The sequence below is a fragment of the Alcaligenes sp. SMD-FA genome, from assembly GCF_025960365.1.
In the GTDB taxonomy this organism is placed as follows: Bacteria; Pseudomonadota; Gammaproteobacteria; order Burkholderiales; family Burkholderiaceae_B; genus Alcaligenes; species Alcaligenes aquatilis.
Window position 1 is genome coordinate 1,765,674 of record NZ_CP110108.1, and the last position, 113,641, is coordinate 1,879,314.

Here is a 113,641-nt window from a genome sequence, read left to right on the forward strand (position 1 = left end):
CCAAGGTCATCCAGCGTTGTTCTTGCACATCCCATTGGTTGACGGCGTCGTTTTGTTCGCCCGAGGCGAAAAAGCTGAGCTTGCCTTCCTTGTCACTTAACAGGCTGGCCGGATAGTCGGCACGGCTAGTGTAGTAACTGCGCTGTACCCATTCGGCGGCGGGGCCGGCGGGTTCCTGACACACAGCGGGGCCTTTGCAGGCGTGTTGGTCGTGCCTGGCGTAGCGTCGGAAAATCTCGGTTTTACTGTGGATTTCATTCAAGGTCAGATTGCGAGCCTGTTCTTGAATGGGATAGTCCACATAGCCAATTTGTGCGTAATTGCCGGGGGCCGCCAGCATGGCCTCCCGAACCAGACGGGCGCTGGCGATATGGTCCGGGTGTCCGTGTCCGGTACAACGCCAGCACAGCTGGGTGTAAGGCACGGGGTTGGTGTCATCCAGATAGCGAACACTGGTGGGCTGATACAGCCGTATCAAGGCGGCCAGTGTTTGGACCAACTGCTCGCGGTTCAGTGTCTGTTGCGGGCTATCCAGTGTTTGTACGGTTTGGCCAGGTACCGATTCTGCGCGGCTCAACGGGGTCAGACTCCCCCAGCCTGGGCCCAGCCAGGGATCTTGCAGACGTAAATGGCTTAGCTGAATACCCGGTCTGGACCGCAAGGTAAATTGCGTGATCGAGGCACTGCCGACCATCAAGCGGGTTTGCTGCCATTCGTTGACCAGCCCGGCCATAAAGGCATAGGCGGCGCGTACACCTTGTTCGCGGCGGTACATATACTCCAGCCCACCTTTGCGTTCACTGGCGGTCAGGTACAGAACCTGCATGCAGGCACCGGCCTGGATACTGCTGGACAGGTCTGGGTTCATGAATAGCAGGTCGTCATCCATATGGCCAACAACGACCAGGTCCCGACTGCCATGACAGGCATCCGTGGCTTGGGTAGAAAGCGGCCAGAGCAAAGCACACAGTCCGCCAAGCAGAATGCGTTTCAAGAAGGGGCCAGCCAGACAGGCAAGAGACATGGGATGAGTGCGCGGAATAAACAAGGATCAGAACGATCCGTCCCGCGTTGCTTGCAGAGGATGCAAACAACGTGCCTGCTTAGTATAAGCAGGCACTGTCAGGCAGAAAATAAAGATACATGGCGCCAGGGGCTTTGTTTTTTAAAGTGTGGCGCCGATGCTGCGCTCAGTTCAGTCTGGGGCGAATCAACATGGGAGCAAACTGATGCAGGTAATTGAGCATGGCCAAAATCCAGCACAGACCAGAGACATGCAGCAAAGGCAGGCTCCAACTGCTGGGGATCAGGGCCAACAAACGCAAGACGCAGGCAGCAATCAGAAAACCGTAACCCAGCACGACTTTGGGCGTGGCACGCAAGGGGCGACCCAAATGACCTAGAGCGGTACGGGTCAGCATGCCGATAATCATGATGCTGAAACCGGCCAAGCCCACAATATGTACCGGCCAGGCAGCGCGTAGAATCCAGCCTGCTTCATAGGCAGCAGCACTTAACAAGCCGATAGCCAGACCGGCATAGCCCAGGTACAAAATCCACAACAGGGGGGTGTGACGGCTGGCCCACGGTTTCCAGCGTACCCACTGAAAGCAGGCAATCAAGCCCAACGCAGCCAGAACCATAGCCAAAGCCAAGCGCCAGGGGCTCAGTGACAAAGCAATGGCGATGGCGCTCAACCCCATTTGCCAATGACCGCTACGAGTTTGAGCAGGTAGGCTCAAACCCGGCAAGGCACGCATGGCAAAGAAGGGAATGATGCGGCGAGCAATCAGCAAGGTGATCAAACCCATGGTCCAGAAACCGCTGTAGAAGTAGGGCATGGGATCTTGCCCTTGCAGCAGGCTGTACATGAACAGGGCATGGCTCAGGCCCAAGGCCAGCATGGCAAGGGGGATGCCGTAATTGCGTTTGTTGCGAGCGATCAGAATCACACGGGCCAGTTCAGCGGCGGCAACAGCAAAGAACAAGGCATCCAGCAGCAAGGCGGCGATCAAGCCGTTGGGAAGCAACAGGCTCAAACGTGCCAGAATCCAGATCAAACACAAGGCCCCCAAAGAGGAGCCGCGCAGGGTGGGCTGTCCTGTCCAGGTGGCACTGGCTGTCAACAAAAATCCCACGGCAATGGTGCCGATAAAGGCCCAGAGCATTTCATGAGCATGCCAGTACAGGGAGGGGATGGCTGCATTGGCCAGCCAGCCGGGCGCATAGAGCCAGAGCGCAATGCTGGCCGCGCCCCAAAGCGTGGCTAAAAGATAGAGGGGTCGAAACCCCAGTTCCAGGAATGCGCGCCATTGTGGGCGAGTAGAGACGGGGGAGGCTGTTAAAGGAGTCATGGCAGATCAGTTAAAAGATGTATTTTAAATATATCTTAAAGGCCGAATAAAACATAGTCTCTTCAAGTGATGTTTGGCCTTATTCCTTGTCGCTCATATCCAGCGTGCTATCGATCATTTTGCGCAGCAGATAGACGATGGCCACGCGTTCTGCAGGGTTCAGATTGCCCATGGTCAGTTCGCTGATGGTATGGGCGCGCGGGATGACGCGATCGAGCAGTTCCTGCCCTTGTTGGGTCAGCTCCACAATCACCTTGCGTCTGTCATCTTTGTCCGGTGCCAGTTCGATCAGATTGCGCGACTTCAGGCGCTGAATAATGCCCCGTATGGTGGCCTGGTCTACCGCCGTGGCTTCGACCAGCTCGGTTTGCGAGCTGGGGCCGTGATCGCGCAGGGCGCATAAAGTCACGAACTGAATAGCGGTTAGCTGGGTGTCGCCCACGTAATGCTGAAAGATGGCCGTGTGCCGTTGGCCAGCCTTGCGCAGCAGGTGGCCGATTTGTTCGGTGACATCGTAGGACAAGGTTTGAGGCTCAGAAACGGGGGAGGTAGGCTGCATAGTCTTTCTGTCTTGTTGTGGAGTGGGCAGGCCAGTTGCGTAACAACTGGGCAAAGTATACCTGTCCAAGGAGCCGTTCACGCCTGATTCAGATCAGTTGCTATGCATATAAAGTATTTTCTATTTCAGGGTGTGCACCGCAATAAACAAGTCTACACACTGTTAAATTCATAAATTAAATAAATTGTATGCTTCGATGGTCAAGGCTTGCCTTTGTTTTAAATTTTTGTTTTAAGCTGTTGATTTTAATCTGGTAATTGGTTTTAAAACTAAGGTTATAAGCAGTTTTGCGATAGCTGATGGTAGGTATAAACCCTAGCTCAATCACCTGTTTTCATGCTTAAACTTAGTGTGTACACTACTAAAAAACATGTAGTGAGCACTTTTAATTTGTGCCGTGATTTGGAGCTAACGATGGAAAAAACAGTCAAGATTGCGATTGTAGGGGCCGGTCTTGGCGGAGCCGCTGCGGCGACTCTGTTGCAGCAAGCTGGCTTTGAGGTAGAAGTATTTGAACAGGCGCCAGAATTCTCGCGTTTGGGTGCCGGTATCCACGTGGGCCCCAACGTGATGAAGATTTTCCGCCGTATGGGTTTGGAAAAAGCGCTGGACGATATGGGTTCGCACCCGGACTTCTGGTTCAGCCGTGATGGTGAAACGGGCGACTACCTGTCCCGTATTCCGTTGGGCGAGTTTGCCAAGAAAGAATACGGTGCGTCGTACATCACCGTGCATCGTGGTGATATGCATGCTTTGCAAATTGACAGCATCAAGCCCGGCACCGTGCACTTTGGCAAGCGTTTGCAAAACCTGGTGGATCGGGGTGACGACGTGCTGCTGGAGTTTGCCGATGGCACCAGCGTGACAGCTGACATTGTGATTGGGGCTGATGGTATTCACTCCAAGATCCGCGAAACCCTGCTGGGTGTCGAAGATCCGATTTACAGCGGCTGGGTGGCCCACCGTGCCCTGATCCGTGGTGAGAATCTGGCCCGTTTTGCCGATGAGTTCGAGGACTGTGTGAAATGGTGGACCGATGACCGTCACATGATGGTGTACTACACCACTGGCAAGCGCGATGAGTACTATTTTGTGACTGGCGTGCCACATCCGGCCTGGGATTTTCAGGGGGCGTACGTAGACAGCTCGCAAGAAGAGATGCTGGCCGCATTTGAAGGCTATCATTCCACGGTTCAGAACCTGATCAAATCGACCGAAAGCATTACCAAGTGGCCATTGCGCAACCGCAATCCGCTGCCTTTGTGGAGCCGTGGTCGTCTGGTCATGTTGGGTGATGCATGTCATCCCATGAAGCCACATATGGCCCAAGGTGCTTGCATGGCGATTGAAGATGCCGCCATGTTGACTCGCTGCTTGCAAGAGACCGGTTTGTCGGATTTCCGCACAGCCTTCGATCTGTACGAGCTCAACCGCAAAGAGCGCGCGACGCGTGTTCAGTCCGTGTCCAACGCCAATACCTTCTTGCGCACGCAAGAAGATCCGGCCTGGGTTTACGGCTACGACCTGTACGGCCAGGACCTGAAGTCCAGCTAAGCCGTGCGCTGCGCTGAACCCGGGAGCGATCCGGGTGCAGCGCATCAATCTGATCGGGTCCCGCTGTGCATGGCCTCTCTATAGGGATAGAGCTGGGCATGTGCAGTCGGGAGTCACTGTTGATACATCATTTCTCATCCGTAAACAGTCTGCAGCCCAATGGGGGGAGTGCGGACGTGTTCAGGGTCCTGCTGTGTTCTGTCAGGCGCTGTTTTTAGGCAGTTTTCTGGTTCACCAGGCATACCAATAATTATCTGGAGATATACAAGGTGCATTCATCCATCCAAAGTCCCACGGCGGTGCCTGCAGGCCGGGACGGAAACGGGGATCTCTACAAAAAGATCGTCTGGCGTCTGATCCCATTCCTGTGCTTTTGTTATTTGGCAGCGTATCTGGACCGCATCAACGTCGGTTTTGCCAAGCTGCAAATGCTCGATCATTTGCAATGGAGTGAGACAGCGTACGGCCTGGGGGCCGGGCTGTTCTTTCTGGGTTACATCCTGTTCGAGGTGCCCAGCAATTTGATTTTGGAACGTGTCGGTGCCAAGCTGTGGATTGCCCGCATCATGATTACTTGGGGCATCTTGTCTGGCCTGACCATGTTTGTCACCACACCTACGCAGTTCTACATTCTGCGTTTTGTGCTGGGTGCGGCAGAAGCGGGTTTCTTGCCAGGTGTGCTGTACTACCTGACCCTGTGGTTCCCTACCTACCGACGCGGCAAGATCATTGCCTTGTTCATGATCGGTTTGCCCCTGTCCAGCGTGATTGGTGGTCCTTTGTCCGGTTGGATTATCGGTCACTTTGATCACATGAACGGCTGGCGTGGTTGGCAGTGGTTGTTTCTTTTGGAAGCGATTCCCAGCGTGCTGCTTGGTATTCTGACTTTCTGGGCCTTGCCGAACAACTATCAGTCTGCGCAGTGGCTTAGCAAGGAAGAGAAGTCTCGGCTGGCTGCTGATCTGGCTGCCGACGATGCCGAAGGCAAGGGCGTCAAGCACAGCTTTAAAGATGGTTTCTTCAACCTGAAAGTGTGGATGCTGGGCGGGATTGACTTCTCCATTCTGCTAGGCACGTACTCCATCAGTTTCTGGATGCCGTCCTTTATTCGTGCTGCCGGTGTGCAAGACCCCTTCCAGATTGGTTTGATGACGGCGATTCCCTCGCTGGCCGGTGTAGCAGGCATGTTGATGATTGGTGCCAGCTCGGACCGTTGCCGTGAACGTCGCTGGCACTTGATCGTGCCGCTGACCATCGGTGCGATTGCCTTGGTTGCCAGTACTTTTGTGGCTCATCACGCCTGGTTGACTGTTCTGGCCTTTACGGTGGCCTCGGCTGTGATTATGGGTGCTGTGCCTGTGTTTTTCAGCTTGCCGGCTACCTTCTTGAAAGGTACTGCAGCAGCAACGGGTTTTGCGCTGGCATGTTCCTTGGCCAATATTGCCGGTCTGGTCAGTAACTCCTTGATTGGTTGGGTTACCGACCTGACCGGTTCGGGCAGCGCCGCTTTGTGGCTGTTTGCCGGTAGTTTGATGGTGAGCTGCTTGTTGGCATACGCCTTGCCTGCCAAGCAGGTGAACCGCTAAGTTGCTGTTTGTTCCTGCAGGCTGAAACACAAAAACCATACCCGGCTCTTGGCCGGGTATGGTTTTTTATGGTTGCGGCGTCTTGAGAACGCCGCTTTGACGAACCGCAGCGACGGGTTTGTGGCCGACCACTGATCAGGATCAGGCAGAAACCTTGCTGCCTTGCTGCAACCAGGCTTGCAAATCAGCGGTTTCGTATAGAACCTGTGCGCTCAGAACGCGCAAGCCGTGCGGGCCGCTATCCAAAATACGGTGCTCGCCTTTGGCTTGTTGCAGTTCCAGCTCGCTGTCAGGCAGCGTCATCAGGTGGCGGGCCACGGCAATCAGTTGTTCGGGCGGGCAGCAGGGGCTGGATTCAAAATGTCCGACTTCTTTACCGTTTTGGCGCAGGATCAGGCGTAATGGATTCATGATGTTGTAGCCGTATCGGAGACGGGCCAGTAAAAGTTGTTGGGCGTGGCGCGTGCACCAAAAATGGCTTGTCCAACGCGCACAATGGTGGAGCCTTCGGAAATGGCGACTTCATAGTCACCCGACATACCCATGGATAGTTCACGAATGTTTTCAGCGTGGGCAATGTCGTTGCGCAGTTGATCACGCAAATTGCGCAGCAGGGCAAAGCAGGGCCGTACCCGCTCCGGATCGGCGTCCATCAAAGCCAAGGTCATCAGACCTTTGACTTTCAAGGCAGAAAATTGTGGCAATTCGCGCACGAAAGCGTGTACTTCTTCGGGTGGCAAACCGAACTTGCTGTCTTCGCTGGAGGTGTTTACTTGCACGAAGACGTCCAGGCTGCGGCCTTCAATTTGTAGACGGCGGTCCAGCGCTTCAGCGGTCTTGAGCTTGTCCAACGCATGAAATTCAGAGGCAAAGCGCGCAACGGACTTGGCTTTATTGCTTTGCAGGTGTCCAATAACAGCCCATTCCAAATCTGGCAGTTCTTCGCGTAGCGCTTCGTACTTGCCTTCGGCTTCCTGCACCTTGTTCTCGCCCAATAAGCGACAACCAGCCTGGTAGGCCAGGCGGATGCGGTCAATCCCGAAGGTTTTGCTGACAGTAAGTAAACGGACATCGCCAGCAGCACGCCCATAGCGTACGCAGGCAGCATCAATTCTTTGTTGTACCAGGGCAATGCGTTCCCGAAATGCCTCTACACTGGTGGAGGTGGGATAATGCTCGGTGTGAAGTAGATCAGGGGCGGATTCGGACATGGCGCACCAGTAAGGAAGAAAAAAAAGATAAACTCGACCCTGCGGGTCGCGCATAAACTATTATGTCATAGGTCAAAATGAATATCCAGGGAAGCAACGCGAAGGAACTTTTCGATGATATCCGACAGCAAGTGGCACTGGGGCGAATTGCTCCGGGCCAGATTTTGCCGCCGGTACGCGAGCTGGCTCAAACACTGGGATTGAACCGGAATACGGTAGCCCTGGCATACAAGCGCCTGGTCTCGGCCGGGGTGGCCGATGCACAAGGACGTCGTGGCACACGGATCCGTGAGGCGATCCGGGAGCTGGCACGCGAAGGGCATGGCGCCAGCTCGGCCTTGCAGGATTTGGCCAGCGGCAATCCGGCGCTGGGCTATTTGCCTGCGCCCACCCAATTGACGGCTGGGGTACGCGGTCAAACCCAGGCTCTATACGGTGCGGACCCTCTGGTGCCTGAGTTGCGTGCCGTGTGCCAGCAGGTGTTTCATAAAGACACACCGCCAGACACCGATTATCACGTCAGCTACGGTGCGGTCGATGCAATCGAGCGTTTGCTGCAAGCCTTTTTGCTGGCGGGCGATAAAGTCGGGATTGAAGATCCTGGCTATCTGAACAGCATCAACTCGGTGCATACGCTGGGCTACAAGCCAGTGGGTATTGAGGTTGATAGCGAGGGGATTGTGCCGGCCTCGCTGCAAGCCGCTTTGGAGGATGGCCTGCGCGCTTTGATCTTGACACCACGTGCGCACAACCCCACGGGATGCTCACTGAGCCGTGCTCGTGCCAAGCAGATTGAGCAAATTCTGAAGCAGTATCCCGAATTGCTGTTGATGATTGACGACCACTTCTGGATGCTGGCCAGCAGCCCTTACCGAAACGTGATTCCTGCCGATCATTTGCGCTGGGCCTTGATTCGTTCAGTGTCCAAGGGTCTGGGGCCGGATTTGCGCGTAGCTCTGGTGGCGTCGGATCTGCAAACCAGCGAACGCTTGTCGCAACGTTTGGCTTCGGGGGCGCAATGGGTCAGCCATCTTTTACAGCAAATGGTGGTTCATGGGCTGACGGATGCCGAGATCAAGGCGCAGACTCGTGTTGCGCAAGCTGCCTATGTGCAGGCTCGCGCCGACTTGATGCACGCCTTGAAAAAGCAGAGCATTCCTTTTTGGGATAGCGAGGAAGGCTTCAATCTGTGGATTCCGCTGGATCGGGAAGCCGAGCCGGTATTGGCAGGATTGGCTGCACGTGGCTGGCTGGTGCGATCCGGGCAAGTCTTTGGTGTGAGCAGTCCTGCTCAAGGCTTGCGTGTCAGTTTTGCGAATCTGAATGCCAAAGACGCCCAGCGCTTTGCGACAGATTTAGCCCAAGTCCTGCAAGAACGCTATTAGTCACTATCTTGCTGCTTCTAACGGAGTAGCAAGATAGTGAACTCTCTTACGCGCCCATCCAGATCGTTAAAAGGGGCGCTATTTTTATGGGCGCAAGATATTTATTTGGCCGGGCGATTGCTGATCCACTGTACTGCCAGCACACTGCCCATCACCAAAATAATACCCAGCATACTGGAGCCGGTCATGGCCTGACCTAAAATCAGCCAACCCAGAATCACGGCGGTCAAAGGGCTAAGTAGGCCGAGCGAGGACACGGCCACAGAGGGTAAAACGGCAATTCCACGGAACCACAGGGTATAGGCCAGTAGTGCACCGATCAGGCACAGGTAGAGATAACCGCCGATTTGTACGCCGCTCAAGGAGCTGTCCAGTGGTGGGTCTAGCCATAAGGCCAGAGGGGCAAGCATCAAACCGCCCAACATCAATTGCCAGGCCGTGAAAGCCAGAATCGGCATGCCACTACGCCAGCGATGCGACAAGTAGGTGCCCATGGCCATGCACAAGGCCCCGACAATGGCCGCGACCATGCCCCAGGTATCCCATTGGCTCTCTGGCGAAAGTAGCAAAATACCCATGCCGATGATGCCGATCACACAAGCGACCAAGGCCAGGGTGACAGGGCGTTTACCTTCTAGCGCCCAGGCCAGGGCGATCACCACCAAGGGTTGAGCTGCTCCTACGACGGCGGCCAAACCACCCGGCAAGCGGTAAGCCGCAACGAATAACAGTGCCTGAAATGCGCCGATATTCAAGGCTGCCAGAACCAGGGTGCGGCCCCAGTCGCCTCGAGCAGGCATGCGTCGGCTCCACAAGAGCAGCATCACGCCAGCGGGAAAGCAACGTAAAAAGGCCGCGATAAAAGGGCGGTCGGGCGGCAGAATTTCTGTGGTCACAATATAGGTTGAACCCCAGATGGCGGGGCCTAATGCGGTCAAGGCCGTCACCAGCCAGAGAGAAAGTCGGTTCATGATAAAAGTATCTTGATGTCGAGATAAATGTCAGTGTAGGGATGATTTATCTTAATATCAAGATAAATATCGAAATCGAGAAATCATGAGCGAAGAACACGACGCGGTAGACCTGATCATCAATCAGTGGCGCGAACAGCGGCCAGACTTGCAGAACCTGGACGCCATGGCCTTGTTGGGCCGCATGACGCGCTGCTTCCAACTGGTCCAAAAACAGATGAGCGACAACTTCAGACGTCACGGCCTGCAGTTGGGCGAGTTTGATGTGCTGGCCAGCCTGCGCCGCTCCGGCCCGCCGTACACTTTGGCTCCCACCGCCTTGTTTTCCACCTTGATGGTCAGCTCCGGCACTATGACGCATCGTTTGCAGGGCCTGGAAAAGCAAGGCTTGATCGAACGCATTGCCGACCCGGAAGATGCCCGCCGTATTCTGGTGCGTTTGAGCCCGGCGGGTCTGGCCTGTGTGGATGCGGTTGTGGTGGACCATTTGGCCAATGAAGAAAATTTGCTGGAAGGTCTGGATGCCACGCAGCGGCAAAGTCTGGATACCTTGTTGCGCGACTGGATGCGCTTGTTGGAGTCGCGCCAGGCTTGAAGGAATGCTAAAGTAGCTGGATATATACACAGCCTGCTTATGACCCCGCCCGAGCTTCCTCCTTTTTACTATCTGCATAATTTCCATCAGGTTTTGCAGTGGGTACAACACACCAGTTCCGACCTGCTGGAGCCTGAACACGTCCAGTGCGGCCATCGTTTTGTGCATGCTTCCCAGCCTGCACAAGCCCTGTTGGTGCGCTTGCTGATGCGTAAAGGCCCGGTGTTTCGTATCGACAAGTTGCGTTATGCCGAGATCGAAAACCTGGATGCGGCAGTGCAAGAGCTGGCGGCTTGCGAGCTAATAGAAACCGATCCTGAGCTGGATCTGGAAACCTTGTTTGCCGTCCATACAGTGCCTGAGCTGCGCCGTTTGTTCAGTGATCTGCCAGCCGCCGGGCGCAAATCGGACTATCTGGAATGGATTGGGCAGGCTCACGGCGAACAGGCTCGGCCTTTTATGCAGTGGTGTGCCGATCCAGTCCTGCAAGCTCCCACACTGCGCCTATCACCGCAAGTCATGCATTGGGCACAGCGTTTGCAGTTGCTGTTCTTTGGCAACCATTATCAGGACTGGTCCGAGTTTGTGCTGAGCGATCTGGGCCTGTATCGCTACGAAACCGTGGTTCTGGATCAGGCCAGTCGGGCGTTTCGCCACAATGAGGACGTGCGCTTGTATGAAACCTTGTCCGAGCTGCGAGACGCACAGGATGAGGCCGACCCCGATCTTTGGATACAGCGCTTTGCCGCCGTTCAAGCAGTTGAGACTGACAGCGACTGGCTGCAACGACGTAAGGCAAAAACCCTGTTCCAGCTAGGCCAGCAAGCCGAACGTCAACATTGGTGGGCCTTAGCCGAACAAGCGTATTTGCAGACAAGCTGGCCGGGAGCCCGTTACCGCCAATTGCGGGTATTGGAGCATCAGGAGAATCATCAAGGTGCCTGGCCCTTGTTTTGTCAGGCGTGGAACCAGCCCGAAAATGAAAGCGAAACCCAGAAGTTGCTGCGTATGTTGCCTCGCATGCGTCGCAAACTGGCGGTAGACGCTCCGCCCAGCTCGCCTTCCAATAAACCCGCAAGCCGCACACAACGCAGTGATCTGGTTTTGTTCGATGACGGCAATCGGGTCGAATCGCAGGTGCTGGCTCATTGGGACAGCCCCTTGGCACCTGTGTTTTACGTAGAAAATGCCTTGTTCCCGGCCTTATTGGGCTTGTTGAGCTGGGAGGCTATTTTTGCTCCCTTGCCTGGTGCGTTTTTCCACCCCTATCAAGCTTGTCCAGCCGATTGGGGTAACCCGGACTTTGTATCGCGCAGGCAAAATTTGTTTGAGCAGTCTTTGAGTGTGCTGGACGGCGCAGACTATAAAACCGTGATCTGGCAACGCTGGCAGGAAAAGCGTGGCATACAGTGCCCCTTGCTGATCTGGCCTGCCTTGGATGAAACCTTGATCGAGCAGGCCTTGCATTGCATCCCCGCCCAGCACTTACAACTGGTGTTCAAGCGTATCTTGCAGGATTGGCGGGACAACCGTTCCGGCTTGCCGGATTTGGTGCGCTTCATGCCTGCCCAGCAAAGCTATGAATTGATTGAGGTAAAAGGTCCCGGAGACCGCTTGCAGGACAACCAGCGGCGTTGGCTTAGTTATTTCGAGCAGCACGCCATCCCTGCGCGTGTCTGCTATGTGACTCGGCCTGAATCACTATGAAAGCCTGGACGGTCGGCGTACGCGCCTTATGTGAATTTACCGCCCGCAGCGGGGATCTGGACCTGCGCTTTACACCTGCGGCCACGGCGCAAGAAGGTATTCTGGGCCACCAGCAGTTAAAGTTGCGTCGCCCCGAGCACTATGAAGCCGAAGTGCCGCTGTCCTATGAGATGGAAGGGCTAGTGGTGCGTGGTCGAGCCGATGGGTTTGATCCTGTCAGCAATTGCCTGGAAGAGCTGAAAACCTATCGAGGTGCTTTTGATGCCATTCCCGAGCACCATAGACGCCTGCACCAGGCGCAAGCCAAAGTCTATGCGGCCATGCTTTGCCAGGCGCGCGATTTGCCGGGAATGACTGTCAGCGTGGTGTATTACCACGTGGACAAGCACAAAGAAACCAGTGTCTCTGAATACCTGGAGCGCGCGGATCTGTGGGCCTTTTTTGAGCAGCAATGCCGCTTGTATCTTGAGTGGGGGCGGCAGGAGCAAAAGCATCGGCTGGCGCGTGATCAAGCTTGTACTGCTTTGCAATTTCCCTTTGATCAGTTTCGTGCGGGTCAGCGGCAACTGGCCGTAGCCGCGTTCCGGGCTCAGCGCGATGCACAGTGCCTGTTAGCCCAAGCGCCAACCGGTATCGGCAAAACCTTGGCAGTCGTATTTCCCGGCCTGAAAGCCATGCCGGAGGCGGGACTGGATAAGCTCTTTTATCTGACGGCTAAAAATTCGGGTCGGCAAATGGCCTTGGACGCCTTGCAGCGTTTAAACCCAGAAGGTGAGGGCGCGTGGCGGGTGCTGGAAATGGTGGCCCGCGACAAGCAGTGCCCCAATCCGGATAAAGCCTGCCATGGCCAATCCTGCCCCCTGGCTGAAGGCTTTTACGACCGGCTTCCTGCGGCCCGTCAGCAAGCTCTGGAGCAACCCATGCTAACTAGCCAGCGCTTGCAAGAAGTGGCTAGCAAACACCAGGTCTGCCCCTATTACTTGAGCCAGGAAATGCTGCGTTGGGCGGACGCCATTGTGGGCGACTACAACTATTTTTTCGACACACATGCGGTGCTGTATAGCCAGACTCTGGTTCAGCAATGGCGCAGCGCTGTTCTGGTGGACGAAGCACACAACTTGGTAGAACGCGCCCGTTCCATGTATTCCGCGTCCTTCTCGCAAGCGCAGTTGCGCATGGCGCGTAAAGCCGCGCCTTCGGCCTTGAAGCGTCATTTCACGCCATTGACTCGCTTGATGGAGGATTTGATACCCGAGGAAGGGGGCGATCAATGGGGGCTGGAAAAAATCCCGGAGGATCTGCTTGAACAGTGCGACTATCTGGCAGCCCGCTTAGGGGCCTATGTGGCTGAGAATCCCATGCCGCAAGACAGCCCCTTGCTGCAGTTTTATTTTGAGCTGCTGTACTTTGTTGACTTGGCCGGGCAGTTCGGCTCGCATTCCTTATTCGATATTTTGGCGCAGCGTGATGGTGTGCTCCTGAACCTGCGCAATATTGTGCCTGCTCCGTTTCTGGCTGAACGCTATGGCGACGCGCACGGTGTGGTGCTGTTCTCCGGCACCATGAATCCCTCACAGTTTTATCGTGATGTCTTGGGTTTGCCGCCAAGTACAGCTGAGTTGAACGTGGCATCGCCGTATCGGGCCGAGCAGCTACGGGTACGCCAATATGCCGGTCTGTCTACGCGCTATGCTGACCGGGCCCAGAGCCTGGGCGGGGTCTGCGACATTGTCGGGCAGGCCTACCAGGAGCAGCCGGGCAACTATCTTTTGTTCTTGAGCAGTTTTGACTATCTGGAGCAAGTTAGCCAGGCCTTGCAGGAGCGCTGGCCGGATATGCCGCTTTGGCATCAGCAGCCGGGCATGAGCGATCTGCAAAGAACGCAGTTTCTGGACCGCTTTACGCTGGACGGAAAGGGAGTAGGTTTGGCAGTGCTGGGAGGGGCGTTTTCAGAAGGGGTAGATTTACCCGGTAAACGCTTGATCGGTGCTTTTATTGCCACCCTGGGTTTGCCGCAATTCAACCCGGCCAATGAGTCTGTGCGGCAAGTCATGGCCCGGCTCTTTGGGGAGCGGCGGGCCTATGACTATACCTATCTGTATCCGGGACTACGCAAGATTACACAGGCCGCGGGTCGTGTGATTCGCGATGAACAGGATCAAGGTTTTGTGTATCTGCTGGACGAGCGCTATGGGCAGCGGCGGGTGCAGCAGTTGCTGCCGGACTGGTGGCAAATTGAGCAGGTGCGGACTGACGCTCGTTCTGCGCAATGACCTCGGTAATGATCTGCGCGGTGGCCGCTGACAGCGTCCAGCCCAGGTGACCGTGGCCAGTGTTGTAGTACACGCCCGGGCGGCTGCCTGCTTTTACGCGCGGCATCATGTCCGGCATCATGGGACGCAAACCAGCCCACGGTACAACACGATCGGTCGCGGCATCGTGGAAGTTGCGGCGGGTCCAGTTGGTCAGCGGGGCGATACGGTCGGCGCGAATGTCCTTGTTGGCACCGTTGTATTCCGCCGTACCGGCCACGCGCAGACGATCTTTGCCCAGGCGGCTGGTCACAATCTTGGCTTCTTCGTCCAGCAAGCTGACCCAAGGGGCGGCATGTTGGGCTTCGGGCGTATCCAGATACACCGAAATCGAATAGCCTTTGACGGGGTAGATATTGATGTAGTCGCCCAGCATATGGGCCAAGTGACGGCTGCCTACGCCAGCGCACACCACCAAGGAATCGACAGACAGCGTATGGGTGTGGGCTTCAGCGCCTTCACCGGTACGCAGCTGGATACGGTGTGGTGGGCCACAATCAATACCCAGAACTTCTGTATCTTGCAGGAACTTCACGCCGCGCTTGGCGCAGGCATCGGCCAGACCGCGTGTGTATTTGTGAATATCGCCCGTGGCGTCCGAAGGCGTAAAGAAACCGCCGTAATAGGTGCCTTGCAAGGCAGGTTCAATCTGGTGGATTTCCTCGTTGGTAACGGTTCGGCGCTCCAGACCGCCTTTTTGCAGCAGTTGGCTGACTTTCTTGCCAGACTCAAAGCCGCCGGGGGTGTGGTAAATGTGCAGAATACCGCGCTGTTCCAGGTCGAAATCAATGTTTTCGTCCTTGGCCCATTGGTACAGATTCTCGCGGGCGGTAATGGCCAGCTTGACGGTGTCTATGGTGTTGCGCTCGTAACCGGAAATCGCGCCTACAAACTGCGCCATCCAGCTGTATTTGTGCCAGCTTGGCTTGGGGTTGAACAGCAGCGGGGCGTCTTTGCGCATCATCCACTTCAAGCCCTTGAGTATGGTGCTGCGGCTGTTCCAGACCTCGGCATTGCACGCGGACAACTGCCCGCCGTTGGCAAACGAGGTTTCCATGGCGGGGTAGCGCAGGCGGTCGATAACGGTAACTTGATAGCCTTTCAGGCTGAGGGCGTAGGCGGTGGTGATTCCGGAAATACCGGCGCCAATGACGGCAATATGCGACATAACAGGCTCCTGACAGGTGAATTACCACCGAGTAGTGGCAATACCCCATCTGTCCTGTGACCTGAGAGTTTATCCAACCGATGTTTCAGGCTGGGCTCCTTCGGTGGGCGTCATGCGCCGCTCTCCAGAGTGTCGGGCTGGTACGATCCTTTTGCCTGAGAGATTCCGGGGTGGTTGCTCCGTCGGCGCCTGACTGAACAGGTCTCTTTCATACCGCCTGTAGTGACGCAACTACAGTAGCTGTGCTTACAAAAGTTTGCAATCAGGGTAAACCGGGAGCTGCATGCAGCGCTTGGGGGATTTCTATGGATAGATGCAATTGTTGGCTAAGCCCGGAAAATTGTTGAGACTGCCGGTCCTTGATACCGAGTTATTACTTACTTTTTCGCTTAATGTGGGCCCGACATGTCGTTGATTCCCGACCGGTGCTTGTTTCTTTATGGACTTAGTCCAGGCGGTAATGCGCACCCAGACTGCGTGGTCGATCCAGGGCGGCCCGGGTAAGCAGCCAGGCGGTGTCCAGTTGCAGGCTGAGGGTCCGTTGATCCAGGCTGGGGGGCAGAAGGCTAATTTGTCCGTGCCAATGGTCCAGGGTGTGCAAGGCCTGGATCAGTCCCTGGTGATTGCGTAGCAAGCCGACATGCTCTTGCATCAAGTTGCGCAAGGCGGGCAGAGAAGGGGGATTGTTGGTGGATGAGCTGTGGTTTTTATGGCTGCCGTTGCCGTTGCCGTTGCTATAGCTATTGTTTCCGTCATATTGGCAAGCTTTGTCGTTGTTGGCGATGATTGCGTTTTCCACTGCATCAGCTGCCGTGGCTGTCATAAGGGAAGGTCGTGGATTCGAGTGCGAACTAGAGTTCAAACTTAAACCCCAATTGGGGCCGATACTAGCCTGTGAACTGGAACTGGAACTGGAACTTGGATTTGAGTTTGTGTATGAACATGAACTTGAAATCGAACTTGTAGTTGCAGCATCTGTCTCCGGGACCAAAGCTGAACGCTGGGTCCTCTTGCTTCTAGCAATCGCCTCGGCAGCCGCCCGCCCCATGACGACGCACTCCAGCAAGGAGTTGCTGGCCAAGCGATTTGCTCCATGTAAACCTGTGCAGGCTACTTCCCCCACGGCATATAGACCAGGCACCGTCGTGCGGCCTGACATGTCTGTTTGAATTCCCCCGCAACTGTAGTGCGCGGCAGGCGCAACCGGCACCCAGTCCCGACGTAAGTCCAGGCCCCGGCATAAACCTTCTTCCAGGGCTTTGGGGAAATGCTGCTGTAAGGTATCCGCACCAAGATGGCGTACATCCAGCCAGACATGGCTACTGCCTTCTTGCCGCATATGTGCGGCAATAGCACGCGACACAATATCGCGTGGAGCCAGCTCCGCTCTGGCGTCGTAATCCGGCATAAAGCGGCGGCCTTGCTTGTCCAGTAAATGGCCACCCTCACCACGTAAGGCCTCAGTCAGCAAAAAGGTCGGACCCTCTGCATGCAGGCAGGTCGGATGAAACTGCACAAACTCCAGATCCCGTATGGCAGCACCTACGCGCCAGGCCAAGGCAACCCCTTCGCCCAAGGCGCTATCGGGATTGGTGCTGTGCGCATACAGGCTGCCCAGCCCGCCTGTTGCCAGCACGACATGGTCCGCCAAAATGGTTTCGTAGCGGTGGGTGTGTTTGTCGTAGATATCCACGCCAGCCACTGCGCCTTGTTCGTTGCGGCGCAGAGTCAATGCCAGACAGTCTGTACGCTGCTGAACATGAGGGGCTTTAGCCAATTGAGGAGCCAAAGCCTGCATGATGGCGTAGCCGCTGGCATCGGCCGCATGCACGATGCGCCGCCGACTGTGCCCACCCTCACGGGTCAGATGCAATTGGCCATCTTCGGTTCTGTCCAGAGGCACCTGCCTTTCCAGTAGCCAATGCACTGCATCTGGCGCGGCTTGCAAAATCCCGCGTACTGCCTCCTTATCCGAGTGCCGAGCGCCGGCTTCCAGTGTGTCTTCAATGTGTTGTTCCAGGCTGTCTTGGGCACTGAGCACAGCCGCCAGACCGCCCAAGGCCATCGGGCTGGCCCCGCAAGGAACGGGGGCGCTGCTGAGTAAAGTGACATGCATCGAGGAAGGCAAGGACAGGGCCAGACTGGTGCCTGCCAGCCCCGCACCGATGATCAGCACCTGCGTCTGTGTTGGGCCTGACTGCATTAAGCGGCTCCTACATGTTGGAATTGCTGGCTGTGCTCGGCCAAGTCCGCACTGACGCGTAAATTGCTTTGCTGAGCAGCCGCAAAATCCATCATGCGTTGCAAGGAGCGTCGTGCGCCCTCACGTAGATCCGGGGCCACTTGAATGCCAGGGCCTGGTTGACTGAGACGTTGACGCAAAGCCTCCAGACTGTTCAACGCCATCCAGGGGCAATAGGCACAGCTTTTGCAGGTGGCACTCTCGCCCGCAGTTGGTGCTGCCAGAAAGGTTTTGCCCGGCGCCTGCTGGCGCATGGCATGCAAGATTCCTTGATCGGTGGCGACGATAAAGGTGTCGGCAGGATGATTGATGGCAGCGCGCAGTAGCTGCGTTGTCGAGCCAACCACATCCGCCAACGCAACCACTGAAGCGGGTGATTCGGGATGAACCAGAACCTGGGCATCGGGGTGCTCACTCATCAAAGCCTTCAAACCATCGGCCTTGAATTCGTCATGCACCAGGCAGGAGCCTTGCCAGAGCAGCATATCTGCGCCGGTTTGTTTTTGGATATAGGAGCCCAAATGACGATCCGGTGCCCACAGAATCTTTTTCCCTTGAGCGTGTAAATGCCGCACGATGTCCAGGGCGATGGAGGACGTCACAACCCAATCCGCCTGTGCTTTGACGGCTGCGCTGGTATTGGCATACACCACCACTTCCCGGTCTGGATGCGCAGCACAAAACTGCTTGAAATCCTCGGGGGCGCAACCCAGATCCAGCGAGCACGTCGCCTCGTCATGTACAGCCCGCACGCGTTTTTCAGGACTCAAAATCTTGGCCGATTCGGCCATGAAGCCCACGCCGGCCACCAACACCGTGCTGGCCGTATGCTCCTGCCCAAAGCGCGCCATCTCCAGGGAGTCACCCACGCAGCCGCCAGTCTCCAAGGCTAGATCCTGAATATCGGGGTCTGTGTAGTAGTGAGCGACCAGCACGGCGTCTTGCTCCTTCAACTGCTTGGCCAAAGCTTGTTTCAACGTGGCCTTATCGCTTTGCAGGTTGAATTTGGAAGGGACTTCATGCCAGGTAATCTGACGGCTCAAAGCATCCTGAGAGTCCGGCTGACAGACATCAATGGGATAGCGCTGTATCATGTTTGTCCTTGATGCTCATTTTGAGCATAAATGGATGAAAAAATGGGAAATGGGAATTTCTGAACGGGAAGTCGTATGTCTCTCTTGTTATGCTTTTTTTGAGCATAAATAAAAAATCAGCATTGTGCAAGCGCAAGCACGGAACAGAGGAATAAAAAAGAGGGGTGCCCTGCTTTGGGTTTATGTGCCCAAAGCAGGGGGAGATCCTGTTAAGGCGCGGGATTCGGTGTGTGGTGATGAATCGCGTTGATCTTGGCGATCAGCTCATCGTTCAGTTGAACATCCGCACTGGCGATGTTCTCGCGCAGTTGTTCCAGTGTGGTCGCACCGATCAGATTGCTGCTGGTAAAGGCTTGCTGATTCACCCAGGCCAGGGCCAATTGAGTGGGCGTCAAACCGTATTCGCGAGCCAGCTCGTTGTAGGCCAGCGCGGCTTCACGGGCACGCGGTGCATCGTAGCGGGTAAAGCGGTTGTACAAGGTCAAACGTCCTTTTTCGGGGCGAGCGCCGTTGTCATATTTACCCGTCAACACTCCCATCGCCAATGGCGAATACGCCAGCAGACCTAGACCTTCATAACGGCAGAATTCGGACAGACCTTCTTCAAACACGCGGTTCAGCAAGTTGTAGGGGTTCTGGATGGTGGCAATCAAAGGCAGGGAGCGCGAGCGAGACAACTCCAGAAAGCGTGAGACACCCCAAGGCGTTTCATTGGACACACCGATGTGACGCACCTTGCCTTGACGCACAAACTCGTCCAGTACCGAGAGGGTCTCTTCGATAGGGATGGTGTCTTCTTCTTTCCACGGGTAGCTACGCTGTCCAAACGTCACCGTACTGCGATCTGGCCAGTGCAATTGATACAGGTCCAGATAGTCTGTTTGCAACCGACGCAGGCTGTCATGCAGGGCTTGTTCCAGATTCTTGCGATCCAGGCTGGTGCCGCCATTGCGGATATGACCAGGGCGCTTGGGGTCACGTTGGGGACCGGCAATTTTGCTGGCCAGAACAATGTCCTTGCGGCGGCCGGTTTTAGCCAGCCAGGTGCCGATATATTGCTCGGTCAAACCTTGCGTGGCCGCCATGGGGGGAACAGGGTACATCTCGGCGGTATCCACCAGATTCACACCCAGTTCCAGGGCAAGATCCAGTTGAGCGTGCGCATCGGCCTCGCTGTTCTGTTCCCCGTACGTCATGGTGCCCAAACCAATCAGGCTGACGTCCAGGTCTGTATTGCCCAGCTTGCGGTATTTCATTTACTTCGACTCCCGAAAGCGCAGGGCCGGGCGGCCCTACAAACCGTGCATGGTAGCGTATTTAGCCTGCTTGCCGGTGTGCTGATTGAACTGATTCTTTATAAAAAAACCATCGCAAGTTATTTACGATGGTTTTGCGTTGAGGCATTACTGTAGTACTGAGCGATTTCAGGCCGCCTCATCATGCTCCGGCAAAGCAGGTGGAGCAGGCAAAGGACGACTAGGCAGCAAAGGTAGGCCGTGCTTGCTGCGCAAACGCTGGCAATCCACATTGGGGCTGCCATCCAGCTCCCAGATTTGGTAGTCACGACAGGGGGTGGGGCGATCCGGATAAATAGCGCAATGAATCCCAGGCTGGCCCAACGTTCCGCGCAAGGCGATACAACGACCTTCACCTTGCTCGGTTCCCTTCATGCAGGCGCGTAATGGACCAACCTGGGTGGTCAACTCGACCGGCACCGTACCGCCCGTTTCACCGCTTAGTTCACCGCTGTAAAAAGAGACCCGAAAATGTGAACAGCACACGCCGCAGCTTAAACAGGGGTTTTCATCAAAAATCTCGTCATTGGGAGGCGTATAAAGCACCGTCTCCAGTGTGGTTTCCTGAACGCCAGGTAAATCCAGCAGTTGAGTCGGGGTAGGCGGGAGAGAAGAGCAAGTCATGTGCGTAGGTGTCCCGTAGCGGCCGCAGATCCGTTTCAGACGAGATCGATGATCTGCAGGCGTAAAGCAATTATTTTATTTTTGCCCGAAGAACTTGGATAGAAAAATCGTGTGGTGATGGGCTAGCTTGATGCTGGCTGGAGACAGATTGTGTGTATCCATATGTTTCATTGCTCTGCCTAGCCAGGCGGGGCGTGAGTTTCTGAAAATCTGCTTGTTTTTTTGTTTAATACTTATAAAACAAAGGATTGCACGATTTCTTTGGCCTGAGGAGCTAATTTTGCAGAGAGTCCATAAAAAAAAGATCATCTTTTTTATAGAAAAACACGAAATAGTGTTGACAGCCCCATAGGGAAGATCTATTATTTCATTTCTTCACCGCAGGCGGTTAGCTCAGTTGGTTAGAGCGCTACGTTGACATCGTAGAGGTCGCTGGTTCGAATCCAGTACTGCCTACCAGAATACATACACACAGCTCCAAGCTGTGCCAAGAAAAGCCCCAAAAATCAATGCTTTGGGGCTTTTTTGTTGCCCAGCGTTCCAAGCTGCGCCAAGGTATTTTGGGGGCATGAATCGGGGCATGGCTATTTGGGATGCTTTCTCCTGCTGTTCATCCAGATAGTCCGTCCCCCATTGTTTCAGCGATCTTTGTACTTCACCTTACGTCACGACATACTGGGAGATCGCAAAAAAATGCGCTGCGCTGCCAGCCAGCACGAATAGATGCCAGATACCGTGCCAATGACGAAAACGTTCGTCAAACACAAAGAAAACAATTCCAGCGGTATAAATTGCGCCACCTGCTGCCAACCAGGAAAAGCCTTGCGAGCCTAAATTGGAAGCCAACGGCCCTAACGCCAATAATACAATCCATCCCATAACGGCATAAATCACCAGCGACAATACGCGCGCGGGCGAACGGGGGCGGATATCTTGAACAATGCCAATGACTGCCAAGCCCCAAACCACACCAAACAGACTCCATCCCCAAGGCCCTCGCAGCGTTACTAGGCAAAAGGGCGTATAGCTGCCAGCAATCAGCAAGTAGATGGAAAAATGATCCATCTTCCGGAATACGTTCTTGGCTCGTCCCTTGAAGCAGTGGTACAGGGTGGAGATCAGGTAAAGCAGGATAAGCGTGGCGCCATAGATGGCCGTGCTGGTGATGCGCCAGGGATCACCAGTAAAACTGGCCATGACGAGCAACCAGGATACGCCGCCCACAGCCAGGACAGCACCGATCAGGTGTGTCCAGGCGTTGAATCGTTCACCGTGATACATGATTTTCTCTTCTCTCCAAATAGGTGGTAGGCAGATTGTAAGACTGTCGCCGTAAGGGGAAAGCGTAGTGGATAAATCAGGGTTTCGCATTGGTGTGTGTCAAGTCCGGGCCTAGGTACATGGCCTAGCGTACCGAGACGGTCAGGTAAACCCCAATTTCTGCTGAACCCGCCCGGCTCTAGGATGGGAGCAGCGCGACGTGCGTTCTTATTTCAGGGAGGGGGCATCATGAAATTTGTGCTTTATAAAGACAAAGGCGGTGAATGGCGGTGGCGATTCAAGGCGGCAAATGGAAATATTATTTGTGTCAGTTCGGAAGGCTATACCAGCAAGCAGAGCGCACAAAACAGCATTGAGTCTGTGAAGAAAGGGATACCCGATGCTCCAGTGGTCGAGGAGTAGGTAAAAAGCCTGTTTCCCGCCTTGGTCATCCAGGCGGGTCTGGCCGGTCTGGCACGGACAAGAGTTTATGTCTATGAAGCCAAGTGCAGATGCTCACGGCTGGGCGGCATAAGCCATGCTGCGTGGCGATGAGCAGGCCGGCCTGTCCTCCTTTTTTAACTGACTATTCCTCCTGTGCCGACTCCTGGCCGCGCACGATACCGCAGCGTTTATGAGCTTGCATGACGATTGCAACGTTGCTGTTGAGTACGCCTTCTATTTCCCCCAGCCGACGTGTCACCACATCCCAGAGCTGCAGGCTATCTCGGCACAAAATGTGCCAGAAAAGCTGTGAGGGGCCACTGGTACCGAACAGGCAACGGGTATTGGGATCTTGCGCCAAGTGCGCCGCCAAGGTATTGACGGCTTGAGGGCGTACTTGCACGGATACCACCGCTTCAACTGGGAATCCCACCAAAGCGGGTTCCACTTCAACCCTGAACGACAGCGCTTTGCGCTCCACCAAATGCTGCAACAGTCGCTGGGCAGTAGGTTCGCTCACGCCCGCCTGCTCCGCCAGTTCGGCCAGGCTGGCTCGTCCATCTCTTTTTAACCAGTTGGCGATTCGCTGTTCAGCCTCGTTGAGCGCAAGGGGTGTGTGTGCGGAGCTTGTATCGGTAATGCCGGCTGGGTCGGCCTGTATGCGCCATTGACCTGCGCGGCGAAAAGACCGTAGGACCAGGCGTGCATCGACGTGCTCAACTCCTGGCATGCAGGGCAGAATGCGGGTCACCAGTTCGGGCATGTCTGCTTCATCGGCCAGAGTCAGTTCAGCCATCAGGTCTGCTGAGCCGGCCAAGGTGACAACCAATTGGCAGTTCTCCATTTGGGCCAGTGTGTCAGCCACGTGAGGGACCTGACCGGCGTGGCAACGCATCCAGGCATGCAGTACGACCCCCTTGCCTGTTGCCAGCGGGTCGGTTTCTGCAATCACGCGTAATGCACCCGTTTCCAACAGACGTTTGATTCGCCTGCCCACGGTACGTTCGGCAATGTCTGCGGCTGCGCCCAGCTCCCGCCAGGAGGCCCGTGGATCTGCCTGCAAGGCAATCAAGCAGGCCAGATCGGTGTCATCGAGCGTGGGCAGCAAGGGTTTACCCTTGCTTGACGTGACCATATTCATCTAATTAACCTTCTTCAATTGCTAAAAAACAAAATTTTTAATCTTTTTTTGTCCAAAAATAAATAAATTGAGGAATTCATGAGCTCTCCCTCTCATCGTCCGAGCGCCCCGCCTGGCCTCGACCCTGCCCCGGTCTCGCGCGTTCGTACCATTGTGGCTGGCAGTGTAGGCAACGCAGTTGAATGGTTTGATTGGACCATTTACGCTTCCTTCGCTATCTTTTTCTCCAGCCAGTTCTTTCCCGACGGCAATGAGACCACGGCGTTGCTGGCCAGCTTCGGCATTTTTGCAGTGGGCTTTTTCATGCGTCCCATCGGTGGCTGGTTGCTTGGCATTTTCTCCGATCGCTACGGACGCAAGGCCGCTTTAGGGCTGACTATCCTGATGATGGCCGGAGGGTCGCTTATTATCGCAGTAACCCCGACCTATGCTGCAATAGGTTTGGCGGCGCCTCTTTTGTTGACGCTGGCCCGCTTGCTGCAGGGCTTGTCCCTGGGAGGGGAGTATGCCTCGGCTACCACGTTCTTGACCGAGATGGCGCCCCCTCATCGGCGCGGTTTTTATTCCAGTTTCGTGTTCTTCAGTGCGGCAGTCGGTATTTTGGCGGCCTCGGCTGTGGGCTGGGTGCTCACGACCTGGTTGAGCCGGGCGGAGATGGCCGAGTGGGGCTGGCGTATTCCGTTTCTGCTGGGAGCATTGGGCGGTGTGGCTGGCCTTTGGATTCGGCGCTCGATTCCCGAGACTGAGGCTTTTTCTGAAAGCAAAAAAGCGGGTGTAGAAAAGCAGCCTTTGCGTACCTTGTTGCGTGAGTATCCTGTAGAAGTGCTGCGCATTATCGGTTTTTCCATTCTGACAACCTTCGCGTTCTATATCTTTGTCGCTTACGTGCCGACCTACGCCATCCGCCATGTGCAGGCCGATCCCAAGGTGGCCTTTGCCGCCAATACGGTGGCGTTGATTGTGTTCATGGTGGTGCAGCCCTTGTTTGGCGCTTTGTCCGATCGTATCGGACGCAAGCCGCAGTTGATCGTGTTTGCCGCCGGGTATTTGTTCTTCTTTTATCCGCTCATGAGCACATTGGGGCCGTCTTTCGGTTCCATCCTGACGGTAGAGCTGTTTGGCTTGGTGCTGTACGCCATGTATACCTCGATTGGCCCTGCCATTATGTCTGAGCAGTTTCCAACCAGCGTACGTGCGGTTGGTATCGGGGCGCCCTATAACCTGATGGTGGCGTTGCTGGGGGGGACCACTCCTTATTTGCTGACCTGGTTGCAAAGCAATGGCTTGGAACGCTGGTTCTTTTACTATGTGCTGGCTGGTGCGGTCATTACCTTGATCACGTTCATCCGTATGCCCGAGACAGTCGGAAAAAAACTGCGCTGATCGCGCCCGTTTCGCCCGGTGTCAGGCCGGGCATGTACAGCCCGCTTGGCGGGCTGTGTGATTTTCAGGAAGCTCCATGTTGAAACAAGATGTCGCCCTTCATTTTCGAGATGCTCTTCAGATCGGTCTCGAGATTCGACAGGGCCGATTAAGTGCCCGGCAAGTTGCCACCTATTTTCTGGACCGTATCGAGCGTGCTGCCGGACTTAATGCCTTTAGTGTGATCACGGCCGAGCGGGCCTTGGCTCAAGCAGACGCGGCTGACCGTCTACTGGCTGCTGGCATCGTGCTGGGGCCTTTTCATGGCGTGCCCGTTGCGGTCAAAGACAGTGTTCAATGGGAAGGAACCGAGGCGACCCTGGGCTCTCAAAGCCGTGTCGGCAAGATCAGCACGGAGACGGCGACTGTACTGCGTTCGCTGATGGCGCAAGGCATGGTGGTGCTGGGCAAAACCAAAATGACCGAGTTCGCCTTCGGCTTGTCCGGACAAAACCTGACTCAGGGTACGGCACGCAATCCGTGGGATGCTGCGGTAGCCCGCGCTCCGGGTGGCTCGTCCAGCGGGAGTGGGGTGGCGGTAGCGGCCGGTTTGGTGCCCATCGCCCTGGGGGGGGATACCGGTGGCTCAGTGCGTGCGCCAGCCACACTGAACGGCCTTGTCGGTTATAAGCCCTCGAGCGGAATGATCAGTGGCGCAGGCAGCTTGCCCTTGTCCGAGACCCTGGATGTGCTGGGGCCGATTGCCCGCAGTGTGGCCGATGCCCGCCAACTGGCGGCGGTATTGGCGGGGCCGGACATTGCCGACCCATCGACTTTGGTTTTGCCCGCCGCTTGTGTGGCTGCCCTGCGAGCACCTGCGGCACCGATACACAGCCCCATCGCTGTGCTCGATGCCCAGGCCTGGCCCGCTACCTTGGACAGCGCGACACAATTGAATTGGCAGGGCACGCTGGATCGTCTGCAAGCGGCGGGCCTGGAAGTGCAGACGTGGACGCCACCCCCTGCTTTATCTTTTGCTCGGATGGCAGAGGATAATTCAACGGTGCTCGCGTATGAAGCCTATCGTTATTACGGCGAGCTCGCTGCTGATTCTCGGCAAGCCTTGTGGTCGGTGGTGCGGGACCGTATTTTGGCAGGTGGGATGATTGATAGCGCATCTTATGAAGCCGCTTTGCAAAGACGCAGGACTGATATGCAGGTTTTTGCACAGGCGATGCAAGGTTCGGCTGCCTTGTTGATGCCCGCCTGCGATCAGGTGGCCCAAGCGCTGGACCCCGAGGATGTACGGCATGCCGGATTGGGTAAGTTACTGCGTCCTGGCAATTTCCTGGGAGCGGCGGCCATTTCTCTGCCTACCGGGTTGGATGAGCAGGGCTTGCCCACAGGCATTCAATTAATGACCCCGCGAGGGCATGATGCAGCCTTGCTCGATTGTGCGCACCTTGTTGAACAGGCGCTTGGCCGACTTTCTCGTCATCCGGACCTGGCGCACTGGGGGCTATAAATCCTGCCTGCCGCAGTCAGGCGGCTTGACAGCGCATGAGGTGACAGCGCGAGCCCCAAAAGTAGGGGCTTGTGCTGTCATTAACCTCGAAGGTTTAGCCGCGTTTGAACAAACGCTCGTGCATCCAGCCGTCGTTCGTCAGAATCAGGGCGGCTTTGCCCGAGATTTCCTCGGCTTTTGCCCGCTCCGCAAAGTTTCTGTAATTGGCGCCGATCGCCTCGGATCGGGCCCAGTCTTCTGCATCTTCCAGTTTGAAGCGGTAATTTACCTGCGAGACTTTGACACCCATCATGTCGCTGGGCTCAGTAAAGTTGTCTACAGCCACAACGGTAAATTTGCCTGTGCAAAAGGCATCGTGCCCGCCCATTGTGTTGGCCCCGTTAGGAACCAGGAATTTTTGGCCGACTTCAGTAAGTTGATACTCGGAGCCCGGTTCCATCTTGTCACCGAACATCGCTTTGACTTCCGTATCGCGCTTGCTCAGTAAGCCGGCTTCCACCAAGGCGTCTGCCCGTTTTTTACTGCTGCCTATCGTGTCGCGATTGGATAGCGTAAATGGCGAACCCTTTGCCGGAATGGCAGCACATAGCCCTTTTTGAGTATCCAAATACGTTTGAATCGCCGTGCTGAAATTGCTTTTATTGGCATCTTTGGCACTGCCGCAGGCGGCCAGCAAAACAATAACACCGCTCATGGCGGCGATTTTAATGACGGTATGCAAAACGAACTTCCCCTGTAGGTTAAACAATCGGTCGCTTAGTATAGCTGCGCCGTTTGTGCTCTTTTGGGCAACGCTGTTTTAGCAATGTGTCTAAATGTCTCTTGTTAAGAGATTCAGTGTTTAGTGTGTAAGGGATGTGATGGATGGCATAAGGCACGCCCATGCCGCGCGACGTATGCGAATGTGGTTGGCGTTGGCTTGCTTGCCGTGGCCCGGCTCAGACCAGGCGAGCCGGGCAAGGTTGTGCAAAAAAGCCTGGGCTTAATCCAGCATGGCTTCTGCTTCAATCTCGATCAACCATTCCGACCGGGCCAGACCATGAATCAGAATCCAGGATGAAGGAGGGGGATTGACCGGGAAGCGTTTGAGCAATGCGGCTGCAATAGCATCTTGCTCTTGGGGCGAGCTGGCATCTTCCCGAATGAAAATTCGCAACATAATGACTTGGTCGATTGTGCCGCCTGCTTCGGCCAGAACCCGTTCTATATTGTCCAGTGCCGCTTCGGTTTGTTCGCGCATACCACCGCTGACGGTTTGCTCTTGGGCGTCGACACCCACTTGTCCGGACAACATGACACGGCGTTGGCCGGTAACAACCAGACCTTGGCTGAAACCGTATTGCAAAGAATTGAATACAGTGGGGGGATTAAGGGCGCTTTTAGTCATCTTCATAAACACATAAAAAGTCAGTTGAGGTGGTGTGTTCACGCACCGGGGTCGTATCTTGGGGCTTTATGTCGGAAGACAAGGGTTGAGCTGGAAATGGAGCGATTTCACTGGTTTGGACACGTCTTACATCGGCTTGCCGTAATTGGCTGATTCAGCCGCTAGAATGACGTGTCTACCTACCTAAAAGAGGCGCATATGGAAAACGACAAATCCATGATTCACGGCAAATGCCTGTGCGGTGCCGTTTCAATTCGTGTTCAGCAAGACAAGCCTTCGGTTAGTGCGTGCCATTGTGGCATCTGTCGCCATTGGTCCGGTGGTCCGTTCCTGTCGCTGGAGTCCCATGGAACCCCCGTGGTCGAAGGTGAGGAGCACGTGCGTTCCTATGCCTCCTCAGAGTGGGCGGAGCGCAGTTTTTGTGATGTGTGCGGTACCCATTTGTTTTACAAGCTCAAAGCAGGGGGCTTTCATGCCATCTCTGCTGGTCTGTTCAAGGATAGTGGGAGCTGGCCGTTTGAGCTGCAGGTCTTTATTGATGACAAACCTGGTAACTACGCATTTGCTAATAAAACGCGGGAGATGACGGGCGAAGACGTGATCAAGTTGTTTTCCTGATAATCGGGCTGGCTGGTGCAAGTCTGGTGTTTTATCTGGCCAAACCTGCATTGCCATGGCTATTAAAGAATGCTTCCAGGAACACGATCCTGGTCCACGCATAAGGAGTGCTCCATGATGAAAAGAATGCTTATTTTATCGCTGCCTGCACTATTGGTCGCTTGCGCCTCTTCTCAAGCTGATCTGGCAACTCAGGAAAATGTGGATCTGAACAAATACATGGGTACCTGGTTCGAGCAGGCGCGTTTGCCCAATAGTTTTCAGCGTGAGTGCATCGGTGATGTGCAAGCTAATTACGTGATGGCAGCCGATAAGACGATTACGGTCACCAATCGTTGTCAGGCTAAGGACGGTGAAGTGAAGGAAGCTATCGGGCAGGGGCGTTTGTCCCGTAGTGTGGAGCCGGCTGATCCGGCGATATTGGAAGTGCGCTTTGCGCCGAAATGGCTATCCTGGTTCCCCATGGTGTGGGGCGACTATTGGATCATGAAGCTGGAAGGGGACTATCAATATTCTTTAGTAGGGACACCGGACAGGAAATATCTCTGGGTGCTATCCAGGGAAAAACAGGCTGATCCACAGGTCGTGAACGAATTGCTGGATTACGCAGCCGCGCAAGGCTTCGCAGTGCAAAAGGTAGTACCGACCAACAAGTAGCGCGTATTCGGTAATGGCTCGATCAACACCTGCATAAATCAGAGCATCCCCTTAGGGTTTTTAGTAATAAGCATGGGGAAATTAGATCGTTTTGAATAGCTTGTGGCTGTGGTCGAATGGCACGACGGTATGTATCGGACGTGCCATTTTTTTATCGGAATGTGTTTATCATGAAGTCGTTTTTAAGCATTGCCGCAACCCTTACCCTGGCGTTGGTGGCTGGCGTGGCCCAGGCTGATCGTCTGGATGACATCAAGAAAACGGGTGTCTTGAAAGTAGCGTCTTTTGACAGCAACCCACCGTTTGGTTTTGTAGATCAGAAGTCCCGTCAGATCACCGGTCTGGATGTGGATTTTGCCCAGGCTCTGGCCGACAAACTGGGTGTGAAGCTGGAGGTCTTGCCGACCAACCCGGCCAATCGTGTGCCGCTGCTGACGTCCAATAAAGTGGACCTGGTTCTGGCCAACTTCACCATCACGGAAGAGCGCGCCAAGCAAGTTGATTTCAGCATTCCGTACTTTGCATCAGGCCAGCAATTCCTGGCCAAGAAAGGCGTCTTGTCCTCTCCCGAGCAGTTGAATTCGCTGCGTATTGGTGTGGATAAAGGTACGGTCAATGAGATCGTCCTGCGTGAAAAATACCCCCAGGCCAAGCTGGTTGCCTATGACGATACGCCCTTCGCCTTTACCGCTTTGCGTAATGGCAATGTGCAAGCCATTACTCAGGATGGCCCCAAGCTGATCGGTCTGCTGGCCAATGTGCCGGACAAGGAAAACTATGAAATCCCGGCCTTCAGCATTTCCGAGGACTTGATCGGCATTGGTATCCCCAAAGGCGAGACAGCACTGAAATCCTTTGTGGATGAAACTTTGCTGGAGCTGGAAACCCAGGGCAAGGCACAAGCCATTTATGACGTCTGGTTTGGCCCGCAATCCAAGACCCCGCTAGATCGCTTGTACCGCATCGGTCAGCAACAGTAAGTCATCACGTGCTTGCAGGCCAGCCTTGACTGTTCAGGCTGGCCTTTTCCTGTTTGTGTTTTTAACAGCGGGATCGCTTGATCCTGCTTTTTGGTGTTTGCTATGCCGTCTTCTGATTTCTGGCTGGCACCCCACTATGTGGGCTGGTTGCTTCAAGGGTTCTGGGTCACGATCCAGCTCTCTTTAGTTGTCTCTTTCGCTGCAACTGTTTTGGGCTTTCTGGTGTGTATTGCCAGACTGTCGCCCTTTGCCTGCTTGGCCTGGCCGGTGCGCGCTTATCTGAGTCTGTTCCGTAATACGCCCTTGTTAGTGCAATTGTTCTTCTGGTATTTCGGAGCCTCGGCCTTGATGCCGCCGGAGCTGGTGCAATGGTTGAACACTCAGCATATCTTGCAACTGGTCTTGTTCGATGTGCAGTGGCCCAGTTTCGAGATGCTGGCCGCTTTTGTGGGTTTGACGATCTACACCACGGCTTTTGTAGCTGAAGAGTTACGCTCCGGCGTGCGGGCAGTGCGCAAAGGCCAATGGGCCGCTGCCGCTTCTTTGGGTATGTCGTCCATGCAGGTCTGGCGCTATGTGGTGATGCCGCAGGCTTTGCGCAATACCTTTCCCTCGCTGATCGGGCAGTACATGAATGTCATCAAGAACACCTCGCTGACCATGGCCATTGGCTTGGCCGAGCTCTCTTATGCCTCCCGTCAGGTGGAAACGGAAACCTTCAAGACCTTCCAGTCCTTTGGGATTGCCACGCTGCTGTATGTCTTGCTGGTCATGCTGGTGGAGGTGGGAGGGCAGTGCTTGCAACGCCATCGCCTGCAAGTGCGAGGTGGGCTGTCATGAACGTCGATGTAATTCATGACAACCTGCTGTATTTCCTGGTGGGGGCGTATCCGCATGGCCCTTTAGGTGGGGCGGCGCTGACGCTCTTGTTAAGCGTGCTCTCGGCAAGTCTGTCGGCTATTTTGGGGCTGGTCTTTGGGGTGGCCCTGGTGTTGACGCGCGGTGTGGCGCATACCACCTTGCTGCTGTTTCTGGGCTTTTTCCGTGCCATCCCTGTGATCATGCTGATTTTCTGGGTGTACTTTCTGCTGCCCATTCTGTTCAAGGTGGATGTGCCGGGCTTGTTTACCGTGGTCTGCGCCTTGTCCTTGATTGGCGGCGCCTATCTGGCGCATTCGGTATCAGCGGGCATCAGCAGTTTGCCAGCAGGGCAGTGGCAAGCGGGCAGGGCGCTGGGCCTGAATACTGTTCAAATCATGACGTCCATCATTCTGCCGCAAGCCTTGCCGGTGATGCTGCCTTCTTTTATTAATCAGTGGGTTGCTTTGATCAAGGACACCTCGCTGGCTTATGTCATTGGCGTGGCGGAATTGTCTTTTGTTGCCACTCAGGTCAGCAATCGGGTCATGGTTCACCCCACTGAAATCTTCTTGTTTGTCGGGCTGATGTACTACGTGATTTGCGCAACGCTGGAGTTGCTTGCGAATCGGGTGGCCCGACGTTATGACAAACATCTGCGACTGGATGGCAAATGATCCGTATCGATAGTGTTTCCAAGTGGTATGGCACGTTTCAGGTGCTCAAGGACTGTACGGCCCAGGTGGACCGTCAGGAAGTGGTGGTGGTGTGCGGGCCTTCGGGCTCGGGCAAGTCCACCTTGTTGAAAACCGTCAATGGTCTGGAACCGTTCCAGCAAGGCACGATCCTGGTGGACGGCGTTTCTGTCGGCGATCCTGCGACGAATCTGCCGGAACTGCGCAGCCGGGTTGGGATGGTGTTTCAGAACTTCGAGCTGTTTCCGCATTTGAATGTCTTGGCCAATCTGACCTTGGCACAACGTAAAGTGCTGGGCAGGGGGCGTGATGAAGCGTCCGAACGGGCCTTGCTGTACCTGGATCGGGTGGGCCTGAAGGCGATGGCGGATCGCTATCCGGCCAGCTTGTCGGGTGGGCAGCAACAACGTGTTGCCATTGCACGGGCCTTGTGCATGGACCCGGTCTGCATGTTGTTTGACGAGCCTACCTCGGCTTTGGACCCGGAAATGGTCAATGAGGTGCTGGACGTGATGGTCAGCTTGGCGCAAGAGGGTATGACCATGATGTGCGTCACCCATGAAATGGGTTTTGCCCGCAAAGTGGCGGATCGGATGGTTTTCATGGATCAGGGCCAGATTCTGGAGGACGTACCCACGGATGTATTCTTTGGTGATCTGGAGGGCCGGCCACAGCGAGTGCAAACCTTTTTGTCCAAGGAGCTGCGTCTGTAGCTTGTGCTTTTGCAAGGCAGCTGGTTTGATGACTGCCAAGCCAAGCCAAGCCAAGCCAAGCCAAGCCAAGCCAAGCCAAGCCAAGCCAAGCCAAGCCAAGCCAAGCCAAGCGCAGCAGAGGCTGGGGCCCGTCTTCATAAAAAAAGCCCGCCTGTTGAAAATGGGCGGGCTTTTTTATGGGCGAGCAAACCAGGCTTGATGAAACAGGGCTAATGACATGCTTGCCCGGCCTGGGGAGTGTCGCGATGTGCTCAGGATGACTGAGCGGCTGTGTCGAACGATTGCAGCACAGACTCTGATGCCAGTACGGCACGGCGTGCCTGTTCGTGTTGATCATGCAGGGCCAGGTAATGTGCTTCGGCCTCATCGCCTCGCGCTACATCCCCTTTGTATGACTGCGCTACGTAGTTTGCGTACCAAATGGACTCGGCTACGGTCATACCCACAAACACTTCATTGTCGTCCTGATCTTGAGACAGGGCACGGATACCAGATAAATACGCCCGTTCACGGGGCTGAAATTCCAACATAAGACTCCTTGATAAGCCTCCATTGTAGTGGGTAGAAGAAATCAGGCCAGTGTTGTGCCGCTGATGTGGGTTCTATTGAGACCGACAAGCCAGGCAATGACTCGGATCAAGGAACCTTGTCGAGTTAATGGACTCTTAACGTTTGTATGAAAAATACGAAAGGAAAATAATGACGATGTTACGTATATCGCTGACCGTGGGCCTGCTGTGGGTGTCTGCATCGGCTCTCGCTGCCAACGGACAAGAAAATGCCCGTTTAGGGCGGGTCCATGTGCAGGCAGACAGCATTGAAATGCTGGGGGCGAATTCGCTGAAAGCCTCGGGCAATGTGGTGGTGATCGGCAAAGATAGCGTGATTCACAGCCACGAGGCGCTCATTAGCCAAGACGGTTCGGTCATTCAGGTGCAGGCCGTGCAGTCTGGGCAGAGCCACACGTCGGAGTTTGACCCGCTCAGCCTTCAGGATGCCCGTGCGGCGGGGGGAGAAATGAGGCTGCAAAGAGAAGGGTATGTCGCAGTAAAAACAAAAGGTTTAAGTACGACCTGGTGGAATCGTGCCACCCAGACATGCGTCATGGTCAAGACAAGTCAGGGTCGCTATAGCGAGGTCAAGGTGCTTGCCGCTTCTGTGTGCATGGGCTCTTGACGCGCCGTGTTTGGCGATGGCGCTGCCAGCTTGTTGGGATAAATCGTGGAACGTCAAAGACAAGTATTTTTCCATTGTGCTGCCACCGTGTCAGGACTAGGGCTGTCCTTGTTAGCCTTGCTCCTGGCTTTGGTGTTTTTAGTGGATGGGTTTGCTAACCCGCAGCGTCAATTCGCGCTGATCAATTATGTATTTGCCGCCTTGGGTCTGTGTTTTTCCTGCTTGATTTTTGCCATGAGCCGCACTTATGACCGTGTTTGTCGCGGCTTACCGATGGCAAATCAAGGTATTGGTAAACGACTGGGCTGGTATCTAACGGCGCTTTACGCCGTTTTGATCGGTTTGCTTGCCTTGGGTGCCGCAGGCATAGGAGCAAGGCTGCTACAAGGGCAGCATATATTTGGTTAAGGTGAGCGCCTGGCAGGGCAAGGCGCTGGTGCTGTTTACGCTGGCATCGCCACCTTTTTCAGCCGATATGCCAAAGCAGGTCTAGTCAGCCCCAGCCTGCGCGCCGCTTCTGAAATATTCCCGTTCGTCTTTTTCAGGGTTAGCTGGATGATTTGCTCTTCCAGATCATCCAGATTGAAGGGCGTTTCCAACAGATCCTCCAGATATTGCGTCTGGTGCGCGCTGAAACAGGGCTCTTTGGCCATAAAGCCTTGCGTGTTCAAACTGCTCAGATACTGTAAGGCACTTTTCTGTTGCGGAAACAGGTGGTGGGTTTCGATTTCATGATTGTGTTCGGTCAGGATGACACCGCGCTCGATCATGTTCTCGAACTCGCGGATATTGCCTGGCCAGTCGTACTGCATCAACAATTCCCGGCTGCGGTCGCTCACCCCCAGCACGTGCTTTTTGTACAGACTGGAGTACTTGTTCAGAAAATACTCGGTCAGTAACGGAATGTCTTCCTTGCGCTCACGCAGCGGCGGGATGTGGATGGGAAAGACATTCAGGCGATAGTACAGGTCGGCACGGAAAGTGCCTTTTTGTACGGCCTCGGCCAGATCTTCGTTGGTGGCGGCCACGACGCGTACATCGATATGGCGGATGTTTTCATCACCGACGCGCTCCAGCTCCTGTTCCTGCAAGACACGGAGCAGGGCGGCCTGGGACCGGGGCGATAGCTCCACGATTTCATCCAGAAAGATGGTGCCACTCTGGGCACGCTCAAAGCGACCGGGGCGGGATTTATGCGCGCCGGTATAAGCACCTTTCTCGACACCAAATAGTTCTGACTCAATCAGCTCCGGGGGAATGGACGCACAGTTCACTGCAATAAAGGGCTGATCTGCCCGATCGCTGGCGGCGTGCAGGCCGCGCGCGAAGGCTTCTTTCCCGACGCCGGTTTCCCCCAGCAGCAGCACGGAGACTTTGCTTTGTGCCGCCTTTTCCAGCAGATGACAGGCGGCCTGGTAGGCGGCGGACTGGCCAATGGAGTTGGGCAAGGTGAAGTTGGCGCTGGAGTGTTTGAACTCCTGTTCGCGCAACTTCACCAGCTCACATCGCAAGGCAAACAGTTCGTCCTGAACCGGGTCAGGCAGCATGAAGCGGTCAATCTCGGGGTCATCCGCTTCCCATTCTTCGGCAGGCTTGCCCACGATCTTGCAGTGGCTGTGGCCCATGGCGCCGCATTGGGTTTCTTTGTAGATGATGCTCTTGCCCATATAGAAGCTGGTGTAGCCACTGGCATACCCAAGCAAGCTCCAACAGACCGGCTCGCTGGATTGGCCGTGCTCTTTCTGGTGATTGCTGACTTCGTAGGAATCAAACCAGTCAAATTCGCCGTAGTACTGGCCGGCATCGCGATCAAAAGTCAGAGAAGTAGGCACCACTTTGACCATGCCGCGAATGGTGTGCATTTGTGGGCCGGCCAGAAAGGTCTCTTTCAATGAGAGGTCCGGGCGCACTTTTTGGGACACTTCAGCATCTTTCATGCCGGCGTGGTAGCCAAAGCGCATCAGAAAGTATTTGGCGCGCTCGCTGCCCAAAGAGGCAATCAGCTCCTTGCGTAGCTGGCCAAAACCGCTGGCATGCAGCAAAAGCATGCGCTGCTCGCCAAACCATATTTTTCCTTCACGGGCATCAAAGCGAATGGCGTCGATCAGGTCCTGACTTAATGGCAGTGTGAGTTCCGTAGCCCCCATGGCTGTCTCCATCTGTTGTTTCTTATTGTGGTTTTGGGTGTTTTAAAAATCAGTATGCCGCCTGTCTTTCTGGTGACTCAAGGAAAACAGAATAGTGTCCAGAGGACGGATAAAACGGTTTTTTCTAGGGCTTTACCCTAACTCAGCATTTGATGAAAACGGCGCTAAGCACTTGATCAAATGATCAATTTTTTGTTGAGCCAGCCGCTCAGTAGCACAGGGTATCTGACTGCCACCCCCTCTATCTCTTTAATCCTAAAGGGTTAAATCCTTCAAGCATAAAGTTGGCACGCAGTTTGCTATGAACAGGCTGTGGACACTCATGCAACAGCTTGATCAGGAGGAGAACCGATGTCAGACACGAGCTTGCCCACTTTGACAAAGTACGTACGCGTGCGCAGTCCGGCCAATGCCCGCTTTGTGGAATTTGATTTTGCTATTGGTCAGCCGGACCTGTTTGTGGAGCTGGTCATGCCACCGGCGGCATTTGAGCAGTTTTGCCTGCAGAACAATGTCCAGCCCATGAGCGAGGAGCAAATGCGGGTCAATGACGAGAACGAAGAAAAATGGCGTTTTGGTTATGACACTTTGGTCGGTAACAGCCGTCAGGCTGAAGCCCAGTAGGTTTTATTCAGGAGAACAAGAGGATGACATTAGAAATTAAAACGGCCAGTTTGCAGCCCGTGCGGCAAACCTTCGCCAACGTGGCTCGCCGCTTTGGTGAAAAGCCGGCTACCCGCTACCAGGAAGCGACATACGATGCCCAGGCGACGGCCAACTTTCATTACCGGCCCCTGTGGATGCCGGACAAGACCCTGAATGACCCCACGCATACCGCCATCCAGATGAAGGATTGGTATGTGTTCCGTGACCCCCGTCAGTTCTACTACGGTGCTTACGTGCAAAACCGTGCCCGCATGCAGGAAGCGGCTGAAACCAATTACGGCTTTTTTGAAAAGCGTGATCTGGCCCAGTACCTGAGCGAGGAGGTCAAAGCCAAGGTCACCCGTTTGCTGCTGCCTTTGCGCCACATCGAGCAAACCGCCAATCTGAACTTTATGTCCGGCTCGGCCTACGGTTATGGCACCACCATTACCCAAGCCTGTCTCTATGCCGGGATGGACGCGCTGGGTATGGCGCAATACGTCTCCCGTATTGGCCTGCTGATTGATGGCAATAGTGCCGATTCCCTGAGCCAGGCCAAAGAGGCCTGGATGCAGGATGCGGCCTGGCAAGGTCTGCGTGCCTTGTGCGAAAAAACGCTGGTTCAGAAAGACTGGTTTGAACTGCTGCTGGTGCAGTCCTTGCTGATCAACACCGTGGTGCATCAAGTGGTGTATCAGGGGCTGGTGGCGGATCTGGCCAAGGAAGGCGGCCGCGATCTGGATATGCTGCTGGAGTTCATGCTGGATTGTCATAAAGACCTGTCCAACTGGAGCGATAGTGTCTTCAAGATTGCCGTTGCTGAAAGCGAGCAAAACAAGCAGCAATTGCAAAACTGGCTGGATCAGTGGCTGCCGCAAGTGCAAGCCGCCTTCATGCCCTACATCCAGGCTGCCTTTGCCGACCAGGCTGATCAAGTCTGGGCACAAGTGCAGGAAACCATTGCCAAACGCGTCACAAAAGCAGGCCTGAGCCTGGGGGGAGAGGCCTGATGAAATCCAAGGTTTATATCGGTCTGCAAGACAACGACATGTCGCGCTACATCGTCGAGGCCATCGAGCAAGACAACCCGGACGCCACGGTGATTTATCAGCCAGCCATGATTCGCATTGAGTGCGTGGGCCAACTGACCGTCAAGCGCGAGACCGTGGAAGAAAAGTACGGGCAGCAGTGGGACATGCAGGAACTGCATCTGAATCTGATCACCTTGGGTGGCAATGTGGATGAAGATGAAGACCGCTTGTTGTTGCACTGGAACAGCTAAATCAGAAAAGGGGGCAATATGGCCACGAAAAAACTAAATATCAAAGACAAATATCGTTATCTAACGCGTGATCTGGACTGGGAATTCAGCTATCAGGATCGCAAGGACGCCTTCCCCTACGAGGAGTTCGAGGGAATCAAGATTACCGACTGGTCCAAATGGGAAGATCCGTTCCGTCTGACAATGGACGCGTACTGGAAGTACCAGGCTGAAAAAGAAAAGAAGCTGTACGCCATTTTTGATGCCTTCGCGCAGAACAATGGCCAGATGAATATTTCCGATCCGCGTTATCTGAACGCGATCAAGGTGTTCCTGACGGCGGTGACCCCGTTGGAATACCAGGCTTACCAGGGCTACTCCCATGTGGGACGTCAATTCAGCGGCATTGGCGCACGTATTGCGTGCCAGATGCAGTCGATTGACGAGCTGCGTCACGTCCAGACGCAGGTTCACGCCATGAGCCACTACAACAAGTTTTTCAATGGCTTCCAGGACTGGAGCCATATGCACGACCGCGTCTGGTACCTGTCCGTGCCCAAGTCTTTTTTTGAAGATGCCCGTGCTGCAGGCCCCTTTGAATTTCTGTTGGCAATCAGCTTCTCCTTCGAGTATGTGCTGACCAACTTGCTGTTTGTGCCCTTTATGTCGGGTGCGGCCTACAACGGCGACATGGCCACCGTGACTTTCGGCTTCAGCTCGCAGTCTGACGAAGCACGCCACATGACGCTGGGTCTGGAAGTGATCAAGTTCCTGCTGGAGCAGCACGAGGACAACGTGCCGATTGTGCAGGAATGGATCGACAAATGGTTCTGGCGCGGCACCCGCCTGCTGTCCGTGGTGGCCATGATGATGGACTATATGCTTCCCAACAAGGTCATGTCCTGGAAAGAGGCTTGGGAGGTCTATTTCGAGCAGGCCGGTGGCGCATTGTTCAAGGATCTGGCCCGCTATGGCATTCGCATGCCCAAGTACAGCGATGTGATCGAGAAAGAGAAAGAGCACATCTCGCACCAAGCCTGGTGGATTTTCTACAACTTCGGCCATGCTGCCGGTTTCCACACCTGGATCCCCAGCGACGAGGAACTGGATTGGCTGAGCGCCAAGTACCCCGATACGTTCGACAAGTACTACCGCCCACGTTGGGAAATGGCCAAAAAGATGGAAGCCGAAGGCAAGCGTTTCTATTCCAGTGGCCTGCCACAACTGTGCCAGGTATGTCAGGTGCCCATGACCTTTACCGACATGGACAAGCCCGACGAAATTACCTATCGCCAAAGTCAGTACAAGGGCGAGCGTTACCACACGTGCTCGGATGGCTGCCGCGACATTTTCGAGCACGAGCCTGAAAAGTACATCCAGGCCTGGCTGCCGGTGAACCAGATCCTGCAAGGCGGCTGCGGTGGTCCTGAGCTGGAGAAGATCCTGAGCGACTACTACCAGCTGAACGTGGGTGTCGACAATATGGACTTCAAGGGTTCGGTGGATCAAGCGCGCTGGAATGAATGGAAAGGAGTGACGGCCTAGTCACACGAGACAAAGGACCGCGCCCCCGGCGGGCGCGGCCACGACCTAAAAAAATTGGAGATCAAGATGGCAGTTACTGCAATTACCCCGGACTACCAAGGCTACGCGCGCGATCAGAAATCGCATTACGGCGAAAGCATGTTGTTGTACATCGGTTGGGATGAGCACTTGTTGTTCTGCTCAGCCAAGGCTTTTCTGGTTCAGCCCGACATGACGGTGTCGCAACTGATTCAGCAATTGATGCCGGCCGGCTTTGCCCAGCACCCTGACTTCGAACAGATCGAGTGGAGCAAGGTGCAATGGAATCTGAATGGCGAGGCGGTTGAACTGAACCCGAACGACACCTTGGGTGCCCAGGGCTTTGATCACAAATCCTTGTTGCGTTTCAAAACCCCTGGCCTGAATGGCTACAAGGGTACGGGCGTATAAGAGGCGGAGGCAGCAATGACGTATCAGGTAACCGTAGAACCCACAGGTGATGTGGTCGAGGTGGAAGACGGACAAACCTTGTTGGACGCGGCGTTGCGACAAGGGGTTTGGTTGCCTTTTGCCTGTGGACATGGAACCTGTGGCACCTGCAAGGTGCAGGTGCTGGAAGGTTATGCAGACGCAGGCGATGCGTCCAGCTTTGCCCTGATGGATTCGGAGCGGGACGAAGGCAAGCTGCTGGCTTGCTGCTGCCTGCCCGAATCCGATATGGTCATCGAGGCCGATGTGGACGTGGACCCGGATTTTCAGGGGCTGCCCGTCGAGGATTATCAGGGCAAGGTCGTCCTGATTGAAGACTTGTCGCCCACGATCAAGCACATCCGCCTCGAACTGGATCGTCCGATGGCGTTCCAGGCCGGGCAGTACATCAACCTGCAGGTGCCGTCCATCGACAGTACCCGTGCTTTCTCCATTGCGAATCCGCCGTCCATGGCCGGCATTATCGATTTGCACGTACGCAAGGTGGAAGGGGGCGCAGGCACGACCTGGCTGCACGAGGAACTGGAAGTGGGGCAGTCTCTGGATGTGTCCGGCCCTTATGGTCAGTTCTTTGTGCGCAAGTCCGACCCGCAAGGCGCGATTTTCATTGCCGGTGGCTCGGGCCTGTCCAGCCCCGAATCCATGATTATGGATTTGCTGGAAGAGGGCGATACCCGTCCTATTTATCTATTCCAGGGGGCGCGCAATAAAGCCGAGCTGTATCACGCCGATCATTTCTATCAGCTAGCTGAAAAGCATGACAATTTTCACTACATTCCGGCCTTGAATGCGCCCTTGCCGGAAGATGCCTGGGAAGGCTTTGTGGGCTTTGTACATGAGGCAGTGGGGCAGTTTTTTGAGCAACGCTGTTCAGGCAATAAAGCCTATTTGTGTGGACCGCCGCCCATGATCGAAGCGGCGATCTCCACCTTGATGCAAAGCCGTCTTTTTGAGCGTGACATTCACATGGAGCAGTTTCTGACAGCGGCAGATGGGGCAAGCGGCAAGGTGCGCTCGGCCTTGTTCAAGCGTATTTAAGGGCTAGGAATTTCCATCAGTCGGGCTCTTTGGCAATGAAAGGGCTCGACGGGTGCGCCATGAGCGCATTTTCAATATTTTGTTGAAATATGGCCAGCAGCCCCTCTTCGAGCCCTAGTGTGTGCATGACATTGCCTCCATGTACCAAACCCCGCTGCACGCCTTCGGCTATGGCGAAATCCTCTCCATCGAATACGACATCATTCGTATAGCTGAAACGTTTTTCTAGCGCCTTCATGCCCGCTTCTCCGTGAAACTGCTCGGGCCGATACAACATTTCATGTGTCCAGATGGTTCGATTCGGTGCCTCTGGATAGAACAGATTAATGGACACGTAATCTGGATGCATAATAAAAAAAGCGTGCGGGAAAATAGAGTAGTAAACCGATGCGAAATCAAGAATACGCCGCTGGTCCGCCTGCACATTCACTATTTCCTGAAAGTTGGTTCGCGCCGCCGCCAAGCGAATATGTGGCCCATATTCATGGTGGGCGATAACGCCCTTGCGAAAGGCATGTGACAGCGTATCGCGGTGAAGATAAGGGACGTGATAGCCTTCAAGATAGGTCTTGATCAACAGTTTCCAATTCGCTTCTTTGATAATTTGGGACTTGCGGTAAGGCACAAGCTCCTTCAGGCCGAAATGATCGAGGTCCTCGCCGACAAAGCCAAGAAAGTGGTCCAGATTTATCGTTGTGCCTGGCGTGGGGTGAATCCAGATGAGACCGGCCCGCTCCGCGACGGGCAGTTCGATCAATGAAAACGCGTGCTTATCGAGATCCGGAAAATTATAGGGTTTTGTCACTCCTTTAAGCTTGCCGTCCAAGTCATAGGACCATCCATGAAAAGGGCAGACGAAAGCCTTCAGACACGGTTCCGTGCCAGCAACGAGGCGCGCGCCACGATGACGGCAGATATTAAGGAACCCGCGCAGATGGCCTTCTTGAGTTCGCACGATGACATACGGGAATGAATCCCAATCACTCAGTAAATAACTACCTGGTTCCTGAATGCGTGAAGCGTGCCCAACCAGCATCGGATAATGCCGAAATACACTGCTCGTTTCTTTTTCCAGAATATCGGGGTCTGTATAAATATTCACCGGAAGTTGCACGACACGATCAAGCATGGGCTGATCCCGGCCTGTGCGATGAAGTGCGAGAAGCGTATCCAGTAGTTGTAACTGTGCATCGTGCCGCATTATCTTTCCCTTTATACCGGGCTATCGCTGTTCGCCGTGCCCTGATATGAAGCCAAGCTTTTGGGGGGAGTCAGTTCAAGGAGTTTACGTGGCCGGAACCACTGTTCCCTGGGCCAGAGCGCATAGTTTTTGGGACTCGCCATCAATGGCGTAAACCTCGCATTGACAAATTGCCATGCGCTTTCCTGCACTACGTGCTTGCGCTTTGGCGACCAAACGAGTGCCAATCGCTGGCCGGATGTAATTGATTTTAAATTCTACGGTTAACGCGTTTCCGCCCAGTGCAAGCCCCCCAGCAAAAGTGATGGCATTGTCCGCCAGGTAACTGATTGCGCCACCATGAACAAATCCATGTTGCTGTTTGTGATGATCCTGAACAGCGAGTGCCAGTTCGGCGCTGTCCTTAGAGCATGTCACCAGCTCAGCGCCGATGAATTGGCTGAAGGCTTGTGATTGAAATATTTTTAAAGCAAATGCTTTTATATCGTCCATTGATAAGCACCTTTGCCGAAAATACTGAGTTAGGTTTTGCGCGTTGTTTTTGAGGGCAATTTTTATTTATTACTTTAGCAAGATGATAAACCGGAATGCTAAGTCGAAAACCCTACTTTTTTTGTAATTAAAACTGTATTACGGTTTTATGCTTATTTTTTAAAATGCCTTTATCTCTAATTTCGAAAGGCGCCATATATTATTTAAGCTAAATAATATATGACACTGATATGGCATCTATTGGATTTCGTCGCGCTATTCAGGCAGGACCATTGCTCAAAGCACTGTGCCCTGGAATTAGCCAGGGCGGCTTTTCTGCATACATTTCTTCGATAAACGCATGCATCTGGGCGATATACCAGGAGTTGTCGTTTTTTCTGTGGCTGAAAATAATGGGCGAGGTTACTTTCTCATCGTCAATCAGCCGGTACACAAGATCGCTGCGTATCTGGGCGGCGGAAGGAATCAGGCATAAGCCGACACCGCCTGCAACCAGTCCCATGGCCGTTTGCAGTTCCTTAACCTCGTGTACTTCGGAGGGGAAAACGGCGTTGTCGTGCAAAATGTTCAGTACATGATCGGCAAAGCTGGGGCGTGGGGATTTGGGATACACAATAAAGGCGTGATCAGCGATGACTTGCAAGGACACTGGCCCCCGGTCCTTGGCCAAGTCAATCTTGGGCGGGATCGCCAGCACTAGGCGTTCTTCACGCAGAACGGTGCGACAGACCGCGCTGTCATGGATGCGCACACGCCCAAAAGCGATATCAATCCGTCCGGCGCGCAAGGCGGCAATTTGCTGGCTGGAGGTCAGCTCCAGAAAGTGAAAGCGGATATCCGGATAGGCGTGGCGAAACTTCTGAATCAGGATAGGCAGGCCACCATATAAAGTGGAAGCGACAAAGCCAATCGACAATTGCGGACGCTGGTTTAGACCGACTTCGGTGGTTGCCGCCTTCATCACTTCTACACGATTGAGCAATTGCAGTGATTGTTCGTAAAAGATGCGGCCTGCCTCGGTCAGTTGCAGGGGGCGGCTCTCACGTGATAGCAGCAGCACATTGAGCTCCTGTTCGAGCAACTGGATCTGCCTGCTGAGTGCAGGTTGGGCGATGTGTAACTGTTCGGCAGCACGCGTGAAATTGCGCGCTTGGGCGACCGCAACAAAATAGCGGATTTGTTTCAAGTCCATGCCTGTGGTCCAGGTCCAGAAAACCCGGACCAATATATCACCTATCTCGACCATCCAAGCCTCAAGCATATACCTGACAAGCTTTAGGGTTAACGATAGGTTTTGTTTTGTGGGTGATGCAAGTATCTGATTTTATTTACAAAAAAACAAACTATAGCATTTTGCTATGAAGCGGGACCAATATGGTATTGGAAGCTTGAGCATCCAAAGACTGTAATGAAAACCATGCAGAACAGCCCCAGGTTTTTAGATAAAACGGGCTGGGCAAGACCAGCCCGATGGTCTTGCTGGCGGGCTTGAATCAGGCTCAAGGCCAAGCCAGTAACACGCTGCTACGAGTCAGTCCGGTCTCAATCCGGAGCGATTTTTCTTTTCTATCACACGTACTTGCTATGCCGTCATGGGCATGGGCAGGGACGGCTGCCACTCTCATAAAGGCCACATTATGTCAGTCCTTATGGATAAAACCAACGATATCAGGTACTTGCTTGATACTGCCCTGGAAGAAAACAAAGAAACAGGCGTGTATCGCTGCCGTCGTGACATCTTCACGAATCCGGATCTGTTCGAACTGGAGATGAAGCATATTTTTGAAGGCAATTGGGTCTACCTGGCCCATGAAAGCCAACTGCCCAAGGTGAATGATTACTTCACGACCTATATTGGCCGCCAGCCTGTCGTTCTGACACGCGCTAAAGACGGTGGCTTGAGTGCCTTTATCAATGCCTGTGCTCACCGGGGCGCCATGCTGTGCCGCCGCAAACATGGCAATAAAGGCAGCTTCACCTGTCCTTTTCATGGCTGGACCTTCAATAACGCGGGCAAGTTGCTCAAGGTCAAGGACGAGAAAAACACCCAGTATCCCGAGCAGTTCAATACCGACGGCTCGCATGACTTGAAGCATGTCGCGCGTTTTGAGAACTATCGTGGCTTTTTGTTTGGCAGCCTGAATCCGGATGTGGTGTCTCTGGACGAGTATCTGGGTGAAACCAAGGTCATCATCGACCAGATCGTGGACCAAGCCCCTGAAGGCCTGGAAGTGCTGCGCGGTAATTCTTCCTATATCTACGACGGCAACTGGAAGTTGCAGATGGAAAACGGGGCGGACGGCTATCACGTCAGTAGCGTGCACTGGAATTACGCCGCCACCATGGGGCGCCGCAAGGAGGGTGGGACGCAAGCGGTGGATGCGAATGGCTGGAGCAAAAGCCTGGGCGGTGTGTATGGCTTTGATTACGGCCATATCCTGCTGTGGACCAAGACCATGAATCCAACCGTGCGCCCGGTCTATGAGCACCGCGAAGAACTGAAACAGCGTCTGGGCGAGGAACGTGCCGAGTTCATCGTCAACCAGACCCGCAATCTGTGTCTGTACCCGAACGTGTATCTGATGGACCAGTTCTCTACCCAGATTCGGGTAACGCGTCCTATCAGCGTGGACAAGACAGAAGTCACGATTTACTGCTTTGGCCCTAAGGGTGAAAGTGCGGAGCAGCGTGCCATCCGTATCCGCCAATACGAAGACTTTTTTAATGTGTCCGGCATGGGGACGGCAGACGATCTGGAGGAATTCCGCGCCTGTCAGGAAGGCTATGCCGCAATGGCCGCTCCCTGGAATGACTTGAGCCGAGGTGCACCCTTGTGGGTGCAAGGCCCGGACGAGAACGCTACCGCCATGGGCATGAAGCCCTTGATCAGTGGCGGGCGAAGCGAAGATGAAGGCTTGTTTGTCTGCCAGCATGAGTACTGGGCCAAGACCATGAGCCAGGCACTGAACGCAGAAAGCGGGGAGGCCTAAGCCATGAACGCGACTTATCACTCTATTTGCGCTTTTCTGTATCGCGAAGCCCGTTTTCTGGATGACCGCCAGTGGGATGAATGGCTGGAGTGCTATAGCCCTAACGTCCAATACTGGATGCCTTGCTGGGACGATGATGATCAACTGACCGAAGATCCGCACAGCGAGATTTCCTTGATTTTTTATCCCAACCGCAATGGCCTGGAGGATCGGGTATTCCGCATCAAGACCGAGCGCTCCGGTGCCTCCACGCCCGAGCCGCGTACCGCTCATATGCTCAGCAATATCGAGATTTTGGCCGAGCGTGAGGGGCAGGTGGATGTCCGCTACAACTTTTTGACACTGAACCATCGCTACCGGGTGACGGATCAATTCTTCGGCACGATTTATCTGACTTTGTCACGTCAGGAGCAGGGCTGGTTGATTGAGCAAAAGAAGGTGGTGCTCAAAAACGACTACATCCGTCAAGTGATTGATGTGTATCACATTTAAAACGGGGAACCAGTCGTGAACAGCTATCGTATTGCGCTTAATTTTGAGGACGGCGTCACCCGTTTCGTGGACTGTGGTGAACACGAAAAAGTGCTGGATGCCGCGTATCGCCACCAGATCAATCTGCCTATGGATTGCTCGGACGGGGTGTGCGGCACCTGTAAATGTCAGGCCGAAAGTGGTCAGTATGAGCAGGGCGATGACTACATCGAAGATGCCCTGACGCAAGAGGAAGCGGACAAAGGTTTGGTTCTGACTTGCCAGATGATTCCCAAGTCGGATTGCGTGATTGCCGTGCCGATTTCATCGGGTGTGTGCAAGACCGCCGTGGCCAAGTGGCAGGGGCAGGTATCGGAATGCCGTCAGTATGAGGATGCGGCTTACGAACTGAAGATTGATGCGGCTGATGACGCCTTGCCTTTCCTGCCTGGGCAGTACGTGAATATCACGGTGCCCGGCGGGCAGGCGCATCGCTCCTATTCCTTTAGCTCTGCGCCGGGAGAGCCGCGTTTGAGTTTTCTTATCAAGCAAGTGCCGGGCGGCCTGATGAGTTCCTGGCTGGCGGCGCAGCCGCTAGGCCAGCAGGTGGAAATGACCGGGCCTTTGGGCAGTTTTTATCTGCGTCAGGTAACGCGCCCCTTGTTGTTCCTGGCCGGTGGTACGGGCTTGGCGCCGTTCTTGTCCATGCTGGAAGCCCTGGTCCGGCAAGGCTGTACGCAGCCTGTGCATCTGGTCTATGGCGTCACGCGTGATCAGGATCTGGTGATGCTGGCGGAGCTGGATTCCTACACCCAGCGTTTGCCCGGATTCAGCTACACCACCTGCGTGGTGGACCCAGAATCCCGCCACGAACGCAAAGGCTACGTGACTCAGCATCTGGATCTGGCGCATTGGTATGAAGGACAGGTGGATGTGTACCTGTGCGGGCCGCCACCCATGGTGGATGCAGTCAGCCAGTTTATTGATGCCCAAGCTCATGCTCCCGCGAATTTCTACTACGAAAAATTCATCTCCAGCCAATAAATGCATTCAAGCGGCGCCCCTTTTCGGGGCGTGCTGTGCTGGATGATTCCTATAAGGAAAGATCATGACTGCGCCTGTGCGTTTTCATCAAAAAGTGGCCATTGTGACGGGCGCGGCCCAAGGCATTGGCCGTCGCGTTGCCGAGCGCTTGCAGGCCGAAGGGGCTTGGGTGTTGGCGGTAGACCGTTCGGAACTGGTGCGGGAACTGGCCGACGAGGCGGTCTTGACGCTGGAAGTGGATTTGGAAACCGTTGAGGGTGCGCAGGCCGCGGCCCAGGCGGCACTGGATAAGTGGGGGCGTATTGATATTTTGATCAATAACGTCGGCGGTACGATCTGGACGCGTCCTTACGAACACTACACGCCGCCGCAGATCGAAGCCGAGATTCGTCGTTCTCTGTTTCCAACCCTGTGGTCCTGTCATGCCGTGTTGCCCAGCATGCAGAAGCAGGGCAGCGGGGCCATTGTGAATGTGTCCTCGATTGCGACCCGCAGCATCAACCGCGTGCCTTATGCGGCGGCCAAAGGCGGCGTCAATGCCTTGACCGCCTCCTTGGCGTTTGAGAATGCCCAGCGCGGCATTCGGGTCAATGCCGTCTCACCCGGCGGAACCGAGGCACCGCCACGGCGCATTCCCCGCAATACCCAGACCCAAGAAGATCCCCAGGAAGCGATCTGGTATCAGCAGATTGTGGATCAAACCGTGGCCAGCAGTTTGATGAAGCGTTACGGCAACCTGGATGAACAGGCCGCCAGCATTTTGTTTTTGGCCTCGGACGAGGCGTCGTATATCACCGGCACTGTCTTGCCAGTAGGAGGCGGCGATCAGGGCTGATCAAGCGATGCAGGCGGCTGGTACAGCGAATGACATCAACACAAAAAACTCCATATGGGGGAGACAAATCATGAAAACAGTAGACGTTAATGCAGTGATTGAGCAGGCGCGCTTTGGGCGCTTTCACTGGATGGTGATGAGCCTGTGTGCCTTGTTGTTGATATTCGATGGTTACGACTTGTTTATTTACGGTGTGGTCTTGCCGGTGCTGATGGACGAGTGGAATTTGACGCCGGTGCAAGCCGGAGCCTTGGGTAGTTACGCCTTGTTTGGCATGATGTTTGGCGCCTTCGTGTTCGGGCCGTTGGCAGACAGGATTGGCCGTAAAAAAGGCGTGACGATCTGCTTTGCCTTGTTCAGCTTGGCCACATTTCTAAATGGCTTTGCCAGCTCACCAACCGAGTTTGGGGTATATCGCTTTCTGGCCGGCTTGGGCTGTGGGGGCTTGATGCCCAATGCCGTAGCCTTGATGAATGAATATTCGCCTAAACGTTCGCGTAGTACCTTGGTGGCGATCATGTTCAGTGGCTATTCATTGGGTGGCCTGTTGTCGGCGGCGATTGGCATCTATATGTTGCCGCGCTTTGGCTGGCAGTCCATGTTTTTCTGCGCGGCTATTCCGCTGTTGCTGCTCCCTTTTATTGTCTGGAAATTGCCGGAGTCGCTGACGTTTTTGATACGCCAAGGGCAAGAGGAAAAAGCACGTCGTATTGTGCAGGCCTTGGACCCTGGAATGGGCGTGTCTCAAGATACCAATTTGACCTTAAATGAACAGAAACAGACGGGTGTGCCCATGCTGGATCTGGTCAAAGAAGGGCGCTTGCTGGGCACTTTGATGATCTGGGTGGCGTTTTTCTGCTGCCTGTTGATGGTCTATGCCCTGGGCTCCTGGCTACCTAAATTGATGGCCAATGCGGGCTATAGCCTGGGTTCCAGCTTGTCTTTCCTGGTGGCCTTGAACTTGGGCGGCATGTTCGGTGCGATTCTGGGTGGTTGGCTGGGGGATCGTTTCAGCTTGCCTAAAGTGGTCGCCTGGTTCTTCCTGGTGTCGGCGGTGTCCATTACCTTGCTGGGTTTCAAGAGCCCGACTCTGGTGCTGTATGTGTTGATCGTGATTGCTGGTGCCACCACCATTGGTACGCAGATCCTGCTGTACGCCAATACGGCACAGTTTTACCCCCTGTCCATGCGTTCCTCGGGCTTGGGCTGGGCGTCAGGCGTGGGGCGCATCGGTGCCATTGCCGGGCCTTTCCTGGGCGGCACGCTGATGGCGGCCAAGTTGCCCTTGCAGATGAACTTCATGGCCTTTGCTGTGCCGGGTGTCGTGGCGATGTTGGCGTTCCTGGTGTTTATGGTGTCGTTACGTCAGGCAGGCAAAATGTCGCTGACTGCGGTGGCGTAATAATAGAGGTAAAGCCTGAATCAGGATCCTGTTAAAGCCACCTGAAGGGCTGGAAGTCAAAAAATGAGTCAATAGCATAATGAGTTGATAGGCTTATTACCTGTGCTTTGTTATGCTCTGACTTTTACTTTCGGGGAGGTCTATATGTTCAAGTGGCTAGCCGTGGTGATGCTATCTGTCTTTATGGTTGGATGCGCTGCGCGTGTTGATTACAACCGGAAGTCGATAGATTTAGCCATTGGGATGAATAAATCGGAAGTGCGAGCCGTAATGGGCGAGCCACGTCGCACAGATGTAAATGAGGATCGCGAGCGCTGGATTTTCTGGAACCCGGCGATTATCGGCTTTACGCCCATTGATAATGAAACTCTTGCGCAAGACCGTTTAGTGGTGACTTTCGTAGAGGGGAAAGTGACTCGTTGGGGTAATCAGACCTATATAGATGATGCCGCTGAGATTAGTCGGAAGACGATGGAAAACTCCATGACTCTGATTAAAGAGACACAAAAAACAGCACAATAAACTGTTTGCTGGATTCTTTATAAACCCGCCTTGGCGGGTTTTTTGCTTTATGGGTAGTTGTATTTTGGGGACACCCATATTGCCGAAGAGGTAGTGCTGGTTAAAACAGTGCTTTTGTCGACGGGTATACTCTTTGGTTTCGTCAAAGTAGGGCTGACATCCTGTCGAGAAGCCCCTAGAGGTATTTAGGTTTGCCATGAGTTCTAATGTGTTCTGGTTGTTTTTACCCGCCTGTTTTGCCCTGAATATGGCCTTTGGTCCCAATAATCTGCTGTCCATGACGGTAGGGGCCAAGCAAGGGATACCGACTGCCCTGGTGGCAGCTATGGGGCGTCTGGTCGCTTTTGCCATCATGATTGTGGTGGCAGCCTTGGGGATGGGAACCTTGTTGATGGTCTCGGAAACGGCCTTTACCGTGGTCAAGTTCGCGGGGGCGGCATACTTGATTTGGCTGGGCATTAAGGTGCTGCGTGCCAGTGGTAAATCGTCCGCTGAACAAACAAAACTGAACAAGAGTGATGTCTGGGGTTTGGTACGCCAGGAGTTCTTCGTGGCGATGGGTAACCCTAAAGCCATTCTGATCTTCACCGCTTTTTTCCCGCAGTTTGTGGATATGAATAATTATTGGTCCAGCTTCCTGACACAGGGCGTGATTTTCCTGCTGCTGGAAGTGATCGCGATTGCAGCCTATGCTTATGTGGGCACGCGTCTGTCAGGCGTGATGCAAAATGCGCGTGGCCTGCGTTGGGTGAACCGTATTAGCGGCAGCATGATGATAGGTTTTGGTGTGATCCTGGCCATGGCCCGACGTTCCTGATGCGGCAGGCCCGTCCAGACCTGTGAAAAAGAGCTCTCCTTGCGAGAGCTTTTTTTATGCCTATCACCGGTCTGGCAAGGCCAAGTCTCATGTTTTTATGGGTGTTTTTAAATTCAATACAAAGAACTTGAAAAATCCCCTGTTGCTGTGTGAAGAGCCTGTTTTGCTTGTGTTTCTATTTGTACAGGGTAAACACTGAATATGCTGTTTAATGCTTGAAGTTTGTAATTTTTTTGTTAGGATAAAAATTCGTTCTAGGCTTTTTTATTACCTAAATGGCAGGAGGCTTGGAGATGAATGATATGCCCATGAACTGGCCCAGTGATTTCCCGAGTAAACACGATTCAATATAAACTTTCCAAGAACAGCGGAGACCATTAAGCAGCCAGGCCGCCCTATGGGCGGCTTTTTCATTGGTGCACAAGAGTTCTGGTTTTTATAGTGATGTATTTTAAGGTTTGCCCTGTCGTTTATTGATAATATTCCAATGCTGAATTGCCTATGACAGGGAATCCCCACTGGGCTACCTTAAATTATGGTTTATTGCGCTTGGTGGCTTGAAATAATACGGAGCAGAAAAAGAATGAATGGTGTCAAGACCTTGTTTGTTTTATGTTTTCCCTTGCTTCTTGGCGCTTGCTCCAGTATCGCCGTTAATTATTATAGCGACCCCGAAGGAGCCACTGTCGTTTGCAATGGCAGCGTCTATGGTGAGACCCCACTGACCATTCGCTATGCGCTTAGCGATGACGATAAGCGCCTAGGGGTTCTTTATACAGACTCTTGTTATGCGCAGTGGCTCAGTGGATACCGGGTCTCGTATAGCAATCGGGTGCACCTTCCCCGGATTCCGGTTTTTGGCTATCAAATGGCCAAACGTCCCCTGGGAGACGGTTATGCACAGGACGCGGATTATGGTTTGCGGGTGCAGACCTTGCGGCAACTGCGGGCGCAACAAGAAGAAAACCGTAGATTGATGCAAGACCAACTTCGGGAGCAGCGTAAAACCAATTGTCTGCTGGAGGGGAAATCAAAATGCTAGTGCTCCCTTGGGCAGGTATTAACTTGTAATATGGCCTCTGACTAAACGTGATCAAGGGGTTTTCAGACTTGTTCTGATGGGCCGTACCTACTGCTGGCCTTTCCATGGGCTGTGGGTGTCACGATGGCAACTGGCTGTGAAATTGTGTAGCTGACGGCTGTGCATGGCGGATTCATAGCCTTGCTGCGCGTACACAAGTCCGTCAGGGCCTATGCTATTTTTCTCTCTTTCCCTTTTCTGATTGATTCAGCCTTGCCACGTTCATCTGCTATCTCTTCTCGTCGTATCACTATCCGCGATGTCGCCAAAGCGGCAGGGGTGTCGTTGACCACTGTCTCGCATGCCTTGAATGACAGAGGTGTGGTGGACCCACTGACACGTGCCAAGGTCAAGCAGATCGCGGCTGATATGGGCTACCGGCCCAATGTGCGGGCGCAGCGTTTGCGCTCGGGGGCGGCCAACAGCATAGCGCTGGTATCGTCCATGCCGTTTGCTGTGTCGGGCGGTGTGTCGCGTTTGGGTTTCATGATGGAAGTGGCGGGGATTGCGGCCGAAGCGGCCATGAGGCGCGGTCTGGCTCTGGTGTTCGTGCCCCCCTTGGAAAATGCCCAGGCCTTTTTGGAGGGGCTGGATATTGATGGGGCGATTTTGTTGGAGCCCATGACGGATGATCCCAATGTGCGCTTATTGCAGGAGCGTGGCGTGGCTTTGGTGTCGATTGGGCGTCAGGGTGGCACTGCGGACAGCATTCCCTTTATTGATCTACAGTCCACCGCAACCGCGCATCTGCTGTTGAACCATTTGTGGGAACAGGGGCGGCGACGTATTGCTTTGGTGCAAAGCAGCGCCGCGCGAGACTCTTATGCCAGTCATAAAAAGGCCTACGAGAACTTCGCCGCCGCGCACGCCATGCCGGTGCGCTATATGCAGGTAGAGGAAAGCTTGGGTGAAGCGGGTGGGTTTGATGCCTGCACTCGGCTTTTGGCACAGTATCCCGATACGGATGCCTTATGTGTGCCTGTGGATGCTTTCGCGGTGGGCGCTTTGGCCGCGGTCCAGCAAGCCGGTTTGCGCGTCCCGCAAGATGTGATGATTGCGACCCGTTACGACGGTTTGCGTGCTCGTACCGCAGAACCCGCTCTGACCGCTGTGGATCTGCATCTGGAACAAGTGGCGACCTTGGCGGTAGAGCTGCTGTTTGAGCATTTGTCGGGCGATAAGAGCCGCCTGTCGGCGTTGGGCCCAAAGCCGGAGCTAAGGGCCCGTGCCTCTACACAGTTGGATGTTTAAGTCAGCATAACGGCAAGACCGGAGACGGTCGCAAATATCAGAACCCCAATACGCAGACGGCGTTGATCCAGCCTGTGATGAACCAGGCTGCTTAATCCCATGCCTAATAACAATGCGGGCAGGCATAAAACGGCGTAGCTCAGGTGGGACCACTTCAGTGCGCCGGAGATGCCCAGCACGAGCAGCGAGATCACTTCCCCCACCAGAAAGCACAAGGCGACGGTTGAGCGCAGAGTCGCGACGGGGGCATGCTGGTACACCAGAGCCAAGGGTGGGCCACCAATACCGGTTGCGGTTTCAGTGATGCCGGTGACCAGGCCTGTGGCAATAAACGCTTTTTTACCGGGCGTGAAGCTGGGTGCCAGCACTGAAGCCAGCACCGCGAGCAAGGTGCTGATGCCGACAAATTGGTTTAACCAGTAAGTCGATAGCACCAGCAAAATCCCCAAACCGGCAAATGTCCCCGCAAAACGTCCGACGGTGATCCAGCCCGCACCGGTGCGATCAATCCCCTCGCGTTCACGCCAGGCAACATAGGCATTCAGTGGCAGCATCAGGAACAACAGGGCGCCGGGTATGGCTTCGGGATGAACCAAAGCCAACACCGGAACCACAATCAGGGCAAAACCCATGCCGCTGGCTCCCTGGATAAAGGCACCTGCCAACACGGCGGCAAAAGCAATCAGCAAACCAGCCGTCATGCCAAGGCCTTTTCTTGTGCTGCGCGACGAGCCAGGTGCTCGGTAGACGGCGCATGCAGTTTGCGGATGTCTGATTGCGCGACCGCATGACGAGCCAACTCACGCACTTCTTCCAGCAAGGGCAGGGGATCCCAATCTACGGGCTGGCCTTCCCAGAGGCGCAGCTTGCCTTGGACCACCACAGCCCGGATCTGATCGCGGGCGGCAATCCGAACCAGCTCCCAAGGCAGATCCCAGGAAGGCGTCATCTCAGGCACCTGCAGGTCAAGCACCAGGAAGTCAGCTTGCGCACCCACTCGAATCTGCCCAGTTTGAGTACCCAGGCCCACGACCTCGGCACCGCCTCGGGTTGCCATGTCCAGCCAGGTCCAACCCGCGCCGCAAGAGGAGTCGCCCACCATCATGCCGAAGGCAAAGCGTTGTGCGGCCTCGCCATAATCCATCATGCGGAAGGCATCGCTGCGAGTGCCGTCCGTCCCCATGCCCAGACGGATGCCTTGAACACGCATGGCTTCGGCAGGAGCGACGGCATTGCCTTTCCAGGCGCTGGCAACTGGGTTGTAGGAAACGGCGGCATTCAAGTCGGCCAGCAGACGGACTTCGCTGGGGGTGACCAAGGTGGCATGGGCCAGCAAGGAGGCCGAGCCCAGGGCACCGATATGAGCCAGATGCTCGATCGGGCGGCGGCCATGAGCATTCAGGGAACGTTCCACCGCGACCAGATGCTCGTTGGCATGGGTTTGGAATACCCGACCGGCTTCTTCGCTCATGGAGTAGATACGATGCAACATGGCATCACTGGCGGCTTCGGGAATAGAGATGGCCAGTGAAGGGCTGATCAAAGCATGGTGCTCCCATTGCTGGAGGTGGGCCTGGGCGCGAGCCACAATAGGCTCGGCGTCCAAAAGTACCGCGCTGTGTTTGTCGTTGCAGATCAGGCCCAGAACGCAGCGTAGGCCTACGTCGGTGGTGGCTTGCACAATCGCGTCCAGATCCTCGGATGAACGAGTGCCCGCATCACAAACCGTGGTGAATCCACCCCGCAAGGCTTCCAGGGCAGACAGCTTGCTGGACGCATACAGATGGCGGGCATTCAAAGTGCTTTCCAGCGGCACCCAGACGCGGCGGAAAATCTCCGAAGGCTCGCCATATACCAGCGACTTCCCATAAGACTGAGTGACGTGATGGTGTGCATCCACAAAGCCGGGCATCAGCAAATGACCGGGTAAGCTCAGGCGCGGCAGCCCGGGGTGACGGGAGGCAATTTCTTCCACCGTGCCAATATCGCTGAAGCGACCTTCTTCAATCAGCACAGCGTGTCCGCTGACGGGGCCTTGCGGTAACAAGAGATGTTCAGGTTCCAGAATGCGGGCCTGAGCCAGCTCATGGGATTGGAATAAAGAAGCGTGATTCATGGCACAGCTCATCAAGAATGTTGAAGGGGGGCGGTTTTGGGGGAACGCTGGCCGACGTGAATGAACAGATAGTTCAGGACAGCCGCCGTCAGAGCGCCCATGGCAACGCCGTTGGACAAGAGCAAACGCAGTTGCGAAGGAAGTTGGTCGTAGATGCCGGGGACAACGATGGGCAGCAAGCCCACGGCCAAGGCCGTGGCAACCACATACATGGCGGCATGACCGCGCAGGTCTACTTTGCGCAACATATCTATGCCCATGGTGCCCACGATGGCAAAGACCACCAGGCCGGTTGCGCCAATGACAGAGGCTGGGATGACGCTGATCAGCGCGGACAGGGGCGAGAACACACCAAACAGAATCAGGAACAGCCCACCTACCGCCGTGACATAGCGGGAACGCACTTGGGTGGCGCGGATGATGCCGATGTTCTCGCCGCTGGTAATGATCAGCGAGGTCCCGAAAATGCCACCCAGCAAAGACGCCAGTCCGTCGCCACGGATCGTATTGGGGACTTGCGCCTGTTGCTCGGCTTCCCCTTCTTTGCCTAGGACTTCATTCAAGGCAATGGTCTGGCCAGTGGCTTCAACCATGGAAATCACGGTGAACAGCAGTAGCGGCAAAGCGGCAATCAGATCAAACTTGGGAGGGCCAAAGGGGAAGGGGGACGGCAGGGCCAACAGTGAGCCACTGCTCACACCGCTCAAGCTGATGTCGCCCATCAAGGCAGCGGACAAGGCGCCCACCATCAAGCCCAGCAAGATAGCCAACTGGCGGAACATTCCCTTGAGCAAACGGGCAAATAGCACCGTAGACGCAATAGTGATCAGGGCCAGCAGCAAATTGTCGGTATTGCCGAAATTGGCCGTACCGGGCGTGCCGGCAATCAGCTTGCCGGAGATCTGCGCCAGGTTGATGGCAACCAGCAAGAGCATGATGCCGATCACCAGCGATGGGAAATAACGCAAAAAGCGTTTGAAGATAGGGACGATCAGGAAGTACAGCAGGGCGGACAGAATCACCGCGCCCGAGGCGGTGGGCAGATCGGTTTGTTGTGCGATCAAAATGAACAAGATGATGGGCGCGCCACCGGGCAGCATCACAAAAGGCAGCTTGGCGCCTATGCCGGCCGGACCGAAGGATTGGATCAAGGTGCCTATGCCACAAACCAGAAAAGTGGCGCTAAGCAGTTCAGTGGTCAGTGCCGTATCAAAGCCTAGGGCCTTGCTCATCAAGAACACAGCCGCGATGGGTGAGGCGGCCATGACCAATACGTGTTGCAGTCCGAAGGCAATCATGCGCTGGGGGGAGTACAGCTCATCCACTTGCGCAGTGGGGGTGTCTTTCATCCGTGTCTCCTGTGCTGCGTTGCTAGTCTCTCAAGAGCCTGCCGCAGCCTTTTGGTTTTTGTTGCGTGATAAGTAAAACGATTTGGTTTTGAATTCTACGTTCAACCAAAACGTTTTGGTAGTGTATTTTGGCCTTTCCGAAAAGTCGATGTTGAAATCAAATAAGGATTATTTCGCTACGCTGAAATAGCCTGTTGAAGGCAGAGGCAGAGGCAGAGGCAGAGGCAGAGGCAGAGGCAGAGGCAGAGGCAGAGGCAGATGTGGAGATCAGGCAGCTCGCAGTGAGCTAGAGGCTGCGTTTGTTAGCGTGGTTCAAGGCCAGCACTTCTATGTGTCCTAGCAAGCCGGATGAGGGTCGCTTAGCAGGGAACCAAGCGATCTGATGTAGAGGCAGGAAGCGGCATGAGGAGAGCCGAAGTCATCAGAGACTTGGCCATAGTGGGTATGGAAAACGGTAGGGGGAGGGGCCGTGAAGCGTAGACGACACGAAAGAGCGTCTGAACAGTAGGGATGGCTCACCCTTTAAGCAGTCAGGCACGACCGCCCAAAGGATGTTTTTACGTAATAGGCGTCAATCCACGATGTAGAGCTTGGCGCCTGTCTGGGTGGAGGAACGGTGCGGTTCGGCATTGTCGGCCACATGATAGGACTGGCCCGGCTCCAGGGTGAAGCGACGTCCGTCTTCTAGTTCTGTCTCCAGCGTGCCTTCCAGGCACAACAACATATGGCCTTTTACACACCAGTGATCGGCCAGATAACCGGGGCTGTATTCCACCATGCGTACGCGAATGGGGCCAAATTGCTGGGTGCGCCACAAGGCCATGCCTGTTTCGCCTTTGTGTTCAGTGGGAGTAATGTCGGACCAGTTAACGGTGCAAAAGGGTAAATTCTGAATATCCATGCTCGTGGCTCGCTTGAAGGGATGATGGTCATAGTAGGCCTGTTTGCGGGGCCTGGTTTGTCTCCTTAGTATTTTGTCTTGATACAGGCAATTTCAATTTAGAAATTTGCTGACGGCACAAACGCGTAAAGATCAGGAATACTCGCGCTCAACAGGGGCTCTTCATGGCTCTTGTATTAATAAAAGGGGAAGCGTATGAGTCTGTCTCAATCATTATTATCTGCACACCATCGTCGACGCTGGAGCGTGTTGGCCGCTGCCTTCTTGCTATCGGCGTGCAGTAGTTTGCCTGAGCAGTCGGCACAGCGTGAGGCGGTATTGGCCTCAGTACCGCAAACAGCCTCAACCTTGGGTACGCAGTGGGGAGAGGGGCGCGAGTCACGAGCCTACGCTGTTCCAGCCCAACGCGTCGAGCCGCAGCGCGATGAGCTGCAATTGGCTTATTCCGATGAGCGCAGTATTCGCCAGGCGTTGGGACAGAACCTGGATGCCCAGCGCAGCATCTTGCTCGATCAAGGCAAGGTGGAGCTGTCTATCCATGATGGACGCGACAGGCCTTTGACTATTTACAGCCGCATTGGGCAGAAGAACTATCAATTGGCAGGCAAATCAGGCGAGCGTTACGTCCTGGTCTATACCAATCGCAGCGCGACGCCTTATGAAATCATTGCCACGGTAGATGGTCTGGATGTCTTGTCGGGAAAGGCGGGTAGCCGCAGCCATAATGGCTATCTCTTGCAGGCAGGGGCCGTGTTGCGCATCGAAGGCTTTCGTAAAAGTGCTGATGAAGTGGCGGCGTTTCGTTTCTCTCTCAAGGATCGGGCTTATGCCGCAAACAGCCTGGCGGGTGATACACGCAATATCGGTGTGATCGGTACGGTGCTTTACGAAGTGCGCCCGGTGACTCCGGCTCAACCTGCCGTGCAGTCGCCCAATCCTTTTCCTGCCGATAAGAGCGGTGGACACTACGCGCTCCCACCACGGTACTAAGGCTTGATCGTTTCTTTCTTTTGATTGGTATGAGCGCTCTTTTCATCGCGGTTCAGTTCGAACAGCACTGAGAGAGGCTGCGGGGTGGTCAAACATCCGTTTTAGCGGATCTGTCATTAAGGCTGGGCTAAAATCGCTTTTTCAGTTGTGTTCTTGGAGAGGGTATCGACATGAGTGGCTCTTTTACTTTTGTGATGGTGTTAGCGTTTCTGGCTGTGGTCGTGGTGATGGCAGGGGTCAAAGTTGTGCCCCAGGGCCAGCAATGGACGGTTGAGCGTTTTGGTCGCTACACCCGCACTTTGACGCCAGGCCTGTCTTTGCTGGTGCCTTTTATGGACCGCGTGGGCCGCAAACTCAAAATGATGGAGTCTGTGCTGGATGTGCCTTCACAAAGTGTGATTTCCCGCGACAACGTGGCTGTGACAGCGGACGGTGTGGTGTTTTATCGTATCGACAATGCGGCCCAGGCAGCCTATGAAATTGATCACCTGGAACTGGCTATTGTGAATCTGACGACCACGAACCTGCGTTCGGTTCTGGGTTCGATGGAACTGGATCATATGTTGTCCAACCGCGAAGTCATTAACGATCGTTTGCTGGCGGCAGTGGATGCGGCCACCACACCTTGGGGAGTGAAAGTCACCCGTGTGGAAATCCGCGATTTGAATATGGCGCCCGAGTTGCAAGAAGCCATGAATCTGCAGATGACGGCAGAGCGCCATCGTCGTGCAGCCGTGACCAAGGCCAGCGGCCAGAAAGAAGCGGAAGTGCTGCAAGCCGAAGGTGAAAAGCAAGCGGCCGTATTGCGTGCTGAAGGTGAAAAACAAGCCGCTATTTTGCGTGCCGAAGCACGTGAGCGTGAAGCCGAGGCCGAAGCCCGTGCAACCCGCGAAGTGTCTGACGCCATCAAGAGTGGTGACGTTCAGGCCTTGCAATACTTTGTCGGCCTGAAGTACGTGGAAGCCTTGCGTGATGTGGGTACGGGTCCTAACAGCAAGCTGGTGCTGATGCCTTTGGAGGCTAGCGGCATTACGGGTGCGGTGGCGGGCGTGACCGAGCTGCTCAAGACCACCGGCAGCAAGCTGGGACAAAGCTAAGTGAATAGCTGGGGGAGCTGATCTTGTCGTTCATTTTTGATTCCTTCTGGTATTGGTTGGTGTCTGGCGTCGTGCTGATCGCTGCCGAGGTCGTGATCTCCGGTGTCTATTTGCTTTGGCTGGGTCTGGGAGCCTTGACGGTGGGCTTGTTTGCGGCTGCCTGGCCGGATGCCCCCAACTGGTTGCAGTGGTTGATTCTGGCTGTTGCCATGCTGGGATGGGTCGTGGTCGGTGTGCGTTGGCAGCGACGCAGCCGGGCCAATCAGCCTGACATTGTCAATACCGGCTTGAGTGCTTACGTTGGCGCCCATGCGCAGGTCAGCGAAAGTTTTGTGAGTGGCCGTGGGCGTATTCGGCTTAACGATAGTTATTACAGTGCCACTGCGACCCAGAATCTGGAACAGGGCGCTGCAGTTGTGGTGTTGGCAGTGGACGGCGCTGAAATGCGTGTTCAGGCTGTTGAGCAAGATAAATAGTAGGGTGTAAGAACAATGATGAACAATCGCTACGGCAAGCTGGCTTCCTTGGTGTATCACCTGGACAAGCCGGTAGGACGCTCTTTCGGGGATGTGGAGTACTACCTGGAGCGTTTGCATGGCACAAGCGGGCCAATTCTGGAGCCCGCAGTAGGCACAGGCCGCATTTTGATTCCCTTGCTGCAAGCAGGGCTGGATGTCAGCGGCTTCGATCTGTCCCAGGAAATGCTGGATTACTGCCAGCGTGAACTGGAACTGCGGTCTTTGAACTCGCCGCTTCAACTGGCAGGGTTTACGGATTTCACGGCAGATCGTCTTTTGGAGGCGATCGTGGTGCCGGCCGGCTCTTTTCAACTACTGGATTCGTTTGAGCAAGGCATGGCCGCGCTGCGCCGTTTTCATGCGTGCTTGAAGCCAGGTGGACGGCTGTTGCTGGATCTGGACCCGGTGGCGGCGATTGTGAATGTGCAGCCCGGAATGCGGACCTGGTCGGCACCGCCGCATGGGCTGATTACCCTCAATGCCACTGCTCTGGATAAAGATTACTGTGCCCAGGTAAGCCGTGAAATGCATCGCTACGAATTATGGGAGCATGGTGTCTTGCTGGAAACCCAACTGGAACAGTTCTCGCTACGTTGGTGGGGCGTTCAGGAACTGCGCATGGCGCTGGAGCAGTTGGGCTTTGGTGAGATTGTTATCTCCGGCGGGTATCAGTATGGCAAGACGCCTCAGGATACGGACGGGATTATTTCCTTTGAAGCGCGCAAGCTGTAAGGCTGGGGCTGAGCTTGGTGCCAGTAATCGTATTAGTGTGGTGACTAAGGTGGGCACTGTGTCTGATAGGGACAAGGGTATAGGCCCATACGTGAATGCTGGTGCTGCACCAGCAATGACAGGGCCGCAAGCTGGATTCGGGTGTCGGGTTATTTCAGCCCTGTCCGCTTTCATACTGGCTCTACTGCCTGTATTCAGTCCCGCCGCACAAGGGCTGAGCCTGACGCAAGATGAGCAAGGCTGGGTTTATGTGAATGAAAAGGGCGCAGCAGTGTTACGGCCCTTCATTTACGACAATGGCCCTGATTATTTTGAAGAAGGTCTGGCCCGTTTCGTCGCCAAGGGGAAGATGGGTTTTCACGATCAATCCCTGAAAGTCTGGATACCGGCGCGTTACGATTTCGCCTTTCCTTTTGTGCATGGTAAAGCCAAGGTTGGCATGAACTGCAAGCTCATCCCTGAAGGCGAGCACCGCTCGGTTCGCTGTCAGCATTGGGAAACCATTGCCAATCCTTTGACTGCATTACAAGATCAGCCTGAGAACTAGCCTGTACACAGTACACTGCAGGACAGAACATATCCGGAGAGCACGATGAAGAAATGGGGAATCTTGGGACTGGTTGGCGTTTTGTCTGCTTGCGCGAATCAAGCCTCGACACAGCCACCTGTGGGTATGGCCAACCCGGCTTCGGCTTATTGCGTGGAGAAGGGTGGGCGATTGGAGATCGTCAACACACCAACGGGGCAAGTGGGCATGTGCACCTTGCCGGATGGTACGGTGATTGAGGAGTGGGAGCTGATGCGTCGTGACCACCCTTCAGCAAAGTCCTGAAGCCAGAGAGTAAAAGCCAGCGAAAAGCTGGCTTTTTTGTCAGCGTTCGATGCGGACTTCAAAGTACGCTTCAGACTCGCCCAGATCGCGAAAGCCGTCACTCATGGCGCGCGTGGCAGCGGCAATCCATTTCTTGGCCAGGGCAATGTCCTCGCCGGATAACTCCGTCTCTGCCGTTTCTTCGGCCAATTGCCAGGCTCGATAGGCCTGGACCACAGCCTCCGGGCCTTGCATGACTTTTTCTAAGCTGCGGCGAAAACGCTCCTCAGCCTCGCGGCGGCCGCGTTCGGTGATATCGGAAGGAGCGTCGTGCAAAGTAATGGTATAGGACATGATGCTTCTTTTTTTTGCTGTATGAATGAACAGTAATTTAGCATGCCTTTTTATCTTGAGCCAGATTTTTGTGATATCTGCAGCATGAATTGTTAGTTCGCTTCTTTGACGTTTTTGTGCTGCTGGAACCAGGTCGCACGGTTGCTGGGCTCTGGCCGACTGCCCAGCGTTGATGTTCTACCAGGGACTACCCGTTCTAGCCCGTGGGTATACTGTTCCAAACAGATTTCCGCTCTCTTTTTTTCATTGCCGAGGTTCAGGGTGCAGCTTGTCGTGATTGGCAGTATTACCGTTGATATTGTGGTCTCTGGCATGCCAGCCGAGCTGGCGCGTGGCGACAAGCAGGAAGTGGGTTCGATCGACTTGTATCCGGGCGGCGGTGCACTAAATGCGACAGCCAGTTTTATGGAGCAAGGCGAGTCGGTTCGACTCTTGGGGGCGCTGGGTCGAGATGGCCTAGGCGGCTGTTTGCGAACCCATATTGAGCAACTAGGTATTGATGTCAGCAGTATGCAGCGTTGCCCTGATCAACCTACAGGTAAAGCCATTGTTCTGGTAGGGCCTTCCGGAAGTGCTTCGGTGCTGGCCCGACGAGGTGCCAATGCCTGCTTGCGTGTTCAGGCTCAAGATCTGCAAGCAGACTTGATCTACGTGGCCCCTGTTGCCTTGCAGCCTATGGAAAGTTTGGCGCAGGCCTTAGCTGAAAGAAGCGAGACGTCAGCTTGTTTGGTGGTCAATCCCAGTGTGGCTTGTTTGCAGCATCAAGGACTTGGATTTCAGCAAGTTTGCGCGCGTGCCGATGTGCTCGGTTTAAATGCAGTAGAGGCCCAAATGTTGGCAGGTGTTAAGGATACCGATATTGAGCTGGAATTATCCATTCATCAAGCGTGCGAGCTGGCCACGCGTTTGCAACATCATCCCCAACAAGCTGTGCTGATTACCTTGGGTGTGCAGGGGGCGGTATTGGCTTTTAATGGACAACATTATGTGCAGCCTGCCAGTAAAGTCATGGTGCGTTCAACAGTTGGGGCCGGGGATGCGTTTCTGTCCAACTTTGCCTTGGCCTGGAAACGGGGGCTGAAACCGCTAGAGGCCCTGGATTTGGCCAACCAGGCAGCGGCAGCAAGGTTGGAACAGTGGGCGGCCAATACGTTTCCGCCTATGTTCGGGCAAAGCGCGGATGACGTTCTGGCTTGGTGAGTATTGAATAAAAGAACACAGTAAAAACAATCGCAAAGGAAGGGGAGATGGCTGTCACTGTCATTATTGTCGGTTTATATCTACTGGTGATGGTTTTACTGGGCATCACACTCTGTCATACCCGTCCCAAGACATGGAAACGTGATACGGCTTTATTAATGGTTACGCCCTTGGCAGTCCCCGTGGTTTACGCAATTTTTACCGTCTTCAGTGGATAGAGCGCAGACGCGAAGTGTCTGTGCAGAGGCTGTTGTTCCATGTTGCGAGCTTGTTTGCTGCAGAAATACGCTCGTGTGGCTCGAGCCTGGTCTTTGTGTCTGTGCTGTACGGGATCTTGACAATCGTTGACTTCATGTTCTGAGGAGGGGCAGTTACCATGGTTTCAAGCTTGTTTTAGTTGAAATTTCAGGATGTGCGCCATGATTACTACCTTGAATCTGATCGATTATGTACCAGTGGTATTAATGCTGGCTGGTTGCGGGATCCTGGGCTTTATTTTGCTGTCTTTCTGTCTGCATCGCTCATAAATTGCGCCGGGCATTGTCTTACTTTGTCATAAAACCCGGTTACTTACGCGTGATTTCAACTTCTTCTTTTACTTAACGTGTTGCTTTTGCTGCACGCCTGCCATTGCTCACTTTTCCTATCTAACAAGTGTAGTAAGCTATTTCCACGATCTGTTTCGCGACCAGCGCCTGAAAGCTTTTTCTAGCTTGCGTTAACAGCAGACGCTGCTTGGTCAATCATCGTGTCAAATGACAAACCAGGCCTTAGCAAACATCAGGTCAAGGAGAAGGAAATCATGTTTTTCCGCTTAGTTTCTGCTTGTGCAGGCTCTTTGATGTTATCGGCATGCGCCAGCTCCAGCCAAACGAGCACTGCGCCAGCGACCCAGGCTAACTTGGCCTCGCTTTTTTGTCAGAGCATGGGCGGACAAACCATTGTTCACGAAAGTGAGCGTGGCGCTTATGGAACCTGTTTGATGAAAGATGGCTCGGAGTCTGAGGAATGGGCCTTTTACCGTAGCTGGTATCCCCGCATGGACTGAATTCTTTGCCAAATGTGGTTTTTTTGTGGTGATACCGCACCGCGATCGTGGGCGAAGGTGATAAACTTAGCCAATCAAATGTGTTATTTGGGAAGTAGAATCTTATGAACTCAACGCGAACTACCCGTCGGCAAGTCTAGCCGTGGCCGCGTAGCGTTTCGTTTGCTTTCCAAGAACGTTCAATTCAAAAGCGCGGCTTTTTCAAGGCCGCGTTTTTTATTTCAGGAAGTGTTATGGTCCGAATCACACTGCCCGATGGCTCCCAGCGAGAGTTTCAGGGCCCGGTTTCCGTCAGCGAAGTGGCGAACTCGATTGGTACTGGCCTAGGCCGTGCCGCCCTGGCAGGCCGTGTCGGCACGCCAGGTACCGAGTCGCGTCTGGTGGACACCTCGTATGTGATCGATCAGGACAGCCATTTGGCCATCATCACTGCCAAAGATGCGGATGGTCTGGATTTGATTCGTCATTCCACCGCCCACTTGCTGGCTTATGCCGTCAAGAGTCTGTTTCCGGATGCCCAGGTCACGATTGGCCCGGTGATTGACAACGGCTTTTACTACGACTTTTCCTACAAGCGCGCCTTTACGCCCGAGGATCTGGAAGCCATTGAGAAGAAAATGGCAGAATTGGCCAAGAAAGACGAAGTGGTCACTCGCGAAGAATGGCTGCGTGATGATGCTGTTGAGTTTTTCAAGAGTATTGGCGAGGACTACAAGGCAGAGATTATTGCCTCTATCCCGTCCAACGAGCCCATCAGCCTGTACCGCGAGGGCGACTTTATCGACTTGTGCCGTGGCCCTCATGTGCCATCTACTGGCAAGCTGAAAGTGTTCAAGCTCATGAAAGTGGCCGGCGCTTACTGGCGTGGCGACAGCAATAACGAAATGCTGCAACGCATTTACGGCACTGCCTGGGCGACCAAGGAAGATCAGCAAGCTTACCTGACCATGCTTGAAGAGGCCGAGCGCCGCGACCATCGTAAACTGGGCCGCGAGCTGGATCTGTTCCACTTCCAGGAAGAAGCTCCCGGTCTGATTTTCTGGCACCCCAAGGGGTGGGTGATCTGGCAACAGGTCGAGCAATATATTCGCCGCGTCTATCAGGACAATGGCTATCAGGAAGTGAAGGCGCCGCAAATTCTGGATTTGTCGCTGTGGAAGAAAACGGGCCACTGGGACAACTATGCTGAAAACATGTTCACGACCGAGTCGGAAAATCGTGTGTATGGCTTAAAACCCATGAACTGCCCCGGTCATGTGCAAATCTTCAACTCCGGTTTGCATTCCTACCGTGAACTGCCGATCCGTTACGGCGAGTTCGGTCAATGCCATCGCAACGAACCTTCGGGTGCCTTGCACGGCATGATGCGTGTGCGCGGTTTTACACAAGATGACGGTCACATTTTCTGTACCGAAGATCAGCTGCAAGACGAGTGCGCGGCCTTTACGGCTCAGTTGCAAGCCGTGTATGCGGACTTCGGTTTTACCGAGATTTTGTATAAAGTGGCCACTCGTCCTGAAAAGCGCATCGGTGACGATGCGGTCTGGGACAAGGCTGAACAAGCCCTGATCGAAAGCTTGCGCCGTACTGGTTGCGAGTTCGAGATCTCTGAAGGCGAGGGCGCTTTCTATGGTCCGAAGATTGAATACACACTGAAAGATGCCATTGGCCGTCACTGGCAGTGCGGCACTATCCAGGTGGACTTCTCCATGCCAGCGCGTTTGGGCGCCGAGTATGTGGATGCCCAGGATCAGCGTCGCGTGCCAGTGATGTTGCACCGTGCTATTTTGGGTTCTTTCGAACGTTTTATCGGCATGCTGATTGAAAACCACGCTGGTGCCTTGCCGGCCTGGTTGGCTCCAGAGCATGTGGTGGTATGCTGCATTTCTGAAGGTTCAGCTGATTACGCCCAGTCCGTAGCGCAAAACCTGAAGAAAATGGGGTTCCGTGCCTCCTCTGATTTGCGTGGTGAAAAAATCACTCGTAAAATTCGTGAGCACAGTATGCAAAAAGTGCCCTATATTCTTGTCGTGGGTGAAAAAGAGCGTGAAAATGGCGCAGTGGCCGTACGCGCGCGTGGTGGCGTGGACTTGGGCGTCATGCCAATAGCCGATTTTTCAGCACGATTGAAGCAAGAGATCGATAGCCGTCAGTAAAACAGAAACGCTATCGTTTTTATCGACATTTTTAGGAGTTTTCGACATCGCAACCGAGAAAAAACATCGCATCAATGGTGAAATTCGTATTCCAGAGGTGCGACTCATTGGAGTCGAGGGTGAGCAGCTAGGTATCGTCAAGGTGCCTGACGCCTTGGCAATGGCAGAACAACATGATGTGGACTTGGTGGAAATCGCCCCTACGGCTGCACCACCGGTTTGTCGTCTGATGGATTACGGCAAATTCCGTTATCAGGAACAGAAGCGCCAACAAGAAGCCAAGGCCAAGCAGAAAGTCATTCAGATCAAGGAAGTCAAGTTCCGTCCCGGCACGGACGAAGGAGACTACCAGGTCAAGCTGCGCAATGTGAAGCGTTTCATCGATGATGGCGATAAAGTCAAGGTGACTTTGCGTTTCCGTGGTCGTGAGATGGCGCACCAGGAATTGGGGATGCGTGTGCTGGAGCGGGTTCGCGACGAAGTCAGCGAAATCTGTCAGGTTGAAGCAATGCCCAAGTTGGAAGGCCGTCAAATGGTCATGGTCTTGGCGCCTCGCAAGAAAGCGTCCTGATACTTTTGCACGATGCTGCCTGGATCCGCCCAGGAGCATTATGCGTCGCTCGACTCACTCCCAAGTGGTGAGTCGAGCGCAATCGCCTTTGCAGCTCGGCTGCAAAGGCGTTTTTCTCTAGGTGTGATATGCACGTTTTATTCATCATTGATCCTTTGCCCAGCCTGTCGGCTTACAAGGATTCCTCCGTTGCCATGATGCGTGCATTTTTGGCGCGTGGTCATCGCGTCAGCGTCACATTGCAGTCTGATTTGTATATTTCCCAAAGCCGGGTTCGTACACGTAGTCAGGCTGTAAGCATTGCTGCCGATGCCGATTTGCGTGCGACTTCGTGGTGGACACACCCCGAACCTGCGACCGAGCAGGAGTTGAATGCCTTTGATGCGGTCATCATGCGTAAAGACCCGCCTTTCGATATGGAATATTCCTATTCCACGCATTTGCTCAGCTTTGCGCAGGAGCAGGGGGCCAAGGTCTTCAATTCGGGCGCAGCCATTCGTAATCACCCTGAAAAACTCGCGATTACCGAATTTCCAGAATTTACCCCACCCACTTTGGTCACCCGTGACATGGCCCGCCTGCGTGCCTTTCACCAGGAGCATAAGGATGTGATCGTCAAACCACTGGATGGTATGGGCGGCATGGGTATTTTCCGTCTGCAAGATCCAGAGCCCAATTTGGGCGCCATCCTGGAAACGCTGACGGCGAATGGTACGCAAACCATTATGGCGCAGCGCTACATCCCGGAAATCGTCAAGGGTGACAAACGCATCCTGATTATCGATGGTGAACCGGTGCCTTATGCCTTGGCACGTATCCCCTTGGCAGGTGAGACGCGCGGCAACCTGGCTGCAGGTGGTCGAGGGGTTGCCCAAGCTTTGTCCGAACACGACTGGCATATTGCTCGTACCCTGGGCCCTGTACTGGCCGCTCGTGGTTTGCTGCTGATCGGTCTGGATGTGATTGGTGACTACGTCACGGAGATCAACGTGACCAGCCCAACCTGTTTTGTTGAAATCACGGACCAGACAGGCTTTGACGTTGCGCAGCGTTTTGCCCAGGCCGTCGAACAAGCGACGGGACGCGCGTGATTCGCCTTGCCTTGATCATGCATGAGCCTCTGGCCAGTGCGTTTGCCAGTTGTGCCGAGCACGTCTTGGGTGAAAAGCCCGATCTGTTTGTCTTTGACATACAGGCCGACGAATGCACCGATACAGCGGTAGATCGCTTGCTGGAGCGGTTGCAAACACAAGCGCCGGACGCATTGGCCACGCTGATCCTGTGTGATCTGTACGGTGCCACACCCTTTAATGTGGCCCGGCGGGTTCAGCAAGCTTTGCAAGATCAAGGACAGGGCGCTTATTTATTGACTGGCACCAATATGTGTATGGTGTTGAAAGCCTTGACCGAGCGACGTGACAATCCTGAGCAGTTCGCCCAGGATGTCATGGCAGGCGCATTGCGTGGCATTGTTCACGCAGACTGCCATTGCTAATTTGAATGTTCATTTTCATTTTTCAGTTGCCCTTATGCCTAGCGTATCCATCACGATTAGTAATAAATTAGGTCTTCATGCTCGGGCAGCAGCCAAGCTTACTCAGTTGGCTGGCCGGTATCGTAGTGAGATTTTTATCGCGCGCGGATCTCAACGCGTGAATGCAAAAAGTATTATGGGTGTCATGATGCTGGCCGCCGGAATGGGGGTCACCGTGGTTATCGACGCTCAGGGCGAGGATGCCGACCAGGCCCTCAATGATATTCAAGCGTTGTTTGATGCCAAGTTTGGTGAAAACGAATAGGGAAGCAATCCATTCATGAATAGTGCAGCAGCTCGTACCCCGGCACCTGATTTGCCTTCGATGTTTACCGCTCAAGGTCAAGCAGTCGGTAAGGGGTACGCCATTGCCAAAGCCGTGGTGATGAGCGCAGCAGCACTGGAAGTTCCTCATTATCGGATTGCAGCCGAAGACGTTGATTCTGAAAGTCAGCGCCTGTTAAGCGCCATGGCCAGTACTCGCGATGAGCTTCGCACCATGGTTGATCAGTTGCCTGTGGATGCCCCGCGCGAGCTGGCTCCCATATTGACTGTGCACAGCCTGCTGCTGGACGATCCCATGTTGACGCAGCAAACCTGCGCCATCATCGCCGAGCGGCACTACAACGCAGAGTGGGCCTTGACTTCGCAAGGTCAGATGTTGGTTGAGCAGTTCTCCCAAATGGAAGACGAATACCTGCGCGAACGTGGTGCTGATGTGCGCCAGGTTATCGAGCGGGTATTACGAGTTCTGGCAGGCAAGCCAGCCTTGTTGCCGGGTTTTTCTGCGGCTCAGGAAGAACCGCTGATTGTGGTCGCTCGAGATATTTCCCCAGCGGATATGCTCCGCTTGCGTGGTGGTCATTTTGCTGGCTTTTTGACCGACTTGGGTGGGCCAACCTCGCATACAGCGATTGTGGCCCGCAGTTTGAGTGTTCCTGCCGTAGTGGGCCTGGGAAGTTTCCGCAGTCTGATTCGCGATGGCGATTATTTGATTGTGGATGGTTTCTCCGGCGCGGTGATAGTGAATCCGTCTGAACCGGTGCTGGCTGAATACCGGGAACGTCAGCAGGCCTATCGTCGTGAACGGGCCGAGCTGGAGGCATTGCTGGATGCGCCTGCGATGACCTTGGATGGCATCCATGTTCGTCTGGAGGCCAATATTGAGCTTCCTGAAGAAGCCGAGCTTGCCTTGAAGGCGGGCGCCGATGGTATTGGCCTGTTTCGCAGCGAGTTTTTGTTTATGGGGCGCGCGGATCTGCCTTCTGAGCAAGAGCAATACGAGGCGTATTCTCGTGTTGTCAAGGCAATGAAAGGCAAGGTCGTCACTATTCGCACACTGGATATTGGTGCTGACAAGACTTTGGATGGTGACGCAACGGTAGCAACCAACCCCGCGCTGGGCTTACGCGCAATTCGCTATTGTCTGGACAAGCCTGAAATGTTTGCCACGCAGCTGCGTGCCTTGCTGCGAGCCAGTCAGTACGGGCAAATCCGTATTCTTATCCCCATGATTTCCTCCATGAACGAGGTCCATGCAAGCCGCCAGGCTATCGAGTCGGCGGCGCGGGAGCTGGAGAAATCCGGCACGCCTTTTGCTCGAAATTATTTATTGGGCGCCATGGTAGAGGTGCCAGCCATCGCTATTGCTATTGAGCCCTTTGTGCAGGAACTGGATTTTCTGTCCATCGGAACGAATGACCTGATTCAATACGTTCTGGCGGTAGACCGGGGAGATGCAGAAGTGGCCAACCTGTACGACCCCATGCATCCCGCTGTCTTGCGATTGATTGCGCATACCATCAATGCGGCTGACCGAGCAGGTAAACCTGTGGCGATTTGCGGGGAAATGGCAGGGGATGCCTCGGTCACTCGCATGTTGCTGGGGCTGGGCCTAAAAGAATTCTCCATGCATCCGCAGCAATTGCTGGATGTGAAAAAGGAAGTGCGTCTTTCGCATTCCAATGCCTTGCGCGTCAAGGTTGCCAGTGCCTTGAACCGGGCCGAGCGCATCGATTTAGCGACATTAGCCGCCTAAGTGGTTGAAAATAGATCAATTTAATTTGGCAAATATGTAACAAACCCCGGCTGTAACCCGATGAGGGATTCTGTTTGTAACAGGGTCTCGTATCCGGGTTTCAGGCTAGGTACTTGTTGTTAAAGGGTTTGTCACAAACCTTGAGCGATATCGTCAGAATATTTGAAATCAGGATTTACACTAATAGATTGGTCTGTATGCCTGGCACCGATAGAATGGCTCTTAGGGGAGTTGTAACAAACCCAAGGCCGAGCCGGAAGTCGCACCAGGCATCGGCCCATTCTATCTAGCGACCTTGGAATAGTAGAAAGGAAATCTTATGAAACTGACTCGTGCTCATTTTGCTGTCATGGCCGCTGCTGCTTCGATGACTCTTTTGGCTGCGTGTTCCAAAGAGGACGATAAAGCCGCTTCGAGCGCGCCACCGGCTCCTGTCGCTGCGCCACAATCGACGGCGCCTTCCACTGCACCTGCTCCCGAAGCTGACAAATCCATGGAGCAAAAAACGGAAGAGTTGAAGCAGGACGCCGCTAAAGTTGCTGAAGACGTCAAAAAAGAAGCAGAGGAACAGAAAGAAAACGCCAAGGAAAATGCTAACTCCTTGAAGGAAGATGCCAAGGCTGCCGGCGATAAAATCGCTGAAAAAGCAGACGAAGCCAAGGACGCTATGGCTGAAGCTGCCAGCCGTACTGGTGATGCGATTAAAGAAGGCGCAGCCAAAGCTGATAAAGCTATTCAGGACAAACTGGGTAATGGTGTTGACTCTTCACCATCTTCCGTTCCTTCAGAACAAGCCAAACCTTAAGGCTTGAATAATTGGGCAGCTTGTCTGGCCAGATGAAAAAAGCGGGTGCCTTTGGCACCCGCTTTTTCTATACTGCTGATAGTGTCAATATTTTCAGGAGAGGACCATGATTAATCGTAGCGAGTGGCTGGAAGATCTACAAAAAAATGTTTCGGAGCTGATCGCCAAAAGTCCGGCTGCCGATATTGAGCGCAATGTAAAAGCCTTTATGGGACAGGCCTTCAACCGTATGGACTTGGTCACCCGTGAAGAGTTCGATACTTACCAGTTGATGCTGGAGCGTGCGCTGGCTCGTGTGGCTGCTTTGGAAACACGTTTGCAAGCCTTGGAAGGGCGCCAAACTCCTGTTCCTCAGGAAGGTGATGCTCCTGCTCAAGAGGGCAGCCAAGGCTGATAACTTCATTTGAATACTGTTACTAGGCCTGGGGGTAGGGGCAAACATTCGGCCAGCCCCTTGCTTATTGCTGTTTTTCTTGTGTTGACCGGGGTGTGCGCCGCACTGCATGTGTGGAAAGTACCCCCGGCTTTGCCTTTTATGCAGCGGGAATTGGGCATGGACCTGGTGCAATCGGGTTTTTTGCTGGCGAGCGTGCAAATGGCCGGCATGTTGCTGGGACTAGGTATAGGACTGATTTCCGAGAAAATCGGCTTGCGCCGCTGCATTCTGACGGGGCTGGGCATTTTGAGCCTGGCTTCGCTGATTGGTTCTCTGTTTGAGCATAGTTCGCTGGTTTTATTGGGCCGCATGATAGAGGGTTGTGGCTTCTTGATGGTAGTGCTGCCCATTCCTGCCTTGATCAAACGTATTACCGATGCCGCACGTTTGAGCCGGGTCATGGGGTTGTGGGGCTGTTATATGCCTGCCGGAGCAGTCTTGATGCTGTGGGCTGGCGCTGCCTGGTTGGCAGTAGGCTCCTGGCGTACGCTTTGGGTAGTTCTGGGCGTATTGACGGCCATCTTCATGGTTTTGACCTTTCTTCTGGTGCCGCCGGATTCTCAAACTCAAACCAAGCGTGCGACGCAGGATGTATCCGCTTATCACTGGTCGAGCCTGTTGCGCACGACCTTAAGCTCGGGCCGGGTTTGGTTGCTGGCCTTGGCCTTTGGCGTTTACGCGGCACAATGGGCGGCGGTCGTGGGTTTTATGCCCACTATTTATAATCAGGCAGAGATGGCGGTTGGCACGGCTGGTTTGCTGACGGCCTTGATTGCGGCTGGAAATGTGGTGGGCAATCTAGGTGCGGGACGTTGCCTGCATGCGGGTATCCCGCCTCATCGACTGCTGCAAGCCGGCTATCTGGGCATGATTGCGTGTGCAGTTCTTGCCTTCGGACTGACACACAGTTTGGTGGTTCAATTTGTCGCCATTCTGCTGTTTTCGATTGTGGGCGGTTTGATTCCTGCTACCTTGTTTTTTCTGTCGGTTACGGCAGCGCCGTCGCCAGAGACCACCTCAACCTCCGTGGGCTGGGTGCAGCAATGTTCTTCACTGGGGCAGTTTGTAGGGCCACCTGTTGTGGCTTCGGTTGTGCATGCCTTGGGCGGATGGCAGTGGGCTTGGGTGGCGACGGTTAGTTTTGCCGTTTTGGGCTTGATCATTGCCTGGCGCTTGTCACGATTGGTTCTGCCCAATGGCCGTTAAGTTTTGCTCTGATCACAGTCGGATCATCAGAAGCAGATAATGAAGGAGCCAGCCCAGCAATGCTGGCTCTGTTTTTTTGAAGGGAAAGCAGCTGCATGCTAGTCAGTAATGTCCAGATTACAAGAGATGAATTGATTGATCTTTTGGCCGCCTCCCATGAGTCTTTAAGCTTTGAGAACTGCACTTTTGATGATGAGGATCTGTCGGGTCTGGAACTGGAGGGCTTGCAGTTTTCCGCTTGCAGTTTTCTGGATACCCGCTTTACACGGGCGCATCTGCAAGACACAGTCTGGCAACGCTGCAAGCTGGGGCAAGTGGATTTCAGTCTGGCTGATTTAAGCTCGGCACACTTTCGGGTGTGTGATCTGCACTTGAGCAAGTGGGTGCGTGCCCAGATTGCTTCGTTGCAGATCGAGGACTCCAAACTAAGTGGGGCTATCTTCAATGAAACCCGTGGTCTGGATTTGAGTCTGCGTGAATGCAAGCTGGTAGGGGCGACTTTGCGGGCCATTAATTTCCGCAAACAAACCCTGGTGCAACTGGATTTCTCTGATGCCGACTTGGGCGGCTGTGATTTTCAGGATGCGGTATTTGAAGGTGGCAGCTTGCGGGGCGCCAGTCTGCGAGGGGTGAACTTCAAAGGGACGGACCTGCGCAGTGTAGAGTTGGGTAGCATTAGCTTGTACGACTTGAATAACTCTTTCCAAGGCGCGTGCTTGTCCGTCGAACAGGCCGTCCAGTTGGTCAGCTCCATGGGTGTGCAGGTTCAGTAAGACCTGCAGGCCGTACAAGTACGCAGTGATGTTTTAAGGTAGGTATCTGGAGCTTCTTTTCCCTGGCAGGCAGACTGACTATTTGCCTTGGAAAGGGAGAAGGGCATATGTCCTTGGCCGTGCTGAACAGTTGTGCCTTGTCGGGCCTGGATTTCATCGATGTACGCGTTGAGGCGCATGTCGCGCCGGGTTTGCCCGCTTTCCATATTGTGGGTTTGCCCGATGCCGGTATTCGTGAAAGTCGCGAGCGCATACGAGCGGCCTTGCACGCCAGTGGTTTTGACTTCCCCGCCGCCCGGTTGACGATCAATCTGGCTCCTGCGGATCTGCCCAAAGATTCGGGACGCTTCGATTTGCCAGTGGCTTTGGCGATTTTATTAGCCAGCGGCCAGCTTAGTCGTCCGGATGATAAAGAGCGCGAGCAGGCAATTACCGGTTTGGATCGTTATGTGATGGCTGGGGAGCTGTCGTTAACCGGCGCTGTGGTCCCTGTTCAAAGCGCCTTGACGATAGCTTTGGGCATGGCGCGTCGGCATTCGGGACTTTGTCTGTTGCTGCCCGCGCAAAGTGCTGAAATTGCTGCATATGTGCCGGATTTACAGGTGCGTGGTGTGGCCAGTTTGGCTGAGGCTGCGGCCTATCTACGTGGCGATACCGAGCTGGAACAGACGGTAGCTCAGCCTTGGCCGGAACAGAATACGGATCAGCAGTTTTGTTTATCGGACGTGCTGGGACAGTCTTTGGCTTGTCGTGCGTTGGAGGTGGCCGCGGCGGGCGGGCATAGCCTTCTGCTAAACGGCTCACCGGGAGTGGGTAAGACGATGTTGGCCCAACGATTGCCCGGCCTATTGCCGGATTTGGATCGATACGCACAACTGGAAGTGGCCGCCTTGTATTCCTTTGTGCAAGAACAGGATTTTTTTAGCAGGCGTCCCCCATTTCGCGCCCCCCATCACAGCGTTTCCACTCCCGCCTTGATTGGCGGTGGTAGCCGGCCCAGGCCAGGAGAGGTGTCCTTGGCTCATCACGGCGTGCTGTTTCTTGATGAGCTGCCTGAGTTCAGTCGACGTTCTCTGGAGGCCTTGCGCGAGCCCTTGGAGCAAGGTTGTGTGCGTATCTCTCGTGCGCAGAAGCAGGCTGTCTTTCCGGCTCAATTTCAATTTGTGGCTGCTATGAACCCGTGTCCTTGTGGATGGGCGGCGAGTAAACATCGGGCTTGTCGCTGCTCTTTGGCTCAGCGAGAACTCTACAGGCAACGTTTGTCAGGACCCATGCTGGACAGAATTGACCTGTTGGTGACGATGAGTGAGTCTGATCCGGAACGTGATCAGGCCGCACAGTCATCCAGTCACGTACGAAAGCGGGTGCAAGAAGCCCTGGATAGGCAACTTGCTCGCCAGGGAAGCAGTAACGCCCATTTATCGGTTGCCAATCTCAGAGAGTATGCGGTTTTGTCTGAGGATGCGGTGCACTTATTGCTTAGCGCACGTAAACGTTGGCATTGGTCGGAAAGAGTGCAGGGGAGAGTGCTGCGTGTGGCGCGAACGATTGCAGATTTGGCAGGGATGGATCAAATTGTCCGTCACCATATTGCAGAGGCTTTGCAATTTCGTCCTGATTTGCCGTAACTCACACAGGCCCACAAGGGCGGATCAGCCGCTTGAAAGAGGAGGTAACGTTTAAGGCATATGGTCTTTGCACTTCGCTCAGGCTCAGGTCCAAAGCGCCTAGGGTTTTAGATTTGCAAGTTATGGATAAAGCCGTGCGCTGCGCCAGAGGACAAGGAAGAGGCTGTCGCGGAATTTTTCGCTACCAGCAAGATATTAGTATGAGTGTTTTCCTCACCTAGTTTATCGCTGGCGTTTTTTCTGGCTTTTTCTTAATTCGATTCAAGGGTGTGAGATTTTAAATAAAATACGTGGGCACCATCGATACCCTCCTTGAGGGTGAGTATCTTTTCAAATAGAGCGTTGCTGATTTCCAGCTTGGTTTGGAGGTAAATCAGACCGCTGACAAAATAAGCATCGCAGCCTAGAGCGACGACGGCACCATTTTCATTGTCGTCGCGTGTTGTTGTAGGCAGGGCTGCGCGGGTACGGGGGCTTGGGAGTGTTCAGCGCGTCAATCCATGTCACTACTTCTTTGTGATCAGTAAGTGGGTTCATGGTGCCACTCCGTATGCAAGACAGCAGGGCTTGCTGCTGCGTCAAAAGTTTTTTTTATTTTTTATCTGAAAAATCGCTTTTATAGAAAAACTTCACTTCTTGCGTGTATTCTTATTCCTATTTATCTTGTCTTTTATTTTATATTTCTATTTTTTCTTGATTGAATTTATTGTATGTGTTTTTCCAAAAATATGATCGCGTATATGAGTAATCAGGAGGCGGTGTGATTATGTTTTGGAATCTGCTCTATGGTCTTATTTGAGTTTTTTCTTTTTTTTCATTCCCTGAATACCCTGCTTTTAATCTCTATCTGATGATGTTTTGTATTTAATTGATTTTTTGCCTGTGCGCTATTTTTTCGTGTTTAAAGATGGTTTGGGGTGATGGGTGTTCCGAAAATAAGTGACAGGCACAGTCTATGAACGAGGTCGTCCCACACGATCGCCCGGATGCTGTGTGGTACCGTGCCCTAAGAAGAGACACTGCTCCTTGCTTTCCTTGATGGTCAGATAGCAAGGGCTCTACTATAAAAAATCCCCCTGATATCTGGACAATTTCCCAAGAATCACTCTATAATCAAGGGCTTTTCCCCTGTTTGGATCTGTTTCTGGCAGCGGGCAAAGAAAAAAATAAGTGCCTGTTGTGGGTCATACAAGTGTCCGCCAGCTTCCTAGGCGACCACCCGCAGACACAAATTAGTCGAGTAATTTCATGCCTAAAATGAAAACCAAAAAAAGCGCTTCCAAGCGCTTTGTGGTTCGTGGTAGCGGTTCCATCAAGCGGGGCCAAGCGTTCAAGCGTCACATTCTGACCAAGAAGACGACCAAGAACAAACGTCAGTTGCGCGGTGCCGTCGAGGTTCATAAAGCCGACGTCGCTTCCGTAAAAGCAATGATGCCTTTCGCTTAATTAGGGGGAATCACACATGTCACGAGTAAAACGCGGTGTTAACGCACGCGCACGCCACAAAAAAGTAATTGCCCAGGCCAAAGGTTTTCGCGGCCGTCGCGGTAATGTATTCCGTATAGCCAAACAGGCTGTCATGAAGGCTGGTCAGTACGCCTACCGTGACCGCCGTAACAAAAAACGCGTATTCCGCTCGCTGTGGATTACTCGTATCAATGCAGCCTGCCGCGAACTGGACATGAGCTACAGCCAGTTTATCGCCGGCCTGAACAAAGCCTCTATCGCTTTGGACCGTAAGGTTCTGGCTGACTTGGCTGTTAAAGACAAGGCAGGTTTTGCTGCTGTTGTTGCACAGGCTAAGAACGCTCTGGCTGCTTAAGCGGTATCTGACTGTATAGTTCACAAACGGGGCCTTTGGGGCTCCGTTTGTTTTTGGAAAGTAACACGCCATGACTTCCTCTCACGACGATCTGATTGCCCAGGCTCGGGCCTTATTTGAGCAGTCTCAGGACGCCGCCTCGCTGGAAAACGCCAAAGCTCGGTTTTTGGGCAAACAAGGTGCCATCACTGCCTTGATGAAAGGCCTTGCCCAGATGGAGCCGGAGCAGAAAAAAGCAGCAGGTGCCAGCATCAACGTGCTCAAGCGCGAAATTGAAGGTTTGCTGAACGATCGTCGTGCTGCCTTGGCGGCAGAACAATTGAACCAGCGACTGGCTCAAGAACAAATTGATGTGACTTTGCCTGGCCGGGGCCGTGGTACCGGTGGTATCCATCCGGTGATCCAGACCTGGCAGCGTGTCGAAGCCATTTTCCGCTCTATCGGTTTTGATGTGGCTGACGGCCCCGAGATCGAGAATGACTGGACAAACTTTACCGCTCTGAACAATCCAGAGAATCACCCGGCCCGCTCGATGCAGGACACGTTCTATATCGATATGAACGACGAGCAAGGTTTGCCTTATTTGCTGCGTACACACACCAGCCCCATGCAAGTGCGCTATGCCCGCATGAATCAGGCGCCAATTAAAGTGATTGCTCCCGGCCGCACCTATCGAGTCGATAGTGATGCCACCCACTCGCCCATGTTCCATCAGGTGGAAGGGCTGTGGATTGCCGAGGATATTTCCTTTGCCGACCTGAAAGGCGTTTACACGAATTTTCTGCGTGCTTTCTTTGAAAGCGATGATCTGGTCGTGCGTTTTCGACCTTCTTTCTTCCCCTTTACCGAGCCATCTGCCGAGATTGACATGATGTTCTCCTCCGGCCCCAACAAGGGCCGTTGGCTGGAAATCTCCGGTTCCGGGCAGGTTCACCCGCAAGTGGTGCGCAATTTCGGTTTGGACCCAGAGCGTTACATCGGTTTCGCCTTTGGTTCCGGACTGGAGCGCCTGACTATGTTGCGCTATGGTGTTAACGATTTGCGCCAGTTCTTTGAAGGCGATCTGCGCTTTCTGAAGCAGTTCAATCGTTGATTCCTACTTCGCGCCGCTGGGCCTCTTAGGCCCGGTCGGTTCCGGTATACGCCGTTTTACGTCTCCATCTTTGCATCATGTTATTTTCCGAATCGTGGCTGCGCCGCTTTGTGAATCCCAAACTGGGAACTGAAGAACTGGGTCATCAACTGACGATGGCTGGCTTGGAGGTTGAAGAAATTCAAGCCGCCGCGCCAGCGTTCGAGAATGTTGTCGTCGGCTTTATTGCCGAGATTGCCCCTCATCCTGACGCTGACCGCCTGCGCGTCTGCCAGGTCGATGACGGCTCGGGCAAGCTGCTGCAGATTGTGTGCGGTGCGCCCAATGCGGCTCAAGGCATCAAGATTCCAGTGGCCCGTGTGGGTGCGGAACTGCCCGGTGGCATGAAAATTGGCCCGGTCAAAATGCGTGGCGTGGAATCCGCCGGCATGTTGTGCTCGGGTCGCGAGCTGGGTCTGTCGCAAGATCACGATGGTTTGCTGGTACTGGATGCAGACGCACCCGTGGGCCAGAGCCTGCGCGAACTGCTGGATCTGGACGACCAGATTATCGAATTGAAATTGACGCCTAACCGTGCAGACTGTCTGTCCGTGCTGGGCGTGGCGCGTGAAGTGGCCGCTCTGACGGGCGAACCACTGACTCTGCCAGACTTCACACCTGTTCCTGTCACGATTGAAGATCGCGTTTCCGTTACCGTGAAAGACGCCGATCTGTGCGGCCGTTTTGCCGGCCGTGTGATTCGTGGCGTCAATGCGCGCGCCCAAACCCCGGACTGGATGAAAACCCGTCTGGAGCGTAGTGGCCAGCGTTCGATCTCCGCGTTGGTGGACATCTCCAATTACGTCATGCTGGAACTGGGCCGTCCTACGCACGTGTTCGATTTGCAGCGTGTACAAGCCGGTCTGGAAGTGCGTTGGGCACGTAAAGGCGAACAGTTGGAGCTGTTGAGCGGTTTGAACGTCGAGCTGGATACCGATGTTGGCGTGATCGCGGTTAACGATGTCCCGCAAAGCATGGCCGGTATCATGGGTGGCGAGCAAAGTGCTGTCACGCTGGATACCACTGACGTGTATCTGGAAGGCGCTTTCTGGTGGCCAGAAGCCATCATGGGCCGTGCTCGTCGCTACAAGTTTTCTTCCGATGCCAGCCACCGCTTCGAGCGTGGTGTGGACTTCGACTCCATTACTCAGCATCTGGAGCGCACCACAGCGCTGATCCTGGAAATCTGTGGTGGCCAGGCCGGTCCTATGGATGATCAGGTTGTAGCCTTGCCCGAGCGCAAGCCCGTTGCCATGCGCCTGGATCGCTGCCGCCGTGTTCTGGGTATTCCTCTGGAACAAAAGCAGGTTGAGAGCATCTTCACCTTGCTGGGCCTGGAGTTCTCGGTGGCTGACGGTGTCTTTACGGTCAACCCTCCCAGCTTCCGTTTCGACTTGACGATCGAAGAGGACCTGATCGAGGAAGTCGCTCGTATTTACGGTTTTGAAAATATTCCTGATCTGCCCCCGGTCGCGGCAGCGCAAATGCGTGTGCCGGCTGAGTCCTTGCGTGGCCCGCACGCCTTGCGCGCTGTGCTGGCTGCTCAGGACTACCAGGAAGTCATCAACTTCTCTTTTGTGCAAGAGTCTTGGGAAAAAGACATTAACGGGCAGGCTGATCCTATCCGTTTGCTGAACCCCATTGCCAGCCAATTGGCGGTGATGCGTACCAGCCTGATTCCTGGGCTGCTGGCCAATATCGAACGCAATGCCAACCGTCGTCAGTCGCGTGTGCGTGTGTTCGAGTTCGGCCGCGTTTTCATGCGCGATGCTTCCCAGGAAAATGGTCCTTTGACCGTGGCCGGTATCAATCAGCCCAATCGCATTGCGGCCGCTGCCTGGGGCCCTGTCGTGACCGAGCAGTGGGGCCAGCCTGATCGTCCGGTTGACTTCTTTGATGTCAAGCGCGATCTGGAAACCTTGCTGGGTCAACGTGCCGCTCAAGTCCGTTTCGAGCCTGAAGCTCACCCCGCCTTGCATCCAGGCCGTAGCGCCAGTGTGAAGCTGGATGGTAAAACCATAGGCTGGATTGGTGAAATCCATCCCCAATGGTTAAATGAATTTGGCCTGAGCCAGGCTCCCGTGGTCTTTGAGGTGGATGTCGATGCCATCTCTCACGACGAAGTGGTGCATGCTAAGGAAGTATCCAAGCAGCCCGTGGTGCAACGAGATCTGGCGGTTTGGCTGGATAAAGACGTATCCTATCAAGCTGTGCTGGATACCTTGAACCAGGTGCGCAGCACGGCAGCGGCCGCCGCCATCGTCAAGGACATTCAATTGTTTGACGTTTGGCGCGACAAGAACGATGCATCGGAAAAGAGTCTGGCGATTCGCTTCTGGTTGCAAGACAGCGCAAGCACGCTGGATGATGAGCGTGTCGAGCAATGCCTGGAGGTATTGTTGACGGCACTGGTATCCGTGCATGGCGCTCGGGCAAGGGCATAAGGAGACACAATGAACGTAGAGCGTACTTTGACCAAGGCGGATTTGGCCGAACTCTTGTTTGAGCGCGTTGGCTTGAATAAACGTGAAGCCAAAGATATTGTGGATACTTTCTTTGCCGAGATTCGCGACTCTTTGGCCGACGGTGTGGAGGTCAAGCTGTCCGGTTTTGGTAATTTCCAGGTGCGGGACAAACCCCCGCGTCCTGGCCGTAACCCCAAGACCGGCGAAGTGATCCCTATCTCGGCCCGCCGAGTGGTGACTTTCCATGCCAGTCAGAAGCTCAAAAGTGTAGTCGAAGGGGCGCCCGTGGCACCCGAGGATGACCAGGACTGAGCCCTGGTACGTTTGCGTACAGTTTTGCCTGACTGAACGTGTAAAATCATTCCTATTGTCGATCAGCATCAGTGGCCATGAGCACAAACGAAAAGACGGCGACCTTGCCACCTATCCCTGCCAAGCGTTATTTCACAATCGGTGAAGTCAGTGAGCTTTGCTTGGTCAAGCCCCATGTCCTGCGTTATTGGGAGCAGGAATTCACGCAGTTAAAGCCCGTCAAGCGACGCGGTAACCGACGCTATTACCAGCACCACGAGGTGCTGCTGATACGCCGGATTCGCGGCTTGTTGTACGACGAAGGCTTTACGATCAGCGGGGCGCGCAATCGCCTGGGCGATGGCCCAGATATGCCTTTTGATCAGGAAGCGGCCGTGCGACTGACTGGCCAGGAGATGCAGGCTTTGCGCACTAATCTTGGCCAGATCCAGACAATGTTGGATCAAGCCTTGGCAATGACCGATCCGGGCTCGGCCCAGTAATTCGGAATTGCTCAGCAGGAAAGAAGGTCGGCCTTGGAGCCGGCCTTTTTCATGGAAGGAACACGCAGTGAACTTACGTAGTCAGGCTTTAAAGGCTTTGTTAGTGCAAGATCCCGTTGGCAAGTTGGCAGCGGTAAGGGCAATTGCTCATGGTTTGCCCGTAGGGGCAGACGAACATCTGGACGAGCCGGCAGGTGTGCCAGGACGGCCCCAGGGTTTGTGTTTTGTCAGCCCTCAACAGGTTCCCAAGCGTTCCGTGCGGACTGTTCAGGGTCGCGCTGCCTTATTGCATTCTCTGGCTCATATTGAGTTCAATGCCATCAATCTGGCTCTGGACGTGTTGTGGCGTTATCCAGGTTTGCCGGACTCGTTTTATGCGGGCTGGTTGCAGGTGGCGGTGGAGGAGGCGTTGCATTTTGAGCTGCTAAGCAATCATCTTCAAACACTCGGTGTCTGCTATGGGGACTTGCCCGTCCATGACGGGCTGTGGGAGATGGCTGAGCGAACGCGCTTTGATCTGTTGGCGCGTCTGGCCTTAGTGCCGCGCACCCTGGAAGCGCGGGGGCTGGATGCTTGCCCCCTGGTGCATCGTAAGTTACTGGATGCCGGAGATGAAAAAGCGGCTGCGATTATCGCCCTCATTTTGCGTGATGAGGTTGGGCATGTCGCGTTGGGCAATTACTGGTATCGCAAAGTCTGCCAAGAGCAAGGTTTACCTGACTTTGATACCTATGGTCAGTTGGCACAGCGCTATCGCGCGCCACGTTTGCGCGGTCCCTTTAATCGCCAAGCCCGCCTGGAGGCGGGCTTCACGGTCGAGGAAATCGACGAGCTGGAACGGCTGGATGCTGCTTTTAAGAGCGGGTTGCCGACGAGTTAGCTTCCGTATTGGCCTGGGGCAGATTATCCAGCTGTCCAAAGCTGACGATGCGGCCAATATACAGAACGGGGCCTTCTGGTGCACCGCTATTGGAGCCGCCTTTTGCCTCCAGGGTCATTTCAAAAATCTGCTCGTCTTCTACGGTGCCAATCAAAGCAGCGGGTACCGTGATGGGACGATTGGGATCAATCAAGCCCAAAGAACGGATTTGCGTGCCACGCGGCGTGTGTGTCCACAGTTGTACCGACTGCGTGGCGTTGACTTCGGTGTTGACCTTGGGCACTAGCAAGACATTGCCTTGTGGATCCACCGTAGCAATCCAGGCCGGGGTCGAGGATTGGCCGGGGGCCTGCAAAATGGCAGCTTGACGCGGCTTCATCTCAATAACGTTGATGGGGGGCTCGGAGTTCAGGTTCATGAGCAAGGCAATGACCAGGCCCAGAATCACGATAGCCGCCAAGCCACCTAGCAAAATTGGCATGGGCATGGCAAAGCCAAGGGACTTGCGTTCGCCTTCAACGGGTTCGGGTCTGCGTTTCTGCTCTATCGCCACAGATTCAGGTTCGCTTTTCGCGGACTTTTTCTTCTCTGCCACTGGGGGCGCAACTGTCGGCGCTGGATCGGGTGCGGCAGTAGCGGCTTTTGTGGCTGGGTCAGAGTCGGCGCGTAGCAAGGTGGGGAAGGGCGGCGTGTGATCGTCTGCCTTGCTGCTCGGGTTAGTGTTGTTGTCTGACCAGCGAGGTTCAGTGCGAGTGGCAGTTTGCGTTTGAGCCGCGCTGGTCTTTATGCCGGGTTCCTGACGTTCCGACTTGATGGCTGGAGTGCTTGCACTGGCGTTGTTGGCGCTGTCAGGCTTGGATGATTCGTCAGCGCCAGTGGCCGTGTTGCCAGCCTGGTGACGTGCAGCAGGTGGTGGCAAGCCCAAGGTGTGGTGGATATGGGCCAGGCTAGTGGGCGCGGGCAATGTTGGGGGCAGGCAGTCCACCAGTTCCAGCCAGGCATGTTCCCAAGCCAATGCCAGACGCGCGGCCTGATCATTTTGCTGCATCAGGCTATGGGCTTGAACCAGCTCATGTTGGCTGAGCAGACCCAGGGTGTACTCGCCAATCATCACGGCGTGACGTGGGTCGTTGATATTGCCTTCATTGATCAGGGGAGTGAGCTGCTGCAAGCCATGTTGGACCACCGCGCGTAATTGGGCGGGAGAGCGGTTCAGTTGAGGGCCCAGTTGTTCGTAACTGTTGCCGTGCAGGTAAGCATGGATCATGGCACGTTGACTGGTGCCATCGAGCTTGCCCATGGCAGGGATAAAACGTTGTCCAGCTTGTGGCTTGATGGCGGGCAGGGCGTAATGGTTGTCGCCGCTTTGCGTGCGTTGACGCAGTCGAGCCAGCAGCCTGAAGCGCAGAATGCTGTAAATCCAGGCGCGTCCTTCGCCCAGGTCTGGGTCATAGCCGGCGGCATTCTTCCACAACAAGACAAAGCTATCGCGCAGAACTTCTTCGGCATCAATACGGCGGCCCAATACGGCCTGGCCTAAGGCCAGCATCAAGGGCGCTTCCTGGCTGTACAGCACATCCAGCGCCTGGCTGTCTTGTGCGGCTAGCTGATCCAGGGAAGAAGAATACGAAAAAGAAGAAGACGGCATGGATGGGTTTTGCACGGTAAAGGGATTCAAGAGCCATATGTCCGCTATCAGACGCTGTTTTTGTTTTGTTTGCGCCTGTTTCAGACAAGCAGGTATTGTATGCCTTTCGCTGAGGGCTTGAAGGTAACAAAGTGCTGGATTGCCAGCATTTTCTTTGCAGTGGCAGGACGTGAATTTCCCCATCTGCAGCACTGGAGGCTTGATGGCTGACGCCTTTGCTGCCGCTACTGTGGTGTGCAGACCAATAATCAGCCCAACAAGCACGCCGACGGCAGGGTCTTGGCAGGGGTGGCGAGTGTAAAAGGCTATACTGCTTGGCTAGGTGCTGCCTGGTTGTTGTTGGTGATTAGTCAGGTAGCGGGCCTCTTTTCTGTATTCGTATCAAGGGCATAGCAGGAGCCTGCCTGCCAGTGGAAAGTATCGTTTGCTTGTCCCGCCTTGATTTCAGCGTTGTGCTGTAACTTATTTTTAAGCTGTCTGCGGTTCTTCGGCCTTGTGCTGGTGGACTCGGGCCTGTTGCGTGTGCCTCCTCGTCCTGAAGTGCTTGATGGTGTCTCCGGTGGTCTGAGCACCCTGAAATCCTTATTTCCTTACGTTTGGCGATTCAAGACTCGTGTGGTCTTGGCCTTGTCCTGTTTGCTGCTGGCGAAAGTCGCTACGGTGATGATGCCGATTTACCTAAAGCGGGTGATCGATGCCTTGAGTCTACCTGCGACCGCGCTGATGCTGCCGGTAGCCGCGTTGTTGGGATATGGTGCTGTGCGTCTGGCCTCCAGCGCTTTGGGTGAAATACGGGATGCCTTGTTTGCGCGAGTCACGCAAGGTTCGGTGCGCCTGATTGCGAACCACGTTTTTCGTCATTTGCTCGATCTGTCCTTGCGCTTTCATACCGAACGTCAAACGGGTGGTTTGAGCCGGGACATTGAACGGGGCACCAAAGGCGTCAGCTTTTTGCTAAATTTCCTGGTCTTCAATATTTTGCCGACCTTACTGGAAATTGCTCTGGTCTGTGGGATCTTGCTTTGGCGTTACGACTGGGTCTTTGCGGCGGTGACCCTGGGGACGATTGCTGCCTATATTGTGTTTACCTTGCTGGTGACAGAGCGGCGCATGCGTTATCGGCGCGCCATGAATGACCTGGATAGTCGTGCCAATTCGCGCGCAATTGACGCCTTGCTCAATTATGAGACAGTCAAATACTTCGGTAACGAGGACTACGAGATCAATCGCTACGACCAGAATATGGGCCAGTGGGTTCATGCTGCCGTGCGTAATCAGGTATCGCTGAATCTGCTCAATATCGGTCAGGCCTCGATTATCAGTGTTGGGGTGACAGCCTTGCTGTTCATGTCGGCGCAAGGTGTGCTGGCCGGAACCATGACGGTCGGTGACGTTGTGCTGGTGTCCGCCTTCCTGACTCAGCTTTATGCGCCTTTGAACTTTCTGGGCTTTGTTTACCGCGAGATCAAGAATTCCCTGGCCGATATGGAGCGCCTGTTCTCCTTGCTGCGTCGCAAGCAGGAAGTGAAAGATGCGCCGAATGCTCAGGTCTTGTCCTGTGAGCAGGCGGGCGTGCGTTTTGAGAACGTCAGCTTCGCCTATGACAGCCGCCGCAAGGTCATCCAGAACCTGAGTTTCGAGATTCCCGCAGGCAAGACCGTTGCGGTAGTTGGGTCTTCGGGCGCCGGTAAGTCCACTTTGTCGCGCTTGCTGTTCCGTTTCTACGATGTGACGGAAGGCCGAATCCTGTTTAATGGTCGTGAGCTGCATGAGTGGACGCAGGACAGCTTGCGTCGTCATATCGGTATCGTTCCCCAGGACACGGTCCTGTTCAACGATACGATTTTGCACAATATTGCTTATGGCCGTCCTGACGCCAGCACAGAGCAAATCGTGGCCGCGGCCCGCGCCGCCAGTATCCACGACTTCATCGAAAGCCTGCCCGATGGTTATGACACGGTTGTGGGCGAACGTGGCTTGAAGTTGTCCGGGGGCGAAAAACAGCGGGTGGCCATTGCTCGCACCTTGCTGAAGAATCCGCCGGTGCTGATTCTGGATGAGGCCACCAGTGCGCTGGATACCCGCACGGAACGGGCGATTCAGGCGGAGTTGAACGAGATTGCACGCGAGCGCACGACCTTGATCATTGCCCACCGTCTGTCCACGATTACAGACGCGGATTTGATTCTGGTTCTGGAGCGTGGGCAGATCGTGGAGCAGGGCACACACAGCGAACTTTTAGCCCTGGATGGCACCTATGCCCGTATGTGGAATATCCAGCAAAGTCTGCAGGGATAATTTGACCATATAGTACCAAAGCAGTACTATATAGTTCTACGACCTGTTCAGAGAGAAGGAATGCTGCGAATCAGTAAAATCATTGATTACGGCACTTTAGTGCTGACACACATGGCTGGCGATCCAGACCGTGTGTTCAGTGCGTCTGACTTGGCCGCCATCCTGGGTTTGGGCCAACCAACTGTCAGCAAGGTGCTTAAACTGCTGGGCCAGCACGAGCTGGTGATCAGTAGCCGAGGCGCACGCGGAGGGTATGTATTGGGCCGCCCCGCCAAACAGATAAGTGTAGCGCAGATTATTGATGCACTGGAAGATCAACCCTTTGGCTTGACTGAATGTGTTGCCACTCCTGGAGCCTGTTCCGTGGAGTCAGATTGCCATATACGCAGTAATTGGCAGCGTATCAACGATATTGTCCGTCGCACCTTGGAAGAGGTCAGTGTTGCAGACATGATACGTGTGCCCGTTAATGAATTTCCCCTGACACACAAGCCGGGTCCCGAATTGAAAAACAGAAACAAGGCGAGCACCTCCAACGTGGAGTTAACCGAATGAGTACCGTCAACGAACATCTGGACACCTTCCTCGATCGTGATTACGAGGCAGGCTTTGTCACCGACATCGAGTCTGAAACCATACCGAAAGGTCTGAACGAAGACGTCATCCGTTTCCTGTCCGCGAAAAAACGCGAGCCGGAGTTCATGCTGGAATGGCGCCTGGCTGCCTACCGCCAGTGGCTGACCATGAAATACCCCAAGTGGTCGATTGTGGAATATCCACCGATCGATTTTCAGGACATCAGCTATTACTCCGCGCCCAAGAGCAAGGCCGACGGCCCCAAGAGCCTGGACGAGGTGGATCCTGAGTTGTTGCGCACCTATGAAAAACTGGGTGTGCCTTTGCACGAACGCGCTCGTCTGGCCGGTGTGGCCGTGGACGCCGTGTTTGATTCCGTCTCGGTTGCCACCACTTTCCGTAAAGAGCTGGAAGAAGTCGGTGTGATCTTCTGTTCCTTTTCCGAAGCCGTGCGTGAGTACCCGGAGTTGGTACAGAAATACCTGGGTACGGTAGTCCCTCCTAGCGATAACTTCTACGCCGCTCTGAACTCGGCGGTGTTTTCCGATGGTTCCTTTGTGTACATCCCCAAAGGCGTACGTTGCCCCATGGAGCTGTCCACCTACTTCCGTATCAATGCGCGCGATACCGGTCAGTTCGAGCGCACCCTGATCATCGCGGAAGAGGGGGCTTCGGTCAGCTATCTGGAAGGCTGTACGGCGCCGATGCGTGATGAAAACCAATTGCACGCAGCGGTCGTGGAGCTGGTCGCCTTGGACGACGCCAAGATCAAGTACTCCACCGTACAAAACTGGTACCCCGGTGATAAGGACGGCGTAGGCGGTATTTATAACTTCGTCACCAAGCGTGGCGAATGCCGTGGCGCACGCTCGCACATCTCCTGGACGCAGGTTGAAACCGGCTCGGCCATTACCTGGAAATACCCCAGCGTGGTCTTGCGTGGTGATGACTCTCAAGGCGAGTTTTATTCGGTCGCCCTGAGCAACCATCGCCAACAAGCCGATACTGGCACCAAGATGATTCATATGGGTCGCAATACCCGTAGCACGATTATCTCCAAGGGGATTTCGGCGGGCCAAGGTATCAATACCTATCGCGGCCTGGTTCGTATTACTCCCAAGGCAGAAAACGCCCGCAATTACACCCAGTGTGATTCGCTGCTGATTGGCAAGCGCTGTGCAGCACATACCTTCCCAACCATGGAAGTGCAGAACCCCAGCGCCAGTGTGGAACACGAAGCAACGGCTTCGCGCATTGGCGAGGACCAGCTCTTTTATGCCATGCAGCGCGGCCTGACTGCCGAAGACGCCGTCTCCATGATCGTGAACGGCTTTTGTAAAGAAGTGATTAAAGAATTGCCCATGGAGTTTGCGGTCGAAGCACAGAATTTGCTCGGCGTCAGCTTGGAAGGCAGTGTAGGTTAAGGAGAATAGTGAAATGCTGACGATTAAAGATTTGCGCGCTTCGGTTGAAGATAAACCTATCCTTAAAGGTCTGAATCTTCAGATCAATCCCGGCGAAGTCCACGCCATCATGGGCCCGAACGGCTCGGGCAAGAGCACCTTGTCCCAGGTGCTGGCTGGCCGTGAAGACTACACCGTTGAAGGCGGTTCGGTAGATTGGCTGGGTCAAGACCTGCTGGAAATGAAGATCGAAGACCGTGCCCGTTCCGGCCTGTTCCTGGCATTCCAGTACCCCATTGAAATTCCCGGTGTCTCCAACGCCTATTTCCTGCGTGCTTCCGTGAACGCCGTGCGCCGTCATCAGGGCTTGCCTGAGCTGGACGCCATGGACTTCCTCAAGCGCGTTAAAGAGGAAATGAAGATTGTTGGGATGCGTGAAGAGTTTCTGTACCGCTCCGTGAACGAGGGTTTCTCCGGCGGTGAAAAGAAACGCAACGAAGTTTTGCAAATGAGCCTGCTCGAACCCAAACTGGCCATTCTGGACGAAACCGACTCCGGTCTGGATATTGACGCTTTGCGCGTGGTCGCTGATGGCGTGAACCGTCTGCGTTCCCCCGAGCGCTCCTTGCTGGTGATCACTCACTACCAACGTCTGCTGGACTACATCGTGCCTGACTTTGTGCACGTGTTGGCGGGCGGTCAGATTATCCGTTCCGGTGGCCGTGAACTGGCTTTGGAGCTGGAAGAACGTGGCTACGGTTGGGTGCTGGAACAAGCCGCCGCCGAACAAAAAGCCAAGGGAGCTGCGGTATGAGTCTGCCAGATTGGGTCAACAGCTTTGCCGCTCAGGCTGCACAAGCACCTGGGGCCGGTCTGCCATGGCTAAGCGCTATGCGTCAGCGCGCTCTGGATCGTTTTGCACAAGAAGGCTGGCCAACCACGCGTATTGAAGCCTGGCATCACACCTCTTTGGCTTTGCTGGAACAACAACGCTTTGCGCCTCAGAAATCGGCTTCGGCTGCTGAGAGGGTGGCCGCAGTGCGCCAGAACGAAGACGGGTATTTCCTGGTCTTTGTAGATGGTCATTACGACGCGTCCTTGTCGCACCTGAGTCAATTGCCTGCAGGCGTGCGCTTGTCGTCGCTCAGCGCCTGTCTGCAACAAGAGGCTGACTGGCTGGAGCAAGCTTACGGGGATGAATCCCGGGGGGCTTCCACTGCTGCCTTGAACCTGGCCTTGGCCCAGGACGGTGCTGCACTGCATGTGGCTGCTGGTCAACATCTGGAGCAGCCTGTCCATTTGGTGTTTGTACGCACGCAAGGGGGCAGCGCCAGTTTCACGCGTAACCTGATTTCCTTGGAATCCGGTGCCAGTGCAACCGTCGTGGAGCACTATCTGGGTGAGGAAGGGACTGACGCTTCCCTGAGCAGCGTGGTGACTCGTCTGAACGTGTCCCCCGATGCCAACCTGACGCACATGAAGTTGCAGCAGGAAGCCCCGCAGGACTTCCATCTGGCCGCTATTGATGTTCAGCAAGGCCGTGGTTCGGTATTTAACTCGCATTCCCTGTCGTTTGGTGCTCGTATTGCCCGTAACGACATTGCTACCGTGTTCAATGGTGAGCGCTGCGAAACCTTGTTCAATGGTTTGTACTATGTAGACGGTCGCCGTCATGTAGATCACAACACCATCATTGATCATGCCCAGCCTAACTGCCAAAGCCGTGAGTTCTACCGCGGTATTCTGGCCGACACCGCTCGCGGCGTATTTAGTGGTCGCATTCTGGTTGGCAAGGGCGCTGACGGTACGGATTCGGTGCAACGCTCGGACAGTTTGCTCTTGTCCAAGATGGCACGTGCGGACTCCCGCCCCGAGCTGGAAATCTATGCGGATGACGTCAAGTGCGCACATGGTGCCACGGTGGGTCAACTGGATGCGGACAGCCTGTTTTACCTGCGTTCGCGCGGTATGACGATGGAAGATGCTCGCAATATGCTGATCTACGCGTTTGCGGCCCAGTCTTTGGAGCGTATCGCTTCCGAGAGTCTGCGTAGCCGTGCCACGGTTGGTATCAATGCTTTGTTGCCCGGCGGTCTTGCCCTTGGAGAGCTTGCATGAATGCGCCTATGCCCGTAACTGCTGCTGGTTTGCTGAATCACCGCGAGGATTTCCCTATCCTGGCCCGCCCCATCCGGGGCCAACGCCTGTCCTATCTGGATAACGGGGCGACGACGCAAAAGCCGCGCTCGGTCATTGAAGCCGAGGCGCGATTCTATGAGCAGTCCAATGCCAACATCCACCGTGGTGTGCATTGGCTATCTCAGCATGCTACTGAGCTGTACGATCAGGCCAGAAGCACAGTGCGGGCATTTCTGAATGCCGCGCGCGACGAAGAAATTGTGTTTACGCGTGGCACCACAGAATCCATCAATCTGGTGGCGTATAGCTGGGGCATGGACAACCTGAAAGCAGGCGATGAAATCTTGCTGACGGGCTTGGAGCATCACTCCAATATCGTGCCTTGGCAATTGGTTGCACAACGTACCGGTGCCATCATTCGCGTGGTGCCTGTGCTGGACAATGGCGAGCTGGATCAGGAAGCGTTCAAGCAATTGCTCAATGAAAAAACCCGCTTGTTGGCCGTGGGGCATGTGTCCAATGCCTTGGGTACGATCAATCCCATCGCTGACATGACCCGTCAGGCGCATGCCGTCGGTGCCAAGGTACTGGTGGATGGCGCTCAATCCGTTCCCCACGGTGTGGTGGACGTGCAGGCTCTGGATGCTGACTTCTACACGTTCTCGGCACACAAACTGTACGGCCCCACGGGTATGGGCGCTTTGTACGTACGCTACGAGATTCTGGACAGCATGTCACCTTGGATGGGTGGCGGAGACATGATCACCACCGTCAGTTTCGAGCAAAGCAATTACGCGCCGGTTCCACAGCGCTTTGAGGCAGGTACGCCCAATATCGCGGGCGCCATCACTATGGCAGCTGCCATGGATTATTTGATGGGTATAGGTATGCAGCGTATTGCCGACCACGAGGCGCTATTGCTGGAGTATGCGACCGACGCTTTGTTGGCCATGCCGGGTATCCGTATTGTCGGTACGGCCGCACACAAGGCAGGCATTGTGTCCTTCTTGGTCGATGGCATTCACCCACACGATCTGGGCACCATCCTAGACATGGACGGTGTTGCCGTGCGTGCTGGTCACCATTGTGCCATGCCCTTGATGACACGTTTTGGCATTCCGGGCACAGCTCGTGCCTCCTTTGCCTTGTATAACGATTACGCAGACATTGATGCTTTGCTGGCTAGCCTGCGCAAAGCTCAGAAACTATTTGGAGTTGGCTAAATGAGCCAGGATTTCAACGGGCTGCGCGAGCTCTACCAAGAGGTCATTTTTGACCATAATCGCAGCCCGCGTAACTTTGAAGTAATAGAAAACGCCAGCCATTTTGCCAATGGCCACAATCCTCTGTGCGGGGATCAACTGGCTGTTTACGCGGTCGTGGAAGACGGCATTGTGCAGAAAGTCAGCTTTGTGGGGCATGGCTGCGCTATTTCCAAAGCCTCGGCATCCTTGATGACCGAAGCGGTGAAGGGCCTGAGTCTGGCCGAGTTTGAGTCTCTCTTTCAAGATATGCACGCCATGCTGACAGAGGCCCATCCCGATCGAGATCTGGGCAAGTTGGAAGTGTTGTCGGGTGTGCGTGAATTCCCCGCACGGGTTAAATGTGCCACTTTGGCCTGGCATACCCTGCATAACGCCATCAATCAGGCCAAAGAAACCGCGCAAACCGAATAAAGGCGCAAGCAAGTCATGAGCTACTTTGAACGACATGATGTGCTGGTCAGCCGGGACTGTCCGGCTGTCAGTATCCCTTACGGTGCTCCCGTTACGATCGAGGCGGGTTGTACAGCAACGATTACCCAGAAGCTGGGTGGCAGCTATACCGTGATGGTAGAGGGCAACCTTTACCGAATTGAAGGTGTCGATGCCGATGCGCTGGGTTTCGAGTCTCAGGATAAACCCGAGGTTTTTGTACCCGAGCTGCCTCTGAGCGAAAAAACCATTGAAGACGCTGCCTGGATTGTGCTTGCCAGCGTGTACGATCCGGAAATCCCGGTCGATATCGTTAATCTGGGTCTGGTGTACGCCTGTCATGTAAACCAGACTGGGCCGGAAACGTTCTCCATCACTATGGACATGACGCTGACGGCTCCGGGTTGCGGTATGGGCACCATGATTGCGGACGAAGCCCGCTACAAGCTGGAGACCATCCAGGGCGTAGAGAAAGCGGTGGTGGAGCTGGTTTGGGATCCTCCTTGGAGCCGGGAACGTATGAGTGAATCAGCCCGCTTGCAATTAGGGATGCTGTAGTAGAAAAGCCTGCGGTTAGCAGGCTTTTTCGATGTGGGTGTTGGGCATCCCTAGCCTGGCTCCTTTGGAGACCGCGTGATAGACGGCCTCGTTGCGGTTGTGTACGTTCATCCGCATATACAGGGTTTCAGCATGCGCTTTGGCTGTAGCCGATGAAATATTCAACTGCCGGGCCACGCCCTTGATGGTCATGCCGCGTGCCAATAGCACCAGCACTTCATACTGGCGCGGCGTCAGGCCCAGCAGCCGTGCTTCGTCAAGATGGTTTGTTTCAGGATCGGCGGGTGGCCAGCGTATGGGCTCGTAGGATGTAATCAGCTTGTCGGGATGGGCTTGGAACGGCGATGGACTCGATGGCGGGGTTACAGGCGTGGCCATTGCCGTCGTTTGATGCTGGGGCGCAGGCGATGGAAAACAGGAGCCGCCGGCCAACACCAGATTGATCGAAGCCGCCATTAATTCCGGTGTGGCGGTCTTGAGCAAATGTCCCATAACGCCGGCAGGCATGTCTTGAAGCGCAGGCAAGGCGTAGTGGGACTCGGCTATCAGGAGTACGGCGCTGGGTTGCAGGCTGCGGTGCGCATCAGCCAGCAGCTTCAAACAGGCCTTGGCCGATGGCACCGACAATAGCAGCAGCTCACAACATCGTGTCTGCAGACCGGTTTCCATTGATTCGTAGTCCATGCTGAGCAGTTCCGCGCTGGGCAGGGTGTCTGCCAGCAGCCGTACGATACCCAACCTGAATAAGGTGTGTGGCTCCACGATGATAATTGTTGTCATTTTATGTCTCCCTCGCTGCGTCATAGGCTCTATGTCATTACGTTGAATAAGCCTTTTGTTGGTTGGATTGCATGTGTCATTGTCTTTGGTAGTTATGGGTATTTTCTTTTCTTGTTTCCTGTTGGCAGCCTAATTATCAGGTGGCTAGCCGCATTCAGAACTGACGAATTATGTGAAATTGTTAATCATTGTTGGTTTCCGTTAAATTTTGATGTTTTAAACGTCATGCTGTGCCGAAAAGCTCGGATTAGGTATCTAGAAAGCCTTATAAACTCGGGTTACTCCTATGCTCCATAATCCCTAAACCGCTTACATATCAATAGCTTGGGTGTTGTCAGCGGCGCCTACTATATAACATATTGCCGCTGACATTTGGCTTACATTAGCCGGTTAGTGCTGGTTGACATACGCATTGTTGAAGTTGCCCGTCTGGGTGACGGTGCTGTTGTGGCTCAGGCCGCTTTGCACCACTTGAGCGCGGTTGCCCCAACCGTTCTGCATTACCGACGAGTCCAGGTTGAAACCGACCTGGGTAACCACGGCCTTGTTATAGCCGCCGCCCTGGCTGATGTAGGAATCGTTGCCGATGCCTGCTTGGGAGTTGTAGGCGTCATTACCCAAACCACTTTGGATGATGTTGCTATCGTTGCTGTAGCCGGTCTGTTCAGTAACGGCTTTGTTATGCGAGCCGATCTGAACAATACTGGCGTGCAGGCGATCCGAATTGCCCCACCACGTGCCGGTTTGGCTGATAGTGGCATCATTTTTGTGGCCACCGCCCTGGACGATGGAGGCGTTCGAGTTGGAGACATTCCACTGATCGATCACGCCTTTGTCGTACTTGCCGCTGTCGGTGATGCTGGCGGTCGAGCTCATGCTTTTGTATTGATTGATGTACGCATCTCCCTTGTACCCCGACTGGGTAATGAAGGCGTTGACATGGCTGCTGTTGTCTTGCTCGATGACCGAGTCGTTGCGCGCGCCGCTGTCGTTGATGACAGCCAGTGCGTCACGGGTTCGGTATTGATTGACATAGGCATCGCCCATTTGTCCCGTTTGGTTTACCCAGGCCTGGTCACCGGTGCTGCGGACTTGTTCCACAACCGCCTTGTTGTCCGAGCGTAATTGCTTGATGCCGATTTGCGAACCGTTGGCCTGCCATTGGCTGGCAAAGGCGTCGTTGCGGTTGCGTGACTGGGTGATGGTGATCGTGGAGTTGCCGCCGCTGCGGCTTTGTTCCACCACGGCCTTGTTGTCGTTGCCGTTGATGACCTTCACGGTGGTGCGAACCGTACCGTTATCCCATTGGTTGATGTAATCGTCGTTGCGGTCTCCATTCACGTCGATGGTCGCGTTGGCGTTGGCGTTGTGGTTTTGAAGAACGACGCCTTTGTTGAAATTGCCGGTCTGCGTCACGGTGGCGTTGTCAGCCAGCGCCAGTGTGGGCAGGGCCAGCGCGGTGCCCAGGGCAATAGCTAATGTGGACAGTTTGCCGTTCATATACTTCTCCTCAGTGCATGTTGAAGACCGTTGTTAGGAAAGAGAGCGGTGGCCGGTCTTCTCGGAACCACCGCGCTGTCTGCTCGTGTTTAACTGCCGGTAACTGGAGCGGTCTGCACCTCATCGCTTGTGGCCTCAGAATTGGTCACAGCGGTCTGGGTGCGCAGGCTGCGATAGGTTTCGTTTTGCTTCATGTAGTTCTGCACGATGGGGTTGTTACGGTCGGCCTCGTTTCGCAGTCGCCATTGGCCTTCCCTCATGCCTTGCACGATCAGATGCACCACTGCCGATTCAATGGCCTCTTTGACCGAGAGCTGGGCCGGTTCGTTGTTGGTTACGCCGGCCTCGATTTCCAGCAGGTCTTTGAAGTTCACGAACTTGTAGACGCTGGGCCGGACTTCGTAGGAAAAGATGGTCTTGGTGGTGGACACGCTTTGCAAAATGTTGCCGGTGCGCACGTCGATGGCTCGCAGGTTGACCGTGACTTGGTCAACCCGATACTGGGTAGACAGGCCTACGCCCAGAAAGCGCGCGCCCGCGCCGCCTGTGCGCACATTGCTTTCATAGGAGATGATGCCTCCGTCCATCATGATTTCGGCCGGGGCTAGCGGCGGGATGTTGATGGCGGTGCGCTGGCCGTTTTCCTGCGATCCGTCTAGGGCGCGCACGATGCGCCGCTCGGTCAGCAGTTCCTGCAGGCTTTCGCGCTCGACCGGAGTGAACCAGCGCGAGTCACGCAAGGCTTTGACCAGCAGGGCGGCGGCTCCCTGGGTGACTGAGGTGGAAAAGGAGCTGTCCGGATTGGGCTTGTATTGGCCGGTCTGGTCACGAAACCCATAGACGGCTACGGTCAGGCGCTGGGCGGGCGCGGGCAGCTCCAGCAGATCGTGCGTGGCTGGCGAGGCGGGCGTCAGGTAGGCAGAGCCTTTGACTTCGGCCGGGGTGGAGGGGACGGCGCAGGCAGCCAGGGCCGAGGTCAGGGCCAGCACGCTTAACAGGCGCGTTGGGCGCGCGTTCAGGACGGTCACTGTGCTCATCATGGTTGCATCACTCGGAAAGTAGTGGAAGCGCCGGTGATCCGGTCCGTGGTGGTGATCGTCAGTGCTCCGCCGCCGATATCGACGACGCTGACAGTAAAGCTGCCGGTCTCGAAGGTGCCGGGTACGAATTTGCCGTTGCTGTCCACAAACTGCGAGGACGCGGCCGAGGCCAGGCGGCTGAGTACCGAGCGCTCCAACTGATCGTTGAAGTCCTGGAAGGGCGTGCGCTGCTCAAAGGACGAGCCCAGGTCTTCGGCTTCGGGGTCTGTGTGCTTGTTGGTGACCTGGGCCGAGTTCAGTAGCCATTGCCCATTGAGCGGGCTGCCGCCGAAATTCGGATTGACGGGGGTATATATCAGTTCGGTTGCATGGACGGGAGCAAAGAGCGCACCGGTCAGCAGAACAGAGGCAAGGGGCAGGAAAGTCTTCACGTTATGTCTCTCTTATTAAAGTTCGTCCGGAGCAAGGTCCGGGTTGTTGGTGAGTACGCGTTCGATTTCGCTTTTATTGACGTTTTCCAGAACAAGATCCACGGCCCGCTCACTGGCCTTCTTTGTGCCGGAACGCGCGGGCGTGAGAAAAGCGTGATACATGCGCTGGCGACGGTATTCGACCCAGATTTCGCTGCCCCAGCGGGCCGACGGGCGCTCCACCACCGTCAGGGTGAAGGGGCTGGCCCCGGTCAGCTCGCGCCAGCGATTGCTGAAGTAGCGGTAAAAGTCTTGTCCTTGCACCGTTACGGTGCGGTTGATGACGATGCCCGCGAGCGGATCGTCAAACAGGTTCTTGCGAACCACTTCAGCCTGCCGGATGGCTTCCATGAAGTTGGCCGGTTTGGGCTTGCTGGTATCTCTGCCTGGTTGTGCGGCGGCGCTGCTCATGACACACAGCATTGCCAGCAGCACGGCCCCTTGTTGGTATGGTTTTGTCATTGCAGCACCTGTTGTTCCTTCGCCTTACGGCTTGATACATCGGCGTTACTGACTATGGTAGAGACGGCCATCTGCAATTACATGAGCCGCATTTCCTAGGCTGTTTGCCCTTGTGCAGGGTTGTTTTTGCGTCGGTACTATTGATTCGGCGTAGGCTGTTTGGAGTAGGCGCGCGGACGAAAGATCAGCGGTGTCAGTGGTTTTGCGTCGTGGGTGCCGGTTGCCTGCTGCATGGGCAACGGATTGGCTGCTTCCACATGCTGTACCGCGCCGTCCTGGGCGTTGTAGAGCACGACGATGCGGCTGTGGCGCACGGTATCGATCTGTTCGTGATCAAAATGCGGCAGGGGGGGCTGCTTGGCGCGATGCAAGCGGCTGCGTTGGCGGTACAGAGCCTGGCGCAGGTGGCGCTGCTGGCGCTGCTGGCGTCGCCAGCGTGACCAGGCCAACAGCAGCAGGCCGTTGGTCAGCAGAACCGCCCCGTAGAACAGAAAGGTGGTCAGGGTCGGGAAGATCGGGTCTATCTGTTCGTAGCCAGCTTTGTCCATGGTGTGACCGATCAATAGGAGCAAGCCTTTGGCGATCAGGTAACTGAAGACGAACCAGCCGGCGATGGTCAGTAGACGGTCTATCCAGCGAGTGATGGGATGGCGTTGGGTCGTGATGATCATGACAGCTCCTTGATACCCCGGTCGGGGCTGCTCCAGCGGGCGCGTTTGCGACGCAGGCGCAGCATGACCATGGGGAAACTCCACAGCGTGGTTAAGAAATTGATCAACCAGTAGACAAATGGGTACCAGATGATCCAGAACATCGACAGGGGCAGATCGGGCTCGTAGCGACGGTCGATCCAGATGCTGACGGCGAACTGCAGCAGGCACATGCCGGCCAGCACCATACCGGTGAACGAGGGTGGGAACAGGCCGTCGATCTGGGTGGCCGCAGGCAAGTGGAGCACTTGTCCAAGCAACCAAACCAGCATCGCCACGCCCAGGGCGAAACTCCATAAGGTCGAGCACAGGTATTCCAGAGTCAGGGGCCACATGTCGCGGTTTTCCCAGCGCAGTACTTGCGGGGTGTATTTCAGGAAGGTTTCCGCCCCGCCCTGAGCCCAGCGCAAACGTTGCTTGAACAGGCCTTTCAGTGTTTCGGGCATCAGCACCCAGCACAGGGCGCGCGGCTCATAGAACACCTGCCAGCCGGCCAACTGCAACTTCCAGGTCACATCGATGTCCTCGGTGATCATGTCCAGACTCCAGTAGTCCACTTCGTCCAAGGCCTGGCGACGAAAGCCTGCGATCACGCCGGAAATCGTGAAGATTTTTCCGTAGACGCGCTGCGTGCGCTTGATCAGCCCGATGATCGAGGAGAACTCGCCAACCTGGATGCGGCCGATCAGGGTGGAGCGCGTGCGGATGCGCGGATTGCCGGTAGTGGCACCGACTTCCGGGTTGTGCAGCATGGGGGCGACCAGGTAATTGACGCCTTCCGGGTCCAGGTAAGCATCGCCGTCTATACACACGAAGTAATCGCCGCTGGCGCTCATGGCTCCCATGCGCAGGGCCAGTGCCTTGCCCTGGTTCTGGGCCAGGTGGATGACGCGCAGCTTGTCGTGCTCCTCGCTCAGTTCATTGAGCACTTGGGCGGTGCGATCGCTGGAGCCGTCGTTGATGGCGATGACTTCGATGTTGGGATAGACCTGATTCAGCGCGGACAGGATGGTAGAGCGGGCGTTGGCCTGTTCGTTAAAGCAAGGGATCAGGATGCTGACCAGCGGCATGCCTTCCAGTTCGGGTGGGGCGTGTGGTTTATAGGTCCAGCGGCGTTCATGCTGGAACCAGAAGATCAAGCCACCGCCTATCCATATGCCCGACATGAACAGCGGGTACATGAAGATGAAGTAGAGTAGTAGGTGGCTGGTCAGGGCGACGGTGATTCCCAGAGGAATTCCGACGATCAGGCACAGGGCCAATAGGGCGATCAGTCGTTCAATCATTTTTTGTTGGATACCATTCAATCGTGATTTCCGGACGAATCACGTTCATCTTGGGCTGATTGTTGACAAAATCGTCTGGGTAATAGCCGACATGTCGCGCCCCTCTTGCCGTCAGGGCATTGAGCCAGCCGGCCACCAGATGGGAGTCCAGCGGACGGGATGGCTGACCTTGGCCGGGCCAATCGACGGATTGCACTTCGAACACGGTGCGGCGCAGGCCTTCTGGGTGGCTGGCCACCTTATCGACCAGCTCGTTCAGCCAGGTCACGGCATGCTGATCGTGGATGTCTTCCATGCGGGGCATGGCCATCACGGCAGTCCAGTCGTAGGCTTGCAGAAAATCGTTCAGGTTCTGGGCAAACCACTGTTCGCTCTGGGCCTGCAGAACCGGTAGGGCGTACATATTGCGGGCCGTACTGATCTGCGGGCCGCGCTGCTTGCGTACCCGATCAGCCAGTTCCTGGGTCAAGTCGATCAGGGCTTGTGATTTAAAGCGCGTCCAGCGCTCAAACTGCTCGGGATTGGCTCGTATCGTCCCGATGTCCCTGCCAAAGCCGGCTTTTTCGTAGGCGTCCAGGGCGGCGGGCGAGGCATCCTCAAAGTCGGTCAGCGTGGCATCGTCATGGAATACGACACCAAAGAAGATGGCGCTGCGTCCCAGATCTTCGTACAGATCGCCCATGATCTGGCGGGTGCGCGGGTCAAAGGGGGACAGGCGGCGGTAGCCTTGTGTGGGCAGGGAAGGCGGGCTGCCGTCGGCATGCCATTGCAGTACGTGTTGCGCCGGCTCGGACGTATCGATGGCCAGCACGGGCATCCATGCAAAGACATTGACGTGGGCACGCGAACTTAATTGCCAGGCTGTGCGGTTGAACAGGTCGGCGCGCATGGGCAGGTGGCGGTTGGGAAAGTAGACCGAGCGCACCAGGCCATCGCCTGTGGGGTCGGCGAAGGCTTGCAGATAGACACTACGTGGTTTCAGGTCTGCGATGCGTTGCACCAGGGCGCTCAAGTTGCGTTCCATCTGCGCCGGATCGGGGTCGTACACATAATCCAGATCCACATGCACCACGCGTTCGGCCTGACGGTCTTCACGGGCAGTGATAAAGCCTGCAAAGGTGCTGATGTCCGGGTCGTTATCCACCAGATAGCGTGGCATATTCATCAGGTCGTGGACGTTGGCCACGCCGTCGGTCAGCGTCAGGGCCATCTGATAGCCTTCTTGCTCCAGAATTTGCAGGCCCAGGCCGCTGATCCGGCCATAGGGCCAGACCCAGACGCGCGGCGGCTTACCGGCGTGCTGTTTGACGCGGGCACTGATGGCGCGCACATCCTCGCGAAAGCGGGCGGTGTACTCGGCATCGGTCTCGTAGCGTTTCTGATCGGTCAGGTAGCGATGCGCGGCAGCCACCGGCTGGATATTGCCTTGTGGGTTGGCGATGGCACCGTAATGCATGTTTTGGGTGTGCGCGCCGATTTCCACCAAACCGGAGTTGGCCATTTCGTCGATTTGCGCCCAGTGCAAAAAGCGCGAACGTTCGGTGGGAAGACCGCCGAAGTCCACTTTTTCGTTGTCGGGGGTGTCCAACCATTTGCCGACCGGGGCCAGCAGCGCAGGCCATTGATAGGCTTTGAGCAGCGGGAACACGCGGGTATAGAAACTTTGATACCCGTCGTCAAATGACAGCAGCACTGCCTTTTCAGGCAGAGGCTCCACACCTTGGCGGGCGCGCATAATTTGCTCTACGCTGACCGGCACATAGTTGTTTTCCTGTAGCCAGGAAAACTGCTGGCGCAGGTGCTCGGTACTGACGCTCAGGTACGCCTGGTTAGGATCGTGGTCCTCCACGTCGTGGTAGGCGATGATGAGCAGCTCGTCATTGCGCCAGGGCTGCTCTTGTTGTTCGAGGCGACGCTGCTCGGGCGGCACATACAGGGCCGGCGGGCTGGCGCTACAGGCCGATAAAAGGGCGCTGAAGGCCACTATCAGAAGGGTCAGGATTCGTGTGCTCATTGTCGTGGCCGCTTAGAATTTGATCTTGAGTTCAACCATGCCGCTGTACTGCTGTTCGCGCTGGCCGTCATAGGGGCGGGACAGGGCCTGCAGGCGCAGGCCGACTTCCAGATTGCGGTCGTGCTGGTAGTTCAGTTCGTAGGCGACCGAACCTACGGCACCACTGCCATAGCCGCTTTGGTGATGTAGGCCCACACCCAGTGTCAGGGCCTGGGTCAGGCGCTCGTCGTAGTGTTGGTAAATCAGGTGCTCCAGACGTAGGGCAGGCACAGCCATGTATTCGCGCCGTGGGCTGTAGTAGGGTCTGTCTTGGTCTTTGTTGCCGGAAGCCCATAGCTCCAGCTGGGCGTCGGCCTTGATGCGCGGGCTGGTGTAGATGCGTTGGTTACCTGTGATCTGCAGGCTCTGACGTACGTTGTTGTCAGAGAATTTTGTCCCGGTGTAGGCGGCTTGCACCCATTGCTCGGGGCCATTTTGCCAGCGCAACCGCACTTGTCCCTGGTTGGCCGTGATGCCTGCGGCCAGGGCGCGATTCGGAATATCCAGGGTGCGATAGTCCAAGGTGCCGCCGATGCTCCAGTGATCGTTCAGCTCGTGATCGACCTGTAGGCTGGCCCCCATTTTGTTGCCCTGGCCCCAGTTCTGGTTGTTGATCATCAGCTGCGATTGCCAGTCGCGGCCGCGGTATTCCAGACCAGCTCCCTGCCAGATTACGTTGTGGCCAAGCTCGTCGCTGGTATCCAGATGCCCGGCCAGGGCGGTGACGCGCCAGTTGTAGTCGATGGGGGCGCTGTACCATTGCGCCTCAGTGCGTATGCCGTCATTGCCCGAGACATCGCCACCGTTGCTGGTTTCAAAACCGCTGCGCAAAATCAGTTCGTTCTTGCGGTAGGTTTGCCAGTCTTTTTCCAGTTCCGTGACCCGCATATTAGTGGGGTAGTGCGCTTTGGCATACGCTAATAGTTCTTCGGCCTGGCGGTATTCGTGCAGGTCCAGGGCGGTCTGGGCCTGGCTGATGATGACGTCTTCTTGACGCGGCGCATAGGTTTCAGCGATCTTCAGATTGCGTTCCGCCGCCCTTGGCATACCCGATATGCGCTGGACATCGGCCAGCGGCACGCGCAGATTGACGTTGCTTGGTGCCTGTGCGCTGGCCTTGGCCAGATTTTCGCGCGCGTCCTTGAGCAAACCCGTATAGGTATAGAGCGAGTTTTTCAAAATCAAGGTGTCGGTATAGCCTGGATTGGGCTGGGGGATTGGATTGCCGCGTAGCCAGCGAGTGGCGGGCATGTCTTTTTCCATGCGCTCGGCCAATGCCAGTGCCTGATCTTCGCGGCCAGACTCCAGCAAGGAAAAGGCCAATCCGGTTTGATAGCGTGTGCGTGTTTTTGCGTCCAGCGAGGGTTCGGCCAACGCCCGCTCGTAGCTGGATACGGCTTGTTCGGGGTGACGGGCGCGCAGTTGCAGGGCTCCTAGCGAGGCGTAGGCATAGCCTGGATACTGGGCCGCCCGTTCGGGAGCAATGTCTACTGTAGAGGGCGCGTCTTCGCGTGTGTCCACCGCAATCAGACGGTCACCACGGATGCGGCGGGCGAAAGCGGGGTTACCCAGAAAGCTGGCGCTGTCAGCCAGTTTGTCTTGCAACGCGATGGCTCGGTTGGCGACCAGAAAACGTTCGGGCAGTGTGCGTGTGGGCTGGGGCGACAGCCGGGTCAATTCAGCGGCATAGTCGGCTTGACGGTCAGCCAGGTCTGCGTTCGAGAAGATGTCGGGATGTTGCGTTTGCCATTCCATCGCCTGGCGGTGCAGACCGGCGGCATGCAGGGACTGGTCATAATCCCGGATGACGTCGGTTTTGTCTGGCTGGGCAGCCAGAGCATCCTGGCTGACGCGTAGGGCTTCGTAGTTCTGGCCGGCAGCGCGGTAGATGTAGCTGCGCGTCAGCAGGTAATTGGTGTTTTGGCGTGTGGCCGGCTGCAGTTGCTGGGCGCAGCTCAAGGCCTGGGCAGTCAGTCCGGCATCGGCCAGGCTCATGCACAGGCCCATGGTGAAGGCGGCTTGCTGTGGAAAGCGCCGCATTCCTTCCCGATACAGGTTTTGGGCCGGTGTCCATTGGCGCGTATCTTTGTGGGCGCGTGCTGTCAGCAGCAATACATCGGCCGGCAAGGGCAGGTTGGTCGGCCAGCTTTCGTACAGGCGGATGACCTCTTGCGGCTGGCCTGCCCAGGCATGAATGCGCATCAGATCAAGCTGGACACGTGTCTCTTGCGGATGCTGTTGCCGGTACTGCTGCAAGCCGGCAATGGCGGACTGGTATTGGCCTTGGCGTGCCTGTTTGATCCAATCCTCGTAGGAGGCGGCATGCAGGCTGGTGCTACATGCGGTCAGTACCAGCAGGGTAAAGGAATCCAGCCAGAACCGGCGCAGAAACGAGGTTCTGGCTGGAAAGAGGCCGACGTTTTGCAGAGCTTGTCTTTTTATTGATCGCCTGGACACTTCTCTTCCCCTTGTTATTTGTATATGCTTCTTGCCACTGTTCGTTACTGAGCGAACAGAAGGGTCTTAAGGGATATCCTAGGAGTCTGGGCCTCTGGCGGTAATTGGCCTTTTGATGTAAACCGTCTGGATTTTTGTAGTAAGCCACTCGGCCTAAGCTAAATGCTTCTTAAGAAAAAGCGTGCACAACAGAACAAACAGGGTGATGGCTTTATTCTTTCGGGGCGTAGCGCCGCCTGGTAGCGCACTTGCGTGGGGTGCAAGGCGTCGAAGGTTCACATCCTTCCGTTCCGACCAGATTTTGAAAGGCCTACAGCAAAAATGCTGTAGGCCTTTTTTCATTGTTTCGGGGATTTTGTGGAGATTCATTTTTCACCGATGACCCGGCCTTTTTCTCCGTGGCGTGACCACTGGCGCCTTTTCTGTGCTGTGAACAAGCTTCTTGATTTTGGCCTGAAGCTTGGGCAGGTCAGCGACACAATGCTGAAACCGGCATTCGCGGGACGTTGATATAAATCCACCCATTGCTCTGCTGCCCCGGGGCCTGGCTGCGCGTTATTCTGAGGCGTTCATGCGCGCCATCGGGTCGCCCTTGTGCGGAAGATCCATACGGGATCTTGTCCACGCTGGCCCGAAAAAACCGAACGGGCGACAGGATTCAAAACGACCAGCTTGCCCCTCGGTTCTTCATGCCCGATGCTTCAATACGAAAGGGCAAGGCTTACTGCTGCAACCACAGCAGAGCGTTCTGCGTCCTTGTAGTTTGCTTTCCCCTCCGTCACGGTAGCTGTGCAAAGGCAGGTGTTAGCAGGATTGGGAGTTCCATGCCCTCTAGTTGCAGTAGTCCTGCCACCCCGAGCGTGTGGGTGGGGGTATTGAAATGCTGCGGCTGGAGAGTCCGGCATTGGGTGTAGTTCGCTTGCTTATTTTGTAACAGTGCTATCTATATCCATGAAGAGCGATCATAGTGTCGTCAGGGAGATTTTTCCCTTGAATAATTAGGACATACATTGAAAACAGAAATTGGTATCGTGAAGTGGTTCAATAACGAAAAAGGCTTCGGCTTCATCGCCCCGGAAAGTGGCGGCAAAGACCTCTTCGCACACCACAGTGAAATTCAGGGTACTGGGTTTAAATCTCTTGAAGAGAACCAACGAGTTTCTTTCGTTGCAGGCGCTGGCCAAAAAGGCCCTTGCGCTACCCAGATCCAGATCATTTGATCCCCTGCTTGCCTGATTAGGCAAGTATTGAGTTGATCGGTTAAGGCCGAACCCTTTGAAACATTGGGTTCGGCTTTTTCGCGTTATGTTGCTCGATATCATCATGCGGGCACAGGGCTTGTATGCTCTCAGGCTGAGCTATGGTTGCCAGACGCTTGTTCTGGGCGGATAGCAGGGCTATGTAGGTCCTAGGCCAGCCCGATCTTGTCTTTGTTCGTTGCTTGGGAGAGGGGAGTGAAAAAGATGCTGGCTGCAGCGGCAATCGCTGCGCTTTGGGAAGTCCACGACCTCCATGAGTAACGTTGATGATGCGCGGACTCAACGAGCGTAATGTTCCGCTTTGATAAGGACGACAAGCTGATTGTTGACACCAGCACTGAAAGCGACATAGACATGGCCACAGGGATCGCTGTAGACGTTGAACCGGTTAAGAATCGCCCTGTAAACAGGAGTCCGGCATCGTCAGCCTGATACCAAAGAATAAGAAATGGGGTAGCGCCCAATAAAAAAACCCCTCTCGGGGCTTTCTGGTGATGGGCTCGTTACGTGAACTGACGTATCAGAACGGAAGGCCGGGGAACCGGTCTTTTAATTGTCGGATAAGGGTTTGACGCGTTGTGACCAAGCGAGAGGCAAGTGCTTGAGATTCTTTCATCGCCGAACGATTAGGTTCGCGTAAAGGGGATGTATGAAGCGGGCTGCGACTAGCCTGGTTAAGTTTTTCGTAGATAGTGATACCTTCTGTATGACTCCAAATTTCGCTCCAGCCTGGACATAGAAGCCTTCCAAGGCAATGGTATAGCGTTGAATTTGAAGGGGTAGTGAGATAGCGAGATTGCTATCGTTGAATGAGATCAATCTTATTGTACCAGTATGGGCGTTTTGACAATTGAATCATAGGATTGCTTTGTAACGCTTCCTCGAATTGAAGGGGGCTATGTTCGGGCCTAGCATAATCGCCCAGCACAAAAGCCTTCGGTGTGAACGGCACTCCAAAAGTTGGACACCCATCCAATCTTTGGGGGCTTTTCTATGCCGAAGTATGATGTGATGGCCCCGCGCAGCATCGATGATCACTCTCTGGCCGGACCTGTTGGCATAAAGTTTTGGCGAACGTGCATGGTGTAGGTCTTTCAAGCCTAAGGCGTTGGATCACCAGCGATCGAACTTATGGTGATTAGGGCTTGCGCGCCTAGGATGCAAGCGCAATCAGCGGCTCTGCCTCCTAGGATGCGTGATGGACTGCGAAGAGTCTAACGAAGCCGTTTGAGCCGATTTGGCTAATGCCTGCTATGCTAGACCAGCTGACAGGTTATCCGTGGTAATTCGACCTTTCAGGAGTGCCTATGTACGTTAAGGCATTACCGGGCATACCCCTGCCTAGTTCCTTCTGCCAAGAATAAACCGAGCGAACGTGAAACAAGATCAAATTTAACCAAACTGGAGAGATTTCCATGGGCACCAAAATTGTTACTGAAGCCGACCGTAAGCGTACTCCTCCTCCCGCTGCGCCCAAGGGTGTCACCCTAAGCACAAAAAGCCGGGGCCAACGTGTTAGCCAGGAGCGTGGCGCGCACACCCGCAGCAAGAAAAATCCGGGCAAGCGCGCGCATTCGGGTTAATTAGAGGACAAGAAAGGAAGAGTCAGGAGGCGCTCAGTTTTTACTGTGCGCCTTTTAGTTAGTTGCTTTTTACTCTCAGTCCGGTGGCTTCAACCTTAGTCACACCGTCAACTTTTTTAGCTGCCGCGACGGTTTTCTTATAGGCGTCTTCACTGGAGACCGTTCCGGCAATCATTGTGACGCCTCCTTTTGTCTCGACAGTAATGTTCTGACCCTGCAGTCCTTTGTCTTGTGCTAGAACAGCTTTAACTCGTTTAGAAATTTCTTCATCGTTGGCTTGTTCCCCAGCATTCGTCTTGTAATCGGCCACTTCCTGAGCGTTTGCTTCCCCTGGCGTTTTCTTCTCTAGCGTTACATTTTCTGGTGTTGCAGATAGATTTGGATGGGATGTCTTGTCATCTGCTATGGCGCCTGCGCTTAATCCAAAGCTCAGTGCTGAGGTAATCAGTAGTTTACGGATGGTCGTTGAATCAGTCATTTTTTCACCTAGCGTAAGTGGAATGATTTTCAAAGAGTTCGTTGCTACATAGCCATCACTCTCATCGTCTTTGAGGGCGGGAACGTCCGACGCATCGTGCACATCGCGCCGTGATCTCACTTTCCCATCTAGTGCTCCTTTTATGAAGGTTGATACAGGTAGCAGCTCAGCTCTTGCGAGCTGGCCAACGACAAATTGAGCCTCATTGCGTTTGGCTTTTACTGACTTTAACGCTAACTATATGCGCAAAACGGACAAAAAATTACGTGAGTAACTGAGTGTGGGGGCGCCATCTCTTACCGCGTCGGGAATCAGGGCTACTTTAGGAGCGTTTTTGTTTATTGATCACCAGACGGAGATAAACAAGCTATTTATTGGTTTATGACCTATCCTGTACTACTGGCCTGACATTTGTTGGGGTAGCCATTGACCAATGGAGGTCACAATGGACAAGAAAGGGAAAGCGCCTAAAAAGGCAAGTACACGCAAGTCTGAGCTTGCTCCACCGCAAGTGGGTTGGCCAACTCAGACTTCCAACGAGGGGATCAAGCGCGCCAGTGCTGCTCATGATCATAAACCCACAGGAAGAGGCGCGGCGCGGGGTAGATAAGCCCTGGAGACTCGAATGACTCTCTTTTAACCTGTCACAGAAAGGGCCTGCAATGTCATCATTGCAGGCTTTGTTGTTTAGTGTGTGCACGTATATCTTGCACGCTAGCTTTAAAAATCCTGTAACAGGCCCGGCCATAACTTAAAGCCCAGGCAAGCGCCCCAACGATCGCGTTCATACAACCACAATGTTTTGCAGTTGCTGCATTGGTATAAGGATTTTTTCGCTTCCCCATGGCCTGGTGATGAGGGGCAAGCGACCGTCATGAATTCGTGCTTGAGGCCGAGTGACGAGGATAAGGGTAAAAGCTGGCACAAAGTGCACAGATTACGCGAGCCTTGATAGGGCACTTTTTTCTCCTGAAGGGAGTGACTCCAGGCGTTGGCCCTAGTAGTGGGACGTTTTGTTGTTGTTAGCGTTGCCAGGGGCAAATCTATTGAGGAAAGCGGGCCGTCGCTGAGAGGTTTGACAGTCCTATTTGCAGACTCGTTGGGGCAAGTCTGCAAAAGCGACGTATTTGCCTTGCGGCGGGTTCCGCTCGGTAAAGCACTCAGAGCGAGTTAAAAATGGATGGGTTGTTTTGCGCTGGTGGTGGGGTGCGAGGTTTTTTGTCGCCGATAGGCTCATCATTTGCAGGTAGCGTTTGATCGTCTTCGTGGATCCGTTCGATTTCGACGGGACGTTTGTCGCGTGGGTCTGGGATAGGGGGATCGGCTTGGTCGGTGGCCGAGAGAAGGGGGAAGCGAAGCAAGTTAACTTTTCTTCCTATGGACCGGAGATTGTGTGTCATAGGCACTCCTGCCATGACTGGCGGGATGTCTCTCAGAGAGTCTGAGCAACAGCGCCAGTAGCGCCTTCAAGCAGTTATCGAGAAGGTCTACGTTCATACTAGGCTGATCGTTGAGATGCTCACCATGTTAATTTGTAAATCATTGTATTTTAAGGATAAGTATAGTCTTTACGCTTTGGTTTAATCCAGCTTGAAGCGTTGGGAAGGTCTATACCGAATGTTCATTCGACGGCCGCTTAGAGGGGGTGGTTAGCACACAAATGTCACCTTGCTTATGCATGGATTGAAAAAAGCCCACGCGATGGTGGGCTGCTTTTTCGCAGTGGAGGATTCGGGGAAAACAAGCCAAGGTCAGTAGGCGCCTAGGGAAAGTCGCTGCGCTTAAACTCGCCTTGATCGCGGGTCTCCACGCGTTTGCCGTCTTGATATTTCTCCAGGCGATAGGGGGCGCCGAACAGGTAGTCCCATTGCGTGCCATGACGCTTGCCGTGACGGTATTGGCTTATTTCCGATAAGGCGCCGCTATCGTGAAACCTGACCTGTACACCGTGGTAGTTCCCTTCATTGTCAAAAGGGATGATGGCAACCAGATAGCCCTGCTGCGAGTAGCCGTGCCATATCCCTACCTGATAGCTGTTACGGTACTGACCTTGGTAACGGGTCGACAAGGGGTAGGTTTCTATCCATTCGCCTTCCCGTCGGTCGTTTTGATAGTGTCCTTTTTCTGTAAGTTGGCCGTTCTCATAGCGGATGAACTCGCCATGGAGCATCCCATTTTTATAGTTTGATTGCTTCAACAATTGTCCATTGGCGTCGAACTCAGTTTGCTGGCCGTGCAGTTCACCTTGCTGGTTGTAGTGGCTAATGATCTGACCCCATGAGTTTTTGCTGACCCATTTTCCTGTCCTCTGGTCATTGGTGTAGTGACTGCTAGACATGGGCTCGCCAGCTTGATCGTAGCTGTGGTAGGGGCCATGACGTTTGCCGTGCCGATAGGAGGTGTGCTCAAGAGAGTCATACGCTTGCTGTACAAATAAGCCGTGTCGTTGCTTATCCAGGTGTTCAGAGCGTTCGATCAAGGTTCCCTGAGGGTTGTAGGCTTCGTGCAGCTGCCAACGCTTGTCCACTGAGGTGAGCTGCACAATATGCAGTTCGCCGGTTTCGTGGAACCACTTTTCTTGTTCTGCCAAACCGTATTCGGTCTTGATTTGTGTGCTTTCGTTTTTGGCGGCGTGGCTGGGCAAGGCTATAAGCATTAGTGCCGTCAGTGTGAGGGAGCCTAGAGTGGGGGCCAGTCTGGTGGTCAAGCTCATTGGATGGCCTCTTCAAGCGCCTTGAAATCGGGAAGTGGTTCGAATTGATGTTGCCAGGTTTTTGTAATGGGTGTGCCCGTTGCCTCTAGTTTTTCGACACGGTTTACGAGGCCCATAATCTGGATATGGCCGGACTCATCCACGTAATCAAACAGTTTGTCCCCCAGAGGACTGCCGACCACAGGCTGGGATCGGGGGGCGGTAATAGCCAACACCCTGTCCTGTTGATCGAGAAAGCGGTATTGGCGTAAAAAGCGCTTTATAGGAAGTGTGCGGGCGTGTTCCTCCCAGCCCTCTCCCAATAGTGCGGCTGCGGACACTTGCACACTGAGTTCAGGTAGGTTGATCGGTAGTGGCTGCCAGACGGGCGTCCCTTGGCAGGTGAGCGCGATGTGTGCCTTAAGGCCGTAAAAGTAGAGGCGTGCCTGATCGGAGGTTTGCAGTTGATAGACATACTGCTGCGGCATTCGCTGCGTAGCGCCATAGTTTGTGTTGTCAGCGGTGGGAGGGGGCGCAAAATGTAAGGGCGTGCCTTTTTCTGTCAGGCCACTGGTTTCTTGCAGCGTACAAAGCTCCGCTTGCTCGGGAGTCAGCGTGACGTAGAGGTCTGGGGCATCGGTGCTGAAGGGGGCCAAGTTCTCTAGCGTGGCAGTTTTGAACTCATCGTTTTGTTGAAAAGAGTCGAACAGCCGCTGTGTGGTGATGGGCGCAGCGGCGTTCTCGGGACGCGCCTGATTCAAATCGTAAAAACGTACCGTCTTGCTTTCAATAGGCTCGGGTGCGTAGTTTCTGTAGGTCAACGCAACGGCATCGGGCAAGGTATCGAGAAACTTGACTTTGAGCTCTTGGGGCAGGTGTCCTTGCAACACAATGGCCAGTAAGCGTTTTTCGCCTAGGCTTAGCCAGTCAGCCGCAGTCTGGTCATGTGGGTAGCGTAATTCCCCTTTGTCGATCTGTGTGACATCAGGGAAAAAATAGCCGGTCTCGCCCGGTATCAGTTGGATCAGGAACTCATATGGATTATCTGTGGGTTGCACGATGACTTTGGCCCCTTCAACCTCCACCTGTGAACCTTCCGGTTTGATCGGCACGGTGACCTGAATATGCTCCGTGGCGTGGTAGTTAAGCGTAGCTTCGATGTATTGCAGTTTTTCCAGAGCCTGGGCAGTCTTATCCCAACCTAGGGGCAGGATCTCAAGACTGGTTTCGGCATCATCATGGTCCAGGCCAGGGTGCTGGAAGGCGCCGGCAGCTTTGAAAGGGATAGCCAAGGCCTGATTGTTTTCATCGTAGGCGGCAAGGTCGCTGGCGCTTATTTCACCGACCATGTAAGGGGATAGGCCTAGATGCGCGTAGTGCAGCAAGAAGCGCTGGTCGTACGTGTCCAGCACGCCTTGTGTATTGAGCATGGCTTGTGTGGAGGACGACAGGGAGGGGACGGGTGGGTCTGTTTTTTCCTGCGTAATCAGCTCGTACCCCTCTGCATTTTCTAGAAACTGCAGATCATGATTAAAGCGCCAGCTCTCGGGGTAAATCGCGGACACAATCCTAAATGTTCCCTTGTCGCGCAGTTCGGGGGGCAAGGGGACGTGCATGACGACCGCCTGGCGCACCAGCCAACCTGTCTGGCGCTCAATGACGGCATAGCCAAAAATACGGGTGTGCGGGTCCGCAGTCTCGTCCTGATTTGTATCGGCAATCGCGAGCGTAACGAGCTCTGAGTCAAAATCCTTGACGGTCATGCGTATGTCAGGAAGGCCGTTTTGACCTTTAATGATTTGCGAGGCCCCTTTTTTCACCGCTAATTGATGCATGAGCCCTGGCCGAGATAACTGATCATTGAGCAAGTGATCCAACGTGGCCTTAAGCTCAGCTTTCAATTTCTGGCTGGAGGTATTGAGCGTGACATCGACCAACTGGTTGTTTTCTTTATCGACGGTTACGGTGTAGCCTTCTTTCAAGGCAATACGCAGCTCTTTTTCGCCGTAGTCGCCCTGTTCAAAACTGCTCATACCGCCATGTTTGAAGTTAAGGCGCATGTACTCCGGGCTAACATTCAGCTTGTAGGTGGAGGATTGATCCTCCACACCGTAATGCATCAGCATCTTGATGGACATGCTCTCGGAAAGCTGGCGTGTGCCACGCTGAACATCCACTGTCATGTCGGTATACACCTGATAGCGCCGTTCGTCACCGTCAACCGGGTGAAAAGTAAGCTTGGAACCAGGCCCGTCAGGAGAGCATCCGGCAAACATCAAGACGGTTAACGTCGCGGTAATGGCAAAACGCAAAACAATTCCCTTGCACAGTCAGTTTATTAACGCGCACTACCATAGTGTTTTGTAGGGGCCAGTTCAAGAAAGAGGCCGGTTTAATTCAAATTGAAATGGCTGGACAGAAGGAGTTACATCTTGGGTGATCGGCCAAGCGATAAACAGTTGTGTGAGGCCTTGTCGGAATTGTTTGTAGACAGGCCGGTTAATTACCAGGCGATTGCGAACGTGGCTAAGCACTTTTCGTCCCACTATGTAGAAAGGGCCTTGTTCGAGTGGGTGGCGCCGGTTTGTTATTCCAATGCGCTTGCCCCCATCCCTTCAATCTGGACCGGGTTTGAACCAGACCAACTCTGGCGCGATATTGTGGCGCATCGTCAGGCTCGTGCCGGTGCCGGTCTGTTCAGACGGGTGCGCTGGCATGCTCAACAGCGTTTCCTGCGCTATTACTTTGCCAAGGAGTGGCGTGAGCTGTCTCAGTACTTGTCATCGGGCACCCCCCCCATTTTTGACGATCGTTAAAAATGGGGGGTTACTGCTTCTCTTAAGCCTCAGTCTCTTGTGGCCAAGCATTGCCTCACTGCCAGTTACTGCTGTTTGCGTTGATGCAGAGGCCGATGAGTTGCTGGAATTGGGTGTGTACACGGTGTTTTCGTCGGCAACATCATCTGCCGTGATGCGACAAGCCTGGCAAGAGGCGTCCGCGTATCGGCGTGAGTTGCTGGCGCTTGACATTGAGGATGCCATGCTGGCTTGTCAAATTTATGCGCTCTGGTCTCGAAGTGTGGTCAGGAATCTGTCCATGGCCGATATTCTGATTATGCGTTGCTTGTCTTTACTGCCAGTAGCATAGGCCCACTGAACAGGTGTTTTGTGGCTTTTGTAGGCGGCGCTTGTGCTGAAATTTCTCTTACCAGAAACCATTATGAAATTTAAATTTCATAATGGGTTCTATGCTTTCATCGTCAGGATGCAGAAATTTATTCAAGCAAGGGTTTATCCCTTGTTTCTCTTTGAAAGCCCTATTTAAAGCCGTTCTTGGCCAAGGCTAGCCCGCCCGATTCTCCCTTTTTTGCTATCCCCAAGGGTAAATACGGAGCCAAATCATCGCATCCATAATTGAAATTTAAATTTTATTAAGTATTATATGAAAAACAAATTTCAATTTTAGGTTGTGTCATGGTCATCAAAGATTCGATCCTGGATATTCTCGATGTTCTGCCCAGTGCGGAGCGGCGTTTGGCCGATGTGGTCCTGTCTCATATGGGGCAGCTGGCGACTTACTCCGCTCAGGAACTGGCCGAGAAAGCAGGTGTATCGGCGGCCACCGCGGTACGCTTTTTCCGGCGTTTGGGTTTTAACGGTTTTAACGAGTTTCGGGTCACGGCCCGCGAGCAAATGGGTGACGGCGCTCCCTTCAAGCGTTTGCACTCCATGTCCAGCAGCGGTATTCAGGCCGATATGACGCCGTTTATCAATGCAGACGTACAGAACATTTCCACCACCTTCCAGAACATCACTGAACAGCATCTGGATAAGTTCACCCAAGCCGCTCTGAAAGCACGACGCATCTGGGTGTTTGGTTTCCGCAATGGCCAGATCCTGGCGTGCTATGCCCACTCTTTACTGCAGCAGTTGCGCCCGGATGTGCATCTGGCGGTGGGCACGGTGGCTCATCTGACCGAGCAACTGGCTGATGTGGAAGCAGGGGATCTGGCCCTCGTGATGGACTTTCGTCGCCGCTCGGTGCTTTTGCCTTCCTTGGTGGAGCATCTGCGGGGCGAGTCGGTACAGATGGCTTTTTTGACGGATGGCCTGGAAAGCTCCTTGCTGCGTTCGCAAGACATCGCATTCACGGTGGCAACACGCGGGGAGTACTTGTTTGACTCGCATACCGGCACGCTCAGCCTGATCAATTATCTGGTCAGCCGGGTGGCCCTGCAGGCCGAGACGCAGGTTGCGCGCAAGTTGCAGAAGATTGAATCCATCCATCGCAGTTTTCAGGACTTGAAGTCCAATAATTAAACCCATAAAAGTGGAGCAGACATGAACAAACATGCCGTTCGGGAGCAAGGCGCGGTGCAACTGTATCTGAACCCTCGTTGCGTTCAGGACAGCCAGGAGTACGACGCTTCCTTGCAATCGATTTTGTCGGTAGCCGCCTTCGAGCAGGCTCAGGCCAGCATTGTGCAGTGGCCCGGTTACGCACCTACCCCTTTGCG

General features: G+C 54.6%; 109 protein-coding genes, 2 tRNA genes, 1 pseudogene and 1 riboswitch (2 of these 113 only partly in view). Of the genes and pseudogenes, 73 read left to right on the forward strand and 39 right to left on the reverse strand.

The genetic code is table 11. The annotated features are described in order from the left end of the window. The 3 genes from OKX01_RS08145 to OKX01_RS08155 form a co-directional block, all read right to left on the reverse strand. Positions 1-1,024, reverse strand: partial view of a PIG-L family deacetylase gene (locus OKX01_RS08145; protein WP_264672764.1) — the 5' portion only. It extends 899 nt beyond the left edge of the window; only the first 1,024 of its 1,923 coding nucleotides appear in the window; it begins with the start codon at positions 1,022-1,024; its stop codon lies off the left edge, out of view. Between the two features lie 166 nt (positions 1,025-1,190). Further along, entirely contained in the window at positions 1,191-2,354 is a 1,164-nt protein-coding gene (locus OKX01_RS08150) for an NnrS family protein (RefSeq protein WP_094196519.1), read from the reverse strand. Between the two features lie 79 nt (positions 2,355-2,433). Beyond that, positions 2,434-2,913 carry a MarR family winged helix-turn-helix transcriptional regulator gene (locus OKX01_RS08155; RefSeq protein ID WP_094196520.1) on the reverse strand — a complete coding sequence of 160 codons (480 nt, stop codon included), beginning with the start codon at positions 2,911-2,913 and terminating at the stop codon, positions 2,434-2,436. 414 nt (positions 2,914-3,327) lie between these two features. On the opposite strand from OKX01_RS08155, the gene OKX01_RS08160 reads away from it, so the two are divergent. Together OKX01_RS08160 and OKX01_RS08165 are read left to right on the forward strand one after the other, a co-directional pair. Further along, a complete protein-coding gene (locus OKX01_RS08160; protein ID WP_009454531.1) occupies positions 3,328-4,467 on the forward strand; it encodes an FAD-dependent monooxygenase in 1,140 nt (379 codons plus the stop codon). Between the two features lie 269 nt (positions 4,468-4,736). Further along, positions 4,737-6,053 carry an MFS transporter gene (locus OKX01_RS08165; protein ID WP_094196521.1) on the forward strand — a complete coding sequence of 439 codons (1,317 nt, stop codon included), beginning with the start codon at positions 4,737-4,739 and terminating at the stop codon, positions 6,051-6,053. Between the two features lie 141 nt (positions 6,054-6,194). Here OKX01_RS08165 and OKX01_RS08170 read toward each other — a convergent pair whose 3' ends face one another. Both OKX01_RS08170 and OKX01_RS08175 read right to left on the reverse strand, forming a co-directional pair. Then, positions 6,195-6,464, reverse strand: coding sequence for a hypothetical protein (locus OKX01_RS08170; RefSeq protein ID WP_094196522.1), 270 nt, complete (start codon positions 6,462-6,464; stop codon positions 6,195-6,197). Further along, on the reverse strand, positions 6,461-7,264 hold the full coding sequence (locus tag OKX01_RS08175) for a YggS family pyridoxal phosphate-dependent enzyme (RefSeq protein ID WP_094198331.1): 804 nt from the start codon (positions 7,262-7,264) through the stop codon (positions 6,461-6,463). The genes OKX01_RS08170 and OKX01_RS08175 overlap by 4 nt, the downstream gene beginning before the upstream one ends. 77 nt (positions 7,265-7,341) lie before the next feature. On the opposite strand from OKX01_RS08175, the gene OKX01_RS08180 reads away from it, so the two are divergent. Continuing rightward, on the forward strand, positions 7,342-8,649 hold the full coding sequence (locus OKX01_RS08180) for an aminotransferase class I/II-fold pyridoxal phosphate-dependent enzyme (RefSeq protein ID WP_094196523.1): 1,308 nt from the start codon (positions 7,342-7,344) through the stop codon (positions 8,647-8,649). Positions 8,650-8,750: 101 nt separating this feature from the next. Here the strand turns inward: OKX01_RS08180 and OKX01_RS08185 are convergent, their stop codons facing one another. Beyond that, positions 8,751-9,620, reverse strand: coding sequence for a DMT family transporter (locus OKX01_RS08185; protein WP_264672765.1), 870 nt, complete (start codon positions 9,618-9,620; stop codon positions 8,751-8,753). Positions 9,621-9,705: 85 nt separating this feature from the next. Here OKX01_RS08185 and OKX01_RS08190 point away from each other — a divergent pair, with 85 nt between their 5' ends. The 3 genes and pseudogenes from OKX01_RS08190 to OKX01_RS08200 form a co-directional block, all read left to right on the forward strand. Beyond that, positions 9,706-10,215, forward strand: coding sequence for a MarR family winged helix-turn-helix transcriptional regulator (locus OKX01_RS08190; RefSeq protein ID WP_125277831.1), 510 nt, complete (start codon positions 9,706-9,708; stop codon positions 10,213-10,215). A gap of 39 nt (positions 10,216-10,254) precedes the next feature. Further along, complete coding sequence (locus OKX01_RS08195; protein ID WP_264672766.1) at positions 10,255-11,922, forward strand: VRR-NUC domain-containing protein; 1,668 nt, start codon at positions 10,255-10,257, stop codon at positions 11,920-11,922. A gap of 797 nt (positions 11,923-12,719) precedes the next feature. After that, positions 12,720-14,096, forward strand: a pseudogene (locus OKX01_RS08200) (ATP-dependent DNA helicase); the annotation flags it as partial. Here OKX01_RS08200 and OKX01_RS08205 read toward each other — a convergent pair. The 5 genes from OKX01_RS08205 to OKX01_RS08225 form a co-directional block, all read right to left on the reverse strand. Continuing rightward, on the reverse strand, positions 14,041-15,402 hold the full coding sequence (locus tag OKX01_RS08205) for a D-amino acid dehydrogenase (protein WP_094196528.1): 1,362 nt from the start codon (positions 15,400-15,402) through the stop codon (positions 14,041-14,043). The pseudogene OKX01_RS08200 and the gene OKX01_RS08205 overlap by 56 nt on opposite strands. Positions 15,403-15,535: 133 nt before the next feature. Beyond that, a riboswitch (glycine riboswitch) is annotated at positions 15,536-15,623 on the reverse strand. Positions 15,624-15,847: 224 nt separating this feature from the next. Beyond that, complete coding sequence (gene nadB / locus OKX01_RS08210) at positions 15,848-17,605, reverse strand: L-aspartate oxidase (RefSeq protein WP_264672767.1); 1,758 nt, start codon at positions 17,603-17,605, stop codon at positions 15,848-15,850. Then, complete coding sequence (gene nadA / locus OKX01_RS08215; RefSeq protein ID WP_264672768.1) at positions 17,605-18,738, reverse strand: quinolinate synthase NadA; 1,134 nt, start codon at positions 18,736-18,738, stop codon at positions 17,605-17,607. The genes nadB and nadA overlap by 1 nt, the downstream gene beginning before the upstream one ends. 209 nt (positions 18,739-18,947) lie before the next feature. Then, positions 18,948-19,994 (reverse strand): NADP(H)-dependent aldo-keto reductase, encoded by a 1,047-nt coding sequence (locus tag OKX01_RS08220; RefSeq protein ID WP_108727397.1) that lies wholly within the window; start codon positions 19,992-19,994, stop codon positions 18,948-18,950. A 168-nt stretch (positions 19,995-20,162) separates the two neighbouring features. Then, the gene (locus OKX01_RS08225; protein ID WP_094196532.1) at positions 20,163-20,579 is read right to left on the reverse strand and encodes a YkgJ family cysteine cluster protein; all 417 of its coding nucleotides are present in this window, start codon (positions 20,577-20,579) and stop codon (positions 20,163-20,165) included. Positions 20,580-21,039: 460 nt separating this feature from the next. Here OKX01_RS08225 and OKX01_RS08230 point away from each other — a divergent pair. After that, a tRNA-Val gene (locus OKX01_RS08230) sits at positions 21,040-21,116 on the forward strand. A gap of 201 nt (positions 21,117-21,317) precedes the next feature. Here OKX01_RS08230 and trhA read toward each other — a convergent pair. After that, positions 21,318-21,938: a PAQR family membrane homeostasis protein TrhA gene (trhA, locus tag OKX01_RS08235; protein ID WP_094196533.1), complete on the reverse strand. Its 621-nt coding sequence runs from the start codon at positions 21,936-21,938 to the stop codon at positions 21,318-21,320. A gap of 228 nt (positions 21,939-22,166) precedes the next feature. On the opposite strand from trhA, the gene OKX01_RS08240 reads away from it, so the two are divergent. Beyond that, complete coding sequence (locus tag OKX01_RS08240; protein WP_003800466.1) at positions 22,167-22,340, forward strand: YegP family protein; 174 nt, start codon at positions 22,167-22,169, stop codon at positions 22,338-22,340. Positions 22,341-22,503: 163 nt separating this feature from the next. Here the strand turns inward: OKX01_RS08240 and OKX01_RS08245 are convergent, their stop codons facing one another. Beyond that, complete coding sequence (locus OKX01_RS08245) at positions 22,504-23,502, reverse strand: Lrp/AsnC family transcriptional regulator (protein ID WP_094196534.1); 999 nt, start codon at positions 23,500-23,502, stop codon at positions 22,504-22,506. 78 nt (positions 23,503-23,580) lie between these two features. Between OKX01_RS08245 and OKX01_RS08250 the strand changes: the two genes are divergently transcribed. Next, on the forward strand, positions 23,581-24,885 hold the full coding sequence (locus OKX01_RS08250) for an MFS transporter (RefSeq protein ID WP_094196535.1): 1,305 nt from the start codon (positions 23,581-23,583) through the stop codon (positions 24,883-24,885). A gap of 76 nt (positions 24,886-24,961) precedes the next feature. Further along, positions 24,962-26,389, forward strand: a complete 1,428-nt coding sequence (locus tag OKX01_RS08255) for an amidase (RefSeq protein WP_094196536.1) — start codon at positions 24,962-24,964, stop codon at positions 26,387-26,389. A 94-nt stretch (positions 26,390-26,483) separates the two neighbouring features. Here OKX01_RS08255 and OKX01_RS08260 read toward each other — a convergent pair whose 3' ends face one another. Together OKX01_RS08260 and OKX01_RS08265 are read right to left on the reverse strand one after the other, a co-directional pair. Then, positions 26,484-27,110 (reverse strand): hypothetical protein, encoded by a 627-nt coding sequence (locus OKX01_RS08260; RefSeq protein WP_264672769.1) that lies wholly within the window; start codon positions 27,108-27,110, stop codon positions 26,484-26,486. A gap of 261 nt (positions 27,111-27,371) precedes the next feature. Next, entirely contained in the window at positions 27,372-27,776 is a 405-nt protein-coding gene (locus OKX01_RS08265; protein ID WP_094196538.1) for a RidA family protein, read from the reverse strand. A gap of 198 nt (positions 27,777-27,974) precedes the next feature. Between OKX01_RS08265 and OKX01_RS08270 the strand changes: the two genes are divergently transcribed. From OKX01_RS08270 to OKX01_RS08295, 6 genes are all read left to right on the forward strand, one after another. After that, the gene (locus OKX01_RS08270) at positions 27,975-28,394 is read left to right on the forward strand and encodes a GFA family protein (protein WP_094196539.1); all 420 of its coding nucleotides are present in this window, start codon (positions 27,975-27,977) and stop codon (positions 28,392-28,394) included. A 114-nt stretch (positions 28,395-28,508) separates the two neighbouring features. After that, positions 28,509-29,051 (forward strand): lipocalin family protein, encoded by a 543-nt coding sequence (locus OKX01_RS08275; protein ID WP_234354411.1) that lies wholly within the window; start codon positions 28,509-28,511, stop codon positions 29,049-29,051. A gap of 170 nt (positions 29,052-29,221) precedes the next feature. Continuing rightward, positions 29,222-30,031: an ABC transporter substrate-binding protein gene (locus OKX01_RS08280; protein WP_094196540.1), complete on the forward strand. Its 810-nt coding sequence runs from the start codon at positions 29,222-29,224 to the stop codon at positions 30,029-30,031. A 102-nt stretch (positions 30,032-30,133) separates the two neighbouring features. Continuing rightward, positions 30,134-30,871, forward strand: coding sequence for an amino acid ABC transporter permease (locus tag OKX01_RS08285; protein WP_249462272.1), 738 nt, complete (start codon positions 30,134-30,136; stop codon positions 30,869-30,871). Continuing rightward, positions 30,868-31,566, forward strand: a complete 699-nt coding sequence (locus OKX01_RS08290) for an amino acid ABC transporter permease (RefSeq protein ID WP_108727406.1) — start codon at positions 30,868-30,870, stop codon at positions 31,564-31,566. The genes OKX01_RS08285 and OKX01_RS08290 overlap by 4 nt, the downstream gene beginning before the upstream one ends. Then, entirely contained in the window at positions 31,563-32,297 is a 735-nt protein-coding gene (locus tag OKX01_RS08295; RefSeq protein WP_094196543.1) for an amino acid ABC transporter ATP-binding protein, read from the forward strand. Before OKX01_RS08290 ends, OKX01_RS08295 begins: the two co-directional genes overlap by 4 nt. A gap of 251 nt (positions 32,298-32,548) precedes the next feature. On the opposite strand, the gene OKX01_RS08300 is transcribed toward OKX01_RS08295, so the two are convergent. Further along, the gene (locus OKX01_RS08300; RefSeq protein WP_094196545.1) at positions 32,549-32,827 is read right to left on the reverse strand and encodes a hypothetical protein; all 279 of its coding nucleotides are present in this window, start codon (positions 32,825-32,827) and stop codon (positions 32,549-32,551) included. Between the two features lie 175 nt (positions 32,828-33,002). Between OKX01_RS08300 and OKX01_RS08305 the strand changes: the two genes are divergently transcribed. Both OKX01_RS08305 and OKX01_RS08310 read left to right on the forward strand, forming a co-directional pair. Next, the gene (locus tag OKX01_RS08305) at positions 33,003-33,473 is read left to right on the forward strand and encodes a hypothetical protein (protein WP_230018308.1); all 471 of its coding nucleotides are present in this window, start codon (positions 33,003-33,005) and stop codon (positions 33,471-33,473) included. 45 nt (positions 33,474-33,518) lie between these two features. Next, positions 33,519-33,881, forward strand: a complete 363-nt coding sequence (locus tag OKX01_RS08310; RefSeq protein ID WP_264672770.1) for a hypothetical protein — start codon at positions 33,519-33,521, stop codon at positions 33,879-33,881. A 35-nt stretch (positions 33,882-33,916) separates the two neighbouring features. On the opposite strand, the gene OKX01_RS08315 is transcribed toward OKX01_RS08310, so the two are convergent. Further along, complete coding sequence (locus OKX01_RS08315; protein WP_094196548.1) at positions 33,917-35,620, reverse strand: sigma-54-dependent Fis family transcriptional regulator; 1,704 nt, start codon at positions 35,618-35,620, stop codon at positions 33,917-33,919. 351 nt (positions 35,621-35,971) lie between these two features. Here OKX01_RS08315 and OKX01_RS08320 point away from each other — a divergent pair, with 351 nt between their 5' ends. The 6 genes from OKX01_RS08320 to OKX01_RS08345 all read left to right on the forward strand — a co-directional run bounded on the left by OKX01_RS08320 (position 35,972) and on the right by OKX01_RS08345 (position 40,577). Continuing rightward, on the forward strand, positions 35,972-36,244 hold the full coding sequence (locus tag OKX01_RS08320) for a phenol hydroxylase subunit (protein WP_094196549.1): 273 nt from the start codon (positions 35,972-35,974) through the stop codon (positions 36,242-36,244). Between the two features lie 23 nt (positions 36,245-36,267). Continuing rightward, positions 36,268-37,275: an aromatic/alkene monooxygenase hydroxylase subunit beta gene (locus OKX01_RS08325; protein ID WP_094196550.1), complete on the forward strand. Its 1,008-nt coding sequence runs from the start codon at positions 36,268-36,270 to the stop codon at positions 37,273-37,275. Next, positions 37,275-37,547, forward strand: a complete 273-nt coding sequence (locus OKX01_RS08330; protein WP_094196551.1) for an MmoB/DmpM family protein — start codon at positions 37,275-37,277, stop codon at positions 37,545-37,547. The genes OKX01_RS08325 and OKX01_RS08330 overlap by 1 nt, the downstream gene beginning before the upstream one ends. Before the next feature lie 18 nt (positions 37,548-37,565). Next, positions 37,566-39,071 carry an aromatic/alkene/methane monooxygenase hydroxylase/oxygenase subunit alpha gene (locus OKX01_RS08335; RefSeq protein ID WP_094196552.1) on the forward strand — a complete coding sequence of 502 codons (1,506 nt, stop codon included), beginning with the start codon at positions 37,566-37,568 and terminating at the stop codon, positions 39,069-39,071. A 66-nt stretch (positions 39,072-39,137) separates the two neighbouring features. Then, entirely contained in the window at positions 39,138-39,500 is a 363-nt protein-coding gene (locus OKX01_RS08340) for a phenol hydroxylase subunit P4 (protein WP_094196553.1), read from the forward strand. A 15-nt stretch (positions 39,501-39,515) separates the two neighbouring features. Continuing rightward, on the forward strand, positions 39,516-40,577 hold the full coding sequence (locus OKX01_RS08345; RefSeq protein WP_094196554.1) for an NADH:ubiquinone reductase (Na(+)-transporting) subunit F: 1,062 nt from the start codon (positions 39,516-39,518) through the stop codon (positions 40,575-40,577). Positions 40,578-40,593: 16 nt separating this feature from the next. On the opposite strand, the gene OKX01_RS08350 is transcribed toward OKX01_RS08345, so the two are convergent. From OKX01_RS08350 to OKX01_RS08360, 3 genes are all read right to left on the reverse strand, one after another. Next, the gene (locus tag OKX01_RS08350; protein WP_264672771.1) at positions 40,594-41,706 is read right to left on the reverse strand and encodes an aromatic ring-hydroxylating oxygenase subunit alpha; all 1,113 of its coding nucleotides are present in this window, start codon (positions 41,704-41,706) and stop codon (positions 40,594-40,596) included. A 156-nt stretch (positions 41,707-41,862) separates the two neighbouring features. Continuing rightward, positions 41,863-42,270, reverse strand: a complete 408-nt coding sequence (locus tag OKX01_RS08355) for a PaaI family thioesterase (protein WP_094196556.1) — start codon at positions 42,268-42,270, stop codon at positions 41,863-41,865. A gap of 259 nt (positions 42,271-42,529) precedes the next feature. Further along, the gene (locus OKX01_RS08360; RefSeq protein ID WP_094198333.1) at positions 42,530-43,462 is read right to left on the reverse strand and encodes a LysR family transcriptional regulator; all 933 of its coding nucleotides are present in this window, start codon (positions 43,460-43,462) and stop codon (positions 42,530-42,532) included. A 445-nt stretch (positions 43,463-43,907) separates the two neighbouring features. Between OKX01_RS08360 and OKX01_RS08365 the strand changes: the two genes are divergently transcribed. From OKX01_RS08365 to OKX01_RS08405, 9 genes are all read left to right on the forward strand, one after another. Continuing rightward, positions 43,908-45,260: a Rieske 2Fe-2S domain-containing protein gene (locus tag OKX01_RS08365; protein ID WP_264672772.1), complete on the forward strand. Its 1,353-nt coding sequence runs from the start codon at positions 43,908-43,910 to the stop codon at positions 45,258-45,260. Positions 45,261-45,263: 3 nt separating this feature from the next. Beyond that, positions 45,264-45,752 (forward strand): benzoate 1,2-dioxygenase small subunit, encoded by a 489-nt coding sequence (gene benB / locus OKX01_RS08370; protein ID WP_108727413.1) that lies wholly within the window; start codon positions 45,264-45,266, stop codon positions 45,750-45,752. Between the two features lie 15 nt (positions 45,753-45,767). Next, positions 45,768-46,775, forward strand: coding sequence for a benzoate 1,2-dioxygenase electron transfer component BenC (gene benC / locus OKX01_RS08375; protein ID WP_264672773.1), 1,008 nt, complete (start codon positions 45,768-45,770; stop codon positions 46,773-46,775). Between the two features lie 64 nt (positions 46,776-46,839). Continuing rightward, complete coding sequence (locus OKX01_RS08380; protein ID WP_108727415.1) at positions 46,840-47,610, forward strand: 1,6-dihydroxycyclohexa-2,4-diene-1-carboxylate dehydrogenase; 771 nt, start codon at positions 46,840-46,842, stop codon at positions 47,608-47,610. A gap of 70 nt (positions 47,611-47,680) precedes the next feature. Beyond that, positions 47,681-49,012, forward strand: coding sequence for an MFS transporter (locus OKX01_RS08385; protein ID WP_264672774.1), 1,332 nt, complete (start codon positions 47,681-47,683; stop codon positions 49,010-49,012). A 144-nt stretch (positions 49,013-49,156) separates the two neighbouring features. Further along, positions 49,157-49,534, forward strand: coding sequence for a cell envelope protein SmpA (locus OKX01_RS08390; protein WP_108728705.1), 378 nt, complete (start codon positions 49,157-49,159; stop codon positions 49,532-49,534). 196 nt (positions 49,535-49,730) lie between these two features. Continuing rightward, positions 49,731-50,351 (forward strand): LysE family translocator, encoded by a 621-nt coding sequence (locus tag OKX01_RS08395; protein WP_094196562.1) that lies wholly within the window; start codon positions 49,731-49,733, stop codon positions 50,349-50,351. A gap of 583 nt (positions 50,352-50,934) precedes the next feature. Further along, on the forward strand, positions 50,935-51,393 hold the full coding sequence (locus tag OKX01_RS08400; RefSeq protein ID WP_166727120.1) for a PEGA domain-containing protein: 459 nt from the start codon (positions 50,935-50,937) through the stop codon (positions 51,391-51,393). A gap of 252 nt (positions 51,394-51,645) precedes the next feature. Further along, positions 51,646-52,683, forward strand: coding sequence for a LacI family DNA-binding transcriptional regulator (locus OKX01_RS08405; RefSeq protein ID WP_094198335.1), 1,038 nt, complete (start codon positions 51,646-51,648; stop codon positions 52,681-52,683). Here OKX01_RS08405 and OKX01_RS08410 read toward each other — a convergent pair. From OKX01_RS08410 to OKX01_RS08425, 4 genes are all read right to left on the reverse strand, one after another. After that, positions 52,680-53,384 (reverse strand): sulfite exporter TauE/SafE family protein, encoded by a 705-nt coding sequence (locus tag OKX01_RS08410; protein ID WP_094196564.1) that lies wholly within the window; start codon positions 53,382-53,384, stop codon positions 52,680-52,682. The genes OKX01_RS08405 and OKX01_RS08410 overlap by 4 nt on opposite strands. Further along, on the reverse strand, positions 53,381-54,799 hold the full coding sequence (locus OKX01_RS08415; protein ID WP_125278048.1) for an amidohydrolase family protein: 1,419 nt from the start codon (positions 54,797-54,799) through the stop codon (positions 53,381-53,383). Before OKX01_RS08415 ends, OKX01_RS08410 begins: the two co-directional genes overlap by 4 nt. Before the next feature lie 11 nt (positions 54,800-54,810). Beyond that, positions 54,811-56,148 (reverse strand): uracil-xanthine permease family protein, encoded by a 1,338-nt coding sequence (locus tag OKX01_RS08420; protein ID WP_264672775.1) that lies wholly within the window; start codon positions 56,146-56,148, stop codon positions 54,811-54,813. Positions 56,149-56,719: 571 nt separating this feature from the next. Further along, on the reverse strand, positions 56,720-57,049 hold the full coding sequence (locus OKX01_RS08425) for a DHCW motif cupin fold protein (protein ID WP_094196567.1): 330 nt from the start codon (positions 57,047-57,049) through the stop codon (positions 56,720-56,722). A gap of 195 nt (positions 57,050-57,244) precedes the next feature. Between OKX01_RS08425 and OKX01_RS08430 the strand changes: the two genes are divergently transcribed. From OKX01_RS08430 to OKX01_RS08455, 6 genes are all read left to right on the forward strand, one after another. Continuing rightward, positions 57,245-58,039: a hypothetical protein gene (locus OKX01_RS08430; RefSeq protein WP_264672776.1), complete on the forward strand. Its 795-nt coding sequence runs from the start codon at positions 57,245-57,247 to the stop codon at positions 58,037-58,039. A 170-nt stretch (positions 58,040-58,209) separates the two neighbouring features. Then, on the forward strand, positions 58,210-59,136 hold the full coding sequence (locus OKX01_RS08435) for an SPFH domain-containing protein (RefSeq protein WP_094196568.1): 927 nt from the start codon (positions 58,210-58,212) through the stop codon (positions 59,134-59,136). Positions 59,137-59,159: 23 nt separating this feature from the next. Continuing rightward, positions 59,160-59,612, forward strand: coding sequence for an NfeD family protein (locus OKX01_RS08440; RefSeq protein ID WP_094196569.1), 453 nt, complete (start codon positions 59,160-59,162; stop codon positions 59,610-59,612). Positions 59,613-59,627: 15 nt separating this feature from the next. Next, positions 59,628-60,386: a class I SAM-dependent methyltransferase gene (locus OKX01_RS08445; RefSeq protein WP_094196570.1), complete on the forward strand. Its 759-nt coding sequence runs from the start codon at positions 59,628-59,630 to the stop codon at positions 60,384-60,386. 115 nt (positions 60,387-60,501) lie between these two features. After that, on the forward strand, positions 60,502-60,933 hold the full coding sequence (locus OKX01_RS08450) for a WG repeat-containing protein (RefSeq protein WP_234354414.1): 432 nt from the start codon (positions 60,502-60,504) through the stop codon (positions 60,931-60,933). 45 nt (positions 60,934-60,978) lie between these two features. After that, positions 60,979-61,218 carry a DUF333 domain-containing protein gene (locus OKX01_RS08455; RefSeq protein WP_094196571.1) on the forward strand — a complete coding sequence of 80 codons (240 nt, stop codon included), beginning with the start codon at positions 60,979-60,981 and terminating at the stop codon, positions 61,216-61,218. 39 nt (positions 61,219-61,257) lie between these two features. On the opposite strand, the gene OKX01_RS08460 is transcribed toward OKX01_RS08455, so the two are convergent. Beyond that, a complete protein-coding gene (locus tag OKX01_RS08460; protein WP_003800394.1) occupies positions 61,258-61,551 on the reverse strand; it encodes a hypothetical protein in 294 nt (97 codons plus the stop codon). Between the two features lie 273 nt (positions 61,552-61,824). Here OKX01_RS08460 and OKX01_RS08465 point away from each other — a divergent pair, with 273 nt between their 5' ends. The 20 genes from OKX01_RS08465 to OKX01_RS08560 all read left to right on the forward strand — a co-directional run bounded on the left by OKX01_RS08465 (position 61,825) and on the right by OKX01_RS08560 (position 82,039). Further along, positions 61,825-62,751, forward strand: a complete 927-nt coding sequence (locus OKX01_RS08465; RefSeq protein WP_108727419.1) for a carbohydrate kinase family protein — start codon at positions 61,825-61,827, stop codon at positions 62,749-62,751. A gap of 841 nt (positions 62,752-63,592) precedes the next feature. Beyond that, on the forward strand, positions 63,593-63,799 hold the full coding sequence (locus OKX01_RS08470; protein ID WP_257504845.1) for a DUF333 domain-containing protein: 207 nt from the start codon (positions 63,593-63,595) through the stop codon (positions 63,797-63,799). Positions 63,800-64,032: 233 nt separating this feature from the next. Further along, entirely contained in the window at positions 64,033-65,955 is a 1,923-nt protein-coding gene (thrS, locus tag OKX01_RS08475) for a threonine--tRNA ligase (RefSeq protein ID WP_094196574.1), read from the forward strand. 46 nt (positions 65,956-66,001) lie between these two features. Beyond that, positions 66,002-66,526, forward strand: a complete 525-nt coding sequence (gene infC, locus OKX01_RS08480) for a translation initiation factor IF-3 (protein WP_094196575.1) — start codon at positions 66,002-66,004, stop codon at positions 66,524-66,526. Between the two features lie 128 nt (positions 66,527-66,654). Then, the gene (gene gshB / locus OKX01_RS08485; protein ID WP_094196576.1) at positions 66,655-67,617 is read left to right on the forward strand and encodes a glutathione synthase; all 963 of its coding nucleotides are present in this window, start codon (positions 66,655-66,657) and stop codon (positions 67,615-67,617) included. After that, the gene (locus tag OKX01_RS08490) at positions 67,614-68,021 is read left to right on the forward strand and encodes a PTS sugar transporter subunit IIA (protein WP_264672777.1); all 408 of its coding nucleotides are present in this window, start codon (positions 67,614-67,616) and stop codon (positions 68,019-68,021) included. The genes gshB and OKX01_RS08490 overlap by 4 nt, the downstream gene beginning before the upstream one ends. A 34-nt stretch (positions 68,022-68,055) precedes the next feature. After that, positions 68,056-68,325, forward strand: a complete 270-nt coding sequence (locus OKX01_RS08495; RefSeq protein WP_094196578.1) for an HPr family phosphocarrier protein — start codon at positions 68,056-68,058, stop codon at positions 68,323-68,325. 60 nt (positions 68,326-68,385) lie between these two features. Continuing rightward, complete coding sequence (gene ptsP / locus OKX01_RS08500; RefSeq protein ID WP_264672872.1) at positions 68,386-70,098, forward strand: phosphoenolpyruvate--protein phosphotransferase; 1,713 nt, start codon at positions 68,386-68,388, stop codon at positions 70,096-70,098. Positions 70,099-70,417: 319 nt separating this feature from the next. After that, on the forward strand, positions 70,418-70,903 hold the full coding sequence (locus OKX01_RS08505) for a hypothetical protein (protein ID WP_094196580.1): 486 nt from the start codon (positions 70,418-70,420) through the stop codon (positions 70,901-70,903). Between the two features lie 106 nt (positions 70,904-71,009). Beyond that, positions 71,010-71,297, forward strand: a complete 288-nt coding sequence (locus OKX01_RS08510; protein WP_094196581.1) for an accessory factor UbiK family protein — start codon at positions 71,010-71,012, stop codon at positions 71,295-71,297. Positions 71,298-71,390: 93 nt separating this feature from the next. Further along, positions 71,391-72,545, forward strand: a complete 1,155-nt coding sequence (locus OKX01_RS08515; RefSeq protein WP_264672873.1) for a CynX/NimT family MFS transporter — start codon at positions 71,391-71,393, stop codon at positions 72,543-72,545. Positions 72,546-72,676: 131 nt separating this feature from the next. Continuing rightward, positions 72,677-73,318 (forward strand): pentapeptide repeat-containing protein, encoded by a 642-nt coding sequence (locus OKX01_RS08520; protein WP_240631426.1) that lies wholly within the window; start codon positions 72,677-72,679, stop codon positions 73,316-73,318. A 107-nt stretch (positions 73,319-73,425) separates the two neighbouring features. Continuing rightward, complete coding sequence (locus tag OKX01_RS08525; protein WP_121738847.1) at positions 73,426-74,946, forward strand: YifB family Mg chelatase-like AAA ATPase; 1,521 nt, start codon at positions 73,426-73,428, stop codon at positions 74,944-74,946. A 1,248-nt stretch (positions 74,947-76,194) separates the two neighbouring features. After that, a complete protein-coding gene (rpmI, locus tag OKX01_RS08530) occupies positions 76,195-76,392 on the forward strand; it encodes a 50S ribosomal protein L35 (protein WP_003800367.1) in 198 nt (65 codons plus the stop codon). 16 nt (positions 76,393-76,408) lie between these two features. Further along, positions 76,409-76,768 carry a 50S ribosomal protein L20 gene (gene rplT / locus OKX01_RS08535; protein ID WP_009454390.1) on the forward strand — a complete coding sequence of 120 codons (360 nt, stop codon included), beginning with the start codon at positions 76,409-76,411 and terminating at the stop codon, positions 76,766-76,768. Between the two features lie 70 nt (positions 76,769-76,838). Further along, positions 76,839-77,861, forward strand: a complete 1,023-nt coding sequence (pheS, locus tag OKX01_RS08540) for a phenylalanine--tRNA ligase subunit alpha (RefSeq protein WP_094196585.1) — start codon at positions 76,839-76,841, stop codon at positions 77,859-77,861. A 77-nt stretch (positions 77,862-77,938) separates the two neighbouring features. Continuing rightward, positions 77,939-80,344, forward strand: coding sequence for a phenylalanine--tRNA ligase subunit beta (gene pheT, locus OKX01_RS08545; protein ID WP_264672778.1), 2,406 nt, complete (start codon positions 77,939-77,941; stop codon positions 80,342-80,344). 9 nt (positions 80,345-80,353) lie between these two features. Further along, positions 80,354-80,677, forward strand: coding sequence for an integration host factor subunit alpha (locus OKX01_RS08550; protein ID WP_009454385.1), 324 nt, complete (start codon positions 80,354-80,356; stop codon positions 80,675-80,677). A gap of 77 nt (positions 80,678-80,754) precedes the next feature. After that, positions 80,755-81,159 (forward strand): MerR family transcriptional regulator, encoded by a 405-nt coding sequence (locus OKX01_RS08555; RefSeq protein WP_108727425.1) that lies wholly within the window; start codon positions 80,755-80,757, stop codon positions 81,157-81,159. A 67-nt stretch (positions 81,160-81,226) separates the two neighbouring features. Then, on the forward strand, positions 81,227-82,039 hold the full coding sequence (locus tag OKX01_RS08560) for a ferritin-like domain-containing protein (RefSeq protein ID WP_094196588.1): 813 nt from the start codon (positions 81,227-81,229) through the stop codon (positions 82,037-82,039). Here the strand turns inward: OKX01_RS08560 and OKX01_RS08565 are convergent. Further along, on the reverse strand, positions 82,014-83,687 hold the full coding sequence (locus OKX01_RS08565; RefSeq protein WP_264672779.1) for an anti-sigma factor domain-containing protein: 1,674 nt from the start codon (positions 83,685-83,687) through the stop codon (positions 82,014-82,016). The two genes, OKX01_RS08560 and OKX01_RS08565, sit on opposite strands and share 26 nt — an antisense overlap. Positions 83,688-84,203: 516 nt before the next feature. Between OKX01_RS08565 and OKX01_RS08570 the strand changes: the two genes are divergently transcribed. The 8 genes from OKX01_RS08570 to sufT are packed head-to-tail and all read left to right on the forward strand — an operon-like array spanning position 84,204 to position 92,355. After that, entirely contained in the window at positions 84,204-85,985 is a 1,782-nt protein-coding gene (locus OKX01_RS08570; RefSeq protein ID WP_094198338.1) for an ABCB family ABC transporter ATP-binding protein/permease, read from the forward strand. Positions 85,986-86,045: 60 nt separating this feature from the next. After that, a complete protein-coding gene (locus tag OKX01_RS08575; RefSeq protein WP_094196590.1) occupies positions 86,046-86,540 on the forward strand; it encodes an SUF system Fe-S cluster assembly regulator in 495 nt (164 codons plus the stop codon). Continuing rightward, on the forward strand, positions 86,537-87,985 hold the full coding sequence (gene sufB, locus OKX01_RS08580) for a Fe-S cluster assembly protein SufB (protein ID WP_094196591.1): 1,449 nt from the start codon (positions 86,537-86,539) through the stop codon (positions 87,983-87,985). Before OKX01_RS08575 ends, sufB begins: the two co-directional genes overlap by 4 nt. 13 nt (positions 87,986-87,998) lie before the next feature. Continuing rightward, entirely contained in the window at positions 87,999-88,778 is a 780-nt protein-coding gene (gene sufC, locus OKX01_RS08585; RefSeq protein ID WP_094196592.1) for a Fe-S cluster assembly ATPase SufC, read from the forward strand. Beyond that, positions 88,775-90,082: a Fe-S cluster assembly protein SufD gene (sufD, locus tag OKX01_RS08590; protein WP_264672780.1), complete on the forward strand. Its 1,308-nt coding sequence runs from the start codon at positions 88,775-88,777 to the stop codon at positions 90,080-90,082. Before sufC ends, sufD begins: the two co-directional genes overlap by 4 nt. Continuing rightward, complete coding sequence (locus OKX01_RS08595; RefSeq protein ID WP_094196594.1) at positions 90,079-91,326, forward strand: cysteine desulfurase; 1,248 nt, start codon at positions 90,079-90,081, stop codon at positions 91,324-91,326. Before sufD ends, OKX01_RS08595 begins: the two co-directional genes overlap by 4 nt. Then, the gene (sufU, locus tag OKX01_RS08600) at positions 91,327-91,779 is read left to right on the forward strand and encodes a Fe-S cluster assembly sulfur transfer protein SufU (protein WP_009454366.1); all 453 of its coding nucleotides are present in this window, start codon (positions 91,327-91,329) and stop codon (positions 91,777-91,779) included. It abuts the gene before it with no gap. Positions 91,780-91,794: 15 nt separating this feature from the next. Further along, positions 91,795-92,355: a putative Fe-S cluster assembly protein SufT gene (gene sufT / locus OKX01_RS08605; protein WP_094196595.1), complete on the forward strand. Its 561-nt coding sequence runs from the start codon at positions 91,795-91,797 to the stop codon at positions 92,353-92,355. Positions 92,356-92,370: 15 nt separating this feature from the next. On the opposite strand, the gene OKX01_RS08610 is transcribed toward sufT, so the two are convergent. The 9 genes from OKX01_RS08610 to pgaA form a co-directional block, all read right to left on the reverse strand. Further along, a complete protein-coding gene (locus OKX01_RS08610; protein WP_094196596.1) occupies positions 92,371-93,135 on the reverse strand; it encodes a response regulator transcription factor in 765 nt (254 codons plus the stop codon). A gap of 390 nt (positions 93,136-93,525) precedes the next feature. Then, the gene (locus OKX01_RS08615; RefSeq protein WP_094196597.1) at positions 93,526-94,635 is read right to left on the reverse strand and encodes a curlin-associated protein; all 1,110 of its coding nucleotides are present in this window, start codon (positions 94,633-94,635) and stop codon (positions 93,526-93,528) included. A gap of 89 nt (positions 94,636-94,724) precedes the next feature. Beyond that, positions 94,725-95,675 (reverse strand): CsgG/HfaB family protein, encoded by a 951-nt coding sequence (locus OKX01_RS08620; protein ID WP_413544467.1) that lies wholly within the window; start codon positions 95,673-95,675, stop codon positions 94,725-94,727. Then, positions 95,672-96,106: a curli assembly protein CsgF gene (locus OKX01_RS08625; RefSeq protein WP_094196599.1), complete on the reverse strand. Its 435-nt coding sequence runs from the start codon at positions 96,104-96,106 to the stop codon at positions 95,672-95,674. Before OKX01_RS08625 ends, OKX01_RS08620 begins: the two co-directional genes overlap by 4 nt. A gap of 15 nt (positions 96,107-96,121) precedes the next feature. After that, positions 96,122-96,607: a curli production assembly/transport protein CsgE gene (locus OKX01_RS08630; RefSeq protein ID WP_009454353.1), complete on the reverse strand. Its 486-nt coding sequence runs from the start codon at positions 96,605-96,607 to the stop codon at positions 96,122-96,124. Between the two features lie 137 nt (positions 96,608-96,744). After that, positions 96,745-97,278 (reverse strand): poly-beta-1,6-N-acetyl-D-glucosamine biosynthesis protein PgaD, encoded by a 534-nt coding sequence (gene pgaD, locus OKX01_RS08635; protein ID WP_264672781.1) that lies wholly within the window; start codon positions 97,276-97,278, stop codon positions 96,745-96,747. Next, complete coding sequence (gene pgaC / locus OKX01_RS08640) at positions 97,275-98,603, reverse strand: poly-beta-1,6-N-acetyl-D-glucosamine synthase (protein WP_094196601.1); 1,329 nt, start codon at positions 98,601-98,603, stop codon at positions 97,275-97,277. Before pgaC ends, pgaD begins: the two co-directional genes overlap by 4 nt. Beyond that, a complete protein-coding gene (gene pgaB / locus OKX01_RS08645; protein ID WP_094196602.1) occupies positions 98,596-100,617 on the reverse strand; it encodes a poly-beta-1,6-N-acetyl-D-glucosamine N-deacetylase PgaB in 2,022 nt (673 codons plus the stop codon). The genes pgaC and pgaB overlap by 8 nt, the downstream gene beginning before the upstream one ends. A gap of 12 nt (positions 100,618-100,629) precedes the next feature. Next, positions 100,630-103,113: a poly-beta-1,6 N-acetyl-D-glucosamine export porin PgaA gene (gene pgaA / locus OKX01_RS08650; protein WP_264672782.1), complete on the reverse strand. Its 2,484-nt coding sequence runs from the start codon at positions 103,111-103,113 to the stop codon at positions 100,630-100,632. 220 nt (positions 103,114-103,333) lie between these two features. Here pgaA and OKX01_RS08655 point away from each other — a divergent pair. From OKX01_RS08655 to OKX01_RS08665, 3 genes are all read left to right on the forward strand, one after another. Beyond that, a tRNA-Pro gene (locus OKX01_RS08655) sits at positions 103,334-103,410 on the forward strand. Between the two features lie 713 nt (positions 103,411-104,123). Then, positions 104,124-104,333, forward strand: a complete 210-nt coding sequence (locus tag OKX01_RS08660; protein ID WP_094196604.1) for a cold-shock protein — start codon at positions 104,124-104,126, stop codon at positions 104,331-104,333. Between the two features lie 1,454 nt (positions 104,334-105,787). Beyond that, positions 105,788-105,955, forward strand: a complete 168-nt coding sequence (locus OKX01_RS08665) for a hypothetical protein (RefSeq protein ID WP_164461337.1) — start codon at positions 105,788-105,790, stop codon at positions 105,953-105,955. 58 nt (positions 105,956-106,013) lie between these two features. Here OKX01_RS08665 and OKX01_RS08670 read toward each other — a convergent pair whose 3' ends face one another. The 4 genes from OKX01_RS08670 to OKX01_RS08685 form a co-directional block, all read right to left on the reverse strand. After that, a complete protein-coding gene (locus OKX01_RS08670) occupies positions 106,014-106,535 on the reverse strand; it encodes a BON domain-containing protein (protein ID WP_094196605.1) in 522 nt (173 codons plus the stop codon). A 1,058-nt stretch (positions 106,536-107,593) separates the two neighbouring features. After that, complete coding sequence (locus tag OKX01_RS08675; RefSeq protein ID WP_159063916.1) at positions 107,594-107,833, reverse strand: hypothetical protein; 240 nt, start codon at positions 107,831-107,833, stop codon at positions 107,594-107,596. Positions 107,834-108,195: 362 nt separating this feature from the next. Continuing rightward, entirely contained in the window at positions 108,196-109,146 is a 951-nt protein-coding gene (locus OKX01_RS08680) for a toxin-antitoxin system YwqK family antitoxin (protein WP_264672783.1), read from the reverse strand. After that, positions 109,143-111,308, reverse strand: a complete 2,166-nt coding sequence (locus OKX01_RS08685; RefSeq protein WP_264672784.1) for a hypothetical protein — start codon at positions 111,306-111,308, stop codon at positions 109,143-109,145. The genes OKX01_RS08680 and OKX01_RS08685 overlap by 4 nt, the downstream gene beginning before the upstream one ends. Positions 111,309-111,557: 249 nt before the next feature. On the opposite strand from OKX01_RS08685, the gene OKX01_RS08690 reads away from it, so the two are divergent. The 3 genes from OKX01_RS08690 to OKX01_RS08700 all read left to right on the forward strand — a co-directional run. Beyond that, complete coding sequence (locus tag OKX01_RS08690) at positions 111,558-111,941, forward strand: hypothetical protein (RefSeq protein ID WP_264672785.1); 384 nt, start codon at positions 111,558-111,560, stop codon at positions 111,939-111,941. A 657-nt stretch (positions 111,942-112,598) separates the two neighbouring features. Continuing rightward, positions 112,599-113,444 carry a MurR/RpiR family transcriptional regulator gene (locus OKX01_RS08695; RefSeq protein ID WP_051316192.1) on the forward strand — a complete coding sequence of 282 codons (846 nt, stop codon included), beginning with the start codon at positions 112,599-112,601 and terminating at the stop codon, positions 113,442-113,444. 21 nt (positions 113,445-113,465) lie between these two features. Beyond that, positions 113,466-113,641, forward strand: partial view of a diaminopropionate ammonia-lyase gene (locus tag OKX01_RS08700; RefSeq protein WP_264672786.1) — the 5' portion only. It continues 1,072 nt past the right edge of the window; the window shows 176 of its 1,248 coding nt (coding positions 1-176); its start codon is at positions 113,466-113,468; its stop codon lies off the right edge, out of view.

What these genes read in the sequence shown, in the direction of transcription:
- OKX01_RS08620 (WP_413544467.1), bottom strand. Translation starts at nt 95,675, where the DNA reads ATGATGAGCACAGTGACCGTCCTGAACGCGCGCCCAACGCGCCTGTTA.
- OKX01_RS08205 (WP_094196528.1), bottom strand. Translation starts at nt 15,402, where the DNA reads ATGTCGCATATTGCCGTCATTGGCGCCGGTATTTCCGGAATCACCACC.
- nadA (WP_264672768.1), bottom strand. Translation starts at nt 18,738, where the DNA reads ATGATACAGCGCTATCCCATTGATGTCTGTCAGCCGGACTCTCAGGAT.
- nadB (WP_264672767.1), bottom strand. Translation starts at nt 17,605, where the DNA reads ATGCAGTCAGGCCCAACACAGACGCAGGTGCTGATCATCGGTGCGGGG.
- OKX01_RS08280 (WP_094196540.1), top strand. Translation starts at nt 29,222, where the DNA reads ATGAAGTCGTTTTTAAGCATTGCCGCAACCCTTACCCTGGCGTTGGTG.
- OKX01_RS08550 (WP_009454385.1), top strand. Translation starts at nt 80,354, where the DNA reads ATGAACGTAGAGCGTACTTTGACCAAGGCGGATTTGGCCGAACTCTTG.
- OKX01_RS08615 (WP_094196597.1), bottom strand. Translation starts at nt 94,635, where the DNA reads ATGAACGGCAAACTGTCCACATTAGCTATTGCCCTGGGCACCGCGCTG.
- OKX01_RS08245 (WP_094196534.1), bottom strand. Translation starts at nt 23,502, where the DNA reads ATGAATATGGTCACGTCAAGCAAGGGTAAACCCTTGCTGCCCACGCTC.
- rplT (WP_009454390.1), top strand. Translation starts at nt 76,409, where the DNA reads ATGTCACGAGTAAAACGCGGTGTTAACGCACGCGCACGCCACAAAAAA.
- OKX01_RS08525 (WP_121738847.1), top strand. Translation starts at nt 73,426, where the DNA reads ATGTCCTTGGCCGTGCTGAACAGTTGTGCCTTGTCGGGCCTGGATTTC.
- OKX01_RS08380 (WP_108727415.1), top strand. Translation starts at nt 46,840, where the DNA reads ATGACTGCGCCTGTGCGTTTTCATCAAAAAGTGGCCATTGTGACGGGC.
- OKX01_RS08395 (WP_094196562.1), top strand. Translation starts at nt 49,731, where the DNA reads ATGAGTTCTAATGTGTTCTGGTTGTTTTTACCCGCCTGTTTTGCCCTG.
- OKX01_RS08410 (WP_094196564.1), bottom strand. Translation starts at nt 53,384, where the DNA reads ATGACGGCTGGTTTGCTGATTGCTTTTGCCGCCGTGTTGGCAGGTGCC.
- OKX01_RS08470 (WP_257504845.1), top strand. Translation starts at nt 63,593, where the DNA reads ATGTTATCGGCATGCGCCAGCTCCAGCCAAACGAGCACTGCGCCAGCG.
- OKX01_RS08250 (WP_094196535.1), top strand. Translation starts at nt 23,581, where the DNA reads ATGAGCTCTCCCTCTCATCGTCCGAGCGCCCCGCCTGGCCTCGACCCT.
- OKX01_RS08240 (WP_003800466.1), top strand. Translation starts at nt 22,167, where the DNA reads ATGAAATTTGTGCTTTATAAAGACAAAGGCGGTGAATGGCGGTGGCGA.
- trhA (WP_094196533.1), bottom strand. Translation starts at nt 21,938, where the DNA reads ATGTATCACGGTGAACGATTCAACGCCTGGACACACCTGATCGGTGCT.
- OKX01_RS08350 (WP_264672771.1), bottom strand. Translation starts at nt 41,706, where the DNA reads ATGCTTGATCGTGTCGTGCAACTTCCGGTGAATATTTATACAGACCCC.
- OKX01_RS08630 (WP_009454353.1), bottom strand. Translation starts at nt 96,607, where the DNA reads ATGACAAAACCATACCAACAAGGGGCCGTGCTGCTGGCAATGCTGTGT.
- OKX01_RS08455 (WP_094196571.1), top strand. Translation starts at nt 60,979, where the DNA reads ATGAAGAAATGGGGAATCTTGGGACTGGTTGGCGTTTTGTCTGCTTGC.
- OKX01_RS08680 (WP_264672783.1), bottom strand. Translation starts at nt 109,146, where the DNA reads ATGAGCTTGACCACCAGACTGGCCCCCACTCTAGGCTCCCTCACACTG.
- OKX01_RS08170 (WP_094196522.1), bottom strand. Translation starts at nt 6,464, where the DNA reads ATGAATCCATTACGCCTGATCCTGCGCCAAAACGGTAAAGAAGTCGGA.
- OKX01_RS08495 (WP_094196578.1), top strand. Translation starts at nt 68,056, where the DNA reads ATGCCTAGCGTATCCATCACGATTAGTAATAAATTAGGTCTTCATGCT.
- ptsP (WP_264672872.1), top strand. Translation starts at nt 68,386, where the DNA reads ATGTTTACCGCTCAAGGTCAAGCAGTCGGTAAGGGGTACGCCATTGCC.
- pgaD (WP_264672781.1), bottom strand. Translation starts at nt 97,278, where the DNA reads ATGATCATCACGACCCAACGCCATCCCATCACTCGCTGGATAGACCGT.
- gshB (WP_094196576.1), top strand. Translation starts at nt 66,655, where the DNA reads ATGCACGTTTTATTCATCATTGATCCTTTGCCCAGCCTGTCGGCTTAC.
- OKX01_RS08675 (WP_159063916.1), bottom strand. Translation starts at nt 107,833, where the DNA reads ATGACACACAATCTCCGGTCCATAGGAAGAAAAGTTAACTTGCTTCGC.
- OKX01_RS08510 (WP_094196581.1), top strand. Translation starts at nt 71,010, where the DNA reads ATGATTAATCGTAGCGAGTGGCTGGAAGATCTACAAAAAAATGTTTCG.
- pgaC (WP_094196601.1), bottom strand. Translation starts at nt 98,603, where the DNA reads ATGATTGAACGACTGATCGCCCTATTGGCCCTGTGCCTGATCGTCGGA.
- OKX01_RS08195 (WP_264672766.1), top strand. Translation starts at nt 10,255, where the DNA reads ATGACCCCGCCCGAGCTTCCTCCTTTTTACTATCTGCATAATTTCCAT.
- sufT (WP_094196595.1), top strand. Translation starts at nt 91,795, where the DNA reads ATGAGCTACTTTGAACGACATGATGTGCTGGTCAGCCGGGACTGTCCG.
- OKX01_RS08685 (WP_264672784.1), bottom strand. Translation starts at nt 111,308, where the DNA reads ATGACAGTGGATGTTCAGCGTGGCACACGCCAGCTTTCCGAGAGCATG.
- OKX01_RS08325 (WP_094196550.1), top strand. Translation starts at nt 36,268, where the DNA reads ATGACATTAGAAATTAAAACGGCCAGTTTGCAGCCCGTGCGGCAAACC.
- OKX01_RS08450 (WP_234354414.1), top strand. Translation starts at nt 60,502, where the DNA reads ATGACAGGGCCGCAAGCTGGATTCGGGTGTCGGGTTATTTCAGCCCTG.
- OKX01_RS08340 (WP_094196553.1), top strand. Translation starts at nt 39,138, where the DNA reads ATGGCAGTTACTGCAATTACCCCGGACTACCAAGGCTACGCGCGCGAT.
- pgaB (WP_094196602.1), bottom strand. Translation starts at nt 100,617, where the DNA reads ATGAGCACACGAATCCTGACCCTTCTGATAGTGGCCTTCAGCGCCCTT.
- OKX01_RS08335 (WP_094196552.1), top strand. Translation starts at nt 37,566, where the DNA reads ATGGCCACGAAAAAACTAAATATCAAAGACAAATATCGTTATCTAACG.
- OKX01_RS08180 (WP_094196523.1), top strand. Translation starts at nt 7,342, where the DNA reads ATGAATATCCAGGGAAGCAACGCGAAGGAACTTTTCGATGATATCCGA.
- OKX01_RS08355 (WP_094196556.1), bottom strand. Translation starts at nt 42,270, where the DNA reads ATGGACGATATAAAAGCATTTGCTTTAAAAATATTTCAATCACAAGCC.
- OKX01_RS08595 (WP_094196594.1), top strand. Translation starts at nt 90,079, where the DNA reads ATGAATGCGCCTATGCCCGTAACTGCTGCTGGTTTGCTGAATCACCGC.
- OKX01_RS08575 (WP_094196590.1), top strand. Translation starts at nt 86,046, where the DNA reads ATGCTGCGAATCAGTAAAATCATTGATTACGGCACTTTAGTGCTGACA.
- OKX01_RS08285 (WP_249462272.1), top strand. Translation starts at nt 30,134, where the DNA reads ATGCCGTCTTCTGATTTCTGGCTGGCACCCCACTATGTGGGCTGGTTG.
- OKX01_RS08175 (WP_094198331.1), bottom strand. Translation starts at nt 7,264, where the DNA reads ATGTCCGAATCCGCCCCTGATCTACTTCACACCGAGCATTATCCCACC.
- OKX01_RS08695 (WP_051316192.1), top strand. Translation starts at nt 112,599, where the DNA reads ATGGTCATCAAAGATTCGATCCTGGATATTCTCGATGTTCTGCCCAGT.
- sufB (WP_094196591.1), top strand. Translation starts at nt 86,537, where the DNA reads ATGAGTACCGTCAACGAACATCTGGACACCTTCCTCGATCGTGATTAC.
- benB (WP_108727413.1), top strand. Translation starts at nt 45,264, where the DNA reads ATGAACGCGACTTATCACTCTATTTGCGCTTTTCTGTATCGCGAAGCC.
- OKX01_RS08190 (WP_125277831.1), top strand. Translation starts at nt 9,706, where the DNA reads ATGAGCGAAGAACACGACGCGGTAGACCTGATCATCAATCAGTGGCGC.
- sufU (WP_009454366.1), top strand. Translation starts at nt 91,327, where the DNA reads ATGAGCCAGGATTTCAACGGGCTGCGCGAGCTCTACCAAGAGGTCATT.
- OKX01_RS08290 (WP_108727406.1), top strand. Translation starts at nt 30,868, where the DNA reads ATGAACGTCGATGTAATTCATGACAACCTGCTGTATTTCCTGGTGGGG.
- OKX01_RS08555 (WP_108727425.1), top strand. Translation starts at nt 80,755, where the DNA reads ATGAGCACAAACGAAAAGACGGCGACCTTGCCACCTATCCCTGCCAAG.
- OKX01_RS08565 (WP_264672779.1), bottom strand. Translation starts at nt 83,687, where the DNA reads ATGCCGTCTTCTTCTTTTTCGTATTCTTCTTCCCTGGATCAGCTAGCC.
- OKX01_RS08320 (WP_094196549.1), top strand. Translation starts at nt 35,972, where the DNA reads ATGTCAGACACGAGCTTGCCCACTTTGACAAAGTACGTACGCGTGCGC.
- OKX01_RS08330 (WP_094196551.1), top strand. Translation starts at nt 37,275, where the DNA reads ATGAAATCCAAGGTTTATATCGGTCTGCAAGACAACGACATGTCGCGC.
- OKX01_RS08430 (WP_264672776.1), top strand. Translation starts at nt 57,245, where the DNA reads ATGAGTCTGTCTCAATCATTATTATCTGCACACCATCGTCGACGCTGG.
- OKX01_RS08150 (WP_094196519.1), bottom strand. Translation starts at nt 2,354, where the DNA reads ATGACTCCTTTAACAGCCTCCCCCGTCTCTACTCGCCCACAATGGCGC.
- OKX01_RS08460 (WP_003800394.1), bottom strand. Translation starts at nt 61,551, where the DNA reads ATGTCCTATACCATTACTTTGCACGACGCTCCTTCCGATATCACCGAA.
- OKX01_RS08400 (WP_166727120.1), top strand. Translation starts at nt 50,935, where the DNA reads ATGAATGGTGTCAAGACCTTGTTTGTTTTATGTTTTCCCTTGCTTCTT.
- OKX01_RS08305 (WP_230018308.1), top strand. Translation starts at nt 33,003, where the DNA reads ATGTTACGTATATCGCTGACCGTGGGCCTGCTGTGGGTGTCTGCATCG.
- OKX01_RS08415 (WP_125278048.1), bottom strand. Translation starts at nt 54,799, where the DNA reads ATGAATCACGCTTCTTTATTCCAATCCCATGAGCTGGCTCAGGCCCGC.
- OKX01_RS08275 (WP_234354411.1), top strand. Translation starts at nt 28,509, where the DNA reads ATGATGAAAAGAATGCTTATTTTATCGCTGCCTGCACTATTGGTCGCT.
- OKX01_RS08345 (WP_094196554.1), top strand. Translation starts at nt 39,516, where the DNA reads ATGACGTATCAGGTAACCGTAGAACCCACAGGTGATGTGGTCGAGGTG.
- pheT (WP_264672778.1), top strand. Translation starts at nt 77,939, where the DNA reads ATGTTATTTTCCGAATCGTGGCTGCGCCGCTTTGTGAATCCCAAACTG.
- sufC (WP_094196592.1), top strand. Translation starts at nt 87,999, where the DNA reads ATGCTGACGATTAAAGATTTGCGCGCTTCGGTTGAAGATAAACCTATC.
- OKX01_RS08360 (WP_094198333.1), bottom strand. Translation starts at nt 43,462, where the DNA reads ATGGACTTGAAACAAATCCGCTATTTTGTTGCGGTCGCCCAAGCGCGC.
- OKX01_RS08300 (WP_094196545.1), bottom strand. Translation starts at nt 32,827, where the DNA reads ATGTTGGAATTTCAGCCCCGTGAACGGGCGTATTTATCTGGTATCCGT.
- OKX01_RS08255 (WP_094196536.1), top strand. Translation starts at nt 24,962, where the DNA reads ATGTTGAAACAAGATGTCGCCCTTCATTTTCGAGATGCTCTTCAGATC.
- OKX01_RS08365 (WP_264672772.1), top strand. Translation starts at nt 43,908, where the DNA reads ATGTCAGTCCTTATGGATAAAACCAACGATATCAGGTACTTGCTTGAT.
- OKX01_RS08665 (WP_164461337.1), top strand. Translation starts at nt 105,788, where the DNA reads ATGGGCACCAAAATTGTTACTGAAGCCGACCGTAAGCGTACTCCTCCT.
- OKX01_RS08220 (WP_108727397.1), bottom strand. Translation starts at nt 19,994, where the DNA reads ATGAAATACCGCAAGCTGGGCAATACAGACCTGGACGTCAGCCTGATT.
- rpmI (WP_003800367.1), top strand. Translation starts at nt 76,195, where the DNA reads ATGCCTAAAATGAAAACCAAAAAAAGCGCTTCCAAGCGCTTTGTGGTT.
- OKX01_RS08420 (WP_264672775.1), bottom strand. Translation starts at nt 56,148, where the DNA reads ATGAAAGACACCCCCACTGCGCAAGTGGATGAGCTGTACTCCCCCCAG.
- OKX01_RS08265 (WP_094196538.1), bottom strand. Translation starts at nt 27,776, where the DNA reads ATGACTAAAAGCGCCCTTAATCCCCCCACTGTATTCAATTCTTTGCAA.
- sufD (WP_264672780.1), top strand. Translation starts at nt 88,775, where the DNA reads ATGAGTCTGCCAGATTGGGTCAACAGCTTTGCCGCTCAGGCTGCACAA.
- OKX01_RS08315 (WP_094196548.1), bottom strand. Translation starts at nt 35,620, where the DNA reads ATGGGGGCTACGGAACTCACACTGCCATTAAGTCAGGACCTGATCGAC.
- thrS (WP_094196574.1), top strand. Translation starts at nt 64,033, where the DNA reads ATGGTCCGAATCACACTGCCCGATGGCTCCCAGCGAGAGTTTCAGGGC.
- OKX01_RS08425 (WP_094196567.1), bottom strand. Translation starts at nt 57,049, where the DNA reads ATGGATATTCAGAATTTACCCTTTTGCACCGTTAACTGGTCCGACATT.
- OKX01_RS08445 (WP_094196570.1), top strand. Translation starts at nt 59,628, where the DNA reads ATGATGAACAATCGCTACGGCAAGCTGGCTTCCTTGGTGTATCACCTG.
- pheS (WP_094196585.1), top strand. Translation starts at nt 76,839, where the DNA reads ATGACTTCCTCTCACGACGATCTGATTGCCCAGGCTCGGGCCTTATTT.
- OKX01_RS08270 (WP_094196539.1), top strand. Translation starts at nt 27,975, where the DNA reads ATGGAAAACGACAAATCCATGATTCACGGCAAATGCCTGTGCGGTGCC.
- OKX01_RS08160 (WP_009454531.1), top strand. Translation starts at nt 3,328, where the DNA reads ATGGAAAAAACAGTCAAGATTGCGATTGTAGGGGCCGGTCTTGGCGGA.
- OKX01_RS08390 (WP_108728705.1), top strand. Translation starts at nt 49,157, where the DNA reads ATGTTCAAGTGGCTAGCCGTGGTGATGCTATCTGTCTTTATGGTTGGA.
- OKX01_RS08505 (WP_094196580.1), top strand. Translation starts at nt 70,418, where the DNA reads ATGAAACTGACTCGTGCTCATTTTGCTGTCATGGCCGCTGCTGCTTCG.
- OKX01_RS08385 (WP_264672774.1), top strand. Translation starts at nt 47,681, where the DNA reads ATGAAAACAGTAGACGTTAATGCAGTGATTGAGCAGGCGCGCTTTGGG.
- OKX01_RS08295 (WP_094196543.1), top strand. Translation starts at nt 31,563, where the DNA reads ATGATCCGTATCGATAGTGTTTCCAAGTGGTATGGCACGTTTCAGGTG.
- OKX01_RS08155 (WP_094196520.1), bottom strand. Translation starts at nt 2,913, where the DNA reads ATGCAGCCTACCTCCCCCGTTTCTGAGCCTCAAACCTTGTCCTACGAT.
- OKX01_RS08610 (WP_094196596.1), bottom strand. Translation starts at nt 93,135, where the DNA reads ATGACAACAATTATCATCGTGGAGCCACACACCTTATTCAGGTTGGGT.
- OKX01_RS08185 (WP_264672765.1), bottom strand. Translation starts at nt 9,620, where the DNA reads ATGAACCGACTTTCTCTCTGGCTGGTGACGGCCTTGACCGCATTAGGC.
- OKX01_RS08435 (WP_094196568.1), top strand. Translation starts at nt 58,210, where the DNA reads ATGAGTGGCTCTTTTACTTTTGTGATGGTGTTAGCGTTTCTGGCTGTG.